Origin of the sequence: Globicatella sulfidifaciens DSM 15739 (genome assembly GCF_900167405.1) — a bacterium.
GTDB classification, from domain to species: Bacteria; Bacillota; Bacilli; order Lactobacillales; family Aerococcaceae; genus Globicatella; species Globicatella sulfidifaciens.
Genome location: NZ_FUWO01000002.1, coordinates 115343 through 229839, shown reverse-complemented (window position 1 = coordinate 229839; position 114497 = coordinate 115343). Strand labels below are relative to the sequence as shown.

Sequence of the window (114497 nt, the reverse complement as noted above, 5' to 3'; positions counted from 1 at the left end):
CGTCCTGAGCCAGGATCAAACTCTCATGAAAGTTTCATGAGTCGTTTCAGACTCTTACTATTTACTAGCTTGTATATTTATAGAGTTACCACTCTGTCTCGAATTTATATTCGGGTATGTTGTGATAATTCAAATGAATTATCCCCTACACATTTTTGGTGTTTGTCTTTGTTCAGTTTTCAATGAGCTTCGTTGTTGCTTGCTTAAGCAACTTCTATATAATATCACGTTTGATTGAAACTGTCAACAAGTTTTTTCAACTTTTTTTACTTCTTTTTCAATCTTTCGTCTTGTTCGCTTGGAACTCCCTTATAGTATCATGATATCCGACACTCGTCAACACTTTTTTTACTTTATTTTTACATTTTTTACAGAAATTACCGACAAAACCGCTTAAAACGATGCTATCGATCTAAAATCCCCAACGGTTTTTACCCATTTATAATTATAATTTAAGGTGCGATATTATTTTGTTTTAACCACCATTGTTTTTGTTTCAATAATAGGGAAATTTTTAATAAAGTCCCCTAAAAATTTTTATCATTTTTAGGGGACTTTATTATATTTGATTCAATGAAAATATTTTCAATAGTTAGCCTTATTTCATATCGAATAAAGCTTCTACAGATTCCTCTGAATCACTTGCTTTATCTTTCTTATTAGAAATATTATAGAAACTTCTTACTTTATCGAAAATCTCCTGTAATAACTCTGGATTTTCTTCTAAGTAAACTTTAGCATTTTCACGTCCTTGACCTAATCTAATGTCACCATACGAATACCATGAACCTGCTTTTTTAACAATATCAGCATCAGCAGCTAAGTCTACCAATTCTCCAATTTGTGAAATTCCTTTTCCATACATGATGTCTACGAAAACTTCTTTAAACGGTGGTGCAACTTTATTTTTTACAATTTTAATTTTGGTTCGATTCCCAATCATTTGTGTACCATCTTTGATAATTTCAGCACGTCGTACTTCCATACGAATCGTTGAGTAAAATTTTAGAGCACGTCCGCCAGGCGTCACTTCTGGATTACCATAAACTACCCCTACTTTTTCTCTCAATTGATTAATAAAGAAACAGATTGTTTTGGTTTTATTGATAGTACCTGAAAGTTTACGTAACGCTTGTGACATTAATCTTGCTTGTAACCCTACATGAGCGTCTCCCATTTCCCCTTCGATTTCGGCTCTTGGTACTAAGGCTGCAACAGAGTCAACTACAATGATGTCAATCGCACCGGTTGCTACTAATGCATCGGCGATGGCTAAACCTTGTTCTCCAGTATCAGGTTGTGATAACAATAACTCATCGATATTGACTCCTAAATTAGTTGCGTACGCAGGATCTAGTGCATGCTCAGCATCAATAAAGGCAGCTGTTCCACCTTGTTTTTGCACCTCAGCAATTGCATGTAATGCTACGGTTGTTTTACCTGATGATTCTGGTCCGTAACACTCAATGATACGACCTCTTGGATAACCACCGACTCCTAATGCAATATCAAGACCTAATGACCCCGATGGAATGGTTGAAATTTGAGTTTCAGTTTTCTCACCCATTCTCATAATCGACCCTTTTCCAAAATCTTTTTCTATTTGTTTTAACGCTTTATCTAAAGCTATTTGACGTTCTTTATCCAACTCTTCCCCTCCATTTAGATAATTCTCTAATTATAAATACGCAAATAAACGTATTTTACTCTATTGTTATAGTTGTTTTACTAGCTCAATTAAATATTTTTTTAAATCCTGACTCGTTTCAGGATGTCTCAAGCCATATTGTAAGCTGTATTCCAGATAGCCTAATTTGTCACCAACATCAAATCGTTCACCCTCAATAACTTTAGCAAGAACTTTATTTGTTTGAGATAGTTGATTAATAGCATCAGTTAATTGAATTTCTTCATCAACACCTGGTTTTAATGACTCTAACACTTCAAATATATCCGGAGTTAATATATATCGTCCCGCTATAACTAAATTTGAAGGTTGCTCTGCTTTACTGGGTTTTTCGACAAATGTTTTGACAGAAAATACCGTTTCATCAGACAATTGGTCAGATTCTATTTGGGCAAAACCGTATTTTTTTCTGGTGTATTATCCATTTCGACAACTGCTACACAGGCGGATTGATGCTCTTCATATAAATCAATGAGTTGCTTAGTTACCGGGATATCCCCTTCTGTAATGTTATCACCTAATAGTACCGCAAAAGGTTCATTGGCAACAAAAGCTTTCGCATGTAAGATAGCATCTCCTAACCCTAGCGGATAAGATTGGCGAACAAAGTATAAGCCTTCTCTGGTAGTTGATTTTACAATATTTAATAATGCTTCTTTTCCATTTTCAGCTAAATTTTGTTCTAATTCATAATTTGAATCAAAATGATCCTCAATTGAACGTTTTTGTTTACCGGTAATAATTAATACTTCTTCAATTCCTGAATCAAAAGCCTCTTCTACTATAAATTGAATAATTGGTTTATCAACAATCGGTAACAGTTCTTTAGAACTTGCTTTAGTTGCGGGAAAAAATCCCGTTCCATAACCTGCAGCTGGGATAACTGCTTTACGTACTTTTGTCATGTAATGCCTCCTCACATTCTTAAATATTATACCATAGAAACTTTTGATATTCCTATCTCAAGCTTTAATACAAATACCATACACAAACTTATCTTAGCTGTGATGAACCTTTTTTTGATCAAAATACAGTCTTTCAGCTAGTACTTCATAGATAGGGGATACACCTAATAACGTAGCAATAAAATAAGAGACTAAGACACAAATTGCAATTGGTACTAATTGTGTCACTCCTCCTACCATTTCTGTCACCAATAGAATAGCGGTAAATGGTGCTTTACTAATAGAAGCAAAATAACCCGCCATCGAGAACATGACAATATAAGATAAAAATCCTTCAGGAAAACCAAAGTATTGCGTCGCAATTGTTGCGAAAACAAGTCCGTGAAGTGCTCCAAGACTTAATATAGGCAAGAAAATGCCTCCTGGTAAACCCGAACCAAAGGATAACATTGAATAAATAAAGCGTAATAGCAAAAATATAATTAACATACTTAGTGAAAAATGGTTGTTCAATAAAAAAAGTATTAATGGTCCTCCGCCACCTAATAAAAAAGGAAAGTAAATCCCTAGCGGAATTATCAAAACTAACGGTACTAATCCATAGTAATGTTTATTTAAGAATGGAAAGCAACTCTTAAAGATAATTGGTAAAGATAAGGTTACTTTTGAATATAGATAGCCACCAAAAGCAAGAAAAAATCCCAAAGCTACTAGCCAATAATATTCTTTCGGTGGGAAAGTGTGTTCATTCAACAAATTTAAAGTAGGTTGATGCCCGAAAACCTTTGCCGAAACTTGATGGGCCGTTAATGAAGCTGTTAATATCATTAAGACAATTTGATGATTCATCTTCTTATAGAGCTCTTCAATTGAAAACATTAATCCTGCCAATGGAGCATTGAAAGCAGCGGCTACCCCTGCACTCGCTCCACAAGCAATGAGAGCTTTTTTAGTCTTTTCATCAAGCTTAAAAGTTTGACTTAACCCAAGTCCTACTACCGATCCTAACTGAATTGACGGTCCTTCTCTACCTAACAGCAATCCCGAACCAATTGCCAATGTACCAACAGTAAATTTTTTCCAAAGTACACTCCACCAGTTCATCGATAACTTTCCATGCATTTGTAATTCTACTTGTGGAATGCCACTTCCTTTAATATCTCTATCCGTTTTAGTGATAATTGATAATACCCATCCTAATATCAATGAAAAAATTAACCATAACACGACGATTAAGGTATTCTCTTTCATTTGATGATAGAGTTCTCCAACCTGATTATATATAATCCCTATACCAAATCGAAACGCACTTACTATCACACCTGATATAGCCCCTACAACAATCCCTAGTACTAACATCTTTATTTGCTTGCTTAAACAATAACTTTCCAATTTATTCACCTCTATGCTCCAATGTATAGTATATCAAAGCCGATAGAACAAAAAAAGGTTCATCAAAAATTTTTTAAATGATTGCCGATACAACTAAAAAAATGCTTCAACTTTTTATTTTTTGGTTATAAAGATGGAAAATTAAAACTCATTGTCTCAACAGAGGCTGGGCAAAAACTTTTTAAATTCTGTTCAGGCATATCTATTTAATTCAAAGCGCAGTGGTTGAGTGGTATCAAGCTGCGTCTTAATGAGGTTAGGGATAGAGTTGATAAAATCAATTAAGTTATTGTTTGTTAATTAAAAGCGCAGTGGTTGAGTGGCCTCAAACTGCGTCTTTCGACTTGTTTGAGGCCTACTCAACTATGCGGGGGTGGACAAACGAAGCGAAAATCAATCGCTTTTCTACTTCTGGTCCACTCCCAACTGTGCGGGGGTGGGCAGACGAAGCGAAAATCAACTGATTTTCTACTTCTTGCCCACTCCCTGTTTTCTTCTCATCAATGCTCAAATTCGAATTACTCCCCTTTTTATCCCAATGCTTTTACAACAATCCTCTCGAAAATTTCAATCAATAAACGTCCTATATCATTCTTTTGAAACATGACAAAAAAATACCAAGTAGCTTAGAGCCACTTGGTAAGTTTATTTATTATTTTATTGTACATTCACACGTACTGCAAAGCTTGGCATGAAGTATGAACTAACTGAGTTATACTCTAATGGTGTTCCAGGTTGAGAAGCGTGGATGTAACCACCACCACCTGTTGCGATTGCAACGTGGTATGTTCCTCCAGGGGATCCCCAGAAGTATAAATCTCCAGGTTGAGCTTCAGCTACACTAATTTGAGCACCAGCGTATTCTTGTGCTCCAGTATAGCCACCTACATCAATACCATATGTTTGCTTAAATACATATTGTACGAAACCTGAGCAATCAAATCCGCTTGGTGATTTTCCACCCCACACATATGGAGTTCCTAAATATTGTGAAGCATTACTTAATAATGCAGAAACATCTCCGGTTGCCACTGGTGCTGATGCTGCTGCCTCTTCTTCAGCTGCAATACGTGCTGCTTCTTCTTCAGCCGCAATACGTGCTGCCTCTTCTTCGGCCGCGATACGCGCCGCTTCTTCTTCAGCCGCAATACGTGCTGCTTCTTCTTCAGCCGCAATACGCGCAGCTTCTTCTTCAGCTGCAATACGTGCTGCCTCTTCGGCTGCATAATTATCTTCATTTCCAAAGTCTTCAACAACTGGCGCTTCCGTTACTTCTGCTACCGTTTCTTCAACAACTGGTGCTTCCGTTACTTCTGCTACTGTTTCCTCAACAACTGGTGCTTCCGTTACTTCTGCTACTGTTTCTTCAACAACAGGCGCTTCAGTCACTTCCGCTACTGTTTCTTCAACAACAGGCGCTTCAGTCACTTCCGCTACTGTTTCTTCAACAACTGGTGCTTCTGTTACTTCTGCTACTGTTTCTTCGACAACTGGTGCTTCTGTTACTTCCGCCACTGTTTCTTCGGCAACTGGTGCTGCTACTTCAGGTAACTCTACTTCGTTGGCTACAGTTGTTTCTTCAACCTGAGCTGCTGCCGCAACTAATGCCGCTTCTTGAGCTGCTGCTTCTTCGGCCGCCATACGAGCTGCTGCTTCTGCTTGCGCAATAGCAATCGCTTGTTGTTCTTCGAAAGCTGCTTTTTCTGCTACTAAAGCATCACGATGTCCCGCAGCTAAAGTAATGTCTCCAGTAAGAGTGTTGTAAACTTCTTCGTTAGCACTTTGTTGCACTTCTAATGAAGCTTTCAAACCTTCTAATTCAATTTGTTTGTTAATTTTTTCTTCTTTTGCTGCTTTTACTTCATCTTGTTTTTTAACAACTTGTTCTTTATCTTCTTTTTGAGTTGCTAATAAATCTTTATTAGAAGAAACCATTTTACGAACAACGTCTAAACGTCCAACAAATTCGCTAATAGATTCTGAAGAAGCAATTAAGCTTAAGTAATTAGTGCTACCACCATTCGCTTGAACCGCTCTTGCTTGATCATCCAATAGTTCTTCACGTTTTGCGATTAATTCTTCTAATTCTGCGATTTGTCCGTTTAATTCTTCAATTGCTTCATCATCTTTAGCGATATCAGCTAATAAAGTTTCAGCTTCTTCTTTTAATGCTGTTAAAGCTTCGTATCCTAAAGCTAATTCAGAATATAAGGCTGCTTGTTGAGCTGATAAATTATCAATCGCAGCTTGAGTATCGTTAATAAGTGTATCATAATCTTGAGCAAATGTTGCAATCGGTGAAGCAACAGAGCCTAAGATGATTGTTGACGTAAATAAGGTTTTAAATGCTTTTTTAGTAAAGCTCAGCTTCATTAGTCCATCTCTCCTAGTAAAATAATTTTATATATCATTCAGAATACAAGGGGTCTTCCCCTCTTTAATTAGCTGAGACTATCTTAACACATGCAAATCGGATATTGTTGAATTTATCCAAATCGTATTTACTTTGTAACATAGTTGTAAACTTACTCAATGCTTTTCACCTCAATGTTACAAACTACAATAAAACAGGGAGTGAACCAGAAGTAGAAAACCGGAAAGTTTTCGTTTCTTCTGCCCATCCCCGTACAACAGTGGAGGCTACTCAACCACTGTGCTTTTTATTAACGAGTAAAAACTTGACTGAATTGGCCATGTATATGCTTAGACTCATTAAGACGAGGTTTGAGGCCACTCAACCACCGCGCGATAAATTAAATAGATGAGACCAAACAGTTAATTAATGTGTTACTTAACGTCTGTTAGACGAATAAAAAAATCTACTTAATTTTGTCAGTTAAAGTAACTAAATAATAATTTTTCTTACCACGTCGAACAATAATATATTTACCACCAATCGCATCATCGGTTGAGACTTCATAATCTACATCGGTAATTTTATTGCCATTTAAGCTTATCGCACCATTGGTAATAAATTCTCTTGATTGACGACGCGAATTAACGATGCCAGTGTCAACTAACCATACTGCCAAATTCTGAGTCGCTTCTTTGGCTGTAAATTGTGGCATATTTTTAAATCCTTCTTCAATTTGCTTTTCAGAAAGATTTTGAACATCACCTGAGAAAAGAGCTTCAGTGATTTGAATGGCTTCTGCTAATTCTTGTTCACCGTGGACAAACTTCGTTATTTCTTCTGCTAATGTTTTTTGAGCTAATCGTAAATGAGGTTCATTTTTAACTGACTCTTCGAGCTTATTAATTTCTTCCTTCGATAAGAAAGTGAAATATTTTAAGAATTTTACTACATCTTCATCTGCTTGATTTAACCAGAATTGGTAGAATTCATAAGGCGTTGTTTTTTCCGGATCTAACCATACTGCACCGCCAGCTGTTTTACCGAATTTTGTTCCATCGGATTTAAGCATCAATGGGATGGTCAAGCCATAAACCTCTGCTTCATGACCTTGAGTACGTCGGATATAATCTAAACCGGAAGTAATATTCCCCCATTGATCAGCCCCGCCAATTTGTAATTGCACATCGTGATTTTTATGTAAATAAGCAAAATCGATTGATTGTAAAATTTGGTATGAGAATTCCGTAAATGAAATCCCAACCTCTAATCGACTTGAGACGATATCTTTAGCTAACATAGTATTAATATTAAAATGCTTCCCATAGTCACGTAAAAAATCTAAGAGTGAAATTTGACTTAACCAATCATAGTTGTTAACAATTCTAAAGCCGCTATTAGCGACGTCACCTTTCAAGAATAACTTATCAAACTGTGCTGCTAACTTACGTGCATTCTCATTAACGGTATCCATTGTTTGTAATGACCGTTCTGAAGTACGTCCACTCGGATCTCCAATCGAACCAGTTGCACCCCCAATTAACACGACAGGTTTATGTCCCGCTAACTGAAATCTCTTTAGCACCATAAATGGAATTAGATGTCCAATGTGCATCGAATCTCCTGTTGGGTCTACACCACAATAGAGGCCTATTGATTTAGTTTCTATTAATTTCTTTAATCCTTCTGCATCGGTCTGTTGATTAATGGCTCCACGCCATTCTAATTCTTCAATAATTGACAACATCCTCGCTCCTTCTCATTCATCTGTTATTATTATAATTTGTATAGTTTGTATTATCAACTTTTAATCTAACTTTTATCCTACCATTCAGATGGACTCCAAGCTTTACCATCCAATTCTCCTTTTAATTGCTCGATGCGATCTTGCTGTTTTTGGTCCAGTTCTTTTAAAACGGTTAGTAGTTGACGCAAAGGGTAGTCCTTAAGCACATTGGCAAGTGGTTCTAATAAGTTCTCATCCCACATTACATTTCCTCCTCCAAATTGATTCCCATCAACTCTTCAATTTCGAACTCTTGCATTTCTAATTGTGAGATAAACGCCTGCCACAAAGGAGCCAAATTATGATCATCAGCTATTTCTTCACCAATTAATGTTTTTGCTCGAGCAATAATAAATCTCTGATAATTAGTTAAACGTTCCTCTTCTGTTGTCTCTAAGTAAAACAAATAACGCCACATCAAATGAGCTTTTTGTTGCTCATTCATATATTGGAATTGATGGATTGCGAAGATAGGTTTATAGTTCATCTTAAAATGACGAGCCAGTACTTCAAAGTTTGAGAGTAATTCAGAAACAGTTCTCCCCTCTCTTCCACCAGATTGATAATGCTCTTTCTTACCGCCTACCACTACCACAATTCCTAATGTTTTACCTTTGAGTTGACTTGGTTTTAATGTAGACCATACTTGATTAATCCATTCAAATAAGATTCCTGGGGCTTGATACCAATACATTGGAAATTGAAAAATAATTTGATCAGCGGCTAACAAGCGATTTTGTTCTTGTTCAATTACTAAATTATTCATCATCTCATATAAGTTCACATATTGAGCTTGAGAATAATTTAACCCTGACTCTAGTAAATATTGTTGGCTACTTGATTGATTAACATCCGGATGAGCAATATAACAAACAGTCTTCATCATACACCTCTTCTAATCTATTTGCCTTCATACATCTTTTTGTTCATATAGTGGAATGAGGCTCGGACGTTTGGTCCCAGCCTCATAAATAAAATTATTCAGTTTGATCTGATGAAACAGGTGGTTCCGTTACAGGTGGTTCCGTTACCGGGGGCTCGGTTGTTGGCGGCTCTGTTACAGGTGGTTCCGTTACCGGCGGCTCTGTTACCGGCGGCTCTGTTACCGGCGGCTCTGTTACAGGTGGTTCCGTGTATGACGGTTCCGGCACATATTGACTTTCTTCAGTCACAATTTCTTCCGTTACCACTTCTTCTGTCGTTTCTGTTTCAGTTTCTGTCGCTTCTAGCGTCTCACGATTTTCTTTCATCAACTTGGTCAGTAATTGAGACGGTTCTGCTGCAACTAAGGCAATATCATAATAACCTGGAATCTCACTCGCAATTTCAGTGAACGCTGTTAAGAAGACAGATAAATATTGATCTGCTTTTTCATTCAATTGTTTTAATAGATTGTCATCTGTGACTTTGTCACGTAATTTTTCAAAGTCACGTAAACCTTTCGCAATATTACCGATTTGGCCATCTTCAATATCAATCGATTTCACTTTGTTTAAAGCCTCAATCGCTTTGTCAAAGTTTTCAAATTGAACTTTGGCCTCGTTAATTAATTCCGTAATGGCAGTATTGAATTTATCTTCAGGAACCTCTTCGTCATCTAACAATAAACGCTTAGGCATGGTATCAATAAAATCGGTCGCCACTTTTTCAACATCTGCTAATTTAAGGTTATCGGCTAAAACTTTTTTAGTAGCTACTTGATCACCTTTGATAACAGGGGTCGCTGAGCCACTGTATAAATGATTAACCGCATCTAAGGCCGCTTTTTTCCATTCGACAATTTCAATTTCTACTAAGACTTTATTTTTGTCAGCTGTTGAAGCATTGACCGTATCGATTGCTTCTTTTAATTGAGTTAACTCTTCATCAGCGATAGGTTCTTCCCTTAAGAATGATTTCTCATTAGGATTAACATAATAGCTATCTATCTGTTGAACCACTTGATCCAATTGTTGAACCGTATTTACGGTCACCGGTTGAGTTGGTTTTGCTGTTTTATTCATACGGGTCGCGTAAAGCAACACACCAATCAACGCTAACAGGACAAAAATAATCAGTCCTTTAAAAATATTTTTCACTAATTTCACCTACTACTTAATATTTTCACAAAATACTAGCGTTATTATACAATTCATTAATATAATTGTAAAGTTCTGAACTAAATTCTATCATCTGGTTGTTGAAGTTTGGTCAGGAATGGTAATGATAAATTTCGTTCCTTGTCCCAATTCACTTTCGACTTCAACTGTTCCAGAATGCGCTTCTACCAATGATTTCACGACAGCTAAACCAATCCCCGACTCACCAAATTCGGTGTTTTTCCGTGAGATGTCCGCTTTATAAAATCTCTCCCAAATACTTTTTATTTTTTCTGGTTCAATGCCAATACCATGGTCTTCAATCTCAATGCTAACACCCTCATGAACTTTAGTTGCACGTAAATTTATGTCGCTATCTTTTGAAAACTGGATGGCATTATTAACGATATTGATGATAATTTGTAGAATACGATCGTTATCGGCCCAGATTTTTAAATTTTCGGGAACAGAAATGACAATATGATTATTCTTCAAGGAGGCTTTGCTCTCCATTTGCGACTTAATTTGTTCAAAGAGTTGCTTAACATCAAGCCATTGTGGCTTCAAGACGATTTGTTGACTTCGAATCTTCTCATAATCGAGGTTTTCATTGACCAAACGGATTAAACGTTGGGTTTCTTTCATCACCAAATTCAAACTACGTTCTTTTTGCTCCTCAGGAATCATATCATATTGAAGCCCTTCTAAAACTCCACTCATTGTCGTTAAAGGGGTTCTCATTTCGTGGGCAGCATCCATCATCATTTGACGGCGTAGTGTTTCTTGTCTTTGAATTTCTTCCTCTGAAGCTTGTAATGAATTAGCCATCACTTGAAAATCGCGAGCTAAATCACTTAACTCATCGCTTCCTTGTGTATCCAATTCAATTTCATAATTTCCCGAAGCAATTTGCCGAGTCGCCATCTGCAGTTTTTGAATTTTATTTGATTGATACATGGCATACAAAATGGACATCACAATTCCTAGTCCAGCTGAAATCAAAAAGCCAAGCATAATATTTTGCTGAACCGCTTCTACTTGTTGATCCAATTCCGATAAAGGAGCCCCAATACTGATAATCCCCTCAGGAAATTCACTATATCCCCCTTGATTCGATACATAAACTGTCGCCATATTAACGAGTACGCCATTGTTATCATAACGGGTACTTCTTTGGATACCAATGGTTTGATCTTTCGTTATGCGACTTAACTGTTGTTCGGTAAGCTGCAATTTATTTCGCTGGTCGTAGGAAGGATAAATAATCGTTCCGTCACTTAAGTAAACTTGAATGACAATTTCTTTATCTTGTAAAAGTTCAGAGGCTCTTTCTAAATCATTTCTTGTAAAATGGTTGGCCACAATATTGGTCCCGTACTGTATAAGTTCTTCTTGCTTATCTTGGAAAATACGGTTAGACATATACCGACTTGTTAAATAAGCACTTAACCCTAACGCAACCATCAAAACCGCCATGACCCCAATAATTTGTTGCCATAACAACTTCATCTTATTCGCCTACTTCTTCATATTTGTAACCAACACCCCAAACCGTTTGAATTACTTGTGGTCCGACTACTTCTATTTTTTGTCTTAATTTTTTAATGTGTGCGTCAACTGTTCGTTCATCACCATAAAACGGATCCTCCCATAAGCTTTTTAGTAATTGTTCCCGACTGAAAACTCGCTTAGGATGGCTCGCAAACATAATTAACAGTTCGAATTCTTTTGGTGTTAAATTCTCGATTAATTGGTCATTATAATACGCTTCTCGATTAGTAGTACTAATTTTCATTGAGTCTGTTACGATATCAAATGAACCTTCATCAACTGTTTCAACAGTCTTTTCTGGCTCTAAGTGTGCGCGACGATGTAAAGCTTTCATTCTCGCCATTAAAGTTAGCGGACTAAATGGTTTCGTGACATAATCATCTGCTCCCATTTCCAAACCAATGACTTGGTCACTTTCAGAGTCATGAGCAGTTAGCATGATAATTGGTAATGTTTTGGAAATGTTTCGCATTTTCCGACAAATTTGAATGCCATCCATCGAAGGTAAATTAATATCTAAAATAGCTAAATCCCAATTATTTGGATCGGCTTCATATGCTTTATAGCCTTCAAGGCCATCATGATAAAAAGTCGCTGTAAATTTTTCTTTTTCAAAAAACATCGACATCATTTCTGTAACTGATTCATTATCTTCAATCATAATTATACGCATAATAATTCCTCCTTATCGTGTCAATTTCATTATACATCAATTTTTAAAATATTTAGAATAATATTACTATCAAAAAAGTGTTTTTATACAAAAATGTGTATTTATAAGTAAAAGAAAGACAGGAGAGATATAAATGAATCATGTTGTTTTAGTTGGGAGAATCGTGCGTGACCATGACTTAAAGACCGTCAATGACGACCATCGAGTAATTAACAATACTTTGGCGATTACTCGACGTCAACGCAATAAAGAAGGTGCTTTAATGGCAGACTTTATCCCTTTTGTTGCTTGGGATCATTTAGCTGACATCTTGGATAAGTATTCAATCAAAGGCCAACGTATCGCGATTAGCGGTCGCATGCAAAGTCGAAATTACCAAAATAGTGACGGAGAGACCGTCTATACTGTAGAATGCGTTGTCTCTGAAATCACCCTTTTAGACCGGCCTAATGGTACTCGCGAAGAGGGGTTACAATTTTCTGATGAAATAACTGAAGCTTTAAAACATGAAGCGATGGAAACGAATCAAGAATTAAGTACGCCATAACACTTTTATAATAAAAGAAAAGCGGTCCATCATTCGTGATGAAAATCATTGTTAATCATTACTCAAAATAATGACATAAACCATCGATGCTTTTATTAATGACGATTGTCTCCCCCTCCATACAAAAAAGCATCGTGTTCTCTATGAGCTCCAAAAGGTTAGATTTTCTGTCTAACTTGTGAGTTCACTACAAACACGATGTTTATTTTACTTTTTATTACTTAATAATGTTCATCCTTTAACCGGTAAAAAGAACATTGTTTCAAAGAAATAAATGAGGTTGTTAATTAGACAGCTCCTCAGCAATTTGAACGAGTTTTCTTAATCGATGGTTCACTCCAGATTTAGAAATCGGTCCACCTGGAATTAATTCACCAATTTCCTTCATCCCTAAATCGGGATTGTCTAATCGAAATTGCGCCATCTCTCTTAATTTTTCTGGTAAAGAATCTAATCCTCGTTTTTCAATAATTAATTCAATAGCTTCCCTTTGTCGATTGGAAGCTTCAACCACTTTATTTAGATTAGCATTTTCACAGTTTACTAAACGATTAACAGAATTTCGCATATCACGAACAATCCGAATATCTTCAAATTTTAGCATTGCTCGATTAGCCCCAATAATCGCTAGAAAGTCTGATATTTTCTCCGCTTCTTTAATATAAGTAATATAGCCATTGCGCCGGGTAATGGTCTTGGCGTTTAGATTAAAATCATTCATCATTTTACAAATATCTTCATTATGAGATTCATAATTCGAGTAAATTTCTAAATGATAACTATTGGCCTCTGGATTATTAACCGATCCTCCCGCCATAAAGGCTCCTCTTAAATAAGAACGTTTTTTCTGATCATTCTCCATAATTTCAGGTGCTACATCCGCTTTAATAAAAGCACCATCAAAGATACCTAAAATTTCCAGCACTTCTTTAACATTTTGTCGACAACGTACGATATAGACATTATTTTTCTTTAATTTCATCTTTCGACGAACAATTAATTCACTGTCAACAGCAAAATGTTGTTTAAATAAAGTATACATTCGTCTAGCAATCGCTGCATTTTCACTTTGAACATTTAAAATGAGAGACTGTTGATAGATACTCACGGCTCCGTTCATACGGATAAGTGCTGTCAACTCTGCTTTCGCATGTTCCCGATGTACTTCAATTAAGGTACATTCTTTTTTTACTTCCGAAGCAAAAGTCAACGGTCCATCACACCCTTCTATTTTGATAATTTACTGCTTACATATAATTTATGCGTGTCTAATAAATGAGCTAATTCCTCAACCACGAGTTCCGTATCGTGATAAGCGCCGCCATTTTTCATACTTAAAAAACTATTTGAAATGACGCGAACACCCTGACTTCTTAAGCCCATAAAGTCATGTTTAACTTGTAATAAATATTCTTCATTCGGTTGATTTAAAATATAGTCTTCTGGTACTTCAGCAATATTCACTAAAACAGTATCAACGTAATGGCCGCCTAAATGTTGATTTAAAACTTCAACATGGTTGGCATCCGTAAAGGATTCTGTTTCTCCTAATTGGGTCATAATATTACAAATATAGACCACTTCTGCCGGCGTATTGCGAATCGCCTCTCCAATCTCGTCAATCATTAAATTAGGCAGAATGCTTGTATATAAACTCCCCGGACCCAAAACAATCATATCGGCTTCCATTATCGCTTCGACGACTTTCGGACTGGCAACTTTAGCTTCGTCACCTAGACGGGTCGTAACTGAAACTTCCTTAATCTTTTTGCGGTGTTTGGCAATCTGAGACTCACCAACCGCAATCGTACCATCTTCAAATAACGCATTCAATACTAATGGTTCTTGCGCTGCTGGCAATATTTTTCCTTTTACTTTCATAAACTCAGACAATATTTCCAAAGATTTATCCAACGAGCCATTCATTTCTTTCAAGGCAGCAATGATTAAATTCCCGATAGCATGTCCTGCTAAAAAGGCATCTTCACTATCAAAGCGGTATTGAAAGACATCCAGTAATAATGGGTCGCTTTCAGATAACGCAACCATACAATTACGTATATCACCCGGAGGAACGACGTTAATATAGTCTCGAATAACGCCACTACTGCCCCCATCATCAGCAACCGTTACGACAGCACTAACACAAGCATTTAAATGCTTTAGTCCTTTCAAAATGACCGGCAGTCCGGTTCCGCCTCCAATAACGGCTACTTTATATTTTAGTTTAGTTCCTTCACTCATGATCTAACTACACTTTCTTTTTTCTTAAAGCGATCACGGTGAGAAATTTTAGTCTCATAACCGCTATTTTTTAAATGACGTCCCACGCGCTCGGCTAAAGCAATCGAACGGTGTTGTCCTCCAGTACAGCCAATTCCAATCACGACGCTAGACTTACCTTCTTTTTTATAACCTGGTAGACATAATTCGATTAAATCCATAAATTTTGCATAGAAAGCTTGTGTCTCAGGTTGTTTCATTACATAATCGTATACATCTTGATCCAATCCCGTCTTATCTCTTAACTCATCCACATAATGCGGATTAGGTAAGAATCGCACATCCATCATCACATCTACATCGATTGGCGCACCATATTTAAAACCAAACGACACTACTTGCACATGAAAGGTAGATTGCTTTTCAGTTGCAAAAATACTAATCAGTTGTTCACGCAATTGTCTCGGCGTGATATCACTGGTATTAATAATCGTTTGTGCACGACTTCTTAAATCCTTCAGCATTTCACGCTCAAGTTTAATCCCCTCACTCACACGTCCCATGGTTGCTAATGGATGATTTCGGCGCGTCTCTTTATATCTTGATACCAACGCTTGATCATCGGCTTCTAAAAATAAAATCTTGGTTGTGATCATTTGCGTATTATCCATTTTAGAAATAACATTGGTTAATTCATCAAAAAAATCACGCGATCTTAAATCAATTACTAACGCAATCTTCGTAATTTTTCCTGATTCCTTGATTAATTCCCAGAATGTCGGGAGCAAGTTAGGTGGCATATTATCCACGCAATAATATCCCAAATCTTCGAAACTTTGAACTGCAACTGTTTTACCAGCACCACTCATACCAGTAATAATAACTAATTCAAGAGCATCTGACATGGAATCGCCTCATTTCCTTTATTTTTAAATTTATTATAACATACTCCACTATTTATTGTCTTATTTTAGTTCACGGTGTTAAGTTCTTTTGCTATAATGTAGCTATTGAACCATACTAAAGGAGTATGCACACATGATATTACTACAAGTAAATGAATTGGCAAGACGGTTTGCCGATGAAACCTTATATGAAAATGTTAATTTTAGTATTCAAACCCGAGACCGCATTGCTCTCGTTGGTCGTAACGGAACCGGAAAATCAACGCTTATCAAGCAAATTATGAACCAAGAACCGATTTCTAGCGGTACCATTTCCAAGGCTAAAGGGCTTAAAATCGGGTATTTAGAACAACATGTAGCGATTGATTCAAAACGAACGATTTGGGATGAAATGCTTCATACTTTTGAAGCAACCTTAAAATTAAGAGACGAATCCCAAAAAGCGGCTAATCGTTTAGCTCAATTAGCTGATAATCCTGAAAGTACTGAGTACCAAGAAGCTTTATATCAGTATGACCACTTACTAGAAACATTAAATAATAAGAATGCCTATGCCATTGAATCTGAAATTCGAACAGTATTACACGGTTTTCGCTTTTTTGAAGAAGATTACCAAACCCCTGTTCAAGCTTTATCTGGTGGGCAAAAAACACGTTTAGCACTCGCACAAATTTTATTAATGGATTATGACTTATTAATCCTTGATGAGCCTACTAACCATCTAGACATGGAAATGCTCGCTTGGCTCGAACAGTACCTCGTAGGATATAAAGGCGCCCTACTAATCGTCTCCCACGACCGCTATTTTTTAGATAAAATTACCAATCAAGTCCTCGAATTGCGTAATCATACTGCTCATCTCTATAAAGGGAATTATTCTTACTATATAGAAGAAAAAGAAGCGCGTTTAGAACGTGAATGGAAAGAATATCAAAAACAACAAGTCACGATCGCAAAACTCGAGGAATTTGTTCAAAAAAATATTGCTCGTGCTTCAACAACGAAGAGGGCTCAAAGTAGACGTAAGCAATTAGAAAAAATTACTCGATTAGAAAAACCAAAACAAGACCAAAAAGCACCACGCATTCAGTTTACTGCGACTAGCGAAAGTGGCGAACGCGTGCTTGAATTAGAAAATCTAAGCATTGGCTATCAGTCTGAAGTAATTGCCGAAAATATTCAATTAGATTTAAGAAAACAAGAAGCCATCGCCGTCGTCGGCCCAAACGGTGTGGGTAAATCTACTTTATTGAAAACGATAATTGGGGAAATCCCCCCTATTAAAGGGGAAATTACGAGAGGAACCGGATTAGATATTGGGTACTACGCTCAAAACGTGAATATGTTAAATCCTGACTTAACTGTTTTAGAAACTTTATGGCAAGCACACGATACAGCTGATGAATGGATCATTCGAAGTATTTTAGGTAGTTTCCTCTTTACTGGAGAAGCTGTTGAAAAGAAAGTATCGATGCTAAGCGGTGGAGAAAAAGCTCGGCTAACTTTAGCTTTATTAGCTACCGATCATGATAATACCTTAATTTTAGATGAACCTACCAACCACTTGGATATCGATAGTAAAGAAGTATTAGAACAAGCCTTAATCGAATTTGATGGTACACTCTTATTTGTTTCGCACGACCGTTATTTTATCAATCGAATTGCCACCCAAATTTTAGAGATTACGCCATCAGGCTCTACTCTTTATTTAGGTGATTATGATTATTACTTACATAAAAAAGAAGAACTAGCCATTCTCAAACAAGAGGCGGAGCTAAAGAATAAAACAAACACCGCCCCGACTGAAAATACTACTAATACTAAAGGTCAAGCACAACTATCCTTCGAAGAAAGTAAGCAATATCGTCGTGAATTAAAGAAATTAACCCAGCAAGTTGATAAAGTGACTGAAGAGCTGGAATCAGTAGAACAAGCGATTGAAGCTTTACACCATCAAATGGCCGAAGCTTCTACATTGAATCAACAAGACGAATTACTAAAAATGCACGAGGAACTAATGGACTTAGAAAATCGCCAGGAAATCTTAATGGAGGAATGGGAAGAAGCGAGTTTAGCCCTTGAAGCGCTAGAGGAAACAAACAATTAACATGACTGATGTGTTTAAGTAGCATAGACTACTCTCTATTACCACTCTAATCTAGTAGCATTGTTTTTGCCGACAGTAGTGAAATGACATCGAGTGATTTTCGTATATACTATCTTAATGCTTTGCACCAGCGCAAGCATTAAGATAAAGCGTCAGGTTTTCAATCATATTTAATCTTTACTCTACTATGAGGGAGTGAAGAGGCAGTGAGGATGGAGTGATTTCCCTGCTGACTCACTCCTTTTTTTAATTGAGACGATTTTGTTTATCTTCTTCACATTCATTTTTCTATCAGTAAATATGACAAAAAACAGTCATTGAACTCCTTTATTTGAGTCCGATGACTGTTTCTTTAAAATTATTTATTTAACGAATTATGCTTTACCAGTTGAACCAAACATATCCATTGTTTCTTTAGTAACTTTAACGATTGCTTCTTTACCAGGAGCAATTACTTTACGTGGGTCATAAACTTTATCGTCTGAATTTAATTTTTCACGCACTGCTTTAGTCCATTGTTGTTGTAATTCAGTGTTAACGTTAATTTTAGCATGTCCACGTTCGATAGCTTTTTTAATTTGATAATCAGGGATTCCTGATCCACCGTGTAATACTAATGGTGTTCCTGTTGCATCAGAGATTGCTTGCATTTCATCAAATCCTAAAACAGGTTCTCCATCGTAAGTACCGTGAACTGATCCTAAAGCTGCTGCTAAAGCATCAATCTTAGCTTCAGATACCATACGTTTACATTCTCCTAAGTCAGCATATTTTACGCCACCCGTTACACCGTCTTCAACACCACCAACAGTACCAACTTCAGCTTCTACTGATACACCTTTAGAATGAGCGTATTCAACTAATTCTTTAGTCATTTCGATATTTTCGTCGATAGGGAAATGAGAATGGTCGAACATAACAGAAGTAAATCCAGCATCAATATAATGTTTAGCACTTTCAACTGTTGAACCGTGGTCTAAGTGTAATGCAACTGGAACAGTGATATCCATCGTTTCCATTAAAGCATTAACCATCGCTGCAACAACTTCAGCACCACCCATGTATTTACCAGCACCTTCAGATACACCTAAGATAATTGGTGAATTGTTTTCTTGTGCTGCTTGTAATACTGCTTGAGTCCATTCTAAGTTGTTAATGTTGAATTGACCAACTGCATACTTACCTTCTTTTGCTTTGTTTAACATTTCTGTCATACTAACTAATCTACTCATTATATTTCCTCCTTGAAATCCTTTAGAAATAGTATATGTATTTCACTTAATATTATACTTTATTTTAATGATTAAGGCTAGTGAAAATAACACATCTTTTCACAAATTCATCATGTAAGTGATATTTATTCCTCAACTTCTTCGTCTTCGTCGTATTCTTCGAAATCTTCTTCTTCATCATCTACTAATTCATCATCTTCTTCATCGATTTCAACATCTTCATCAATGTCTTCATCTTCAAAATCAGACAACTCACTTGCATAGTGATCTAACTCTTCTTCATCTTCGTCTTCGTCTTCTTTCGCAATGACTTCGTCGATATCACCCATATCTTCATCATCATCATCGAACTCTTCATCTTCTTCGTCATACACTTCGCCATCTTCTGGGTCATCATCGTTGTAATCGATCATATCTTCATCGTCAGCAAATGCATTTAATTTACGTTTCTTACGACGGCGTTTTGGAACTTCTTCCTCTGCTGAAGTAATAGTTTCTTCGTCGATTGAATCAATTGGATACCATAAACGTAAGCCCCAACGATTATCTCCTAATGAGATGAAGCGTCCATCAATATTTAAATCAGTATAAAATCTTACTAAATTTGCTTCTAATTGGGCTTCATTTAAATCTAAATATTCTTGAATCATAATTAATAATTCATTAAATTCAATGACATCACCTTTTTGAACTAATATTTCATGAGCAACTTCAATTAATGAAAGTTCCTCGCGGTTCTGACCTTCGAATGCCTTTAACTCCATATCGTCACTTCCTTTATATTTCTACCTTACTATCTTAACGATTTATTGATGATAAATCAATCTAAAATCATAATCACCAATGGGTTTATTTTCATTTAATAGCTGATAATCCACCGAAATTTTATTATCAGCAATACTGATTCGATGTGTTAAGACATCAAACACCATTAATCCCTGTGGTGTCGAATAAACTAATTGGGTTGGCTCTTCTTTATTAAATAGTAATCGGGTAGAACCATAACTAATTTCTAAATTTTCATTATTAGGAAACCATTTAACATGAACCACTTGTCCTTGTTGATCTTCGTAAGTAATTTTTTCAAATGAATTGAGTTGATAATACTCACCTTGTGTTTGATGACGCCATTTTTCAATACGTTTTGTCGTAGAATCCATAATTTTCTGGGTCACTTTTACCGTAACGCTTTCACGCTTCACTAATTCACTTCCCCTCTGCTAGTAATTATAACCTATTATTTGCTATAATAAAAAGGAATTAACACGATTTTTACAGTTTATTGGAGGTAAGGTATGTCAGAATTTTTATCGCATCATCATTGGCTTTACACTGAAGTCGGTTCCGGTTCTAATGTAGAGGATGGTTTAGTCGCTTTAAGTTGGCAAGATGCTTTTATTCGCCATATTATGACAATTAATGACCATCCGTCTGATAAATCGTCCCAGGCAAAAGGGATTATTCACTTCTATCGTCTCAATTACCCGACGATATTACTGGGACCAAAAGATACTCGATTAAAAGCATTACCAGAAGGTATAGCGTATTTAAATAAACAAGGATACGCTACCCATTTACGTGCTCACGGTGGACTAGCGGTGGTTAGCGATCCTGGCATTATCAATGTTTCCTTTATCATTAATCTGAAAGAATTCCCGTTAAGTATCGATGAAGGTTATGAGCAAATGATTCAATGGCTCAAAGAAGCTCTTAGTACTTTGGGATTAAATGTCGAAAGCTACGAGGTACCCGATTCCTATTGTCCTGGTACATACGATATTGTCATTCAACAACAAAAAATTGGCGGCATTGCGCAACGTCGTTTTAAAGATGGTGTGGCCGTCGCCGCTTATATCAGTGTCACTGGTAATCAAAAAGAACGATCTGAAATAATCCGGCAATTTTATCAAACATCAGAGGCTGATTCGCAATACCCTAATGTCAATCCTGATGTGATGTCCAACATCAACGACTTCTTAGATCAATCTATATCTGTCGAAAAGTTTAAACAACTCCTTTTAAATACCGTTCAACAACAAACTAAATTAACTCGTTTGCCTGATCCTGGGGAAGCATTAGAGATACTCTACCAGAAAATGTACCAAAAAACACTTGATCGTAATTACCCTCTACAGATTAATAAATAAGGAGCATCTATATGTCAACATTTCAAGAAAAAGTTATGGCACAAAAGTTACATCGCGAAAAAGTTTTCCGTGACCCTGTTCATGATTATGTTCATATCCATGACAAAATTATTTTAAAATTAATTGATACACGTGAATTTCAACGTTTAAGACGAATCAAGCAACTAGGAACCTCTTCGTTTACGTTCCATGGTGCAGAACATTCTCGCTTTAATCACTCATTAGGTGTATATGAGATTACACGTCGTATCATTGATTTATTCGAACGCCAATATGCAACTAAAAAAGCCAATGATGGCTTATGGAATCCTGATGAGCATATGGTGACGCTTTGTGCGGCCTTATTACACGATATTGGTCACGGCGCATTTTCCCATACCTTTGAAGGTATTTTTAATACGGATCACGAGGCTTTAACACAACAAATTATCACTTCTTCTGAAACAGAAATCAATCAAGTATTGCGCTATTTCGGAGATGATTTCCCTGAAAAAGTAGCCAGTGTCATCAATAAAACTTATCCTAACCAACAAGTAGTACAAATTATCAGTAGTCAAATTGACGCCGACCGAATGGACTATCTTCTTAGAGATGCCTATTATGCTGGTGTCAGTTATGGAACTTTCGACTTAACTCGCGTGCTTAGAGTAATACGTCCTTATAATAACCAAATAGCTTTTGACTATTCGGGAATGCATGCTGTAGAAGATTATGTTGTCAGCCGATATCAAATGTATATGCAAGTTTATTTCCATGGGGTATCGCGTGGAATGGAACAAGTATTAAAGAGCTTATTAGACCGTGCTAAAAAACTCTATTTAGAAGACGAAACACAAATGAAACAACCGGCTGGCTTATTAAAACCATTCTTAACCGGCACCTGGACTTTACAGGATTACTTACTATTAGATGACCATGTAATGAGCACTTATTTCTCAATGTGGATTTATGAAGACGATCCTATTTTATCTGATTTAGCCTATCGCTTCGTCAATCGTAAGCCATTTAAATCGTTAATCGTGACCGAAGAAAATCGTGAAGCCTTAGCGATTGCTTTACAAGATGAAATGATCCAAGCTGGATTCGACCCAGATTATTACTTTGGTATCAATAGTAGTTATGATTTACCTTACGATTACTATCGCCCTAATCAAAAAAAACAACGTACCCAAATTGAATTATTAACTAAAACATATGATAAAGTTGAATTATCACAAGTGAGTGCTTTAGTTAACACCTTAGCTGGAGAAGTAAAAGGAGATTTACGTCTTTATTTCCCTGGTCAATTAATGACATATTTTGAACGTATTCCAGCTGATAAATTGACTCCTAATCAACAAATGATCTTAGTAGCTCATGAAAAAGAATACAATGACACTAACTACCAAATCCAAGAACGACTCTTTAATTAACAACATCTTGATAATCACTAGCTCTAATTACCCGTTAGCCTTGAATATTAAAAAACATAGACAGTGGGCATTTCAAAATGTAGCAATGAGTTGTTTTTCATATTATTTGACTAATCCTTAGCGTTGAATACGCATCAGCCTGATCTTTAGACACCGTTTAATGCCACTCAACCAATGCACATATCCTAAACGATGATTGGCTGGACTGAAATTATCAAGTTTATACCTAGCCTTTCTTATACTGGTTTGCCCATACCAAGCAAACTGAATGATTAAAAATAGCAACTTAATTCAGGCTGATATCCTAAAGGACCAACATCTTTTTGAATTAAGTTGCTATTTTATTCTTATTTTTCAATTAATTCAATCCATTCGCTCACAGTTTTAAAGCCAAGCTTTTGGTAGAGTTTTATCGCTTTTTTATTATCTTTATCGGCTTGAATTTGTAAGGGACGGCGATATTTTTTCGTTAAATAAGTGGTTAATTGAGCTATTGCTTTAGTTCCGAACCCTTTATTTTGTTGTTTTTTCTTAATCGCGACTGCAAACAAATAAATAACCTTAGGATGCACTTCAATCGAACATGTTCCGATAATTTCGTTTTGAATAGAGAATTGATACAATACCATGCTGCTATCTGCTACAACTCGCTCCACAAAAAGCCGTTCTTCATAATATGAATCGTCAAAGCACTCCGCTAATATATGAGCAATTGAATTCAAATCTTGCGGTAATGCACGACTAACCTGTACGACACTATCTTCTTTCTCATCAAACTGACTGTCATACCTTTTATTTTTCTTCTTCTGCACAGCTACAACCGTTTGAACTTCTTCTCCTAAAAACTCTTTTTGATTATCTCCAAATTGTAAAATCAGTTCTGGCATCGCATCAGGATTAAGACGATAACGATTAAAAAATGCTGGATATTGCTGATAAAAGTTACGTTCTATTTTATAACCAATCGCCCTTATTCGATAATCACGACAAATCTGTTTTATTTTAGCAATCATCGCGTCTTTAATTGGCAGCTTTCGATATTGGGGATGGATGACACTTGTTACTTCCGCTAAATCTGTATCCTCTGCGTAGATTGTCCCTACACCAACAAGATGGCTTTGATGATAATATAAAACCAAAAATGGCATCGTTTGATCAAAATTATATTGATTAGATAGAAATAACCAACGATAGGTGTGATCTGCCTGATGAATCAATTGTTCTAATTGATGAATGTTATCTCTTAATTCTGATGCTAGATGGTTTAACACAACAATACTCATACTTGACTCCTACTGCAATTCATATTCTATTAAGACACCTTCATTTAACAACAAAATCACGTTGTCGTCAATTCACAAAATAAAAAACCTTCTAGCTATCTCATAAATATTCGATAGCCAAAAGTATATTTGTGGTGTGTAGTAAGTAATTACCAAGCAGCAACATTCGCACCGTCGGTAACTTCAGTAATTTTTTCTGCTACTTCCTCTGATTGGTATAATTCAACAATATGTTTGTATAATTCATTTTCAACATCATCTTTACGCGTTACGACCACATTTTTATAGACCTCGTTCACTTTAGCTAAATCTTCTGTGTCAACAAAGATCGCATCTTCTTCGATAGATAAATCATGGTCTAAGGCATAGTTCGTGTTAATTATCGCCGCATCTACGTCTGGTAAACTGACCGCTACTTGAGCAGCATCTAATTCTTTAAACTCTAATTTTTTATCGTTTTTAGTAATGTCTTTTAAAGTTGGTAAAACACCTGCTGCGTCATCTACTTCAATGACACCTGCTTGTTCTAATAATAATAGTGCACGGCCACCATTCGTTGGGTCATTTGGAATAGCTACCACTGCTCCTTCTGCTAATTCATCCAATGAAGTTACGTTTTCAGAATATGCTCCTAGTGGTGAGACATAAGTATAGCCGATTGGTTGTAAATCTTCGTCATTTTCTTTATTCCATTCTTCTAAGTAAGCCACATGTTGGAATGCATTTAGGTCTAAATCACCACTAGCGACTGCCACGTTTGGTTGAACATAATCATTAAATAATTCAACTTCAAGGGTAATGCCTTCTTTTTCTGCTAATTCTGCTACAAATTCCCACACTTCGATTTCATCATCACTGGCCACACCGACTTTAACTGTCTCCCCATCGAATGGTTTATCTTCTGCAAAGGCAGTTGCTGGTGCTACCAAACCTGCTAATAATGCTAATACACTAACTTTTTTTACTAATTTTTTCATATGAATTCTCCTTATGATAAATATTTAAAAATTTTTTTACTAACGGGAAAATCATTAAAAACCCGAATATTAATTATTTCGCTTAGTTATTGTGTTATATTCCTGAATAATAGGCCTTGGAAGGAACGATAAGGCATCATACTTCCTCCTCCAGGTTATTAATTATATTGTACTACTCTGCTTCCGTTGTCTCTTTCGTTGCGGCCTCTTCTGTTTGTTCCTCGATTACCCGTGCATTTTCCCAAACCGGTTTGTCGCCACCATTCGTTGTATCATAAATTGCTTGCGCTACTGCATCGGTTTGATAAAGTTCAACAATTTTTAAGTATAATGGATTTTCTTTATCTTCTTCTCTAGCCACAATCGAGTTTTTATATTTCTCGCTTAATTTTTCTGGATAATCAGCATCTACAAAGATAGCATCTTTTAATGATAAGCCAGCATCATTGGCGAAGTTCGTGTTAATAATAGCTGCATCCACATCAGGTAAGGTTGCTGCTAATTGCGCCGCATCTAATTCCTCAATTTTGATATTTTTAGGATTTTCTGTAATGTCTTCTGGCGTTACTAAAATTCCTGCGTCATCATCAATTTCCAATACTCCTGCTAATTCTAAGGCTAATAATGCGCGTCCACCATTCGTTGGATCGTTCGGGATAGCGACTGTACCGCCTTCTGGTAATTCATCTAAAGACTTAATTTTTTCAGAATAGGTGCCCATTGGCGATACGAAGGTAAATCCTATCGGAACTAAACTACCATCATTAGATTCATTCCAGTTATCTAAGAAAGCAATGTGTTGAAACGCATTTAAATCAATTGAGCCATTTTGTAAAGCTTCATTCGGTTGATTGTAGTCGGTGAAAAATTGTAATTCAACTTCAATCCCTTCGGCCTTCGCTTGATCAACCACTACTTGCCAGACATCTTCAGCCGAACCCGGCACGATTCCAACGGTAACCTTTTCCCCTTCAAATTCATTTTTTTCTTCTGCTTCCACATTGGTGATAAAAGGTAAGGTTAAAGCGCTCGTTAATAAAGTTAATGAAATAGTTTTAATAAATTTTTTCATAAAATCAAATCCTTTCTTAGTAGGTCAAACTTGACCGATAAATTGTTAATTAGTGTTCAATTTTTTTAATAATCCAATTGAAAATTAGTTGTGTTACAAAGACAATCACTAAAATTAAGAATGTTGCGACTAAAATAACATCCATTTTACTACGATTATAGCCTCTGGCAATCGCTATCGTTCCTAGCCCTCCACCTGCTACCGCACCAGCCATTGCCGTTAAGCTAATGACATTGATAACGGTTGAGGCACTCACTCGTAACAATGACGGTAAACCTTCTCTTAAATAGACTCTAACAATAATATCCCATGGACTACATCCCATTGATTGTGCTGCTTCAATCACACCTGAATCTACTTCTAAAAGAGCAATTTCAACTTGTCGTGCGAAAAATGGAATCGTCGCAATGATAATCGGCACACTAGCCGCTGTTGACCCAATAGTTGTTCCGACAATAAAACGTGTGACATTTATCAGTAAAGCTAAAAGTATGATAAAGGGGATTGAACGAAAGATATTGATAAAGGGGATTGAACGAAAGATATTGATAAAGGCATCCAAAATTTTATAGATAACTATATTTTCTAAAATGCCCCCAGGTCGTGTCACTGTTACCATGACACCGACAATCAATCCTAATATACCAGCAAAAATGATGGTCAAGAGTAACATATAGACCGTTTCCCAAGACGCTTTCACGATATCGTCAAGTAATTTATAAACATCTGGCATATTGGTTTCAATAAATTGCATCATGCCTCATCAGCCTCCTTTTGAACATATTGTTGAAACAATGTTTGTACCGAATCAACTTTTACTGAGTTTTGCTTTAAAAATTCAGTAGCAGCATTAATTTGTTGCGGTTCTCCTTTTAAAGCGACTAATAAATTGCCAACAGGTGTATTTTGAATAATTTCAATATGACCGTATAAGATGTTAATTTCAATCCCATATTCACGAATAACCTCTGTAATAAACGGTTGCGTCGTTTGATCACCCGTATAGGTTAATCTGGCTAATTCAGATTCATGACTAATGGAAATGGTTTGAGGATGTTTCAAGACTAATTCAATCTCTTGGTCAAAATGGGTTGCTGTATTAATGAATTCTTTAGTTAGACTTTGTTTAGGCTGTGTAAAGATTTCTAATATACTGCCTTCTTCTAGGACATGTCCATTTTCCATTACTGCCACTCGATCACATAAATCCTTGACAACTGCCATTTCGTGGGTAATCACCACCATCGTGATATTTAATTTTTGATTCAACTCTTTTAACAGTTTTAAAATTGAGCTGGTAGTTTTTGGATCCAAGGCACTGGTTGCTTCATCACAAAGTAAGACATCCGGATCATTGGCTAAAGCTCTCGCAATTGCCACCCGTTGTTTTTGTCCACCTGACAGTTGACTTGGATAACTATCGGACTTTTCTTTTAGTCCAACTAAATTCAATAATTCAGCCACTTTATGAGCGACTTCTTTTTTCGAAAGCCCACTGCCTTTTAATGGAAATGCAACATTATCAAAAATCGTTCTTGAATTCATTAAATTAAAGTGTTGAAATATCATACCGATTTTTTTGCGTGCTGTCCTTAATTCTGCGGGTGCTAATTCAATTAAGTTTTGTCCATTAACAATTACTGACCCATGTGTTGGTCTTTGTAATAAATTAATCGTTCTAACTAAAGTACTTTTTCCGGCTCCACTGTAGCCTACTATTCCAAATATTTCGCCGCGATTAATTGATAAATTGACATCTTTTACTGCAGTTACGACATTATCTTTTTGTTTAAAGACAACATCAATGTCTTTTAATTCAATCATTCTAATCCCTCCCAATAAAAAAAACTCTCATCCTATCATAAATAAAGGACGAGAGTTATCATTTCGTGGTACCACCTTTTTTTGTTAAATTATTGCTAATTTAACCTCATACAGTACAGTCAAACATGTATTAACGATACTGTGCCATTTTAACGGTTGGATCCGTCCACTCTTATTGTCTAGCATTCAGAGTGACCGCTCAGTGGCCATTTTCAAATTAAGTTCATTTACTTACTTTCACCAAATGTAAGCTCTCTAGGAAATGTCCATTAATTTTACTTTCCACATCAATGCGTTTATTTATATTATGTAGCTATCATACAGGATATTTTTTTCTTTGTCAACAATTATTAATAAATTTCTCATTTTTCTCATTTTTGATTAATTAATTGTTATATCGCGGTTTTTTATGCTACAATTTAAGAAATAATAATAGAAAGTTGGGATAACGGTGAAATTTAATCAACAACTTAATCATTTACAACCAAGCCCTATTCGTTCTTTCAACGAGGAAATTTCGAAAATTGAAGGCTTAATTCCTTTAACAATTGGTGAACCTGATTTTAATACCCCTGATTTTATTAAAGAAGCGGCGATTCAATCGATAAAGGATGATCTAAACGGCTACTCTCATTCACGTGGTATGATAGAATTACGTCAAGCCATTGCACGCTATGTCTTACGTAAATATGATTTATCTTACTCGCCTGATACAGAAATCATTGTTACGTCAGGACCTACGCAAGCTTTATTTGCTAGTTTCTTAACGATTTTAAATCCCGGTGATAAAGTGCTAATCGCGTCTCCAAACTATGTTATCTATAATACTCAAGTGAGCTTAGCGCATGGAGAAATGGTCATGGTTGATACAAGTGATACAAACTTTATCTTTACACCAGAAAAGTTAGAAGCTGCCATAATCGATAATCCTGGCACAACAGCTATTTTACTAAACCATCCTGCTAATCCAACTGGTGGTACCTATACTGAACAACAACTGCGTGCATTAGTACCGATTATCGAAAAATATGATTTATGGGTCATTTCTGATGAAATTTATGGGGAATTGTCTTATGATTATCCTCATTATTCAATGGCTAAATTGTTAAGAGAACGTACGATTCTTATTAATGGTTTATCAAAATCGCATGCAATGACCGGCTGGCGCAGTGGTTTTCTAGCAGCACCGGCTGAAGTGGCCAACCAGTTATTTAAAGTCCATCAAGCAATGGTCAATACTCCTAATACGCAAATGCAATACGCTAGTATTGTCGCATATGACCATGGAGACGATGCTATCGAAGAAATGCGCACTATTTATAAAGAACGCCGTGATTTCTTAATGCAAGCTTTTAAAGAAATAAATATTGAAACTTTAAACCCTCAAGGTGCTTTCTACTTATTTGTTAAAGTTCCTGATTGGTACCAAGGCAATGATCGTGATTTCTGTTTAGATTTAGCACATCAAGCCAAAGTAGGCGTTGTACCAGGTTCAGGTTTTGGACCAGCCGGTAAAGATCACTTCCGAGTCAGCTATGCCGCTAGTCTTGAGACTTTAAAAGAGGCAATGAAACGTATTACTGCTTTTGTAAAAGAGCATCAACCTTCATAAAATGGCCTCACTTTAAGATAAATTAAAACCTTCAAATGTAACTGTTTTGAGCTGCCCCCCAAAAGTTAGACCAAAAATCTAACTTTTTGGGGTCACTATATTTCAACCAGTTAATATTTGAGGGTTTTTTGTGATGGTATGATGGATTTGATTGCTACTTAATTCGATAAAAATTTGAATTTACACAATTGTTTTCAGTTCAAACAGCGTATCTATCAGTAGGAGGTTGTAAAATGACAGTACTATTCTTTATAATCGGGACTTGTCTGGCTTCATTTTTTACCTGTATAGCCAGTGAACAAACTATCAACTTTACACGTCGTTCTCAATGTGATAACTGCCGTCACGCATTAGAAGCAATCGATCTGATGCCCTTGGTTTCATTTTTAATTTTAAAAGGAGCCTGTCGTCATTGTCACACGAGCTTAAATCGTAATTATTTTTTTCTTGAATTACTGGGTGGTTGCTTTGGTCTTTCTCTTTATTATTTACAATTCAATAGCTTTTACGAAGGTTATCTATTATCACTCATTATTTGCTGGTTACTTTTATTAAGCATTGAGGATTATTTTCATTTACAAGTCAATTGGTGGGGATTATTCATCTTAGGCGTTCTTTGTCTGTTTAATAGACAGTCACTGTGGGTTGCAGTCGTTATATGGTTATTATTGGAAACAATCATTTATTATCGCCCTACGGCTTTTGGAGGAGCAGATGCCAAAATAATCGCTTTATTAGCTTGCACCTTAGAAGAAATGACCATCCCTTATTTCATCTTAGGCGCAGCCTTGTTCGGCCTTCTTTATTCCATATTACAATATCAGCACACCAAACGCTGGAATGCTATTCCTTTTATCCCTAGCATCGCAATCAGTTATCTATTTTGTTTATTCTTATAAAAAAGGGCTCTATACTTTTTGGTGTAAGCGAACAGAAATGACTCTGTTCATTCGCACCATTTGACAAGGAGCCTAAAAAAAGTAGGTAGGAAGTAGAAAATCTCAAAATTTTCCCTTCGGCTACCTACTCAACTATTATTTACCAAGTTAAAATGAGAAATTATATGGAACATCCATATAGTCATCATCATCATTTTCAATGTTACTATCGATGAAATATAATAGCGTTTGAAGTTCTGTCGTTAAGTCAACATTTTGAATTCTGACCGATTTCGGCACATCAAATCTAAGTGGCGTAAAATTCATAATTCCTTTAATGCCTACATTAACAAGACGTTCCACCACTTTTGGTGCTACTTCCTGAGGAACAGTTAAAATGACCACTTCAATTGCTTGGGCTTCGATTTGTTCTTCTAATTCATCCATGGAATAAACTGGAACTCCAGATAATATTTTTCCAATTAAGTCTTGATTAACGTCAAATGCTGCCCCAATACGCACATTATTATTTTTTCTAAAATTATAGTTTAATAAAGCATTACCTAAATGGCCAACACCAATCAAACCTATTGAAGTCAAGCGATCTTGATTCAATGCCTTACTAAAGAAATCCAATAAATAATCTACATCATAGCCATAGCCACGTTTTCCTAATGCCCCAAAATAAGAGAAATCTCGTCGAATGGTTGCACTATCAACTCTCACGGCTTCACTTAATTCAGTTGATGAAATTCTCTTTTTGCCTGCATTATGTAAAAATCGTAAATAGCGATGGTAGATTGGTAATCGCTTGGCAGTCGCTTTTGGTATATCCTTGTGCATAATTTCCCCTACCTTTTCACTAATCTAATGTTATAAACTATTATAACTATCAAGATTATAGCAAAATTTCACAAAGATAGCTAGTCACTTTCACTTATTTGTATATATAATCACAATAGTTTTCGTAAAAGAATTCATTATCTTATAAGATGATTATGGAGGCTATCGTAAGAGTTCTCTGTAGCTGGACAGAAACTTGAGAAATTCTATTTGATTTCAACTAATTATTTTATAGCGTAAAGGCAGTGGCCACAACTTGTATCAAGTCCATAATATTGTGTAAAAATAACTAGCACATTTTTTATTCCATTTCTTCCCCGCTCTCATAAAAAAAAAAACTGGGAGTGGGCAAGAAGTAGAAAATTAAATAATTTTCGCTTCGTCTGCCCACCCCCGCACAGTTGAGTAGGTCTCAAACAAGTCGTTAAGACGAAGTTTGAGGCCACTCAACCACTGCGCTATTAATTAATGAACAATAATCTTAACTAAATTTATCAGGTTTATGCCCAGCCCCAGTCATAATGCTATTACTATTCTCCAATTAATTCTTGAATCGCTGTTTCTAATTTTTCTGCTTTTTCTTCTACTTCAACTTTAGATTGACCGGTTGTTCCTAAATATAATTTAATTTTAGGCTCTGTACCACTTGGTCTAAAGGCAACCCAACTGCCATCTGCTAAAGTATATTTTAAAGCATCAGATGATGGGTACGCTAATTGACGTTCTTTACCATCGCTTAACTTTAATGTTCCAGCTAAATAATCAGCCGTTTTTTCGACTGCGAGTCCACCCATTTCTGAGATACCCTCTTGACGAATATTTGCCATTAATTCTTTCATTTTTGCTTGACCAGATAACCCTGGGAAAGAAAGTGAAATCGTTTTTTCATAGAAATGACCATATTTTTCATACATTTGGTTAATCGCATCTGCTAAAGTGCGACCTTCTTTCTTATGATAAGCTGTTAATTCAGCTAACACTACTAATGCTTGAATCGCGTCCTTATCACGTACAAATGGCTTGATTAAGTAACCGTAACTTTCTTCAAACCCCATTAGGAATGTATGTTCGCCCGTTTCTTCGTATTGTTGAATTTTTTCTGCAATGAACTTAAATCCAGTTAATACTTCTACCATCGTTAGGCCATAGCTTTCCATAATGGCATCCGCTAAATTAGTCGACACAATCGATTTAACAGCTGCACCATTTTCAGGTAGTGCTCCTTTATGCTGTAAGGCGTTTAAAATATAGTCTAACATCAATGAAGCAATTTGGTTCCCGGTAATTAATTGATAGGCTCCATCCGCAGTTTTTACTTTTGCTCCTAAGCGATCCGCATCTGGGTCTGTCGCTAAAATAATATCAGCATCCACTTTAACCGCCAATTCTTCAGCTAAATCGAAAGCGGCATCAGATTCTGGGTTAGGTGATGCAACAGTTGAGAAATCGCCATCTGGTTTTGCTTGTGCTTCTACCACCTTAATATCTTTGAAACCGGCTTGTTCTAAAGCTTTCATCCCTAAGTATAAACCTGTCCCATGTAATGGTGTATAAACAATATTGACTTGGTCAGCCATTTCATTGACTAATTCTTGATTAATGGTCACAGCTTTCATTTCTTCTAAATAAGCTTGATCCACAAGATCGCCAATAATCTCAATAATTCCTGAACCTAACAATTCAGTTTTATTACCGACTTCAACCGTTAATGGATTCTCAATCGCACGCACATATTTCGTTAAATTGTCTGCATCTTCTGGTGGCATTTGTCCACCATCCGCGCCATATACCTTGTAACCATTATACTCTGCTGGGTTATGACTGGCTGTAATCATGATACCAGCGAAGGCATTTAAATGTCTCACAGCAAATGAAAGAACCGGTGTCGGTCTTAAACTTTCATACACATAACTCTTAATCCCTTGTTTCCCTAAAACAAGAGCGGCTTCCATTGCAAATTCTGGAGAAAAATGTCGTGAATCATAAGCGATAGCGACACCACGTTTTTTTGCTTCCTCACCATTTTCAATGATTAATTGCGCTAATCCTGCTGTCGCTTGACGAACTGTGTAAAGGTTCATACGGTTAGGTCCTGCACCTAATACACCACGCATACCAGCCGTTCCAAAACTTAAACTAGTTGAGAATGCATCTTCTAAAGTTGCTTCATCCACACTTTCGATTTCTGATCGAAGTGCTTCATCTAAACCATCAAAATTTTTCCACGTTTCCAACGTATTATGCCATGACATACGTTATCACTCCTCTCATATCGCTTTCAGTATACCATGATTTTCAAAAAACTACTATAAAAATTTATAATAGTGCTTTTTAGACTTCTGTTCCTCCAGTAATTTTGAGGTCATGCTGATTTTTAATAATCGTTGCTAAGGTGATTTCAATCGCTTTTACTATCTGATCCAAAGCCATCGAAGGCTGATTTGGTTGGTCAACGACTTGACTAGGTAAATATGGAATATGCATAAATCCACCAATAGTATTTACTTTTTGAGCCGCTAATGTATCTAATAAGTAATACATTAAATGATTGCAGACAAAGGTCCCTGCTGAATTAGAAACAATAGCTGGAATGTGATGTTGTTTTAGCACTTGAACGATACGCTTAATAGGTAATGTTGTAAAGTAAGCAGGTGAGCCTTGGGGATTAATCACTTCATCAATCGGTTGGTTGCCCTCATTATCCGGTATGCGAGCATCATCCATGTTAATGGCAACTCTTTCTAAAGAAATTGCTGAACGTCCTCCAGCTTGACCTACTAAGAGCACCGCGTCCGGTTGTTCTTTCAGCAAATAATCTTGTAATAAGCGACCACTTTTATGAAATACGGTTGGTATTTCATAGGTTACAATTTGCGTATCTCCAATTAGCGTTGGCAATCGTTTAATCGCCTCTAGTGCTGGATTAATCTGTTCGCCACCAAATGGATCAAAGCCTGTTACCAGTATTTTTTTCATCGTACTTTCTCTCCTCAACAAAGAAAAAAGTGTCGTAACGATTAAAATAGAAAATGAAAATTTTCGTTTCCACTGCTATTATTAATCATTACGACACTCCTTCTTATCGTCTTACTTGCTTAATCTTTTAAACTCATTAAATATTGATAAGCCATGTGTCCAGCTTGACTACCATCGCCAACGGCAGTCGCAATTTGGCGTAAATTGGTGTGACGTACATCGCCAACAGCAAACAAGCCAGGTACGCTTGTTTCCATTTGATTATTGGTCACAATCCATCCTTCTTCGTTAGTAACATTCAATGCTTTTACAGTATCAGAGTTTGGTATTAATCCAACATACACAAACACACCATCAGCTTCAATTGTACTGGTTTCATCGGTTTTTACATTGCGGACTTTTACACCTTCCACATTATTTTCTCCGATAATTTCTTCAACAACAGTATCCCAAACAAAATTCACTTTTTCATTCGCAAAAGCTCTATTTTGCAATACTTTTTGCGCACGCAATTCATCTCGACGATGAATAATCGTTACTTTGTCAGCAAACTGAGTTAAATAAGTTCCCTCTTCAACAGCAGAATCACCGCCACCTACGACGATAACATGACGATTTCTAAAGAAGAATCCATCACAGACCGCACAATAAGAAACGCCTTTACCCGCCAACAGTTCTTCGCCTGGCACACCAAGTTTTCGATGATTAGCACCTGTCGCAACAATCACGACCGGCGCTTGATAGATTGTTTTGCTAGTGTGGATCTTTTTAGTTAAGCCTTCGACTTCTATTTTTTCCACATCGCCATAAACATGCTCTGCCCCGAAAGCCATGGCACTTTCGAAAATATGGTTCGCTAATTCTGGTCCACTGATTAGTTTAAATCCAGGATAGTTTTCAACATCAGCCGTATTGTTTATTTCACCACCAGGCATCCCTTTTTCAATAATAATCGTCTTTAAATTCGCTCTTGAAGCATACAATGCAGCTGTTAGCCCTCCTGGGCCAGCACCGACAATGATGACATCGGCTTGAACAAGCTCTTTATCTACAGTTGTCATTCGTTTCACACTTTCTATTTTGATTTCTTATTCATCTTACCACGAGTATTCACTTTTGAATATTTTTTTGCTTGATTGCAAATTGACAAAAAGAATAGGCTAGACGTAGAAAATTCAATGAATTTCACTTCGCCAGCCCACTCCGTACAATTTCGTCATAAAAAAACTACTTTATAATCTTCACTTCGATATGCTTAAACTTGCAATCTTGTTGGAATAAAATCCTCTCGAATTGCTAGGAGTTTTCAGATTAACCTTTTGTTTGTGTTTCACGGTATTGGATTCAGTCATAAAGCCAAAAATGAGCGAGATACTTAATCCTGACTGATTGCTTCTTGTTTTCCTTCTCGCAACATTAATCCTTCGACTGCCTCGCGTACTGGAACTCCCTGATATAAGGCTGAATAAATAGCATTGGTAATGGGCATTTCCACTTGCTCTTCATTAGCTAAATCATAGGCCACCGCTGTCGTCGTGATCCCCTCTACTACCATATCAATTTCTTGAGCGACCTCTTCTTTAGTCAGACCTTGAGCTAATAAATTTCCTGCTTGCCAGTTACGGGAATGAGGACTCGTACAAGTGACCACTAAATCGCCTACACCACTCAATCCTAAAAAAGTCAATGGATCCGCCCCTAATTTGACCCCTAAACGGGTAATCTCAGCTAACCCACGAGTCACCAGCCCAGCTTTGGCATTATCGCCATAACCTAAGCCCACTAAAATCCCTGCTCCTAAGGCAATGATATTTTTTAACGCTGCTCCGAGTTCAACACCCAATACATCTTGATTTGTATACACTCTAAAATACTGGTTCATAAAAATTGCTTGAACTTTTTGTGCCACCTTAAGATTCTCACTAGCAGCCGTAACCGTTGTTAAATCTCGACGTGCAACTTCTTCGGCGTGACTTGGTCCAGAAAGCACCACTGGTTCTGGATAACCTTGTCCTTTTAACACTGCTTCGATGACTTGCGTCATTCGTAAATGAGTGTGAGGTTCCAATCCTTTAGTAGCATGAACGATCAGCGGTTTAGTGGATTGATCTTGAAGGACGGCTTCGATTCGTTGAACGATTTCTCTCATTGCATGTGTTGGAATCACAATTAAAATAGCTTCCGCACGCTGGATAGCAGCTTCAAAATCAGCAGTCGCTACTAGTGTAGCAGGTAAATGCGTCTTTTTTAAATAACGGTGATTGGTATGACCTTGATTAATTTCCTCTACGACACGTTTGTCTCGTCCCCAAATTAATACTTCATGATTGTTTTCCGCCAGTACTTTAGCTAAAGCCGTTCCCCAAGAACCTGTTCCTAAAACTGTTACTTTCACGATAAAAACCTCCTAATATCGGTTGTCAGTATAATCCGATACCAACAAATCTTTTCTTCGCCATAAAATAAAGACAATCGATAAGATGACAAACACTCCCGCTAGCCATTGAGAAACACGCAATGGTCCTAAATAGAGACTATCTGTACGCATACCTTCAATTACCATCCGTCCAAGACCATACCACAATAAATATCCCGCTGCGACTTCGCCATCTTTTAAAAGACCTGGCATTCGTCTCAAAATAATTAAAATGATAAATCCAAGAAAATTCCATACAGATTCATATAAAAAGGTAGGATGGTGATAAGCCCCGTTAATATGCATTTGTTCAATTAACCATTCGGGTAAATGTAACGTCTCTAAAAAACCACGAGAAACTTCATAGCCGTAAGCTTCTTGGTTCATAAAGTTTCCCCAACGACCAATGGCTTGCGACAATAATACACCTGGAGCTGCAACATCTAGTGTGGTAATGAATGGTAATTGGTATTTCTTAGTTAACCAATAGATTGTCAGAATACCAGCAAGCACTCCTCCATAAATCGCAATGCCGCCTTCCCAAATACTAAAAATATGGGTTGGATTCGCTAAATAAAAATCTAATCTAAAGAGTACATAATAAATTCTTGCACCAATAAACCCGATGATAATTGTCCAAAAAATTAAATCTGACATTTTTTCACCATCAAGTTGTTTTTTTCGCGCCTCAGCACCAATTAATAGATAGGCTAAAAGTATTCCTAACCCAATAATGATGCCATACCAATGAACTGGCCAACCAAATAATTCAAAAGCGATAGGCGACAATTGTCCTAATATCATCCGTTGATCAAAACTCCTTATTGGTTATTTTTGCGAATTAATTCATCTAATTTACGATTAAATGCTTCCGTAGCATTATAACCCAAAGAATTCGCACGGAAATTCATAGCAGCTGATTCAATGATAGCCGCTAAGTTACGACCCGTTTTAACTGGGATACGTACTTTTGGTACTAATACATCAAAAATCTGCTCCGTTTCTCGTTTAGAACCTAAGCGATCATATTCTACGGTACCATCATCTAACACTAAGTCGATAATTAATTCCAATCGTTTAGAACGACGAATGGCTGAAACACCATATAAATTCATGACATCAATAATTCCTAATCCACGAATCTCTAATAGATTTTCTAAAATTTCTGGTGCTTCACCGACAAGCGTTAATTCATCAATCATAAATAATTCAACACGATCATCAGCGATTAAACGATGGCCTCTTTGTACCAGTTCTAAGGCTGTTTCTGATTTACCTACACCACTTGAACCGACTAACATAACCCCCATCCCAAATACTTCTACAAAAACCCCATGCTTTGATAAACGTTCAGCTAATTGCCCTTCTAAAAAATTAGTTAAATTAGCATGCACACGTCCTGTTTTGGATGGCGCTCCTAAAATAGGCATTCCCACTCGGGTTGCTACCGGGATGATTTCTTCCGGAACCTTCTCCATATGAGTGAAAATAACTGCCGGTGTGTTCGGCTGAATCATTCGTTCAAATATATTTACACGTTCTTGAGATGATTTGGAATTTAAAAAACGGGACTCTGTACGGCCAATTAATTGAATTCTATCTGCATGATAAAATTCTGAATAACCTGATAAGATTAAACCCGGTCTTGAAACTTCACTAATCGTTACTTCACGATCACCAAATTCTTCTCCAAAAATAAAATTTACATTTAATGTTTCGACAATCTCATTAACCTTCACTGAATTCATAGCGGGACCTCCAACGTTTATTATTTAAATTGATGGTATCATAATTACCATGATTTCGCTACACATTTATCATCTTAGTGTTTAAGCACCGTGATAATTTTAACTGATTTATTTAACATTCACGTTTAAATGACATTGAAATTTTTCCATTTGCCACTTCGATAGCGCAGATCTATAAAAGCAGCCCTAAATATCCAATCAAAGCACATCGCAAAAGCAACCCCGATTACTCCCCATTGTAACCAAATACCTAATATTATTGAGAACACGCCTCGTACGACAAAAGTCGCTAAAATAGAAACATACATCGCATATTTGACGTCCCCAGCAGCCCTTAATCCACTGGATAAAGGAAGGCTGACGGATGCATCAAAAAGTTAAAGAAATTATGAATCAAGCATAAGATAATAACTAAACGAGTCGTCTCCGGCGATAAACTATAAAATGTTAAAATAAAGGGAATCATCGCTGTAAAGACAGCATTCCAAATAAAACACTCCACATAAGCGATACGACTTAATTTTTTGAAATAATAATCAGCTGCTTGATAATCACCGGCACCAATACATTGACCAATAACAGTTATGAAAGCAGGTCCCATCGATAAAGAAAACAAAGCAGAAACCGACCAAAAGCTTTGCCCAATCCCATTAGCAGCTATTTGAACCGTACCGAACATCGCAACGATACTCGATAAAGCCACTTTGGATAGATTCAATAATCCTTGTTCTACACCATTTGGTACGGCGATGTGGACAATTCGTTTGACCATTGCTGGATCATATTTAAAAATATCAGAAAACTGGTAAAAGACCACACGGTCTTTTTTGCTACAGACATATAAGAGAATAGCAGTCGCTATCATCCGTGATACCAAAGAAGGAATCGCTACCCCGGCCACCCCTGCTTGAAAGACAAAAATTCCTAAATAATTGCCCACAACATTTAACATATTCATGATCATTGAAACGCGCATCGTTGTTTTAGTATCGGACATACTTCTTAAAATAGAAGAACAAGCGTTATAAACCGCAATGGCTGGCAATGATAAGGTCGTAATAAAAAGATAGATTAAGCAGGCCGACATTACATCCGCTTCTACTCGGCCGAATAAGACGCTTAAGATGGGTTCGTCAAAAGCTAAAATTATGATGGCCACTCCAATCGATATTGCTAATGACAACATGATTAACTGACTTGCAGACAACACTGCATTCCTTTTTTCTTGGCGCCCAATATATTGACTAATCACAACCGCACCACCGGCTGCTAAGGCCGCAAAGACAGATAAAAAGACGGCATTAATTTGGTTAACAAGAGCAACCCCTGAAACAGCAGCTTCACCTGCATAGGAGACCATCAATGTATCCACTAAGCCTACTACTAACATTAAGAATTGCTCAATTAAAATAGGGATTGGGAGTGGACCAGAAATAGAAAATTGAATGATTTTCGCTTCGTCTGTCCACCCCCGCACAGTTGGGAGTAGACCAGAAGTAGAAAATCAAATAATTTTCGCTTCGTCGGCCTACCCCCGCACAGATGAGTAGGCCTCAAACAAGTCGTTAAGACGCAGGTTGAGGCCACTCAACCACTGCGCTTTTAATTTAATAACAATAACTTAATTGAGTTTACCAAATTTATCTTTAACCTCGTTAAGACACCATTTGAGACCACTCAACCACTGCGCTATTAATTAATGAAAAATAATCTTTACTAAATTTATCAAGTTTATGCCCAACCGCTAGTAAATATTTTTTTGTTCATCGATTGAAAAATTCTTCGGTTCAATTAATTTTGCTAGCATAAGATAAAGGATGTCCTCTCATTTTTTACGGCTATTTCATATAAAATTATAGCCTAACACTAGGGGCTGGGCAAGAATATCATTTGGATTATGGCTACACACTCTGTAGCAGAGCACACATAAAAAAGCAGCAACTAGCGTTTTTCCTTCTTTCATTGAACTTATCGGAAAATATATTTCCACTCTTGCACTTAGCTGCATTTTACATTCCAGATATAGCGTATTTCTTTTCCACGCTCTTAGTTGCATTTTTCGTTCCGAGTATCGTTGATTTCCCACATAAAAAACCGCTTCGGTCTCCTTCGATAAGGTCCTCAAGCGGTATCGTTTTTTAAGCTATCATCAGTATTTATCTTAATATTTCCGCTATCCAATTTATTGCATGAGGAAATTTAATTTTAGATACTGACTGCTGTCACACTGTTAAATTTACTAAAAGTCACTCCACACATCTTCATCGACGGGTGTCACATCTTTTGGCTTATTGCCTTGTGGTCGTTGAGAAAAACTCGCTGAATTGGGACGTTCACGACGGTTGCGATAAACATAACCATCATTCGTTCTTGTTTGATTGAATGGTCGTGAACTAGCGTTCACTTGATAATCATATGGTAAAATAAACGCTAAGATCATATAAGGCATAAAACCTACACCAAAAACGAAGAACGCAATACCGAAAATTAATCTCACTGCTGTTACATCAATGTTAAAGTATTCTGCTAGTCCACCACAAACACCCATTATTTGTTTGTTAGTAGATGATTTATATAATCGTTTCATGTTTTCCCTCCTATTTTCGATTGCTAAAAGTAATAATTGCCCATAATATGAAATAAATACCTAAACCTGTTCCACGGTAAAAGAATACCGCTGTAAAAATTAAGCGAATCCAGGTTGGGTCAACTTCAAAATAGTTTCCTAAACCACCACATACACCTAATAAGATGCGGTCGCTTTGAGATAATTGTAATTTTTTCATTAAAACCCTCCTAGTCCTTTAAATAAATATTACCGCTTGTAGAGGCAATCGTTAACTTAATCAAATCATGTTCACCATCAACTTGGCGGCCGATATGGCTTCCAGTCTGATTAACATTGTTTAATCGGTGATGAACTTCACCATAAGTAGATTCAGCCTCAATTTCTAAATTGTTCGTTTGAGGAACTGCTATTTTAATATCACCAGATAATGTTTTAGCATTAATAATAGAGCCCTCACTATTTGTTTTAGTAATCACGATATCACCATTGACTGCTTCAGCTTTGAAGTTACCTACTTGATCTACATAGCGTAAATTACCATTTAAAACATGATAGTCGATATCATTAATGTCGGATGCTTTAATTTTAAAGTCTCCATTATAACCGTCAAATACCAATAGGTCAGCCGTAATATTATCTACTTCATTATCGCCATTTTTTGATGATAATTTAACTTCTTTAGCTTTTAGGTCTTTTAAATCGACATCGCCATTAATTGTATCAATGAATAATTCTGAAAATACTTTTGATGGAACTTTCACCAGTGTTTCTACGGCAACACGTGGGTTCATCATATTGATAATTAATTTATCCGTTGCGCCGTCAATGGTACTTAATGATTCGAATGCTGCAATATTATCTACTTCTTCTTTACCATATAAAACGATATCGAGGTCAACAATAATATTATCTTTTGGATGAGTTTCAACTTTAACATTACCATTTAAAATTTTAACTTCTATCTTATCAATATCTGTTGCATCAAATTGGTATTGGTGTGCAAAACTTTGTGATTTCACCCATGGCACATTCACATTAAATTCTTTCATATCAAAGTTTGAAGCCCACTCTTTGACATAACCCATAATCGTTTTTTGTAAGTTTTTCCCTTCTTTTTTGGCTTCTTCACCAAAGTTTTTGGCAGCTTTGGTGACTTGTTCAGTCGTATCTTCTACCATTTTTTTTATTTGCGATTGAGTGTTTTGTCTCATTTCTTGACGTTTGATATCAATTTCGATAGACAGCTCTTCAATTTCCGCTTCTAAATGATCTATTTTCGCCATCAAATTCGCTTGTTGCGTTTTCATGTCCTCTGTTAAATCATCTAATTCAGCAAAAATTTCTATTTCTCTTAAACGTTGTTTCGCAATCACTAATGCTTCTTGCTTCTTAGCTAATTCTTCACTGGCTTGTTCAAATTTTTCTTGAATGACTTGTTGTGCTTGTTCTTCTTGCTCATCTGTTGCTGGCGTTTGTATTAATTGAGATGCTTCGACTTTTTCTTCAATATCTTTTTGAGCATTTTTATATTCTTCAATGAATTCATTACTTGTTACTTGGGCTTGATGATCATTTTTAGCCGCTGCTTCTAATAACTGCAAAGCTTCGTCCATTGAAATAACATTATTTTTAACTAATTCAATAATTCTTTCTTTTTCTGTCATTTTTAATTCCTCCTATGGATATATCTGGCATTCTTACCCTACAACTATATTATGCCAACTATTAACCTGAAATGCATAGGTCCCTAGACTGATTCTTTACTTTTTCCTAAAAAAAGTAGGCTAACTGTCAAAATCTGATGGATTCTAACTGCTTCTGCCTACTCTATGCAATGATGTAACGATATAATAGAAATTGGGCCAGAAGTAAAAAAATGAATGACTGTCACTTCGTCTACTTTACCCGTACAGCTGGGGTGGACATGATATAGAAAAATGAATCATTTCACTTCGTCTACCTCCCCTCATAGTTGAGATTGAAAATGCTGTAGATAGTCACTTCTACCCGGTACCTAGCACAATAGTCCACAAACTAAGGAATTAAGACACCGTTGCAGTCCCTAACGCTCTACCACTGCGCCTGAAATAAAACCAATGAAACCACGCGTTCTTATTAAGTTTTGGTCCAGCTTTAAATAGTGAGCTTATTGTATTTCTATCCAACTAAGGATGATATGTTAATCGTTTAATATTTTTTTCAAATATTGGCCAGTATAGCTACCTTTAACTTCTGCCACTTCTTCTGGAGTCCCGGTTGCAACTACTTGACCACCACCAACGCCACCTTCCGGCCCCATATCAATGATATAATCAGCTGTCTTAATTACATCTAAATTATGTTCAATGATAACCGCTGTATTGCCCGCTTCAACTAAGCGCTCAATAACTGCCAACAACTTTTTAATATCATGTGGATGCAATCCAGTTGTCGGTTCATCTAAAATATAGAAGGTATTACCAGTGGAAACACGTTGTAATTCCGACGCTAATTTCATCCGCTGAGCCTCTCCACCGGATAAGGTCGTCGCCGATTGACCCAAAGTAACATAGCCTAAACCGACATCTAACAACGTTTGTAATTTACGAGCAATCTTTGGCTGTGCTTGGAAAAAATCAACTGCGTCTTCTACTGTCATTTCTAACACATCGCTAATGTTTTTACCTTTAAATTTAATTTCCAATGTTTCTGAATTATAACGTTTACCATGGCAGACTTCACATGGCACATAAACATCGGGTAAGAAATGCATTTCAATTTTATTAATACCGCCACCCGAACATGCTTCGCAACGGCCACCTTTCACATTAAAACTAAAACGTCCTTTATTATAGCCATGTAATTTCGCATCATTCGTTTGAGCAAATAATTCACGAATATCATCAAAAACACCTGTATAAGTTGCTGGGTTTGAACGCGGTGTGCGCCCAATTGGACTTTGGTCAATATCAATCATCTTATCGAGACCTTCGTATCCCTCGATCGAACTAAACTTACCTGGACGTTCTTTGGTACTAGTTAATAACTGTGCTAAGGCTGTCTTTAAAACAGCATTCACTAAACTACTTTTTCCTGAACCGGATACGCCGGTCACACAAGTTAAGCGACCAATCGGAAAGCTCACATCGATATTTCTAAGGTTATTATGTTCAGCTCCTTTAACCGTTACCCAACCTTTATCTTCTTGTCTACGCTCTTTGGGGATGTCAATTTTTTCCTTCCCTGATAAATACTTTCCTGTTAAAGAATTTGGATTCGCCATGACTTCTTTTGGTGTCCCAGCCGCCACTACTTCGCCACCTCTAGCACCTGCACCAGGTCCCATATCAATTAAGTAATCAGCCTCTAACATCGTTTCATCATCATGTTCAACGACCACGAGTGTGTTACCTAAATCACGCATTTTATGTAATGAATCAATTAAGCGAGCATTATCACGTTGATGTAAACCAATCGAGGGTTCATCTAAAATGTATAAGACGCCACTTAAATTTGATCCTATTTGGGTTGCTAAACGAATCCGTTGCGCTTCTCCACCAGATAATGACCCTGCGACTCTATCTAAAGTTAAATATTCTAGTCCTACACTATTTAAGAAGCTTAAACGGTCACTAATTTCTTTAATGATGGGTTTAGCAATCATCTCTTTAGCATTGTCAAATGTTAACTGTTCAACATAATCCGCTGCATCATGAATGGATAAACTGGTAAACTCTGCGATGTTTTTATCGCCAACATAGACTGATAAAGCTTCCGGATTGAGACGTTGTCCCTTACATACAGGGCATGTTAACTCATGCATATATTGCGCCATAACGTCCCGTGTATAATCTGAACTTGTTTCTTGATAACGACGCTCAACATTATTCACAACCCCTTCAAAAACCGTATCACTGGTTCGTTTTTTGCCGCCACCCATCATTGGGGTGTAGGTAAATTTAAAGGTCGTATTAGGAGCACCATACTTCAAAACTTGCTGATGTTCAGCTGATAAATCCTTGTATGGCACATCCATCGGAATGCCATAACTTTTAGCAAATTGCTCAAGCATCGATGGATAATAATTAGAACTAATCGGATTCCATGGAGCAAAAGCTCCTTCTTCCAAGGTTAAATTTGGATCGGGTACGATTAGACTCTCATCCGCAGTTAAGCGTGAACCTAATCCATCACATGAAGGGCAGGCTCCAAATGGTGCATTGAACGAGAATAAACGTGGCTCTAACTCAGAAACCGAAAAATCACAGTGTGGACAAGCATAATGTTCGTTGAAATAGATCGGCTCTTCTCCAATGACATCCACTTCTAGATAGCCACCTGAATAGCGTAAAGCTGTTTCTACAGAATCGAATAGACGTGAACGAATATCTTCTTTAATCACAATACGGTCAATTACCAAATCAATCGAATGTTTTAAGTTCTTCGATAGTTCTGGCACTTCTGTAACATCATATATTTCGCCATCAACTCTAATGCGCACGAAACCATCTTTAATGATTTTTTCAATTACTTTCTTATGTTGCCCTTTTTGATTACGGACCACTGGACTCATAAGCTGAATTCGTGTTCTCTCTGGTAATTCTAAAATACGATCGACCATTTGTTCAGGTGATTGTCTTTCGATTGGAATATGGTGTGTTGGACAATACGGCGTTCCTACTCTTGCATAAAGCAGACGTAAGTAGTCATTGATTTCAGTCGCTGTTCCGACCGTCGAACGTGGATTATGACTGGTGGTTTTTTGATCAATGGAGATTGCAGGACTTAATCCTTCAATGGAATCGACATCCGGCTTATCCATCCCACCTAAAAATTGACGTGCATAGGCAGATAAACTCTCAACATATCGTCTTTGCCCTTCAGCATATAAAGTATCAAAGGCTAACGAACTTTTCCCAGATCCTGATAAGCCCGTCACCACGACTAATTTATCACGTGGTATTTCAAGGTTAATATTTTTTAAATTATGTGAACGAGCACCTTTTACTATTATTTTATCGTTTGCCACTAAAGCGGCTCCTCTCTATTTGGATTCTCCTCTATTATATCACTAACAGTCTCGATTTTCTCATTTGATGCTATTCATTTTTCTGCTTTATTTTTTACAATAAAAAAGCGCAAGTTAATGTATGGAAACTTAGCTTAAACGAAGCCTCCATACACCTTCTTGCACTCATCATCACGCGATTTTACTCTAAAGTTAATTGCCAATCTTCAGCAAATAAAGCCGGATCCATTATTTTTAAATGTTCAGATACTTTAATCGACCAAGGTATTAAATCTAGTATGTCGCCATGGATATCGATTCCATCAGCTATTTCCATTAAAACAAATTGTCCTTCATTATCAATTTCAAACACCGCTCGTTCTGTAATCAAAATGATTTTTTTACCGAGAGACTTCATATAATGACTAGAAAAATTGGATAATGGTAAAGATTTAACAAATTTCGAGGCATAACCTTCTTTTTGAATGACCAGTTGTTGATTTTCAATCGTCAATTCTGCTTTTACTGTGAAAGAACCAACAAAAACTATTTTATCAGCACCTTGCACGATATCTAACATGCCACCTGGACCATTTAACGTTCCATTTAAATAAGTTGAATTCATCTCCCCTTTTTCATTAAATTGACCGAAGCCTAATACCGTCGTATCAATACCGCCACCGTGGTAATACTCAAATAAAGATTGACTAGGGATAATCGCTTCGGCATTGTAATTCATTCCGAAGTCTAACCCTGGTACCGGCATACCGCCAATTGAGCCTAAATCAACGCTTAAATGAATTTGATCAATTAAATGAGATTCTGAAATTATTTGACCAATATTAGCTGCTAACCCTACACCTACGTTGACAAAACTCCCTTTGGCTAATTCTTGGCTCGCTCTTCTTAAAATAACTTTACTAGGGGATAGTGGTAAATAATCATACTCCGATAATGGAACTCTTATTTCATTAGAAATGGCCGGATTGTATTGCGTTAGGACCGTTTGCATATGATACTTTTTGTCTGCTACCACCACATAATCAACGAGCGCTCCTGGTACCACCACTTCTTTAGGAGGAATCGAGTAGTCTTCAACTACCTGTTCCACTTGCGCAATCACAATGCCGCCATTATTTTTCACAGCCGAAGCTATCGACAGGGCTTCTAAAACAAAAGGCTCACGTTTCAACGATAAATTTCCTCGAGTATCAGCATAAGACGCTTTAATAAAAGCAACATTAATGGCTAATGGTTGATAATGCAACCAACGTTCATCATTAAAATAGATTTCTTTGACCACATCTTCTTGTTGACGGGTTTTTTCGTTAATTTTTCCTCCTAAATATTTAGGATCAATAAAAGTTTCGGTTCCTACTTGACTAAATACGCCTACTCCACCACGGGCAGCATCACGATAGAGTTGTCCGATAATCCCCTGAGGCAAGTAATACATTTCAATCTCATTGTTTAAAACTGCTTCAATAGTGTTAGCTGAATAATATAAATAAGAGGTCGTGGCTCGTTTTAATAAGTTTGGATATAAAATATGATCGAGGCCTCTGCCAGGTCCGGTGCCAATCCCCCCTGTAGTAATAACAGACAAATCTCGTGGACTTTGATATTTTTGATAATATTCACCTAAACCCTTCAGTAATTGCTCTGGCAAACCGCCCATCCCTAATGAGGTTGTTGCAATATAAGCATGGTCCGGAATATGTTTCATTACTTCGATATAGTGTCTAATTTTTGACATAATCTCCCCCCTAAAAAACAAACCTCTTATCACTCATACCAAATTTAGTACGGATAACAAGAGGAGTGTCGTATTGTATTGATTTGATTTAATGTTTTGATGTCAATCATCCAAAGTCTTTTGTGGGATAAGATACATCAAAAATCATTACATCTTATTTTTATCTTAAAAGGAATTGCAGTGATGACAAGTTTAAAGACATCAACTCTCAACCTAACTGGTTATTTTTTTACTAACGCAGTCATATATTCATGTGTCTTGTAGAAATCTTCCATAACCTCTTGAACAATCTCACCAGCGGGTTTAATCTCGCGGACACGGCCAATCCCTTGTCCAACAGATAATTGCGCATCATCAAACCGACCTTCCATCATCGCAATATTGGATGCTTTGCCAGAAATCAGGGGCATCAATTCTTTAATCGTTGCGCCATTTCGTTCTGCTTCAAGAATACGTTCCGCTTGTTTATTTCTAACCACACGCATCGCATTTTTTAAAGATTTCATCGTTAAAATGGTTGCTGTTTCAGGTAATGTAATGGCTAATTCCTTATACTCTCTTGGTGCTACCACTTCCTCAGAAGCTAAGAAACGCGTAGCCATTAGGACGCCGTCGACACCTAAGGACATCGCCGCATACATACTTTTACCATCCACAATACCACCAGCAGCTAAAACAGGTACAGTTAGCTCTTCAGCTGCTTTGGCCCATAAGATGGATCCAGCTACTTGGTCTAGCCCCGGGTGCCCTCCACCTTCAGTACCAATTACAGTAATGATATCCGCACCGTCTGCTTGAGCTGTTAAAGCATGTTTAATCGACGTAACCTTATGAATTATTGGAATACCCGCTTCTTTAATAGGTTTAATAAAGTTACCCGGTCTTTGTCCTGAAGTTTCGATCACTGGAACTTTTTCTTCAATTAAGATATTAATATATTCCAAAATCACTTCTGGAATCACTACTTCCGGTACCAGCGAAATATTAAAGCCAAATGGTTTGTCTGTTAAAGAACGGACTTTTCTAATTTCTTTACGTAACTCGTCTCCATTAGGAAAAGCCATTGCTGGAACTAATCCTAAACCGCCAGCATTGGATACTGCCGCTGCTAATTCAGCTAAAGACATATATTGCATTGAGCCTTGAACAATCGGGTATTCAATGCCCAATATTTCAGTTAATCTCGTTTTCATCGTTTTACCTCCTACCTTTAACGAAAATATCTCTAGTCTTCATTATCTAAAAAATTGTATTTCAACATATTTTTTTCATCATAAAAATTATCCAAGACATTTTCAAAAACAAATGATTCGACAGAAGTATAACGCTCTTTACGAGGTCTCACTAACATCGGAATATAAGGTATTGGATCATTAAATCTTTTTTCTATTACACCGATATGATTTAAGCGCTTCTTAAACATTCCGAAATAGGCTGTCGGTAAGATTGCAATAATCTCACTATTAACGGCACATTCAATCATGTAATCCCATGAACCAGAAGTAAAAAGTAAGTTCTTCTTAGCTGTTTCACTCACTTTACTTGCGATACTATGATTCAATGTATCTTTTTCGGTGTAAGTGATATAAGGAAATGCCTCTAAATCAGACCATGATAAAATCCGTTTTTCTGCCAATGGATGTTTAGGATCCATAAAAGCTACCGCTTCTGTTCGCATCAATTGATACTGTTCAAAATTCTCTTCGTTTAAGCCGGTTGGGTGAGTCAAGATAGCTATATCCAATACCTCATCCAATAACAGTTGTCTTAATTCTAAACTGCCTGCTTCAATAATTTCGACATATGCTTTAGGGTTTTCAATCATAAATTTTGGTAGAAACTTTGTAAAGAACAATCTTAAAAATGTTGGATGTCCGCCTAATTTAATTAACCCTTTTTTGATTTGAGACTCGCGTTCGATCACATTCTCTAAATTTTGATAGACATCGACGATTTCAATAGCTTTTGCATAGACATTCTTACCTGCACTACTCAGGCCAACTATGCGGCCATTTTTCCGTTGAAATAAATCAAAACCTTGTTGTTTTTCAAACTTTTTAATAAATTGACTTAAAGCGGACTGTGAAATAAATAATGATTGCGCCGCTGCTGTCAAATTAAAATCTTGGTTTACTATTTCAAGTAAATATTTTAAATGAATAATATCCATCCTTAGGCTCCTTAATTGTTTTCTTTAAGTATACCACCTAAGTCCGCACATTCTCTATGGGAGCGGGCAAGAAGTAGAAAATTAAATAATTTTCGTTTCGTCTACCCACCCCCGCACAGTTGAGTATTTCTGTTCCATGTCTTTAAGACGCAGGTTGAGACCACTCAACCACTGCGCTTTTAATGAATAAGCACGAATTTGACTGAATTTTTCAAATTTATGTTCAATCTCTTTAAGACGAAGTGTGAGGCCACTCAACTACTGCGCTATTAATTAATGAACAATAATCTTAACTAAATTTATCAAGTTTATGCCCAACCTCTCGTAATGAATCTTTCTCTCCCTTTGTTAAAAGTTGGGCTGTCTTTTATTTAAAAATGCCTCTACGGCTTCAAAATGATTAGCTTGTTTAGATGCCTCATGCATATATTTTGCTTCTAATTGATTGAATTCATCCAATGCTGGATACTCGATGGTAGCCATCATTTCTTTTTGGTATGCATACGCAATATATGGCCCCTGCGCTAGTTTTTGCGCTAATTTTAACGCCGTGGGATAAACTGTTTGATCTGGAACGACATCATATGCTAAACCATATTCTTTTGCTAATGGGGCATTGATGGTCTCATTTAACATTAAATGACGACGTGTCCGGAAACTACCAATCGCACGATACAATCGATAAATTAATCCTGTATCTCCCGGTAAGCCCATATTCGAAAATCCAGGTATTAATCTTGAGCTTTCGCCTACGATGATAAAATCACAAGCCATCGCCAACCCAAAACCTGCACCTACTGCAAAACCTTCTACGGCAGCAATTACAGGCTTTTTATTTTTGATAATGGCTTCAATCATATAACCTGTTTCCCTTACTGTATCATAAGGAATATGTGTTTTTGTTTCAATCGCTACCTTAAACTGAGTGACATCACCCCCAGCACTGAAGTTGTCTCCAGTGCTAGTAATGATAATGACTCTAACCTCTTCATTGTCTTCAAAAGATTTCATCGCTTCCATTATGGCGCGATAATTATCTTTTGATAAAGCATTACCATATTTTGGACGATTAATGGTTAAGGTGGCGATAGAATTTTCAATATTGATCAATAACTCTTGATTTTCCATTCTAATCCTCCCGTGTCATTGATACTAGTGAATATATTCAAAAATTCCGGCTGCTCCCATTCCGACACCAATACACATTGAGACAATGCCATATTTTGAATCTGGACGACGTTTCATTTCAGCTAACAAACGAGCGGTTAAAATAGCTCCTGATGCGCCTAGTGGATGTCCTAATGAAATTGCGCCTCCGTTAACATTAGTAATTTCTTGATTAATTCCTAACTCACGCATAGAAGCTAAAGCTTGAGATGCAAAAGCTTCGTTTAATTCAATTAAGTCAATATCATCTAAAGTAAGATCTGCTAATTTTAATACTTCTGGAATTGCATAAGCTGGTCCAATCCCCATTAATTTAGGATCTACCCCTACAGCTTTAAATCCAACAAACTTCGCAATCGGTTTAATACCTAATTCTTTTACTTTCTTACCTGACATTAAGACTACGAATCCACATCCATCACTAATTTGTGATGACGTCGCTGCTGTTACCGATCCATTTGCTTTAAAGATCGTCGGTAATTTCGCTAAACTTTCCATATTTGTCCCCGGACGAATGCCTTCGTCGGTTTTGTATTCTTCCTTCGTTACTACCGGACCTTCAGCGGTATAAGTCACTTTGTTAACTTGTACTGGTATAATTTCATCTGCTAAACGACCTGCTTGTTGTGCTGCTAAAGCACGTTGATGACTTTGGACTGCAAATGCATCTTGGTCTTCACGTGAAACACCATATTTTTCAGCTACGTTTTCAGCGGTTAAGCCCATTGGCGTTCCGGCTCCGACTCCTTCTCTTTGTAAAGTCGGGTTATTGGTTGGTTCATTTCCTAACATTGGCACTGCACTCATAAACTCAACGCCACCTGCTACTAACACATCGGATTGCCCAGCCATAATCGCGTTAGCTGCTGTAGCAATCGTTTGTAAACCTGATGAACAAAAACGATTAACTGTTTGACCAGCAACTGTATAAGGTAATCCTGCTCTTAACGCAATCGTACGAGCAAAATTATTTCCTTGTACTGCTTCTGGGTAAGCACATCCTACAATCACATCTTCTATTAAGTTTGGATCGAATGGTCCTTCGATACGATCAATGACTCCTTTTAAAACTTCAGCCGCAATATCATCAGGACGGTCATTGGCAAATGCTCCGCGTTTATTTCCTTTTCCTACAGCTGAGCGGCCATAAGAGACAATGTATGCTTCTTCCATATTTTTCCCCTCCATTGTTCATCCATTAATTTCTTAACGGCTTTCTAGTTTTTAACATATGTGCAATACGTTCATATGTTTTTTGATTTTTCGCTAAACGTGTGAATTGGGCTTTTTCTAAGCTTTGTAAGTATGCTTGATTAACGAGTGTCCCTCTTGGCACCTCGCCACCTGCTAATACTTCGGTTAATGCTAATGCAATTTCCATATCGTAATCACTAATAAAATGACCTAATCTCATAGAATCTAATTGCCCTTCAACCACACCGATGAAGTCTGTTCCTAAAGCGGCAAAAGTACGTTTTGTACGTGGAACATAGCCGGCATTAGCCTCGAAGCGAACACGGTCTAATGCCACCTCAACACGACGATCACCGTTCATAATAATGGTATCTGTTGGTTTCAAGAATAAGTTTTCTTGTGCTTCATAAGCATTCATCACTACTCTAGCTTGAGCCACATTCATCACTACTTTGGCTAAGGTTTGAATTTTGTTAGACGTTTGATCATTACCAATGGTTGCACGTTCAGCTAATTCTGCTAAACCTCCACCACCTGGAATTAAACCAACACCCACTTCTACTAAACCAATATAAGATTCAGCTGCTGCTACAACAAATGGTGACGCTAATAAAATTTCTGCTCCACCACCTAAAGCACGTCCTTGAGTTGCGGTTGCGATTGGCTTAGTTGCATAACGCATACGGTTGACAGCATTATGTAATAATGAAATAGTACCTCCGACTAATTCATCTACTTGCTCTTGTTCGATAGCTGCTTTCATCATTAACAAGTTCGCACCTAAACTAAAGTGTGGCCCATCAGAATAAATAACCATTCCTGAATAGTCTTCATTTTCTAAGGTATCAACTGCTTTAATTAAATCCTCGCATAAACCATCGGTAATGGTATTATTCGGTGTCTTAAACTTGAACAATAATTGATCCGTGTTGACAACACTAAATCTTGAAGCTTCCCCATCCCAAAGGTCTTTTTCAATTTTTTCTTCAATCGAGGTTGTTTGTTCTAAGCGCTCCCCTGGTTGGTAAAATGGTTCTGTACGATTCGCTACCCATTCTGGTAAAGAGCCATATTCTTTTGTTAAGCGTTCTTTAACACGGTCGAATCCCATTAAATCCCATAATTGGAAAGGACCTTTTTGCCAATTGAAGCCCCAAACTAAAGCACGGTCGATATCTTTATAATCATTCGCTGCTTTCGGCACATTTAATGCTGAGTAATAGAACGATGCCGCTAAGGTTTCCCATAAATATTTTCCAGCTGGATCGTCACTATTAAAGATAGTATCTAAATTATCTTTTAATTTACGACCAAATTGCGCTAAGATAGGTAATGATGGCATTTCCACCTCAGTATATTCTAATGTATCCGGTGAAATGACTAATTTTTTGCGACCTTCACGTTTGTAAAATCCTTGTTTTACTTTATTCCCTAATAAACCTTTTTCTAATAATTTTGGCATTAAGTCTGGTAAAGTGAAATGTTCCGTCTCACTTGGATCCATCATGATACCTTTAACTACTGAAGTTGCAATATCTAATCCAACTAAGTCTGATAAAGCATAAGTTCCCATTGGGCGTCCAATAACTTTTCCAGTTAAAGCATCTGCTTCAACAACTGATAAACCTAGTTTTTCAGCTCTGGCCATGTTGTCCGCCATTGCATGCGTACCAATACGGTTAGCGATAAAGGCTGGAACGTCATTTGCTGTTACAACTCCTTTACCTAAGCCATTAATTGCAAAATCACTCACCACTTCCATTGTAGCGTCACTTGTTTTTGAATTAGGAATTAATTCTACTAATTTCATAAAGCGTGGTGGATTGAAGAAGTGCATTCCTAAGAAGCGCGCTCTTTCATCATCTGATAAGACTTTAGCAATCATTTCAATTGGAATTCCAGAAGTATTAGTTGCTAAAATGGCTGTATCCTTCGCTACGGCAGCGATTTTCTTCCAAATATCGTGTTTAATTTGGATATCTTCCTTTACTGCTTCAATAAATAAATCAGAATCAGAAGCTTCTTTTAAATTATCATCAAAGTTCCCATAGGATAAATTCCCTAAAAACTTCGCATCATATAACATCGGTTTTTTACGATCATTAATGCGATCATATCCCATTTTAGATAATTTATTTTTATCATTTTGATCAATTACTACGTCAAGTAATTCTACTTGAATACCGGCGTTAACGAGAAGGGCCGCAATTTGCGACCCCATCACGCCAGCACCCAAAACGGTTGCTTTTCTAATGGTCATATTATTTCCTCCTCGTCATCTTGTAGCACTTTTAGTTAAATGCTGCTTCACCTGTCATTGCTCTACCAATGATAAGTGAGTTAACTTCATGTGTTCCTTCATAAGTGAAAACTGCTTCAGCATCTGAGAAGAAGCGTGCAATATCGTAATCTGCTACGATACCATTACCGCCACAGATACCACGTCCCATTGCTACTGATTCTCTCAAGCGTAATGAGTTAATCATTTTACCAATCGACGTCACCACTTCATTGTAATCGCCTTGTTCTTGTAATTTCGCAATATGGACACATAATGACATTGCTTGTGTTAAGTTTGCTTGCATCATTGCTAATTTTTCTTGAACTAATTGATAACTTGCAATCTTGTTACCGAATTGCTCACGTTCTTTAACATATTTCAAGGTTGCTTGTAAAGCTCCTGCCATTCCACCCGTTGCCATGAACGCAACAGCTGCACGTGTTGAGAATAATACTTTAGCAATATCTTTAAAGCCATTAATATTTTGTAGACGTTTTGATTCTTCTACTTCAACATTCGTCAACTTAATATTACAGTTAGGAACTATCTTCAATGCAATTTTATTTTCAATAACATCGATTTCAACACCTGCTTGTTCTCTTTCAACAATGAAACATTTTGGTTTACCCGTTTCTTCATCACGCGCATAAACTGGAATGACATCCGCTACAATTGCGCCACCAATCCAACGTTTTTCACCGTTTAAGATCCATTTATCCCCTTCACGACGAGCAGTAGTATCTAATCCCCACGCTACATCTGAACCATGCAATGGTTCTGTTAAAGCGAAACAAGTTCTTAATTCATGAGAAGCTAATTTCGGTAAATATTCTTTACGTTGAGCATCATCTCCACCGAATAAGAAGGAATTAAACCCTAATCCTGAGTGAACGCCTAATAAAGTAACTAAGGAAATATCAAAACGAGCTAAAGTATAAGTGAAGAAGAATTCAAATAATTGACTTGGTGCTTTCGCCCCTTCACGACCTTCAAATAATAATGGGTTTGTTTTATAACCTAATTTTCCTAAATCTTCAAAGAAGCCTTCTGGTACTGTACAATTAGTCCAATGTTTATTTAAATCTTTACGATACTTACTTTCTAAAAGTTCTACTAATTGCGCTAAAACCTTTACTTCTCCTTCAGTTAAATCAGCAGATAATTTTAAAACATCCTCAGGATATAATCTATTTAATAATTCTTGTTTAGTTGACATAATAATTTTCCTCCATATTCGTGTTATTTATTGTGATTAACAGGATCATCAATTTCTTTTGCGTATTCATTCATCATCCGTTGAATTTCTAAACGGTCAGGTTTACCAACTGAATTCAATGGGATTTCTTCTAGTACTAAGTATAGTTTTGGTACTTTATAACCTGCTAAGTTTTTCATCATAAACTCATCTAAAGCCGCTTCAAAGTTTTCATAATCGCGTGCTTCAGGGTTTAAAATAATGGCTGCTGATACTGACTCTCCATATTTCGGATTATCATATCCCACTACCAAGCCACTCTTAATTAATGGATGTTTATTAAGAATCGCTTCTACCTCAGAAGGTAAAACATTCTCACCACCGGTAATGATTAATTCTTTCAGACGATTGACTATGGTTATTTCGCCTTTTTCATTACGAGTTGCTAAGTCACCCGTTCTAAAATACCCCTCGTGGAATACTTTTTCATTTTCTTCAGGTAAATTCCAATAGCCGGCAAATACATTGGCACCCGCTACTAATAATTCACCCACTTCGCCAACTCCAACTTCTTCTAATTGATCATCAACAATTTTAATCTTGCCATTCATTAACGGTTGTCCAATGGCTGCTGAATTTTCTTTCGCAAATTCTTTCCGATTGAACGTTACTAAAGGCACTTCAGATAAACCATAAATGTTCATAATGGGTTTGCCCATTTTTTCAAAAGCTTGTGCAATTTGTGGTAAAGGTGGCGCGCCACCAGAAACAATTAAATCAACACTTTCTAAAACATCTGGTGCAAAGTCAGGTGATGCAAGCATCGCATAATACATCGTTGGTATCATAATTAAAGTATTTGGACGATACTCACGAATCATACTATTTAAAGTCTGAGCATTAAAATAGCGTTCTAATATAATCGTTCCACCTAACATTAAAACAGGAACTAACATATCAACAAATCCGATAATATGGAATAACGGCACATTGATAATAACGCGTAATTCCTCCGTTAAGTTAAATGATAAAATCTCGTTAAAGGCGTTATTACGATAACTTTGATGCGTATGAAGCACCCCTTTAGGTGTTCCAGTTGAACCACTTGTGTAGATTAAGAATGCTGGATCATTCAACTCAAGATCTACAGATTCAAATGGACGGTGATTAGCTGGATTGACAATCTCATCATATTCCGGTAAATCAATGTTTAATTTAATATATTCTTTGGGAACATTTTCCAAACGATCCTCATGGTTAACAGCGTTTACGATGAATTTCGTTCCTGAATCTTCAACAACTTTCGCAATCTCTAATGGCTTAAGACGCCAATTTAATGGGATGAATACAGCTCCCATCTTAATACAAGCAAAGAAAAAATCGGCAATCGCAACATCATTTGGTGCAAATACCCCTACTCTATCTCCTCTTTGAACTCCTTGCTCAACAAGATAATTCGCTAAGTTCTCTGCACGGACATTCAACTCATGATAAGTCCATTCTCTTTTTTTAGCTGGCTCAATAATTGCAACTTTATCACTATGAGTCACAGCTCTCACTTTAATCCAATCGAAGTTCATACAATACCTCCTCTTTAATAAATGTAAACGCTGTTTTGTTTACGCTTTCATTATAGCAACTATTTGCCAATAAAAAAAATAATTAATATTCAGACTTACTATAAGTTGGGCTAATAGTGTTATTTTTATTCACAAGTCGATTCTCATCCGTACAGTGACTTTTCCACACAAATGTTCGTTGTTATATCAGTATTTAACAGCTTTTTTATATTTTTATTTTCAGCTATAAATATTAATTATCACAATGTGGTATTTAGAATGAATTAGTAAAACTTATATCTAGTGGTGAATAAGTAGTCTCATTCTCTATAAAAAAACGCATCTTTAAAGTATTTGAATATAATAATTAAGCTAGCAGTTTCCTTTATATAATCTATGGCCATCTCTTTTGTGTTCTGTAAGGATGGTGCCGACTAATTTGGAAACTTCTTCCTACTCCCAATGTCTGATACTGTTCAGGCTTTAAAGTAAAAACATACGAAACGATAGTTAAACGATTATGGAGGTTGTCTATTCAATATTTATTTGGGTAATGATATTCTTATATAAAGTTAGTATTTCATCAAAATACACCCTTATTTTTTTGGTACTTTTCAAAAAAAGTCGGTAAAGTCCATAAAAAAAGGTCTACCACATAACATGGTAAACCTTTAAAACGTTGATATATCAATGTTTTTAAGCTACTAGAATTACTCTGCAGCGTTGTTGTCTTTGAAACCGTATTTTTTGTTGAAACGATCCACACGACCATCGGCTTGAGTGAATTTTTGACGTCCAGTGTAAAACGGATGAGAATCTGAAGAGATTTCAACACGGATTAATGGATAAGTATTACCGTCTTCCCATTCAACAGTTTCATTTGATGATTTAGTAGAACCTGATAAGAATTGGAAACCAGTTGAAGTATCCATAAACACTACTTTTTGATATTCTGGATGAATTCCTTGTTTCATAATTTTCTTCGTCCTTTCTGCCCTAATCTATTTGCTAAATTAGAGTTATTACTGTGCATTTTGCAACATTATTATAATACCATGACACCTTCTTGAATGCAAAGATTTTTTGATATTTTTTTACATCAAATTGCCCACTGATTATTTAGTCTTGAAATTTAGAGCTTAAATCCAATCTAATTTATATGATTAGCCGCTAAAATGTTATAATTATAAATATAGTTCATTAAAGAGGTGTTTGAATGATTGAACAAATTGCACTTACATTATTGATTGGCTTACTTGGAGGCCTATTATTTAAAAAACTTAAAATACCCGCGGCCTTTATGATTGGGAGCATGGTCGTAGTCGCAATCGTCAATGTTTTATTTGGTCACTTATATGTGCCCCGTAATTTAAAATTATTTGCACAAATCTTAAGTGGCGCTTTCATTGGTCAATTGATTAACCACTCTGACTTAGAAAATCTTCCTAAAATGCGTAAACCCATTGCTTTACTGTTAAGTTTATTTACTTTAAATATGATTTTAGTTGGGTTTATCTTTCATTTTGTTTTTAAATTGGATTTAGTAACAGCGCTACTCATGTGCTTACCTGGTGGTATCATGGATGTTTCACTGATGAGTATTGATATGGGTGCTCAAGCAGATGTCGTAGCTTCAATGCAAACTATTCGCTTAGTCGGTATGCTCCTTATCTTACCAAATTGGATTAAGTTTATTTTAAAACGACTTAATGCAACGCCAGTTCAAAATGGTCATAGCAAGATAACAGCTACCAATCACAAACAATCCTACCCACCTATCAAAAATGACCTCTATGTTATTTTTATCTCGTTAATCGGAGGTATTATCGGCTACTATTCACAATTACCGGTAGGAACATTAATCGGTGCTTTAATCGCTTCATTATTGATCAAATTATATGGTGGTAGTCAACCCTTAAGACCCGCTCTTAGATATACCGCTCAAATTTGTGCTGGTTCTATTATTGGGACGACCTTTACTCATGAGAGTCTGCTAAATATGTTTAATCTAATTATTCCAGCAATCATTTTATTGGGCTCTTATTTGATGGTCAATTATTTCTATTCTATTTTTATCTATCGCCGGGGACTCATTGATTTACAATCAGCCTTATTTTCTTCTTCTCCAGCTGGCGCAACTGATATTTCATTGATTGCCGGGGAATTGGGGGGCGATTTGGCTAAAATAGCCAGTACTCAAATTATCCGAATGCTCTATACCATTATTGTCCTACCCAATGTGGTGAAATTAATCATCTGGTTCGCATCGTTATTATCATAAAAATACCCTCAAGAGGCTACCGCTCCCATTGTCCTTATCGGGATTTTGGAAGCCGTACAGTTTAGCCTTTTGAGGGATTATTTTAATAGTTTAAACTCTAACCAAACATCGCTAATAAGACACCCGCTACAATAGCGGAACCAATCACTCCGGCCACATTAGGCCCCATCGCATGCATCAGTAGGTAATTGGATGGATTCTCCAATTGCCCTTCTTTTTGTACCACTCGAGCTGCCATTGGAACAGCTGAAACACCGGCAGCACCAATCATTGGATTAATTTTACCACCCGTAAATTTATACATCACTTTACCGATTAACACACCTGAAGCAGTCCCAAATGAAAAAGCAATCAATCCTAACACGATAATTAACAATGTATCCGGTGATAAGAAGATTTCGCTACTAGCGGTTGCTCCGACGGTTGTTCCTAATAAAATCGTTACAATATACATCAATGAATTTTGTAATGCATCGGTTAATAACGGCACTATTTTAGTTTCACGCAATAAATTACCTAACATTAACATGCCTACTAAAGTCGTTGCACTAGGCACTAATAAACTAACCAAAATAGTCACTATAATCGGAAAAATAATTTTTTCTGTTTGAGAAACCTTTCGTTGTTCCTCCATGACAACATTCCGTTCTTCTTTAGTCGTCAATGCTCGAATAATGGGTGGCTGAATAACAGGTACTAAAGCCATATAAGAATAAGCCGCTACCGCAATCGCTGGTAATAAATGCGGAGCCAAACGCGTTGTAGTAAAGATTGCTGTCGGCCCATCAGCCCCTCCAATAATGCCAATAGAAGCCGCTTCTTGAGGCGTCATCCCAAATAATAAGGCGAGGAAAAAGGCAGCAAAAATACCAAATTGTGCAGCGCCTCCTAATAGGATCGTCATTGGATTCGCTATTAACGGACCAAAATCCGTTGCGACACCTAAGCATAAAAATATTAATGGTGGATATATCCCTAACTTAGTACCTTGATATAAATAATATAATAACCCTCCCGGATCGATGCCATTACCAGGGGCCATAATACCTGAAATAGGTAAATTACTGAGTAACATTCCAAAGGCAATAGGAATCATTAAATACGGTTCATATTGCTTTCTAATCCCCAGATAAAGCAAAACACAAGCTATCACAATCATAATAAAACTCTTCCCAGAAAGAGCAGCAAATCCGGAGTTAGCAATTAATTCACTGATAATTTCTAACATATCATCCCTCCTACATTACTGCTAATTCTTGTTTCGTTTCAACTTGTTGCGATTCTGTCACTAAAATTGATTTGATTACGCCATCTTGAGTAGCTTTTATTTCATTTTCCATCTTCATTGCTTCTAGGATAAATAAATTATCGCCTGCTTTGACACTTTGGCCTTCTTTAACCAATATTTTCATAATCACACCACTCATCGGCGCGCTGACAACAACCCCTTCTTGATTGTTCGTCGTAGAAGCAACAGGTGTATCATTGGTTTTAACAGCTGATGTTTGAGGCGTTACTTCGATTGTTTCATCTGCTTGTAATTCTCGTAAACTCACTTCAAACACTTCATCATTAACCACTACTTCATATCTTTTCATGAAATTCATCCTTTCTGGATTGTTTATTTTTCTTTTAAAGAGGCATCCTCATTCATAACGATTGCTATTTTTTTATTACCGAAACTACTTCAAAACGCTTATTTGGTTCATCTTCGCTCGCATGAGCTAATGCCGTTAACACCGCTACTCTTGCTAATTTATCTTCTTCAAACAAGGTCTTTTTTGACAATGTATTTGAACTTTCTGATGGATAGAGTTGCGATGGGGCGCTTTCATTTGCTCCTTCTGTTTGTCGTAGCACTGCTTGTACTTGCTCGTATTTTTCTACTAATTTACTCACATACTGTATACAAAACATGATTAAAATAAGTGTAAAGGCCACCATTAATATGGCAGAAAAAGTTAAATTTATTCCATCAATGATTGTAAATTCCATCTGCTTCATCCTTTCTAAATATAGGCTGTGACTTTCACCACAGATTCTTCAGGTTGATTACGCTTCATTAAAAAGTTTTTCCCAACCTCTGGAAACAGAGCATAAATTAAGACATCTTCTTCACTTTTAGCTAAGTCACCTATCTCTAACGTTAGCTTTTCAAATTCAGCTTCTAAATCATCCGCTGGTCGGTAATCAATGACCTTTTCGTCGCCCATAATACCACGGCGGAATGTTTCGTCAATGGCTACTGGTGATTTACCATATTTTCCTACTAAATAACTTCGAACTTCATTTGAAACCATCTTATACCGTTCACCCGTCGCAATATTCATTGTCGCTTGTGTCCCCACCATTTGACTAAGCGGCGTTACTAAAGGAGGATAACCTAAGTCTTGGCGCACTCGAGGAACTTCCGCTAACACCTCATCATACTTTTCAGCCAAACCTGCTTGTTTCAATTGAGAACTTAAATTCGACAACATCCCTCCGGGTACTTGGTAAATTAAAGCACGGGGATCGGCGGTTAACATTTTCGGATTGATTAATCCTTCTGCTAAATACTTATCACGCATTTTTCTAAAATGATCAGCAATTAAATCCAGCTTCGTATGATCTATCGTCGTTTCATACCCTAATTCTTCTAATGCAATAACAAGCGACTCGGTTGCCGGTTGACTCGTTCCTTCACTCAGTGGTGAAATAGCAGTGTCAATTCGATCAGCACCGGCTTCAACCACTTTCAAGAGCGTCATTTGTGAAACTCCACTCGTCGCATGGGTATGCACAATTAACGGAATAGTGACAACCTCCTTGATGGCTTTTACTAATGAATAGCCTCGTTCAGGTGTTAAAATTCCTGCCATATCTTTAATACAAAGCGAATCCGCACCCATGGCCTCAATTTCTTTTGCTAGTCCAACATAATACTCATCGGTATGAACGGGACTTGTTGTAAAGGCGATGGCAACCTGAGCTTCCTTCCCAGCCTTTTTAACTGCAGCAACGGATTGTTTCGTGTTGCGCATATCGTTTAGTGCATCAAATATTCTGAAAATGTCAATCCCATTGGCTGCGGCTTTCTCGACAAATTTATCGACCACATCATCCGCATAATGACGATAACCTAATAAATTTTGCCCGCGCAATAGCATTTGCAACGGCGTATTAGGAGCTAATGCTTTGATATTTCTTAAACGTTCCCAAGGGTCTTCATTTAAGAAGCGAATACATGCGTCAAAGGTCGCGCCGCCCCAACATTCTAATGAAGCATATCCAGCTTGATCGAGTACCGGCAAAATGTCTTTCATGTCTTCAAAAGGCATGCGGGTCGCCAATAAGCTTTGATGCGCATCTCTTAGAACGGTTTCAGTGATGCCAACTAAATGCTTTTCCGTCATAATATTACCACTCTCCTTAATTTATCTGTTAATCACATTATATCAAATTACATTTGTACATTCATGCTCAATATAAATTATTTTATCTTTTTGTCAATTCTAGTATTTATAAAGAAAGACGTGAGCACTCGATAAGAGTCAAGTGCTACGTCTAATCAAAGCTGTTTAAAAGATGCTAATCTTATAGGAAAAATCCGAATAAAATTGATGCTATGACCAATACCATTCCTCCACCTAAACGTGAAGATAATTGAGCATAAGAAATTAAGCCCATACGGTCAGCTGCCCCTAAAACGGCCAAGTCTCCTGATCCTCCACGGTTAGCCATACATAGTCCAGCTGTAACAGCTGAATCGATTGGATAGAAGCCTACCATCCAACCAACAAGCGCTGATCCTAAAATCGCACCGATAACAATTGCTGCTGCAATAATAACATTACCTAAAGTTATAGCTGCCCACAGTTCATTTAAATCTGTTGAAACTCCGACCCCTACCATAATAACTAATACTAAGTTTTTAGAGAAAAATGACTGAACTTCTTTAGCAGCCATACGTAAACTACCAGGTATTAAATCAAATGCATTCGCTACTGATACTAAAATAATCATAAAAGCAAATGCATGAATCGGGATTGAAGGTAATATATAATTTTCCCACAATTGAGACAAAATACGACCTGCTTGATAGAAAGTTAAGGCCATTAAAATAGCTCCGGCATAATCTTTGATTGAAATTTCATAACTTTCTTTATCACTTTTGATTTCATCAGCATTACGAATCAATGTATTACCATCACCCGTTAAATTTGTTGATTTTTTCCCAATATTATTTAAAATACCACCTGAAATAATTGCAAAAATATTAGCAATCGTTAAGATAGCAATCGCAAAACCATAATAATTAGCTGCTGTATCACCAGTAACCCGTTCATAGATTTGTGATAATGGTACTGCACCAGCACCATTACCCCCTCCCATAACTGGTAGAACATATTTGATAATAGTGTCCGTTGGGCTTACTCCAAATAATAACCCTGCTAAAACACCTAGAATTCCTGCACCGACAAGTCCACCTAATATGGCTGGAACATATCCTGAGAAGGATTTTAACATTAAGTCACGATTTAGGCCTAAAATGGATCCTGTAATTAGGGCTATGATGAAAAAGTTTAGCACTCCCATTGGTTTGGATGTAACTTGATCCATTAATTCGACATATTCTGTAGGTATTACATTAAACTGAACTAAAAAGGCAGTTCCTAGGAAAGCTAAAACAAGCCCTCCCCCAACATATGAATTCCAGATTGGGATTCGCTCACCAATTTCATTAAAGATAATACCAATAACCATCATAATTGCGATACCGCCAGCTAGGTCCTTAGATAATACGCCTGTATACATCGCAAGAATCACTAACAAAGCTAAAACGATAAACAACTTAATGTTTAAACCAAAGAACTTTAAGTTTTTCATAATGCACCTCTATAAATTTTTTTATTTTTAATTACTATTCTCTTCTAGATATTTTAAGACCTTCTTACTAATGTAAAGTCGAATATCATCTAAAGAATGGGAACGGCTCCGTCCACATTCTTTAGCAATATTATCGCAAAGAAAACATTTTCGTGGTGGATAACCAATCTCAGTTCGACTTATTTGAAATATATTTTCTTTGTTTTTATAATGAACATCTAAATCTAATAATCGACCTAATTGACTTTCTTCCTCGTATTTAATCAATCTTTTCTTAAGTAATACCGGATTGATTGATAATAGTATATACGCTTCATTTCCAGCTTTGTTACTTACGAAACGAGTTAGAATCGTTTCTTTTGAAAATTTACTCTTCAAATTATTTAGTTCGCATTCAAAAACTCTTTTTAATATTTTTGAGTTTTTTATCTCGCCTGGAATATTCATTGTGATAGATAAAAGTGTTCCTTGGGGAGCTTTTAAAAAAATATTTCTTTGCAATTCTTGTCGTTCTTCCCTAGCGTGTAACATTTCAAGTAATGTTACACTTTCTCCATCAAAGACTTGATTATTTGACATTGCGAACGGTGTCAATAACTGTGCCATCTCGATATTCAACAACTGCAACAACTTTGTCCCCATACTCAATTGGGTCTGGTGTTCCAACTACGGAATAAGCTTTTTCTTTTAATTCTTCTATTGTAAAAATTGGAACTTTAATATCTTTAAAGTATTCAATTAAATCAGAACGATTAGGATTAATAGCAATACCAACTTCAGTTACCACCACATCCACTGAAGTTCCAGGTGTGATGATAGTATTAACTTTTTCTACAAATGTTGGTATACGTCCGCGAATCAATGGAGATATTACCATACTCATTTTAGATGCGAATGCTGTATCAGAATGCCCACCAGAAGCACCTCTTATGACACCATCAGATCCTGTTAACACGTTGACATTGTAGTCTGTATCTACTTCTAATGCTGACAAAATACAAACATCTAACATATTGATTACTGCACCTTTATTAAACGGCGAAGCATATAAATCTGCATCAATTTCATAATGGTTTGCATTCCGTCCTAATGACTGACCTGAAGGTTGGTCGAAATCTTGTACATCTAAGATTTTATCTACTAAACCTTCTTCTAATAACTCAACCATTGCATTGGTGATACCACCTAATGCAAAAGAGGCTTTTATATTGTCTTTAATCATTTGTTCTCTTAAGAAGCGAGTTACGGCTAACGACGCCCCACCTGTTCCTGTTTGGAAAGAGAAACCTTCTTTATAGTATGGAGAACTTGTTATAACTTTAGCTGCGTATTCAGCAATTAACAATTCTTTAGGATTTTTTGTAAATCGTGTCGCCCCCTTTGCTATACCTGTTGGATCTCCAATTTGATCAACAACAACAACATAATCAACATTTTTTTGTGGTATGCTGATAGGCGTATTAGGATAAGGTTTTAAGTTGTCTGTTATAACAACAACTTTATCGGCATACTCAGCATCAACTTTTGCATACCCTAATGATCCACAAGCTGCTGAACCAGAAGTCCCATTCGCATTACCATATTCGTCTGAACTTGGAGCACCTAAAAATGCCACATCAATATGAATTTTCCCTGTTACAATAGCTCCAGCACGTCCACCATGTGAACGAATAGTTACCGGATTTTCCATGATTCCCTCTGAAATCGCTGCACCTACTTTGTCGCGTAATCCCGAAGAAGTTATGTTAGTAACAACACCATTTTTTATATGTTCAATTAGTGGTTCATGGATATTAGAAATTGACGATGGTGCAATAGAAATGTTTTTAATTCCCATTGCTGCAATTTCTTCCATAACCATGTTAAGAACAAAGTCACCTTCTCTTAAATGGTGATGAAAAGAAATCGTCATTCCATCTTTTAAACCTGTTTTTTCAATCGCTTCACGGATGCTCGATAATAATTTTTTATTGCCCGGTGTTACGGGTGTGACATTCGCTTGGGTACGATTAAAATTTTTAATATTAGTTGTTTCACCTTCAAATACGCCGTGAGTGTTTGCTAATTCCGAAGGAATTTCACGTCCAACTTTATTAACTACCATCTTAGTATTCTCCTTCCTCGATAATACCAGCTGCTTTAGCGAGTGCTAATACACGTTCAGCACGCTCAACGATCGGTTTATCCACCATTTTTCCGTTAACTGAAATAACTCCCGACCCCTTAGCTTCTGCTTCACGTATTCCTGCCACAACAGCTAAAGCATTGTTTATTTCTTTTTCTGTTGGTGTATATATTTCATTAACTAATGGTATTTGTCTCGGGTTAATGACTGATTTACCATCAAATCCTAACTGTTTAATTAATGATACTTCCGCTTTAAACCCTTCGGTGTTGTCAACATCTGAATAAACAGTATCGATAGCAGCAATACCAGCAGCTCGTGCTGCATGTAAGATCATATTTCGAGCAAATGAAAGTTCAGTTCCATCAGGATAGCGTCTGGTTTTCATGTTTGTCACATAGTCTTCTGCTCCCAATGCAATCCCAATTAAACGCTCACTTGAATTAGCGATTTCTCTTGCGTTAAGTACACCTTCTGCAGATTCAATTGCCGCCATCATTTTCGTGGTACCAACCTCAATGTCATTTTCTCGCTCAACTTTTTCAATTACTGCTTCTACATCAATGATATCCTGAGCATTTTCTGTTTTTGGTAATCGTATAACATTTACTCCTGCCAAGACTACGGCTTCAACATCAAGATCGCCACCATCTTCTAAGGCATTAATACGAACTACAGTTTCAACATTCGAATAGTCAAATGTCTTTAAAGCAAAATGTACTAAGGCTCTAGCTGAATCTTTTTCTTTTAATGAAACAGAATCTTCTAAATCAAACATCACTGAGTCTGCACCATAGATTGCAGCATCACGTAACATTGCAACATTTGATCCAGGGACAAACATCATAGTTCTTCTTAAACGTTCCATGAGTCAATCTCCTTCCAGTCATAATCAGTTACTCCGAGTGCACGGTTAACTGCAATAATTGTTCTAGCTTGAACAGTACAATCTAAAGCACCTTTATCAACAGCTTCCACTAAAACAGAATCAATCTTTAAGTTGGAAAGCGTTTTCTCAATCACTTCTCGTATTCTCGCGCCGAACTGTTTTTCTACACTCGAACTTAAATTAATACTGACCTCTTCCTCAGTATTTGGGCTTACAGTAATCATGATATCACTTGATTCAAGTGTACCAGCTACTGCCGTTTTGGTAATTTTCATTTCTACACTCCTCTATTAAAAAAATTAATAAACATGCCTATATATTTATTATAACCGTTTACATTTCTTATAAAAAGAGTTTAATTGTTTTTTTTGTGTTCTTTCGATTTATATTCACTTTTTAACTGTTATAAGTGTTTATATTTTGTCGCATTTTATTTTACAATCTTGCAAAGGAATTTATTGTTTATCCGCATTAATCCAGTCGTATTTATCAGCTTCCTTTTCGAATTTAGCGACAACGTAGCTACATTGAGCTTTAATTTTCTTACTCTCTTTAGCCATTTCGGATACTAAATGGTCTAATAATTTTTCTGCCACTCCTTGTCCTCTAAGGACTGGACTTACATAAGTGTGATCTGCAATAACAATGGCTGGATTTGCAGTCGGTTGAAAAGTGATTTCTGCAATAACCTCACCTTGTTCATTGCGTTTAACGTAGCCATTTTCAATTTTTTCAAATTTCATAAACTTCACCTCTCGTAATATATATTTAGAAGGTCATTTCACACCCTTCTGATCGTCTCTGTTTCTCTTGATTTACCGAACATTATGTCATGGATAAGGGGCTATCCGTTGTCAGACTGGACGATTTCGAAGAAATCGAACAGGATGACAATGGCAAGCAAGCGAAGCGCGCTAGCTAAGCCTCATTTCAATGCATAAAATGTTCAATTGTCCCTTTATATTGCTTGGTTACTGTGAGATATTGTAGGATAATAAGTCTTGGAAAGGGACTTACGGGAATATGCTGTTCACCCCTTGTGGCTTTATCTACTTCTTAAGTCTGTAACCCGGACCATTGATGTCACAACCAACACACTAGCTGTTTCCACCCTGGTTCACACCCGCTAGTAGGCGAGTGGCAGCTTGAATCAGCGTGATAAGTATTCTATTAAGCGAGGCTGTTATAGGCAATGGTATCCTGGGATATCCCACAGTAACCAAGCAATTTCCAAATATAATCGAAAGGAGGTCCCTCACATGAACTTATATGTCGGTTTAGATGTTAGTCTAGCTAAGCTAGATGTCTGTTGCTTAACGGATGATGAACAATTTTCTGTTTTGTTAGAACGTTCTTTTAAAAATGATCACGACGGTGCCACTGAACTGAAAGAATGGATTCTTCAAGCCTATCAGGACTATCACTTTGATCGAATCGTCATCGGCATGGAATCCACATCAGCTTATAGCTTTCATCCCGGTTACTTCTTCAAAGAAGACCCGGAGCTGAGTGAGCTGAATGTGGTAGTCACAATTGAAGAACCAAGCAAAATCAAGAAATATCGTGAAGTTTTCTCCGAAAATAAAAACGATGCTTTAGATGCTTTCTATATTGCTGATTACTTGCGAATCCAAAGGTTTAATCCCTCTTTCTTAAAGGAAGACCAATACATCGCCTTACAGCACCTTACACGGTCTCGCTATCAATTAATCAAGCAACTAACCACAGTCAAGCAACACTTCCTAGAAAATCTTTACTATAAGTGTAATACGCTTTCGATGAATCTTAAGGAAGATGGGCATTCCACGACTGCCCTCAGTGCTACCGTCATCTCACTCATGACCGAAGACTATTCTCTAGATGACCTGGCCAATATGCCTTTAGAAGAACTTGGGCAATTAATTCAAAAACTCGGACGGGGACGCTTCAAAGCACCCGAAAATTTAGCTAAAACTATCCAAAAAGCCATTCGTTCTAGTTATCGCCTCTTTAAGGTCCATGCCCAATCCATTGATATCGTGCTGGCTGTCTTAGTCCGTGAGATTCGATCACTTGAAAAAGCAATCAAAGAGCTCGACAAAGGGATTGAAGATATTGTTCAAACCCTACCAGAATATCAGTGCTTAACTTCTATTCCTGGTATTGGTCCGGTCTATGCTGCTGGAATCATCGCTGAAATCGGACAGATTGAACGCTTTGATTCTCAAGCAAAAATTGCCAAGTATGCCGGGCTATCCTGGAAGGAAAATCAGTCGGGAAAACGTTCGTCCCAAAACACACCGATGATTCATCGGGGCAATCGGTTCTTGCGTTATTACCTAGTTGAAGCTGCCAACTCTGTTAAACGTTATTTACCTGAATATGCCCAGTTCTATCATAAGAAATTCCAAGAAGTACCTAAACATCAGCACAAACGTGCCCTCGTCTTAACCGCAAGAAAATTAGTGCGTCTGGTGGATGTGCTACTACGCAATCACCAACTCTATACGCCACCGGAGGTGTTGCATAGATAAAAGACGAACAAAATAAAATCAATTCTTAATAAAGTTCGTGAAAAAACGCGATTTCACGAGTGTTTATTTAGTGCGCCCTAAAACACTTAAATGATTAAAAGCCAAGTCTAAAATAATTTATTTTTCTCTTGACTTATTACCACTAGACTTTGAAAGTAATATAACACAACCTACTATCTAATGTCATTTAAAATAAAATATTGGCTCTACGCTATTCAAGTGCTTCAAGAAAAGGGCAACTATTGTGGTCACTTCAATTGGCGTTGGAGGCTTGGATCGGTAAATATTATTTAGTATCATTAGATGAAATTCCCGTCGTCAGCGCTAACAATTGTATTTACCGCTGAAGATACATTGTAAGCGTCCTATATCACAGTATCTTGATACATAAAAAATCCACTTCCAATTTTTTTAATCAAAGACGGAAGTGGATTTACTTTTTTATTGGATACTTAACTGACAATGACGTTGGACTAATTCACTCCATGGCAAATAAGCCTCTAAGACCTCATTTTTTTCAAAAACAGGTTCGTTCGGTAAGTGGGTCAGTAAATAATTTATATATTTTTCTGAATCAAGCCCATGTCGTTTCGCTGTTTCAACCATTGTTAGAATGACAGCGTTCATTTGAGCCCCTTCAAAGCTCTTGGAGAACAACCAGTTCTTTCGACCAATCACCAAGTTCTTTATCGCTCGCTCCGCTAAGTTATTGGATAAGACTAAATGACCATCTTCCAATACTGTTTTAAAAGTATTTTCATAATTTAATGCATATTGGATGGCTTTACCGAGTTTGAACCCTGGCAATACTTCTTGGGTGCGACACCAATCGAAGAAAGCTTCCATAACAGGGCGTAACTCAGACTGCCGTTTGACAAGTCGTTCTTCTGGTGTGAGTTCTGCCCATGCTTCTTCTAAGCGGAATAGCTGATTACAATAGTCTAAACCAACTGCTCCCAAACTCTCTTTCGACTGCTTGGGTGTCGCTTCGTAGAATTTTCGTCGCACATGGGCCCAACAGCCGACTAATTTCGCATTCTCGAGTTGACGATAAGCCGCATGCATATCACAATGAACATACCCCGAGTAGTCGCCTAAGAGTTCTTTTATCACCTGTCCACTCCGCTTAGCATCATGTTGGTAGAGTGTGATACCTCTTTCTGCGTCTTTACCAGAAGCAACGACCCAATAATAAGTTTGATTCGTTTTACTCTCTAATACTCGATACGGTGTTTCATCCGCATGTAGATGCGTTTGCGATAACAGCTCTTGTGTCAACCGACGATAAAGTGGTAGAAAGTATTGTTCACTCACTTTCATCTGCCAGTGAGTCAATTCTTTTCGGGTGATGGGAAGGGATAGCTTAACCCAATCTGCTTCTTGTCGATAATTAGGGACTTTTAAATTGTATTTTAGATGAATGGAATGCGCAATAATCGAAGCGGAGCCTAAACTATGGTTCAAGGGAGCCTTTGGTACCGTGGATTTAATAATGACATCTTGATCCTTCAATTGACTACAATGCTCGCATTTATAGGCATGTTGAATATGGTCCACCCGTTTTATTTGCGCAGGGATAAAGACTATTTCCTGACGATAACAGTGAGAACCGATTTCTTTTAAATGATGTTGACAATCTGGGCAGTGGCAAGCTTCCCCTTCAAGAGCATAATGCTTTTCTTCAACAGGAAATTGATCGAGTGTGAGTTGGCGTTTTCCGGACGATTTCTTTCGTGTATATTGTATCGTTTCAATCTCGCCTGGGAGAGTCCGGCATTTGTTTTGCCGGTTCATTTTCATCTTGGAAGAGAGAGAGTTGGCCATCAGGAACGATGAACTTCTCCGATTTTTTCCCATAGAGCAGTTTTAATAAATAAGCATTTTGTTCACGGAGTAAAGCAATTTCATTATTGAGTGTTTCGATTAAATTTAATAGTGATTCGCCTTTTTGTTCTAAATTGTTCATATGCCTTACTCCGTTCATTAGTATAGGTATAGTATAAAACAGGAGAGAGAGACTATCAATAGAAAGTTCGCTGATTTGCCACCTTAATTTTAGGTTCAATCGAAAACCCTTGAAGTAGCCAGTTCACTTGAGTTTCATTTAATTTTATTATGTCATCATTATGAGAAGGCCAAGTTAAACGGCCATTTTCGAAACGTTTATAGAATAGCCAAAACCCTTGACCATCCCAATAAAGAATCTTAAACCGATCTTTTTTTGTCCCACAGAATAGAAAAAGTTTTTGTGAAAAAGGATCTAGTTGATACTTTTCTCTCACGAGTGATGCAAGGGAATCAATTCCTTGGCGCATATCGGTTTTTCCTGAGATTAGATAAACTTGACCTAATTGATTGATATTCATTTTCAAGATAACACCCCTAAAATAGTTTGATTATCACTATTTTAGGGGTATTATCCGATTATTGATAGATACTCTGTTATGGGACGCTTACGATACATTAAGTTGTTTAAACATTATCATATGGTTATTAATAAGAAACCATAAATCAAAGTATAATCAACAAAAAATCGCTCTGTAATATTCAGTTACGTGAACGCTACAGAGCGATTATTTATAATCATTTAGATTTTTTAGTTATTTCTCAATGTTGGGAATAATAATACATCACGAATCGATTGTGAATCAGTTAATAACATGATTAAACGGTCAATCCCAATTCCTAATCCTCCGGTTGGTGGCATACCATATTCTAATGCTTCTAAGAAATCTTCATCCACTGGATGAGCTTCGTCGTTTCCAGCATTTTTTTCCGCCATTTGCGCTTCAAAACGTTCACGTTGATCGATTGGGTCCGTTAACTCCGTAAAGGCATTGGCATACTCTTTTCCAACGATAAATAGCTCAAAACGATCGGTGAAACGAGGATCTGCTTCATTTTTTCGTGCTAATGGTGAAATTTCTACCGGATGTCCATAGACAAAGGTTGGTTGAATACATTTTTCTTCACAGTGAGTTTCAAAGAAATTATTAATAATATGTCCTACTGTTAAATCATGTGGGTTGACTTCAACTTGATGTTCTTTTGCCAAAGCTTTGGCTTCTTCAAAAGTCATTTCTTGCCAGAAATCCACACCTGTTACTTCTTTAATCATATCAACCATATGACGGCGGGCCCAAGGCTTACCTAATTCAATAGCTTGACCATCATATTCAACGGTAGTTGTCCCTAAAACTTTTTCAGCAACAGATTTAATTAAACCTTCGGTTAAATCCATAATATCGGTATAGACTGTGTAGGCCGTATAAACTTCTAACATGGTGAATTCTGGGTTGTGGGTCGTATCAATACCTTCATTACGGAATACGCGGCCAATTTCATAAACCTTTTCCATACCACCTACTACTAATCGTTTTAAGTGTAATTCTAAGGCAATACGTAAGTATAATTCCATATCTAATGCATTATGATGTGTAATAAACGGTCTAGCACTCGCACCACCGGCTAAATTATGTAATGTTGGTGTTTCAACTTCTAAATATCCCGCATCATCAAGGTAATGACGAATTTCACGTAAAATTTTAGAACGGTTAATAAAACGATTACGGCTCTCATCATTACTAATTAAATCTAAGTAACGTTGACGGTAGCGCTGTTCTACATTGGTTAAACCATGGAATTTGTCCGGTAATGGACGTAATGCTTTAGTTAGCGGGACAAATTCAGTTGCATGAACGGATACTTCTCCGGTATTCGTTTTAAATACATAACCAGTGACTCCTACAATATCTCCTAAGTCTGCCACTTTAAACCAAGGATAAGCGACTTCGCCAACGCCATCTTGACGAACGTATACTTGAATTTTGCCATCCATGTCCAATAAATGAGCAAAACCCGCTTTTCCTTTTCCACGTTTTGAAACCATTCTTCCGGCTACTGAGACCATAATCTTCTCTCCTTCAGCCAAGGTTTCCTTATCTAAATGGTCATAAGCTGAATGAATTTGACTAGAAGTATGCGTCCGCACAAATCCTGAATCAAAGGGATTGACTTCTGTTGCTTCCTCCATATTTACCATTTTCTCACGACGCGCAATGAGTTGGTCGTTTAATGTTTCTTGAATTTCATGTTCACTCACGAATGGTTCACTCCTACATATTATTTATTTCATGTTTTTAAAAATTTACACATATAGATACATTTTAACGGAATTTTGACTAAATGTCACACCTTTTATAAATGAAAGGCTTTTCTAGTAAGAGTTAGCCCTTTATTAGACAAAAAAAGATTCTTAGCTTCATGGAACGCACTCATCATGAGTTAATTAAGTCCATTTTGCTGAGAATCCTTTCTCATTATTTTAATAATCTTCAACAAAGAAACTTCTGGTCCACAGTGGTAATTGATTCTTAACGGAATCGGGCAACATTTTTGAAACTTCTTTTAATTGCTCATTAAAATTTGCTCCCATTAATTTTGAAATTTCATTTAAGCCCATATCGTAACCAAGCATTTCAGCTCTGGCTATTTGCTTAAGTACTTCAATATAACTATAGGCTAAAGCAATAGTTAAGCTACTAGCAGTCATCCCACTAATCACTCCGCCGGTAATCGTGCCTACTCCAGGAATAAACTTTAACAAATTACCAGCCAAATATTTACCTATGGCCGTGGCACCACCCGTACCGCCTACACCGGCTAACATACTTATAATTTGTGATTTTTCTAATGATAAACCAAAAATGGCTGTTATATGACCTAACATCGTAATTTGCATTGGCACCAGAATGGCTGCATCCGATACCGGTATTGGTGTAAAGCCTACACCAAAAGAAGTCTTAATATAACGCTTAGCCCAACGTCTCGCATCTTCGACTTTACGATCAATATCGATTTGTTGGGCGTTGATAAAAGCCTGATGTACCTTTGATGGAATTATTTTTAATGTGATATCAATCAAGTCTTGTAAACCATGTGCAGGTATTTTTTGATGTGATGAGACCGCATATTCTTTGGCTAATACCGGCACAACGCCCTCGATTGGTAAAGCTAACTCTTTTAAATACTCGATAAATTCGTTTGATTCTTGGCCAATCGATTGGGTCACGACTAAAACAACTGGTAATTCACTCGCTAAGGCTCGAATTATTTCGACTTCCATTGCTTCAATACGTGACATATTAGCATTCACACAATAATAAGCTAAATGAATTTCCTGATCATGGCCCAATTCTTTTTGGATACTAATTAAATGCGCAAGGCTTTTTAATACCTCTTTTTGCGCCTCTGCCGTTAATTCTAATCCTTTTGTATCATAGAGGGATAACGGGACGCCCTCTTTTGTCAACTTTTCAACGTGCTGGGTTACAGGCATTCCAACCCCTGTCTTAGCGATATTCTCTCTAAAGAGAGCATTAATTAAGGTGCTTTTGCCACTCCCAGTTTTACCTGCCACTAAAATATTAATGGAAGGCATCTTCTTCACTTCATCATTGACTTTCTTAGCTAAGTCATTCGCTAAATTTACATTTACTTTTCCCCGTAAAATACGTTGAAATATACTCATCCAATCTCTCCTTAGTCACGACGACGACTATTTGCGATTAAAATAAAACGTAATAAGGTAAACGCACTGTTTAAAGTGCTAGCAACATAGGTAAAGGCTGCCGCATTCAATACTTTTTTCGCTGCTGGTAATTCCTCTGGCTCAATTAAATGATGTGACTGCATAATCGCTAATGCACGTTTACTTGCATCAAATTCCACCGGTAAAGTAATAATTTGAAACGCTAAAGCTAAACCAAAAGCAATAATCCCAATCCATACTAACGAAAAAATATTTAAGATAAAGCCAGCCATTAATAAAGGCATTGATAAGCTAGACCCAAATTGAGCAATCGGTGCAAATGAACTACGTAATTTTAAGAAACCGTAGCTTTCTGCATCTTGCAGGGCATGCCCACACTCATGAGCCGCTACCGATATGGCGGCAATCGACGTTGATTGATCGGTTGCATCTGATAATCTTAAAACTTTTGATCTTGAATCATAATGATCAGATAAATGGCCCACAACATGTTCGATTGAAACGTCATGTATATTAGACGCCTGTAATAAAGCTTGAGCTGCTTGTCTTCCTGTAATTTGGTTAAGTGACTCTAATTCGTCATATTTTCTAAAGGTACTTGTCACACGTGATTGAGCAAACATTACTAACGCTGCTCCTATTAACACTAAAATCATCGTACTATCGTATCCATAATACATCCATAACACCTCCAAAGAGTTTATTAACGTCATTATATCAATTTTTGAGAATGATTTCATTATATATCAACTTTGCCAATTAAAATCAGACTAAAGTTGGTGATTGTGACTTAAATCGTTTATGTTATACTAATATTAATCAGTTAGGGAAGAGGTTACCTTCATGGATATTAGACAATTAAAATATTTCATTGCGATTGCCGAATCAAAAAATCTTTCTAGAGCGGCCAAAAGTCTCTTTATAACACAACCCACTTTATCACAAACTATCAAAAAACTAGAATCTGAACTCAATACTGTACTGTTTAAGATGACCGATGAAGGGATGATGTTAACTGAAACAGGACAAGTCTTATATGATGATGGGATTAAAATAATCGAAGATTTTGAAAAACTGATTGATAAAGTTTCACAATACAAACAACAGCCTATTGAAAAAATAAAAGTAGGCTTAACGACACTATTCGCCATTCAATTTATGAAACAAATCTCTCATTTTATTGCTACCCATAGTAATGTTGAATTGGCTATCTTTCAAGATGGTTCACGTCAACTACAAAAAATGCTGGTTGATAAGGAAATCGATGTGGGATTATTATCATTCCCCCAACTTTATCCCGAAATTTCAATCGAACCTCTAGCTACTTCTACCCAAGGCTATTGGGTGTCGGTCGTCATTCCTGAAAATAATCCCTTAGCTAACAAAGAGGCGATTCAAATCATCGACTTAAAAGGGCAAAACATTTCTAGCTTGACGCATCATTTCATGTTAGGCGAAATGTTAACACGGAGTTGTCACGCAGCTGGTTTTGACCCTAATATCGTATTTATGCACAACGACTGGGCCGTCTTATTACATAGCTTAAAAGAGCTTAACGCAATTACCATTTTACCTTCTGAATTTCAAGCACTTAGTGACAATAAAGGATTAAAATGGATCCCTTTCGTTGAGAAGAATAACTTCTACCCTATCGGTATCGCTACTCGCAAAGATTTTGTGACTACCTCAGCGATCCAAGAATTTATTGACGCTATCAAATCTAATTAAACAATAAAACACCACTTAAATGGCTTCGCTGCCTTTTAGGTGGTGTTCTTTGTCTACATATAGACCATTTGATTGTTATCTAGGATAACGACCCTTCTATTAAGGTCTTCATGTAAAAATTGATCTCAGTATTATGCCCCTCAGAAATGGAACCTTACTTTCGTCCTGTTATTTACCTTAGCACTGTCAGAGGGGCCCATGGTCATGCATCCTTTTTAGCTCACTTTCGATCCGTTATTTACACTAAATCTCTTAGATTACGATTAATAGTCCAGCAAGTACCGTTTGATACTGCCTTGACTTTTAATAATAAAAATTTTATCAACTCAAAGTAACATCAGTAGCTTTCTGCCTGGACATCCTATCATTATAGATCTAAGCGATAATCTTCTTCAGAGACAATCGGCATTACTTTGGTAAAGACATGTTTAAATACAAATCCCATTGCCACTGGAATCACAATAAACGCTAAAATCGACACTAAAATATTCTTAACATTGCCAAAACCACCTTCAGCTAAGTTTATCGCGTTAATTGGCCCAACTAAACCAGAAAAACCAAAACCAGCGGACATTGGCGTTCCTTGAATATTGAAAATCTGAGCAATCAAACCACAGACGGCTGCATTAGCGATAATTGGAATCATTGTTTTAGGATTTTTCACTACGACCGGCATGGACATTTTGGGTGAGCCAATAAAATGTGCCATACTTGTACCCACACCATTGACATTCCATCCCATAATCGCTAAACCAAAACCACAAGCACAAATACCTAAGTTACCAGCACCAGAACCAATACCTGATAATCCAACAGCTAAAGCGATGCCGACGGTAGTAATAGGAGAAACAATTAAAATCGCAAAAATAATCGCAATCAAAATACTCATTATAATCGGTTGCAGTGTTAATAACGAAGCAACCCCTTGTCCAATTAAGGTTGTAATGCTATTAACATAAGGTAAGATCATTCTTCCAAGACCGCCAACACCGGCTAATAATAATGCCGGAATGACAATAATAGTATAAGATTTTAATTTATCGCCTACTAATAAAATCACCAATGCAGCTAAAGCGGCTGTTAAACCAACATTTATAATATCGCCGGTCCCTTTAATCGTCATCGCCCCATCAGCAAATTGAACGGCACCTGAAGCATACATCGCCGCCAATCCGACTGAAGCCGATTGGATCGGATTAAATTTAAAATTCAAGCCAACCATCATACCACAAACTAATCCTAACATAGAATTAGACATAGCTAAGGCATTTAAAATTGGAGAGCCTGGCATAATCGCCTTAAATAATTCCGATAGTAGCGCCCCTGGAATCAAGACCACTACCGTCCCCAATGCCAATCCATTTAAAATATTCATCGCAAATTTATTTGCTGTCATTTTACTTTCCATCTCGTTCACATTCCTTACTATCTTATTGATGTTTACTGCTTTTGATGATTAATTAATTTACACGATTACGGGTCGTTCCCGTTTCAATGACTTCTAATGTTGCATTTAAGCCACCTTCAACTAAGTTCTTCACGGCTTCATCCGTATAAAAAGCAATGTGTGGTGAATAAATAATCTTTGGATGATTAATAACTTGCAGGAATAACTCATCTTCAATCGTTTGGTCTGTTAAGTTTTTAGGAATCAACGGCCCTTCCTCTTCATAAGTATCCAAACCGGCCCCCATTAAATGACCTTCATCCAATACTTCAATTAAAGCTTTCGTATCAATTAAAGCACCTCGTGCCATATTTAATAAAATCGCATCTTTTTTACATTTTAATAATAATTCTTTATCAAATAAATGATAATTTTCTTCAGTTGCTGGCATGTGTAATGAAATAATATCAGCATCCTTAATGACCTCTTCAATAGAGTCACCATAGGTTAATAAATCAGATAATTGCGAATTTGGATATAAATCATAACCGATAATTTCACAACCAAAACCTTTAAAGAAACGGGCCACTGCCTGACCAATCCGTCCTGTTCCTAATACAGCAACTTTCATGTCCCCCATTAAACGTCCGCGGATTTCAGGTGTCCATGAGAAATTATGTTCATTCACTCTTTCTTGAATTAAATCGTATTTACGAATGATATTTAAAGCCATTGCAACTGTCCATTCAGCAATCGATTCTGGTGAGTAACTTGGTACGTTTGAAATAATAATGTCATTCTCTTTAGCCAAAGCCAAATTATACATGTCTACTCCCGCACTTCGTTGCGCAATTTGCTTAATTCCCATTTGATGTAATTGTGCATATAATGACTCATCTAATTTTCCTACTTGTGATAAAGATAAGCCATCATAACCCTTCACTCGTTCGATTAATTCTGGTGTAAAATTTTCTTCATTTATTGATAATTCAACTTGATGTTCCTTCGCCCAATTCTCAGCTACGGTTCTTTCTTCATCCCGAACACCAAACATAATAATTTTACGCATTATTTATTCCCCCTTTATGTACTATTTTAATCATAAGACTTTGAATAGTAATTCACAATAGCATAATAACACTTCATTATATATATAATTTATAGGGGTATAAATAAAATAAATAGTTCGCATAGTTTTTTTTATTCTGTTTATCCCTCCCTTATTTTTTCATTTGAATATTATAACATTTTTAATTTAATTAGTCTTCTTTAATTAAGTTTGATTCCCAATTTGTCTTCGGTAAGAATCAGAATGACTGTTATTTTCTGAATCAATCGCTTTTATGACAAACAAAAAAAAGAGGTCGAACCAAACTTTTATGTTTTAGTTCAACCTCTATTACTTCTCAATGAAAGCGGGCAAGACGTAGAAAACCAAATGACTTTCGCTTCGTCTGTCCACCCACTCGCACAGGTGAGTAGCTCTCAAACAAGTCATTAAGACTCTATTTAAGACCACTCAACCTCTGCGCTAAATTATTCTACTTCTGCGGTTTCAGTTGCTTCTGTCGCTGAAGTTGCTTCAGCTTCGTTTAATTCTGCTTGTACGTCTAGGTTTGATTTGATATTACGATATCTGGTCATACCAGTACCAGCAGGGATTAATTTACCAATTGTAACATTCTCTTTTAGTCCTAATAAGACATCTTTCTTACCGCGAATGGCAGCATCTGTTAAGACACGAGTTGTTTCTTGGAATGATGCAGCAGAAATAAATGAATTCGTCTCTAAGGCTGCTTTGGTAATTCCTAATAACACTGGACGCGCTGTCGCTGGGATTTCTCCGGCTTTAATAGAAGATGCATTCGCATGAGCAAAGTCTGCGATATCCATTAAAGCACCTGGTAGAATTTTTGTGCCTGCTGGGTCCATAACGCGTACTTTACGTGACATTTGACGAACCATTACTTCGATGTGTTTATCGCCGATTTCTACCCCTTGGCCACGGTATACCGCTTGTACTTCACGTAATAAGTATTTTTCAACTGTAATCACGTCAGTAACACGTAACAATTCTTTTGGATCAATAGAACCTTCCGTTAACGCTTGACCACGTTCAACTATATCGCCTTCTTTTACTTTCAAGCGTGCTTGATAAGCAACATTATAAGTACGAGTATCACCGTTACCAGCTATCGTAATATCTTTCGAACGGTCGCCCACTTTTTCTTCGATTGATTCCACAACACCGGCTACTTCTGTAATAGTCGCTTGTCCTTTAGGATTACGCGCTTCAAAAATCTCTTGAATACGAGGTAAACCTTGAGTGATATCGCCACCACCCGCAACCCCTCCGGTATGGAAAGTACGCATGGTTAACTGAGTACCAGGTTCTCCGATTGATTGAGCTGCAATCGTTCCGACCGCTTCCCCAACTTCTACTTCAGATCCGGTCGCTAAGTTACGGCCATAACATTTTTTACATACACCATGTTGTGTATTACATGTAAAGACTGAACGAATCGTTACTTCTTTAATACCTGCATTAACGATAGTCGCTGCTAAATCTTCAGAAATCAATTCATTTGGTCCTATAATTACCTCACCTGTTTCAGGGTGACGGACTGTTTTTTGAGTATAACGACCAATTAATCGTTCTTCTAATGACTCAATCACACTGTTTCCATCAGCAATTTCGGTAATCACAATGCCTTTATCAGTACCACAGTCGTCTTCACGAACGATAACATCTTGCGCTACGTCAACTAAACGACGTGTTAAATAACCTGATTCGGCTGTCTTCAAGGCCGTATCGGTCATCCCTTTACGAGCACCGTGAGTAGAAATAAACATCTCTAAGACTGATAATCCTTCACGGAAGTTTGATGTAATCGGTAATTCGATAATCTTACCACTTGGCGCCGCCATGTTACCACGCATACCCGCTAATTGAGTAAAGTTAGAGATATTACCACGGGCACCTGAATCCGACATCATATGGATTGGGTTTAATCTTGGTAATGAGCTCTTAAGATCCTCTTGAATCTTATCTTTTGCTTGCTCCCAAGTACGAATAACACTTCCATAACGTTCATCTTCGGTAATTAAACCACGACGATATTGTTTCGTGATATTTTCAACTTTTTTATGTGCTTCCTCTAAAATACCATCTTTAGATTCTAGACGTAATACGTCTGCAACCCCAACAGTAATACCAGCACGTGTTGAATACTTGTAACCTAAGTTTTTCAATTTATCTAACATCACAGACGTTTCCGTAATTTGGAATCGTTTGAATACTTCCGCAATAATATTACCAAAGTCTTTTTTCTTAAACGGTGGTACCATCTCCATTGCGGCAATCGCTTCTGGTACATCTGTTCCCGGTTCTAAGAAATATTTATCAGGTGTTTGTTGGGTTAGGTTCGCATTAGTAGGTTCATTTAAGTAAGGAAACTCTATTGGCATAATCTCATTGAAGAATAATTTACCAATTGTTGTCACCATTAAACGTTCTTTTTGCCATTCAGTAAATGGTTTTCCAGGTAATGCTTTAGCTGGAATGGCAACACGTGTATGTAAATGTACATAACCATTTTGATAAGCAATTTCTGCTTCACCCACACTACTTAATACTAAACCTTCACCGATACGTCCTGGTTCTTCTAAAGTTAGATAATAGTTACCTAAGACCATATCTTGAGATGGTGTTACGACAGGTTTACCATCTTTAGGGTTTAAGATATTTTGAGCTGCTAACATTAGCAACCGTGCTTCTGCTTGTGCTTCTTCTGATAAAGGTACGTGTACCGCCATTTGGTCCCCGTCAAAGTCGGCATTATATGCCTCACACACTAATGGGTGTAGACGGATTGCGCGACCTTCAACTAAGGTCGGCTCGAAAGCTTGAATCCCTAAACGGTGAAGCGTAGGTGCACGGTTAAGTAACACTGGATGTTCACGAATAACTTCTTCAATTACAGGCCAAATCGCATCATCTTGAGTTTCAATCATACGTTTAGCATTTTTGATATTGCTAGCAATTTCACGTTCAACTAATTCTTTCATTACAAAAGGTTTGAATAATTCAATTGCCATTTCTTTTGGTAAACCACATTGATACATTTTTAAGTTAGGTCCAACGACGATAACAGAACGCCCTGAGTAGTCTACACGTTTACCTAATAAGTTTTGACGGAAACGACCTTGTTTCCCTTTTAACATATGCGATAAAGATTTTAATGGACGGTTACCTGGTCCGGTTACGGCACGACCACGACGACCATTATCAATCAAAGCGTCAACCGCTTCTTGTAACATACGTTTTTCGTTTTGAACAATAATACCAGGTGCGCCTAAATCTAATAAGCGTTTCAAACGGTTATTACGGTTAATAACACGACGGTATAGATCATTCAAGTCACTTGTCGCAAAACGTCCACCTTCTAGTTGAACCATTGGACGAATATCAGGTGGGATAACAGGTAGGACATCTAATACCATCCATTCTGGTTTATTACCTGATTCATTGAAAGCATCCAAGATGTCTAAACGGCGAATCGCACGTGTACGCTTTTGACCAGTTGCGGTTTTTAAGATTTCTCTTAATTCTTCAACTTCTTTTTCAACGTCTACCATTTCCAGTAATTCTTTAACGGCTTCTGCACCCATTTTTGCATAGAAACGGTCACCGTATTCGCGTTTTTTCTCACGATATTCTGCTTCCGTTAATAATGATTTAAATTCTAACGGGGTATCACCTGGATCAATAACGATGTATGAAGCAAAGTAAATCACTTCTTCTAAGTAACGTGGACTAATATCCAATACTAATCCCATACGACTTGGAATTCCTTTGAAATACCATACGTGTGTAACCGGAGCAGCTAATTCAATATGTCCCATTCTTTCACGACGTACTTTTGCTTTCGTTACTTCAACACCACAACGATCACAGACGCGTCCTTTATAACGAACGCGTTTTAATTTACCACAGCTACATTCCCAATCTTTAGTTGGTCCGAAAATACGTTCACAGAATAATCCGTCACGTTCAGGTTTTAATGTACGGTAGTTAATGGTTTCAGGTTTTTTTACTTCACCGTATGACCAACTACGAATTTTTTCGGAGGATGCTAAGCCAATTTGCATGGCTTCGAAATTATTAACATCTATCAAGGGGCCGACCTCCTTTTTTTATTTTGGAGCGCCTAATACTCCAATGGCACCTAGGCTATTCTTCAACTGTTTCTACTTCTGCTGACTCTTTTTCAGTGTTGTTTTCTGTTTCGCCAACTTCTGCTTCTAGTTTAGCTTTTTCAGCTTGTTTTTGTTCTTCACGATATTTATCTAATGCATTGTAGTTAATTACGTCATCATCATCGTCATCGTCACGTAATTCGATTTCATTATCATCTGCATCTAATACTTTAAGATCTAATCCTAAGGCTTGTAATTCTTTGACCAATACGCGGAAGGATTCTGGTACACCTGGACGCGGAATTGGTTGACCTTTAACGATTGCTTCATATGTTTTCACACGTCCCACAACATCATCGGATTTATACGTTAAGATTTCTTGTAAAGTATAAGCAGCACCATAAGCTTCTAGTGCCCAAACTTCCATCTCACCAAAACGTTGTCCACCAAATTGTGCTTTACCACCTAAAGGTTGTTGCGTTACTAATGAGTAAGGTCCTGTTGAACGAGCATGTAATTTATCATCAACCATGTGGGCTAATTTAATCATGTACATAACCCCAACAGAAATCTTACGGTCAAATGGTTCACCTGTACGTCCATCATAGAGAATGGTCTTCGCATCTTGTTCTAATCCGGCTTCTTTAACGGTATCCCACACATCTTCTTCGGTCGCACCATCAAAGACTGGAGTCGCAATTTTAATGCCCATTTGACGAGCAGCCATCCCTAAGTGTAATTCTAATACTTGTCCAATATTCATACGTGAAGGTACCCCTAATGGGTTTAACATAATGTCAATTGGTGTTCCATCAGGCATAAATGGCATATCTTCTTCCGGCATAATTAAGGATACTACCCCTTTATTACCGTGACGGCCGGCCATTTTATCCCCTTCACTAATTTTACGTTTTTGAACGATATAGACACGAACTAATTTATTTACACCTGGTGCTAATTCATCGCCAGCTTCGCGTGTAAAGACTTTAACATCATGAACAATACCGCCACCACCGTGAGGCACACGTAATGAAGTATCACGGACTTCACGAGCTTTTTCACCAAAGATTGCGTGTAATAAACGTTCTTCAGCAGATAATTCGGTTACCCCTTTAGGTGTGACTTTACCTACTAAGATGTCACCATCTTTCACTTCAGCCCCAATAGAAATAATACCGTCTTTATCTAAGTATTTAAGGGCATCTTCACCTACGTTAGGGATTTCACGCGTAATTTCTTCAGGTCCTAATTTCGTATCACGCGATTCTGATTCATATTCTTCGATGTGAATTGAAGTATAAACATCATCTTTCACTAAACGCTCTGACATGATGACCGCGTCCTCATAGTTATAACCATCCCAGGTCATGAAGGCTACTAATGGGTTTTGTCCTAAAGCCATTTCGCCATTTTCCATTGAAGGTCCATCCGCTAATATATCATTTTTCTCAACAATATCCCCTAATTTTACGATTGGACGTTGGTTGTAACAAGTTCCCGCATTTGAACGAGCAAATTTAGTTAAACGATATTCATCGGTAGAACCATCCGCTACTTTAACTTTCACACGATTCGCATCCACATAAACTACTTCACCGTCACGTTTACACAATAAGGCCGCTCCCGAGTCGTGAGCTGCTTTATATTCCATACCTGTTCCGATCAATGGTGATTGTGGATTAACCAATGGCACTGCTTGACGTTGCATGTTCGCTCCCATCAAAGCACGGTTAGAGTCATCGTTTTCTAAGAATGGAATAGAAGCTGTCGCTACCGCTACTACTTGTTTAGGTGAAACGTCCATAAAGTCAACTTTGCTTACTGGTACTTCTATATTCTCAGAAATATAACGTGACATTACCACATCATTTACGAATGAACCATCTTCATTTAATAATGAGTTAGCTTGCGCAACTGTATATAAATCTTCTTCATCGGCTGATAAGTAAATAATTTCATCAGTAACTTTTAAGGACTCTTTGTCTACTTTACGGTAAGGTGTCTCAATGAAACCGAATTTATTAATTTTCGCATAGGTAGATAAACTATTAATTAATCCGATGTTTGGTCCTTCAGGTGTTTCAATTGGACACATACGACCATAGTGAGAGTAGTGAACGTCACGCACTTCGTATCCAGCACGGTCCCTCGTTAAACCACCAGGCCCTAAGGCTGATAAACGACGTTTATGAGTTAACTCACTTAATGGATTTGATTGGTCCATAAATTGTGACAACTGAGAAGAACCGAAGAATTCTTTAATAGCTGCTACGACCGGACGAATGTTAATTAATTGTTGTGGAGTAATGGTCGCAGTATCTTGTAAGGACATACGCTCGCGCACCACACGTTCCATACGGCTTAAACCAATACGGAATTGGTTTTGTAATAATTCACCCACAGAACGAATACGACGGTTACCTAAATGGTCAATATCATCAGTTGTTCCAATGTTTAATTCTAAGTTTAAATAGTAGTTGATTGAGGCGATAATGTCAGCTGGTGTTAAGTTTTTAACGCCTTCGATATTACCATTTCCAATAATATTAATAACTTTTTCAGGGTCAGCTGGTGAATAAACACGAATGACTTGTAAATCAATTGGTTCCGCAACAACACTTTCAGGTGCTGGATGCAAAGTAACCAAATTAATATTGTTATCTAAGTATGGTGTTAAAATATCGATTTTTTCTTGATCTAATTCCGTCCCCTCACTAAAGATAACTTCTCCTGTTTCAGGGTCAGCTAACGTTTCAGCTAATGTTAGACCTAGTAAACGATGTTTTAAATGTAATTTCTTATTAACTTTATAACGACCTACAGGTGCTAAGTCATAACGACGTGGATCAAAGAAGCGTGCTGTTAATAAGTTACGTGAGCTTTCTGCTGTCTTTGGTTCACCTGGACGTAGACGCTCGTAAATATCTTTAAGGGCTTCTTCCACACGTGAATCGGTGATATTCTTATGGACATCTTTTTCTAATGTTAAATCTAGTAATTCAGATTGACTGAAAATATCAATAATTTCTTCATCTGAACCAAAACCTAATGCACGAACTAATGCGGTTAAAGGTAATTTACGTGTACGGTCAATACGCACATAAGCAATTCCTTTAGCATCCGTCTCAAATTCTAACCATGCACCACGATTAGGAATGACGGTAGATGTATAACTATGACGTGATTTTTTATCCACTCGATCATGATAGTAAACACCTGGAGAACGAACTAATTGTGAAACGATAACACGTTCAGCACCGTTAATAATGAATGTACCCATTTCGGTCATAATTGGGAAATCACCGAAGAATACTTCTTGTTCTTTTACTTCTCCTGTTTCTTTATTAACCAAACGTAAAGTCACATAAATTGGTTTAGAATAGTTGGCATCATGGCTACGTGCCTCTTCTAAATTATATTTTGCTTCTTTAAGTTCATAATCAATAAAATGCAACTCCAAATTCTCAGTATGATCAACGATTGGAGAAATATCTTCAAACATTACTCGCAATCCTTCATCAAGGAACCATTGGTAGGAATCAGTTTGAATTTCGATTAAGTTCGGTAATTCCAAAACTTCATCAATTCGCGCATAACTACGTCTTTGAGCTTTTTTACCGTATTTTACAATATGATGCTGACTCAAGCTGTTCACCCCTTCTAAATATTAAAGCGCCGAAAGTTACGTTTGTATTACAAATATTACATTTAGCTAACAAATCACTTTTTGTACTATTTTTAGGCAAAAAAAAGACAAAAGAGATCGAGTTTTAAAAAAATTATTGGCTCGTATCTTTTGTTCTTTTCGTGAAAACGCTGTTGGACAATATTTCAACCCGTTTTCTAAACTACTTTCCTGCGTCTTTGCAACTTATTATATTACATTAATCTTCAACCTCTGTCAACCCCTTCTGTCATGAATTATGCTCGTGGTTTTGCGATGTTTTTATTTGCGTTAAACTGAGTTTGCTTAGCATACAAAAATGACTGATTAATTCCTACTTGTGTCAATTCTTCATACTTCTTTATTTCTTGTCACGCTTTTTTTTAATTGATTTATCGCGTAGCCACTTTAACTTATTAATCAACTTTTTTATCACGAATTTTCAGGTAGTATGACAAATATTTTCCATTGTTTCTAATTGCTTCTCTCGATTTGCTTCACTATAATGAAGAGTAGTTTAAATGATTTTGGAGGTTATGATATGTCGAAATTATATTTTGCTGCCCCGTTATTTACTGAAATGGAACTAGCTTTTAATGCTAAATTAGCTCAAACAATTCGAGAAGCTCTACCTGACCTAGAAATTTTCTTACCCCAAGAACAGGGTGAAATTAACGATAAAAATGCTTATGCTGCTTCAACTATGATTGCCAAATTAGATACCGAGGCTGTCCTATCGAGCGATGTGTTACTAGCAGTCTTAGATGGGCAAGTCATCGATCCAGGTGTCGCTTCAGAAATTGGTGTCGCTTATCAAGCTGGTATCCCAATTGTTGGTTTATACACTGACTCTCGTCAATTAGGTGGAACTAACCAACAAAAAATCGAAGCCTTACAAGAAATTGCAGAATCCCAATTTGGATATGTCAATTTATATACTGTTGGCTTGATTAAATTGAATGGTAAAATCGTCAATAATAGTTCAGCTGTTCCTGAAGCCATCGAACAATTTTTAGCCTAAATAATATAAAACGTGGTTAGTCTAACATCTTCTTGGATGATTGGTACTCGCCACGTTTTTTATGCTAAAAATTTAATACTGGTCACTTGCTCCCGAAGTCGCATCTATCATCGTTGGTCGATGACCTGATTTGGCTTCCGATTCAGCTTCTGTTGTATCTGCTTTTGTTGCTTTTTGTACGTTTTCTGTTGGAAGGTTTATGTCTTGCATATTTTCTTCTTTTTTACTTTCATGGTTTAAATGTTTAACGGTCGCCGTAGTGGTAGTATCTACGTCTTGTTTTGAGGTTTTTGTGTCATCAAAACCTACATCGATTACTTTTATAACCTGAGGTTGAGTATCTTGTGTAGACGTTGACTGCTTTGATTGTTCATTGACATAAATAAATTTCGCTTTAGCCTTTTCACTTGGTTCTGCTTCTCCAGCTGCACTTAATTGTGTTGGACTGGAAGTCGCATCAACCTTTGCTTCGATAGTCTCATTTCTTTGTACTGGTGGATTTTTTGTTTCCAAATGCTGACTAGCGCTACTTGACACATCTACTTCAGGGATTTCTGGTTCTGTGTATTGACTTTGCTTCGTTGCGGTTAAGTCTTCCTCGTTCGTTAGAGATTGTCCCGTTTGCTTTAAATACTGTTCAATTATTTGCGCATAATCCATGATAAACTCTTCAATTGAAACGATACTTCCGTCTTCATCTGTTACAGTCTGAAAGGTGTGAACAATATACTGCTCTTTATTCCCCGTAGGCACATGATAGTGGGCGACTTCTTTTTCTCCTGACTTTAATTGTTGGATAATTTCTGCTACTTCTGAATCATCCATTCCTTTTGAAAAATCACCAAGTTGATAGCTCTGATGAATAATGCCTTGTTTACGATGACGTGGTTGTTCGACTTGTTTTAAAATATGAACAAAGCGAACAAATTTTTCAATACATTCTGATAAATATTGAATGGTTTTGGCGTCAACTAGCCGACCATTTTCATCAAAGGCTTCTTTCGCTTTGCCTAATAAAAATTCATTTCCTGGAAAAACATGGGCTCTTAGGCCTGGCGCTTCTAATATTTGTCGTAAATGTAATTGCGATCGAGAAGTGCCGAGTACATCATAACTGGCACCAACTACCATGACCGGTTTCTCTTCAAATGGATGTAGTTTGTATGACAACCATTCTAGAACACTTTTTAAAGCTGGTGGAATCGTATGATTGTGTTCAGGTGTCGCAATAATAACACCATCTGCTTCTAAAATACGTTGATTTAAGTATTGAACATTCTCGAGGTCAAGATCATCAGCAGATACATTAAAGAGTGGCACTCTAGAGATTTCCAGTATTTCTAGGGAAAATAGATGCTGAAAGCGGGCTTTAATTTCGTTTAATAACAAGTGATTATATGAATGTTCTGCATTTGAACCGACTAGACCGACTAATTTCATTATTTAATCCACCTCTCTTTTCTCCCAATTATAATTCTCTGCTTCTTTTCTATGAACCGATGTTGCTTGGGTTACTTGTTCCATCACATTAATAAACGATAAATATTCATCAAACAACTTCGATAATTTTATTTTATTTTCTGCATTAATTAATTCCCCTGCTTCATCAAATGCTTTTAATGAATGTCCTAATAAAAACTCAGAACTCGGCATGATACGTGCTTTTATTTCTGGAGCGTCTAATATTTGACGTAAGTGTTGTTGAGCGCGAGACGATCCTAATACACCATATGAGGCGCCGGTAATCATGACAGGCTTGTCAACAAATGGATAAATCCCATATGAAAGCCAAGCAATTGCATTATTTAATGCCGATGGTATCGTATGATCATATTCTGGAGTACTAATAATCACCCCTTGTGCTTGTTCAATCTTAGCCGCTACATCCATGACTTCAGGAGGAAGTTGATCAAATGCTGGTTTATTAAATAATGGAAAAGCGTCTATTTCTACTAATTCAATCGAGGCTTTATCCGCAAATGTCTTTTTCATGTACTGTAATAACATCCGATTGGTAGAACTTTTTGCATTGGATCCCACTAAGCCAATCAATTTATACACAAAGATCCCTCATTTCTTATAAATAATGTCGTACAATCAGTATTCCAACACCAATTATACGCTTACAATCATTATAAGTGTATCAATTGCATCTCTTTTGGTCAATCTCTATATTAGTCGGTATGAATAGTACAAAAAACAGCCTAGCGAACTAGACTGTTTCAATCTTAATAAGGTTTTGTGTTTATGTTAATTATTTAACGTCTGCCCAATCAGTGATTTCACCTAAGTAAACTTTTTTCAAGTTTTCTAAAGTAATATCTTCGATTTCAGCATCTTTATTAACGATAACTGCGATACCATCTAAAGCAATTACGTCAACATCTAAGTTTTCAGCCTCTTCTTCTTTTAATTCACGTGAAGCCATACCTAAGTCAGCTGTACCGTTATTAGCTGCTTCGATACCTGCAGAAGAACCTACTGATTCAACAGAGATGGTTACATCTGGATTTAATGCTTTATAAGCTTCTCCTAATACTTCAATAACTGGCGAAACTGAAGTAGAACCAACTAAGGTTAATTCACCTTTTAATCCTGAAGCTTCGTATTCAGTAGCTTCATCTTTAGACTCGATGTATCCTTCTTCTTCAACGATTTTTTGTCCTTCTTCAGAATGGATAAAGTTTAAAAAGTCTTCAGCGATTTCAGAAAGTCCATCTTTTTTCCATGCAACGTTAAATGGACGAGCGATTTTGTAATCACCAGCTTTAATAGTTTCAGCTGAAACTTCTACACCGTCAACTGTTAAAGCTTTAACATCTTCATTTAATGAACCTAAAGAAATATAACCAATAAAGTTAGCGTCACCCGCTACTGTTTGCATAACACCATTTGTACTGTTTTGGATAACTGCTGAAAGGTCTGTCATATCATCGCCGTTTTCATCTACAACGTCTACTAATTCAACGAAAGCTCCACGAGTTCCTGAACCATCTTCACGAGATACTACGTTAATTAATCCTTCTTGTGCGAATACTGAAGGTAATGCTACAGATGCAGTTAATAATGCAATTGCTATTTTAGATAAAGCTTTTTTCATAATATTAATATTCTCCTCTTAAATAAAAGTTTTCATCAATACCTTTGTGGTACATGTTAAATATAACATTCAATTATCAATTTATTGTAAATTAATTGTAAATTCAACGTAAACATTTCCAGTGACACTCACCAACTCCGGTAAAAACATTGAATTTTCGCCTCCGTACAAGCATCCGTTTTGGCACTATTTTTATTATTTTCAACAAATAATCCATAGAAATGTTAATTAAAAAATAAAAGCAGAGCATTTCAAAACAAAAAACTCTGACAACTTCAATCATCCAAAGTCATCAGAGAAAATATTTTTAATTTAATTCGATAATCTCACCTGTATTCAAGTAAACAATCCGTTCGCAGATATTTGTCACATAGTCACCAATACGCTCTAAATTACGCGCGACACCGATATAGCTCACACCAGATGTGATAACATCCGATTGTTCTTCCATATCTTTAATCACAATCTTGAAAAGCTTTGATAATAAAGCATCTACTTCTTCATCACGCTCTGCTATCGCTTTAGCTCCACGTGAATCTTGTTCCATAAATGCCGTAATCGCATCCGTTAACATCACTTGAACTTTTTCGGCCATTTCCATTAATACTTGATTAATTTGGGGCGCGTCTTTAAAGTTTTCATCTAAACGCATCGTTGCTTTCGCAATCGATACCGCATGATCGGCAATACGTTCAATATCTTGTGAACCGTGTAAAACAGTGAAGATTAAACGTAAATCCCTTGCTACTGGTTGTTGTAAGGCAATAATACGATAAGCAGCTTTTTCAATATCTGCAGTAGACGCATTAATTCTTAAATCATCACTAAATAATTCATGCGCCAATTCTTTATCGTCATTTTGATAAGCAGTTACCGCTTTATGTAATGATTCATTGGCTGCATTACCTAAACTTGTCAATTGAACATATAATTCTTTTAACTCTTGCTCGTATACACTTCTCATCTTAATTCCTCCTATTTGGAATAATTATTAGCCGAAACGACCAGAGATATAATCATCTGTACGTTTATCTACTGGGAATCCAAAGATTTGTTCGGTGCCTCCAAATTCTATCACTTCTCCATTTAAAAAGAAAGCTGTTTTATCGGAAATACGGGCCGCTTGTTGCATATTATGCGTTACAATGACTACCGTATATTTTTCTTTTAATTCATGAACTAATTCTTCAATCTTATTAGTCGAAATTGGGTCTAAGGCTGAGGTTGGTTCGTCCATTAATAAGACTTCTGGGTTATTCGCAATTGCTCGCGCGATACAAATACGTTGTTGTTGCCCACCAGACAATGCGGTCGCATTTTGATGTAATTTATCTTTGACGGTATCCCAAATAGCAGCTCCTTTTAACGATTCTTCAACAATTTGATCTAATTGAGCACTATCTTTGATTCCATGTGTGCGTGGTCCATAAGCAATATTATCATAAATACTCTTCGGGAATGGGTTCGGTTGTTGGAAAACCATACCCACACGTTTACGTAACTCATTGACATTATAGTTTCGATTATAGATGTCTTGACCATCTAAAGTAACCAATCCATCCACTTTAGTTCCAGGAACCAAGTCTTGCATCCGATTTAAGATTTTTAAAAACGTTGATTTACCACAACCTGAAGGTCCAATAAATGCTGTGACTAATTTTTCTTCAATCTTCATATCAATATTGTGAAGTGCTTGAAAATCACCATAATAGAAATCTAAATTTTGTATATCAAATTTTACCTTTGCCATCTTATCTTCCCCCTGTTGCTAACTTGTTACCTAATCGAGTAGATAACCAGTTAATGGTTAATACTAAAATAATTAAAACTGTCGCCGTTGAGTAGGCTTCTTTCACGTGGAAACCTTCTTGGGATAAAACGTACATATGTACCGCTAATGTACGACCTGGGGACTTAAGATTTCTGATCATATTAGATGAAGAACCTAAAGTGTAAAGCAAAGCAGCCGACTCCCCAACTATACGACCAGTCGCCAAGATGAGTCCTGATAAAATCCCAGGCATTGCGACCGGTAATACTACGGTAAAGATGGTTCTAAGCTTACCAGCACCCAATGCTAAACTCCCCATTCGCAAACTATTATGAACGGATAATAAAGCTTCCTCTGTCGATGAAATAATAATAGGTAAAATCATGATCGTTATCGTTAAAATACCAGCGTAATGTGAAAAGCTACCGAAAACTCTATTTACAAAAAATAACATCCCGAACAAACCATAAACAATCGACGGAACTGCTGCTAAAGTATCAGTAGCTAAACGAATAATCGGTAAAATTTTACTTGAACGATCCGCATATTCTACTAAATAGAAACCAGTAAAAACACCGATTGGTGCGGCAATTAATAATGATACTCCAACCACGACTAAAGTTGAAATAATAGCCGGCATCATCGAGACGTTTTTAGTGGTATATTCCCATTCGAATAAACTTAGGTTCATTGATGAAAAACCATTCCAAACAATAAAACCAATAATAAATAATAATATCCCTAAGGTAAACATTGCGGCAGCCCAAACTAGCCCTTTAATAAAATGATTCGTTTTCATTAAGCTACCTCCTTATTCTTCTTAATCAACATGAAAATAATATTGATAATAATGATAAATACAAATAATACTGCTGCGGTAGCGATCAAGGCATCACGGTGATCCCCAGACGCATAACCCATTTCTAATACGATATTTGTCGTTAACGTTCGGACACCAGAAGTTAACCGACGAGGGAGTGCCGGTTGATTACCCGCTACTAAAATGACCGCCATTGTTTCACCAATTGCCCGTCCAATCCCTAAAATTACAGAAGATAAAATACCTGAACGAGCTGCCGGTACGACCACACTCATCACTGAGCGTTCATGAGTAGCCCCTAACCCCATACTAGCCGAATAAAAATCTTTTGGCACAGCTCTAATTGCAGATTCTGATAGTCCAATGATAGTAGGTAATATCATAATTCCCAATAATATCGAAGCGGTGATAATATTCATCCCTGTTCCACCAAACAATTGTCGAGATAAAGGAACCAGTAATTGTAAAGCAAAAAAGCCATAAATAATCGATGGAATGGCCGCCATTAAGTTTATAGCAGGTTTGGCATAGCGATAGAGTTTTTCAGGGCAGAAGTAAGCCATAAAAACAGCTGTTAAGACACCAATTGGTACTCCAATAATAACAGCACCAATTGTAACCGCAAATGATCCAACAATCATTGGAAAGATCCCAAATTTAGGTGTTGATGCGGTTGGTCTCCAAACACTCCCACTTAAAAAATTCCAAACACCAGTCTTTAGTAAGAAAGGAATTGCTCCTTGAAAAATAAAATAAAAAATCAAAATAATAGATACAATCGACAAAGTCGCACAAAATAAAAATACATATTTCATGAATGTCTCTTTAAAATCTCGCATCATAATCTTCCTCCATAATTTCTCTACCTTCAATTTTAACGGTTTTATTCTGAAAGGTTAAGTAAGGTTATTGTAAACCGGAATGAAGTAAAAAGTGTTTAAAATTAAAATAAGATTAGTTTTGTAAATTGAACGTAAATAAATAAGAGAAAGATTATTTTTCTCGTCGTAATATAATCTTTCTCTTCCTTTATAGGGCTTTCTTTTATAGAAAACGTTACTAAAAATCTTTATATTATTTTTTTAATTTTTTCCTTCTAAATTTCTTTTCCCCCAATATTTGGGCAGTCTGACGGTAAAACTAGAGCCTTGACCTACCTTACTTTCAACTGAAATGGTTCCATTCATTGTTTTTACTAAGTGGCGAACGATTGATAGTCCTAATCCTGTCCCACCCGTTTGACGACTTCTGGCCTTGTCTACACGATAAAACCGTTCGAAAATTCGCTCTTGTTCTTCCAGAGGAATCCCTACCCCTTGGTCAATAATCGATAAACGAACCATTCGTGAACTTTCTTCAGCACGAACCATAATCTTTTTATTGTCCTCAGAATAGTTAATCGCATTATCAATTAGATTGGTTACGATATTTTCAATCCGTTGTTCATCTGTTTCAATCATTATCGGACCAGAATTCGGTAGTACCAATTGCATGTTTTTCTGTTCCAAACGCTCAGCAAATAAGTGAGACAAGCTTTGAATCTTCGCTACTAAATCAAAACTAGTAACATTAATCGCAAGCTGTTGCTTTTCAATACGTGATAACGATAAAATATCTTCAATAATATGCTCCAAACGATGACTCTCATCCGCAATAATATTAATAAATTTCATCGCAATTACTGGGTTTTCCATGGCACCATTTTGTAATGTTTCAGCAAAGCCTTTGATCGCTGTTACCGGCGTTCTTAGTTCATGTGAAGCATTGGCGACAAATTCAGATCGCACTTCTTCTAACCTTCTAATAGCCGTTAAATCATATAATAAAATTAAAATTTCATCATTGATATTTCCTTGGCCATAAGGAACAATATTTACGTCAACAATTTGGGTATGCGGCACCCATAGTTCAACTTCCTCTCGTTGTGCTAAATGATTTTGGCGTACTCGATCAATCATCGATAAAATAGGATAACTTTTAATAACACTCGTATAATGCTCGCCGATATTTCTATCTACAATATCCAACATCGCATTAGCCGCTGGATTGGTTAAAACAATTTTTCCTTCTGAATCAACAACAACAATACCCAAAATGAGATGATTGATTAGAACACTACGCTGATGAACCGTAGTGGATAAAGCATTTTCTTGTTTAATTAAATTCGAACTCAACTGTTGGAGTGATTGTGTCATTTCTCCCACTATGCCATTGTGACCGTTTTGTATTAAGGGAAATTGCAACTGATAATCCTTATTCAAAAGCTTATGCAGCACAACATTTAGCTTACGAAGCGGAATAAAATAGTACCTCCAAAAAAGGCTAATAACGATGACTAACAAGATAATGATAACGGCTAATATGACGGATAAAATCTGTAAATTATTGTCTACTAAACTAATCGCTGGCATCACCACTACTACCCAGTTAGCTATACTCGCTTCGGTTAAAGGAATGGTGGCTAAATAATGAGACGATCTCAACGATATTTTAGGTTTACTGTTTACTTCATGGACTTGTTCTGAAATCAATTTTTTAATATTTTCATTTAAATTGCTACTATCATAAAATAGTTCCGGCAATTGATTGGTTAAAGATTGTTCTCGTTGAAACCATAAAATGGACACATCATACTGTTCTTCAATTGCCTCTAACTTCAATTTAGAAAGAGGCTGATTTTTTTTCAACTGTAATTGGATGGGTTCTATTACTTGATTCATTCTATCTTGCATGACCATTCGGTGAACGGTTGCATCTAGGGCTAGTACAGCGAGCACAATAGTAAAGATGGAGACAATAATAATAAATAGAATATTGCGGTTACTTAGAAGTTTAGTATTATTTTGCATAATCAGGCACCTCAAAACGGTAGCCAAACCCTCTAACGGTAATGATATATTCTGGATTTTTATTATTACGCTCTATTTTTTCTCTTAAATTACTAATATGAACATCTACAATTCTAGTCTCTCCTAAGTAATCAAATTGCCAAACTTGCGTTAATAATTGTTCTCGACTCAAAGTTCGACCCTGTCTATCTGTCATATAGACTAATAGTTCATATTCTTTAGGTGTAATTTCGATTTGTTCTCCACGAACCCAGACTTCAAATCGATCAGTTAAAATCGTTAAATCTCCATAAGTTTTTTTGGTATCATTTTCAGGTATCGGTACTGAATTATCAGGTGTCATTCGCACTTTTTCAACTTCCGCTTCTTCAATTTCATCATCAACTCGATAATGACTAACGGATGATCTTCTTAAAATGGCTTTGATTCGAGCTAAGACTTCATTTGGACTAAAGGGTTTCGTCATATAGTCATCAGCTCCTAGCTCTAAACCAATAATTTTATCATATTCATCTGCACGAGCTGTTAACATTAATATTGGAGTTTGAATGCCTTTTTGTCTAACGCGCCGGCAAACGTCCATCCCACTCATTTGTGGTAACATCACATCTAAGACAATAAAATCATAATTTACGGTTTTAATCATTTGATAAGCCGTCTTACCATCTAATGCGATATCTACTTCATAACCGGCATTTTCTAACGTATACTGCAATAATGTTACGATTGAACTCTCATCATCAACAACTAAAATTCGTTTCACTAAGGTAACCTCCAAAATATAGTACTCTTTTACTTTGAAAATATTTTAACGATAATTTCTTCTCTTTTAATGACACCCAAAGTACGACTGTCGACAGAACTGCGCCGATTATCTCCTAGCACAAAATAACTATCATTAGGAATAACACATTCCATTGGACGACGTAAATAATATCGATTCGCTTCTGTTAAATAGGGTTCATATAATATTCTTTGATTGATTTCTACACCTTTAGGTGATAGACGTAGGGATTCATCAGGCAAGCCAATCACACGCTTAATGAACAGTTTCTCTTTTCTTTTAAAAATAACAATATCATACCTTCGAATTTTTCTAATTGGTTTTGATAAAACGATATCTCCTGAGTGAAAAGTAGGAGCCATTGAATTTCCAGATATTTTTACCAGAATCTTCTTAAAAATCAAACTGCTAATACAAAAAATCAAAAGAAAATAGCTCACATTCATGACCACCTTTGCCCTTTCCATTATAATCTATTTTGATGACTTTACGCAAAATTTTCACTATAATCTTTGTTACATGGAGTGATTCTTTCATTTACCTATATTAAAAATCGTAAAGGAGCAGCTGTATGGACAATCGATTGATTACTGTTAATCAACTATTTAACTTATTAGAAAGACATTATCAAGGGAGCATCGAAGATTGGTGGCCACATGAAAGCAAACACGAAATTGTTATCGGAGCCTTTTTAGTCCAGAATACTACCTGGCATAATGTCGAACTCTCACTCAATCAAATCAGGCAAAAAGCCAGTTTTTCTCCGAAAACCATTCGACAACTTTCCCAACAAGAGTTAAAAAAACTAATTCATTCAAGTGGTTTTCATGAAAATAAATCCCGAAATATTATAGAGTTTTTCGAATGGACCAAAACCTTTGAAGACCAATATGACAAGATTAAAGCCCATTTTGGTCCTTCCCTGCGTAAGGAACTATTAAAAAGGCGTGGTATCGGACCTGAAACGGCAGATGTTTTATTAATGTATGTATTTAACGAACCCGTCTTTATCGCTGACAATTATGCACGACGACTTTTTCAATTACTGAAGGCGCCTGTCCCTTTAACCTACCCCGCAGTAAAACAGTTTGCTGAAAACAATGGTGAATTAACCGTTGCTGAATGGGCCGCTTTTCACGGATGGATTATTCAATTTGCCCAACAACATTTACGCCCCAACCAAAAAGCATCCGATCATTTTTTAACCGGTTATCAATTAATCGCGAACCACGGCAATGGTAATTAAGTGATTAAAACTAATTCATCACAAATCCGATAATGGTCATTAAATGTTTAATTCTCTTAGGTAGTGTTGCTCTTTGTGAAGTTCACTAAATCTTCACATTAAAAGAGTAGCTATCTGTTTTTTTTATGATATAATGAGTTGGTATTTTGATAAGAGGTGAAAAAATTGCTTAAAAAATTTTTTGCAACATGTTGTTTATGTCTCTTTGCTTGGTCATTCGGTATCACGCCTTTGATGGTTGTTCAAGCCAATGATCAGTTAAAAGATGTTGATCAAAATTATTCAATTGAAAACAAGACCGTAGACGATATTCTTTACGATACAATTAGTGAATTTGGATACAATAGTGACCAAATCGCTATTGCATTCTATGACTTTATTGATGATACACACTATACTTTGAATAGTGACATTACCATGTTAGGAGCCAGCACAACAAAAGTTGCGACCGCAGCACTCTATACATCCTTAGTTAATGAAGGGTATTTATCTTTCGATACACAAATTCCCTTTGTTGAAGCAATGTTTGAAGAAGGTGGCGGCAATATTACCAATAGTCCTATCCGACCAAGCTACGCTTTGCAAGATTTAATCTATGAAATGTTAATCAATTCAGACAATACCGCTTGGAATTTATTAACGCATTATTACTTTAATTATATTGGCAACCATCAAAACGCTATGTTAATGCTTAGCGGTGCCGATATTTATGACCCAGAATTATATCAATTTAATCATGTGAATGCAGAAGTATTAGAAGGCATCTTAATTGCAATTGCTTCTTCTGATTATTATTCTAATGTCGTTGACACGATGTTAGCAGCCCAACCTCATTGGTTACTAAAATATTATCTTAATGATAATATGGCTGTGAAATATGGATACTTAGATGAGTATTTCCATGATACCGGCATTTATTTTGATGAAAACGGCGAGCCACTCTACACCTTAGTGGTCATGACGGACAGTATTGGCCTCGATTATGATGGTATGCAAAATGAATTTTTTGGACTGATTAACTTAAGACTAAATCGTTGGTTTGAAGCCCAACACGAATCAAATTCAATCAGCAAAACACTTTAAACACAATCAATTCATTGCATTTAAAAACATTCACAATGATATCTACGATTTTAAGTGCATAGAGTGTCCTTTAGTTTATTCGGTTTTAAATATAAGCAGACTAAGTGGTCTATAGCTAATAATTTTTGCCCCGCCTATCAAATAGGCATAATTAAGTAAACAGACATCGTTTTGTGGCATTTAACTATTTATATAAAATAAATAGACGAGACTGAACAGAAATAATTTGATAGGATCCTTTTAAAGTAGCATTACTTTTTAGTATTTACTTAACAAGGAGCCGTTCATATTATATTCGTGCCAGTCTCTTTTTTATTGATATTGATTATCATTCAATCTTCGTCAGTCAAAATTAATTTGTTTATTTGGTGGCTAAATAATAAGGAAACAATCGTTCAAACTGTTGATTCATCGCTTCAATTAAATCATCCATCGTTTGAAATTCATCAAAAAACCCAATTAAACTTTTAACAAGAACTTTTCTCACTTCACCCGTATCGACAGCGTTTTTTAAAAAAATGCGATTATCCTCAGTACCTGAATAAATAAAAGGTTCACCTTGACTATAAGCCAAATAATACATGGCGTCATCAGCTGGAACCGTCAATACTCGGCGTTGTCTCGCCAAACTATCTTTAGCTAATGTTCGCTCAAGTACACTTACCTCCCAGGTTAATCCTAATCGTTGTCCTTCGATATATAAACGCACAGCCATGCCAGGATAAGACATCTCATCGTTTTCCCCTCTAAAAAAACAATAAAATAACGGTGTTCCAAATTGCGCTTGATTCATCCAATTACTTACCCGTTGCATCTTTAAAAGATTTTGTTGGTCATTGAAAGCTTCTACTATTTTTTAAAATTGGTTACGCGCCTTTCCTCCGTCCTGTTTAAACTGCAGCATAAATTCTTCTTCATCTAAAGCTTTATAGGGTGCAATATATTTTTGCCCTACATACTGAAGATAATGTTGAATTGCTTGCGCTTCTCGTAACATACTAATCACCTCACTATCTATTTTATCTTTTCGGAACACTCAATACAATTTTTGTAAAATATTTGCTTGTGGCTCCTCATTTAATTTTAATCTGATATAATACATTTATATTAATCTGTTGGGGGCCCTTACATCATGATGAAGAAAAAAATTTTAAATGATTTAGCTGAGATTATTAACCTTGAGGCAATCCGTGAATTACCAAAAGCGACTGAACATTTTATTAGTGATATCCATGGTGAATTCGAAGCCTTTGACCACATTAGACGTAATTGCTCCGGTATTATTCGCATTAAAGTACAAACCCTTTTTGAAGATGAACTAGATGAACAAGCCATTAATGAGCTTTGCTTCGCCATTTATTATCCTGAAGATTTTATTTTAGGAAAACAACGCTCTTTTGATAAATGGCAATCTTTATTAAAAAATTTAGTCAACCTCACTCGTTTTGTGTCCAGTAAATATACCCGTTCAAAAGTAAGAAAGGCTTTACCGAGTGAATATGCTTATATTTTAGAAGAGCTTTTATATCAATACGATGAACACGATAACAAAAACGCTTATTATCATACGATTTTTAAAACTATAATAGAACTTGAGTTAGCACCTCAATTTGCAACTGAATTGAGTTACCTAATCCAACGATTTGTAGTCGATCATCTCCATGTATTAGGAGATATCTATGACCGTGGTGCTCATCCTGATAAAGTAATGGATGTCCTCATGAGCTTACCATCCGTTGATATTACTTTAGGAAACCACGATATCATCTGGATGGGGGCCTATGCTGGTAATATGACTTGTCTTGCTACTGTTTTAAGAATTGCTTTCCGCTATGGACACACCCAATTCTTAGAAGAAAGCTATAGCATTGACTTAAGCCGATTAAAAAAATTCGCCCTTCGTTATTATCAAGAAAATGCTGCTTTTAAACCTAAACTCGAAACACCTATCGATGCAGCAACAGAAACTGCGATAAATTGTATGCATCAAGCCATGACCATCATGCAATTCAAATTAGAGGGCCGATTAATTGAACGTCGCCCAGAATTTCAGATGAACCATCGCAATTTACTGCCGATAATTGATCCCAATACCCTTACAATCAACATTGAAGGTCAAGAATATCACTTAGACAATACTTGCTTTGATTTAATCGATTGGGAACAACCAAATGAATTAACCTTGGGTGAAGAACTTATTTTATTAGATTTACTACATCAGTTCCAAAATTCAGCAAAATTAAAAGAACACATGGAATTTTTATTAGAAAATGGAAAAATGTATTTAACTTACAATGATAATCTTCTTTTCCATGGGTGTATTCCTGTTAACGAAAAGGGGGAATATTACCAATTAAACATCGATAATCACCTTTATCAAGGTAAATCATTGATGGACTTCTATGCAACCTCAATCGAAGAAAGCTTTAAGCGATTAGATTGTCATGACGATTGGGCAACGGACACCCTTTGGTACTTATGGTGCGGGCCTAGTTCTACTCTCTTTGGAAAAGATATCATGCGCACCTTTGAACGTTACTTTATCTCTGATAAAACAGTCCATAACGAAATTAAAAACCCTTATTATGAATGGCGCAAAAATGAGCAATTTTGCTTAAAATTATTAAACGATTTTGGTTTAACGAGCGAAGGCTATATTATAAATGGTCATACCCCAGTGAAAACAATCAAAGGTGAAAATCCGATTAAGGCCAATGGTAAAATGCTTGTCATTGATGGTGGCTTATCAACTGCCTATCAAAAAGTAACCGGTATTGCTGGATATACACTCGTCGATAATTCTAATGAAGTGTATTTAGTTGCGCATCATCCCTTCACTTCAAAACAAAAGGCGATTGAAAAATATCTTGACATTTTTCCAACACAATTAATTGTTAAAAAACGCCATGAGCGTCAATATGTCAAAAATACTGATATAGGCAAAGAACTCGCACGACAATCGCAAGAGCTTAAAGCCAAAATATTGTATGAAAACGACAAAGTCTAACATTAGAATACCATCTTAAAAATGGGGAAGAATTACAATTTAAGTGGCCAATTTAATTTTAGAGCTTTCAGAATCAACCAAACTCACTAACCCCAAGTGAGAATATCCGCTTGAAAAATGAATAATGATTCACATTAAGTTAAAATACTGGCTTAAAAATTGATAATGAGGCTGGGCATAAACTTGATAAATCTAGTTAAGATTATTGTTCGTTAATTAATAGCGCAGTCGTTGAGTGGTCGCAAACTGCGTCTTAAGGTAGTTGAGAGTAATCTTGAAAAATTCAATCAAATTATTGTGCGATAATTAATAGCGCAGTCGTTGAGTGGCCTCAAACTACGTCTTAACGAGATTAAACATAAATTTTGTAAATTCAATTAAGTTATTGTTATTAAATTAAAAGCGCAGTGGTTGAGTGGCATCAAACTGCGTCTTAACGACTTGTTTGAGGCCTACTCAACTGTGCGGGGGTAGGCCGACGAAGCGAAAATCATTCGATTCTCTACTTCTGGTCTACTCCCAACTGTGCGGGAGTAGGCAGACGAAGCGAAAATTATTTAATTTTCTACTTCTTGCCCACTCCCACTTTAAACGGTAACAACCAACACTAGATTAACATACTAGCTAAAAAAGAAAACCTGACAATGAGTACGAAGTAATTGCTACTTTTGCTACTCATTTTCAGGTTTATTTAATGGTGATAATTATTACTGAATCATCGATTCAATACCTGCTTCTAATATTTCTAATTGATAAAGGGTCTCATCATCCGAAACCGTTTTTGGAGCGCCATTAACGATGGTGTCATACAAGTTCTGATAGAAACGACTATAATCTCCCACCTCAGACACCACTTTCTCTTCATGGTAATTCCCTTTAGAATCTATATAAGTCAACGTACCATAATCTTCCGGTGCATCTAAACCAAAGTCTGGATTATCAGGCATATAAAAATGTTTCAGATGTTCTTCCTGGCGGTCTTTTTTCTCTTTAATAAACATCCCTTTAGTACCGTAGACCACAAAACTGGGGCGTGTTTTAATTCTAAAATAACTTGATTTGACCGATACTTTCGTTTTACCGTAATAAAGGTCGATATCGAAATAATCATTCATCCGATTAGACCCGAGTAATTGCCTCACATCAAAATGAATATGATCGGCTTTGCCAAAATAAGCAATCAACTGATCCAAAGTGTGACAAGCATGACCATATAAATAACTTTGTTCAACTTTAAATTCATGAACATTTTCCGGTATTTCAGGTCTAAAATAATCAAAATGCATTTCTAACTCTAAAATATCCCCCAACTTGCCACTTTCAATCACTTTAAGTGTCGTTAAATAGTCAGAATCAAAGCGTCTATTTTGAAAGGCTTGCAACATCAGCCCTTTTGCTTCGGCTAATTGAAAAAGTTCTCTTGCTTCGTTCGCTGTATGGGTGAACGGCTTTTCTACTAAAGCATGTTTACCAGCTTCCAAAACTAATTTAGCAAAATGATAATGCGAATCTGAATAAGTGGTGATGACAATTAAGTCAATTTCTGGATCTTGTAATATTTCATCTAAATCCGTCGTATAATGAATATCTTCAAAGGTTTGCCATTTCGGTTGACTACGATGATAAATCGACTTAATACGAATGCCCTCTACTTTTCTAGCAAAAGGCAAGTGATAACGATTAGTACTCTTACCATTTCCGATATATCCAATGGTTAACATTTCCAGTCCTCCTATTAAAAAAAGCGATGCAAAATAGAATTTCTTTTTCTATTTTACATCAGCCTCCTGATTTATTTAATTAATTATTTTTGTGCACGACGCATATAAGTACCTTCAGAGGTATTAATTTCTAACGCTTCTCCTGTTTCAATAAAGTCTGGTACGTTAACCACTAAACCTGTCTCCATCGTTGCTGGTTTGCCAGATCCTGTAACAGTGGCACCTTTAATTGAAGGTTGTGTCTCAGCTACTGTTAATACAACTGTTGTTGGTAATTCAACACCGATTACTTCAGAACCATAAAATTGGATTTTAGCTTCCATATTTTCTAATAGATATTTCAATTCATTTTCAATCGTTGATGTTTGAATTTCGTATTGTTCATATGTTTCTAAGTCCATGAAGGTTGCAACATCACCCATGCTATATAAGTATTGAACTTCTTTTGTTTCAAGATAAGCACGCTCAAATTTTTCGTCCGGACGGAAGGTTGTGTCATAAGTGGCACCTGAACGTACGTCACGTAATTTCATACGCATAACCGTATTACCTTTACCAGGTTTGTGGTGACTCGCTTCTAGTACACGGATTAATTTGCCATCTTGAACGAATGTCATACCCGCTCTTAAATCTACTGCAGAAATCATCTTTAAACTTCTCCTTTATTTATCAATCTTTCACTCGTACATTATAACATAAAGATGAATTTTTTCCACATAATTCTAGTATCTTTAGTATCAATCATAAATGTGTTACAATAATACCAAATTAAATTTTAATGAGAGAAGTGAAGATTATGAATTTGTTTGAAAATCGCTTTAATGAAGACGTTGAAAAAATTGGAATATCGGCCATCCGTGAATTTGATGAACTATGTAATCAAATTGAAGGCATCATCAAATTGACTTTAGGTGAGCCAGATTTTACGACACCTGGCCATATTAAAGAAGCTGGTAAACTAGCGATTGATAACAATGCGACTCGCTATACTCATGCCTCTGGCGTTTTAGAATTAAGACAAGCTGCATGCCAATGGTTAAATGATAAATATCAATTGAATTATACGCCAGAAGAAACCATTGTTACTCATGGTGCCACTGAAGGTTTGTCGATAGCCTTTAAAGCGATTCTTAATCCTGGTGATAAAGTACTAATCCCTTCACCTTTTTTCACCTTATACCAATCAATGATTATCTTATATGGCGGTATTCCGGTTCATATTAACACCGAACCAAATCAATTTGTGCTTTCTCCAGAATTGTTGGAACAAGCATTAGCCGAACATGGTGACGACGTGAAAGCCATTGTCTTAAACTACCCAACCAATCCTACAGGCATCACTTGGGACGATGAAGAAGCGCAAGCAATCGCCAATATTTTAAAAGATAAGCCAATTTTCATCGTCAGTGATGAAGTATATAGTGAATTTGTTTACGGAGATAAACATGTTTCCATCGCAACTTATCTACCAGAACAAACAATCGTTGTACAGTCATTATCTAAATCCCATTCGATGACCGGATGGCGAGTTGGATTTAACTTTGCTCCACTGATGATTACCAATCAAATGAATAAAGTTCACCAAAACTATATCACCAACGCAACGAGTATCTCACAACATGCCGGTATTGCTGCCCTAACCGATGGTAAAGATGATGCCCTAATCATGAAAGAAGCCTATATTAAACGACGCGATTATATTTATGAACGCATGACCAAAATGGGATTTGAAATTATTAAACCAAATGGTGCTTTTTACTTATTCGCTAAAATCCCTGCCGGTTATCCTCAAGACAGCTTTGAATTCGGTAGAGAACTGGCGACGAAAGCACAGGTTGCATTAATTCCAGGTTCAGCATTTGGAACGGGTGGCGAAAATTACGTCCGCTTAAGTTATGCTGCAAGCGACGACATCATTGCTGAAGCAATGGACCGGATGGAAAAATTTATGAAAGAATACCCCACACAAAACTAATTAAATCTATCTAGCTCATACAGTTATAATATCCGCGGCATCATTAAACTCTTGGTATTTTACTGCAAACACGACTAAATAACTAAAAAGACTCATAAATAAACAAGGAACATCTCAATATTTTGAAAAGTTCCTTGTTTTTATATTTGAATGACAATATGATGAGATGGGCAAAAACTTTTTAAATTCTGTTCAGGCATATCTGTTTAATTCAAAGCGCAGTGGTTGAGTGGTCTCAAACTGCGTCTTATTGACATTGAACATAAATTTGAAGAATTCAGTCAAATTAGAGCTTATTCATTAAAAGCGCAGTGGTTGAGTGGTCTCAAACTGCGTCTTAATGAGGTTAAAGATAAATTTTGTAAACTCAAATCAAGTTATTGGTATTAAATTAAAAGCGCAGTGGTTGAGTGGCCTCAAACTGCGTCTTAATGACTTGTTTGAGGCCTACTCAACTGTGCGGGGGTAGACCGACGAAGCGAAAAATATTCAATTTTCTACTTCTTGCCCACTCCCTTTCTATATCCTTTTAGCTAAATCAATATTCGTTTGGATTGATATGAGAGACTCTTTTAATTTTGCTTGCTCCCATTCATTAAGTGCTATAGGTAAGACTTTTACAATGCCTTCTTTTCCTATAATGGTCGGTAGACTGTAAGCAATCGCTTCTGAGTGATATTCATTGGCTTCAACTACTGTACTTACGGGATAAATCATGTGATCATCTAACAGAATAGATTGTGTAATATCGATGGCTACTTGTGCGATAGCCGCATCGGTGACACCGTTTTTAGCTCTAAATACATCGTAAGCCGCTAATACTACCTTTTCCTTTATCTCATCTGGATTCCGTTCTGTGATGTTAGGAAAGTACTGTTTTAGTTGTTGATAACCAATCCCCGCAATACTCGCATGACTCAAAGCAGGAAAGGCAGTATATCCATGTTCACCTAACATATAAGCTTGCACTGAATGGGGTGCCACATCATACATCTGGGCTAAAATATAACGCAGTCTTGCGGAATCTAAACTACAACCGGTCCCAATCACTTTATTTTTAGGATAGTCAAACTCGGTGGCCGCCATATACACAACTGTATCAGCAGGGTTTGTAATAAATAATAAAATTGGCTCATGAGTAACCTGAGTAATATTCGTCATAATTTCTCGAATAATATTGGCATTTTGAGTTAACAACGCTTGTCGATCTTCTGGTAGTTCACCATTGGGATAAACATAGGACGCTGCAATAATACAAATATCGACATCGATTAAATCACTATATTGTCCCACATAGATTTTAGTATTATGCCGACTTAATAATCCTGTCGCATGGGCCTGATCCAACGCCTCACCAGTAGCCAATTCTGTACGGGGATCAATTAAAATAATTTCTGAAAATAAATGGGAATGAAGCGCACTTGCTAATACTTGCGTCCCCACATGTCCTACACCTATAATCGCTAATTTATGAGTTTTCATCCAATCGCCTCTCATCGTTTTTTAATTTTAATGATATACTAATTCATCTAATTTTTCAAAAAAATTTTACCCCAGGATAATCAGTTCATTTTTATGAAGGCAGCATGACTAGTAAGGCATTTAATTGGTAATCTTTACCTTCTTTTCTAGCTGAATGAAGTCTTTCACTCACAAATGTTGACTCGGTAGAAAAATCAATATTTTCTATTTTTACACCCGCTAATTTTAAAACTTCAATATTGGCCTGGATCATATCTAAAATGTATTTGTCACCTTTTGCTTTAAAATAACGATCGCGATTACCAATTGCTTCAAAAGCCTCATAAACTTCTGAACCTACCTCATAATGCTCTTGGTCAATTGAAGGACCGACATAAGCAATTAAATCAGAGACATCGGTTCCAAAATGATTAACCATCTTAACAATCGCTTGCTGACTAATTTTTTGAACGGTACCACGCCAACCCGAATGAAGGGCTGCTATTACCTTACTGATAGGATCATAAATAACAATCGGTGTACAATCCGCCATCCGTACTAAAAGAGCTACACCGGCTTCAGCTGTAATAAAGCCATCTGTTTCTGGTGACAGTGGATAACCTGCAAACAGAGGATGTTCACCTTTATCTGCATTGACAATCTCTACATTTGCACCATGCACTTGGTTACCATGATGAACTTGCTTTGGCTCTATGTTTAACGCATTTAATATTTTATTTAAAGATTGACGATAAACTTCTTCGCCAACTGATTGTTTAAAATTTAGCTCACTCCCTCCAATTGCATGGATAATTTGATAGTTGTTTAATTTTTTTGACGGTTGTTTAATAATCATCTGCCTCACTCCTCGCAATATATATTTAGAAGGTCATTTCACACCCTTCTGATTGTCTCTGTTTCTCTTAATTTTACCGAACATTATGTTATGGATAAGGTCTTACCCGCTGTTAGACTGGACAATTTTGAAGAAATCGAACAGGGTGACAATGGTAAACAAGCGAAGCGCACTAGCTAAGCCTCATTTGAATTCATAAAATGTTCAATTGTTCCTTCATATTACTTTTTTCAATCTTAGCACGAAGTGATTCAAACTGTCTATTTGACTTTAAAATTTGTTTCCGATAAGATGAGATTAATGTATTTCGAATTAGAAAGGAGTCGCCATGTTAAATATTATTGAACAAGCGTTAATCAGCTATCAAGCAAAACCCATTAGTCAAAAACGTATATATGCTGTCTTATTGCCTTTAATTAAAGTAAAGAACGAATGGCATGTCTTATATGAAGTCCGAAGTGAACAAGTGCCGCAACCTGGTGATGTTTCCTTTCCTGGTGGAGCAGTTGAAGCCAATGAATCACTTGTCCAAGCAGCGATCCGCGAAACGACTGAAGAATTAAACATCTCAGAAAACCAAATCCAAATTCTAGGAGAAATCGATTATATCGTGAATGGTCAAGCGACCATTCATTGTTTTGTCGGCAGACTTTTGATAGACAATTATCAACAAATTACCCCCAATGAAGAAGTTGCTAAAATATTTTCCGTTTCTTTAAAAGACTTAATTAATCATCCACCTAGATACTATCAATTAGCGTCAGAAATCGTCCCTAATGAGGATTTTCCATTTAATAAAATCCGTAATGGCAAACAATATCGCTTTTCGCAACGTAGTAATGCGATTCCTTTTTATGATTTAACAGATGAAACAATCTGGGGAATGACAGCTCAATTCACCCATCGTTTCACGCAAATTATCACTCAAAACAAAAATAACAACGTTGAATAACGTAGTGCCTTGTTTTCAGTACAAGGATTACGTCCACTCAACGTTGTTAAAATTAGGTTCTATAATTTTTAGTGTTGGCGGAAGCTTCACCAGCGCTATTTTTATATGCAAAAAGTCCGTGATTTCCTCTAAAAATTAAGTTGTACACAAAAAAATATAGAGCCTTACTATTTACCAACATTACTTGCCTTAGAGCTCATTTTTTATCATTTATCCCGCTACAAGTTGTAGAACCATTTTTCTTACTAAAATTAGTAGCTTCTTTTTGAGAAAATCAATAAATAATATATAACCTAAGTTTATTCACATAGGCTTTCAATTAACCTAGCCTTTTATTTTTTGTATTAGATTTAAAACATTCAAAGCTGAATGTTGCACTTCTTTTAAAGTAATTCCATCGAGATGCTCTAGCGATTGAATTAAAGAATCATCAGATTCCTTCGTTACAAAATCTTTTCCACCAGGCATTAAAATATCAACTTGTGCTCTGACTCGATAAGCATTGTTTTCAACATGTTCGAAATTTGGATCTTTAGCCATTCGCATCCACCAATCAGTTAAGATACACCCTTGATATTTCCATTCATTACGTAAAATTTCTGTTGCTAAATCAAAATGATAATGAGCCCATACCCCATTTATCTTATTATATGACGACATGATTGAGTAAGGATTAGATTCCTTCACGCAAATTTCAAAGCCTTTTAAATAAATCTCACGCAAAGCACGTTCCGATACGCGCGAGTCATTATAATTTCGATTTGTTTCTTGATTATTACATGCAAAATGTTTTGGGCAAGCTGCAACTTGATTACTTTGCACCCCGATAACATAACTTGCAGCCATTTTACCTGTTAAATAAGGATCCTCTGAAAAATACTCAAAGTTTCGCCCACCTAAAGGATTTCGATGGATATTCATCCCTGGTGCTAAAATCATATCGGAACCTAAGTCCAGTAATTCTTTTCCAAATTCAATCCCTATCCCTTCCAGTAATTCTAAATTCCACGTACTTGCAAAAGCAGTACCACAAGGTAAAAGTGAAGCGTAATAATTTAAGCGAATACCTGCTGGACCATCTGTGGTAATAACCGGAGGAATTCCTTTTTGACGTAATGATTCAATCGTTCCACCAAACATTCCAGCATTCCCTTTCGGACCAAAGGAGCTATTCATTGGTCCTTCACCGCGCGTTAAGGCGTCTAACTCTTCTTTAGAAAAAGAATGAATCAACTCTGATACTGTTTTACCGGTATCTAAGAAAGTCTCTTCAGAACTTACTTCTGATAAACTTTCCAGATGCTGCAACACTCTTTCCTTTACTGATTCTTTTTGTAAAGTTACGGGTTGATAAGTTTCAACCAATTGTCCTTCTTCCAACGTAGCAACTAAACGATTAAAATTTTCCACGGGAGCGGCAATTTGTTTCAATTTTTGAATTACTAATAATTTTTCTAAATGATAATTGCCCACCAATTCTAAGTTTATTAGACTATCGCCCACATAAAATTGATACTCTCCCGCCTCAAGAACATAGCTAAATGGATGACCTGTTACACCACTATCATCATAGGAAGCTAAGTCTTGTAGTTTAATTTCAAAATTCAAATTCTCTGTTTCACCAGGTTGAAGAAGCTCTGTTTTTTGAAATTCAATTAAATTGCGTTTAGGTTTTCCTAATTTTCCTTGTGGAGGCTCATGATAGACTTGAACCACCTCTTTACCCGGCATTTCTCCAATATTAGTCACAGAAACATTAATCGTCACACTTTTATCATTTACTAATAATTCTGAATCCATAGCAAACTGAGTATAACTTAACCCATAACCAAATGGATAAATAACTTTTTCAGGATGGAATGTTTCAAAATAACGGTATCCGACATAGATATCCTCTACATATTCTACATACTCTTCATGACCAAACTGTTTAGCACTTGGATAATCTTCGTAATGACGCGCAATCGTGTCTGGCAGTTTAGCTGAAGGATTCACATCTCCCATCAAAACATCCGCAATCGCATTGCCACTTTCCATACCACCTTGCCAAGCAAATAATATAGCTGAAAAGGCATAGTTTTCCGTCCAGGATAAGTCGATGACATTTCCACTATTGATAACTAAAATGACTTTTTCAAAATAATGGGTCACTTGATCAATCATTTGCTTTTCTTTTTGAGTTAAATAATAGCTACCTTCTTCCAAGACATTTTCACGATCTTCACCAGCCGCGCGTCCAATCACTATTAATGCAATTTCGGAATCTTCGCTAGCTGACTTTACTTCTTCATTCGTTAACGTCATTTCCTCTAAGAAGCGTGGCCATTGTCCCCAAATACCATCTTCTACTATATTATTAGCAGAAAATGTTTGATATTTTTTTATTAATACTTTATTTAATAATAAATCTTTTTCTTCTAATCCCTGAATAACATTGACTAAATAAGGTGGATTGACTTCTCCACCAGACCCATATCCTACATAAAAATAGTCTATTTGAGAACGTCCAAAAACCGCTAATTTGTTATTTGCTTTTAAAGGTAATACACCCTCATTTTCCAATAGAACTATACTTTCTGCAGCAGCTTGTCTTAGTAATGCTGACATTTTCGTGTTAAAATTTTTTTCACCTAAAATGCCCTCTTTAATATTTATATGTTGTACCAATTCACTTACATTATCTTGGTTAGACATTGGTTTCCTCCTAACTTTCACTCACATTTTTAACTATCTTTCTAACGTCATATAGTATTTATCACGAAATTTCTTAGGCGTTATGCCCACAATTTCTTTAAAATGCTTAATAAAATGACTCTGAGATGAAAATGAAAATTTGTTCGCGATCTCCAATACGGACTCATCAGAATACCTTAATAAATTCATTGCCAATTTTATTTTTTGTTGATTAATATATTTACTGATTGGCATTCCCATTTCCGCTTTAAACAATCTAGATAAATAGCTCGATGTTACATCCAATTCTAATGCAATATCCTCTACTAAAATTCGATCTTGAATATGCATATAGATATAATTTTTACACTCTACGACATGTTTAGAAATTTTATCGCTAATTTTTAGCATTCGCATTTTATTGGTAAAATCCCAAACCATCTCATCATGAAGCTCATGAACTTCTTCAATCGTTTGTAAATTATCTAACTTTTGAATATAATAATCACTTAAACGAAAAGCTCGTTCAGGTTCCATTCCATAATTACTACAGTATCGTGTCACCATAGCGGCAGTGATGACAAAATGATATTTGATATTTACTAAAGGATTTTTGGATAGTTTACCTACGCCTTCAGCTTCAATAAATTTATTTGCTCGTAAATTTTTATCTATCACACCCAAATTGCCATCTGCTACCGCTTTATAAAATAAATACTCTTCCGATAATTTGCGGTGCTTTATCCCGATTTGTTCTAAATCAGAATTCATAATCCATTTATCATTCAACGGGTTCATTTTGACACCTCAACTTCATTCCATTTATTGTCTTATCTTTTAGTTTACTTCTTCTAATTCAATATCGTCAATCACTACGCGATGTTCTTGTTCGATGACTTTATCTTCCACGGCACCTAACGAAATACTCAACATTGCTTTCAAATCATCGGGTTCTTCCATCGTAAATTCATATCGATACTCTTGATAGTCAGCTTTTAACGGTACAATCTGTTCCGGCAAATAAGTCGTCCATACGTCATCTGCTTTCCCATCTCGTTGCAAAGCATACATAATACTACGTTCTACACTACTTTTGGCCTTGAAGGTTAAGCGATATGACTTCCCTTTTATTAAAGGAACTTGTTCTTGAATCAATTGAATTTTCCATGCCTGGTCACCGGTATTATAAATCGTAAAATCAGCTGCATTGTCCTCATTCAAGCTATCCACCACAACCGTTGCATTAGCAGAAGCATCAATAAAAGAATTATAACCTGTTAAGCCAGCATTAAAGCTACCATTTTTAATTAAACGATTTTCTTGCACTTTTACATTATCGACTCTGACTTCATTCACATTATCAAAAGTTAACGTTAAATCGGTATTATTGAGTTGTTCTTCCTCTAAGGTAAAACTATAACGATAAGGATTTAACCCTTTTTCTACAGGTAACTCGAATTCAGATTC

96 protein-coding genes, 1 pseudogene and 1 other annotated feature (1 of these 98 cut by a window edge) are annotated in these 114497 nt (G+C 36.6%); of the genes and pseudogenes, 15 read left to right on the top strand and 82 right to left on the bottom strand.

Annotated features, from left to right (window positions below; all coding sequences use genetic code 11):
• Positions 1–598: 598 nt before the first annotated feature.
• The 10 genes and pseudogenes from recA to B5D12_RS02085 form a co-directional block, all read right to left on the bottom strand.
• Positions 599–1648 carry a recombinase RecA gene (gene recA, locus B5D12_RS02125; RefSeq protein ID WP_078755275.1) on the bottom strand — a complete coding sequence of 350 codons (1050 nt, stop codon included), beginning with the start codon at positions 1646–1648 and terminating at the stop codon, positions 599–601.
• Between the two features lie 66 nt (positions 1649–1714).
• A pseudogene (locus B5D12_RS02120) lies at positions 1715–2592 on the bottom strand (UTP--glucose-1-phosphate uridylyltransferase).
• Between the two features lie 93 nt (positions 2593–2685).
• Positions 2686–3993: a ClC family H(+)/Cl(-) exchange transporter gene (locus B5D12_RS02115; RefSeq protein ID WP_078755274.1), complete on the bottom strand. Its 1308-nt coding sequence runs from the start codon at positions 3991–3993 to the stop codon at positions 2686–2688.
• 648 nt (positions 3994–4641) lie between these two features.
• The gene (locus B5D12_RS02110) at positions 4642–6357 is read right to left on the bottom strand and encodes a PcsB-like coiled-coil domain-containing protein (RefSeq protein WP_078755273.1); all 1716 of its coding nucleotides are present in this window, start codon (positions 6355–6357) and stop codon (positions 4642–4644) included.
• Positions 6358–6803: 446 nt separating this feature from the next.
• Complete coding sequence (tyrS, locus tag B5D12_RS02105) at positions 6804–8081, bottom strand: tyrosine--tRNA ligase (RefSeq protein WP_078755280.1); 1278 nt, start codon at positions 8079–8081, stop codon at positions 6804–6806.
• 80 nt (positions 8082–8161) lie between these two features.
• The gene (locus B5D12_RS10165) at positions 8162–8326 is read right to left on the bottom strand and encodes a hypothetical protein (protein WP_159443829.1); all 165 of its coding nucleotides are present in this window, start codon (positions 8324–8326) and stop codon (positions 8162–8164) included.
• Positions 8326–9006 carry an NAD(P)H-dependent oxidoreductase gene (locus B5D12_RS02100; protein ID WP_159443828.1) on the bottom strand — a complete coding sequence of 227 codons (681 nt, stop codon included), beginning with the start codon at positions 9004–9006 and terminating at the stop codon, positions 8326–8328. Before B5D12_RS02100 ends, B5D12_RS10165 begins: the two co-directional genes overlap by 1 nt.
• Before the next feature lie 94 nt (positions 9007–9100).
• Positions 9101–10201, bottom strand: a complete 1101-nt coding sequence (locus B5D12_RS10240; RefSeq protein WP_200802982.1) for a hypothetical protein — start codon at positions 10199–10201, stop codon at positions 9101–9103.
• Between the two features lie 90 nt (positions 10202–10291).
• On the bottom strand, positions 10292–11710 hold the full coding sequence (locus B5D12_RS02090; protein WP_078755271.1) for a sensor histidine kinase: 1419 nt from the start codon (positions 11708–11710) through the stop codon (positions 10292–10294).
• A 1-nt stretch (position 11711) separates the two neighbouring features.
• The gene (locus tag B5D12_RS02085; protein ID WP_078755270.1) at positions 11712–12425 is read right to left on the bottom strand and encodes a response regulator transcription factor; all 714 of its coding nucleotides are present in this window, start codon (positions 12423–12425) and stop codon (positions 11712–11714) included.
• A 133-nt stretch (positions 12426–12558) separates the two neighbouring features.
• Here B5D12_RS02085 and B5D12_RS02080 point away from each other — a divergent pair, with 133 nt between their 5' ends.
• Complete coding sequence (locus B5D12_RS02080; protein ID WP_078755269.1) at positions 12559–12972, top strand: single-stranded DNA-binding protein; 414 nt, start codon at positions 12559–12561, stop codon at positions 12970–12972.
• Positions 12973–13255: 283 nt separating this feature from the next.
• On the opposite strand, the gene whiA is transcribed toward B5D12_RS02080, so the two are convergent.
• From whiA to rapZ, 3 genes are read right to left on the bottom strand one after another with little or no spacing between them, the layout of a single operon-like run.
• Entirely contained in the window at positions 13256–14182 is a 927-nt protein-coding gene (whiA, locus tag B5D12_RS02075; protein WP_071408992.1) for a DNA-binding protein WhiA, read from the bottom strand.
• Between the two features lie 17 nt (positions 14183–14199).
• Positions 14200–15216, bottom strand: coding sequence for a gluconeogenesis factor YvcK family protein (locus B5D12_RS02070; protein ID WP_078755268.1), 1017 nt, complete (start codon positions 15214–15216; stop codon positions 14200–14202).
• Positions 15213–16100: an RNase adapter RapZ gene (rapZ, locus tag B5D12_RS02065; protein ID WP_078755267.1), complete on the bottom strand. Its 888-nt coding sequence runs from the start codon at positions 16098–16100 to the stop codon at positions 15213–15215. Before rapZ ends, B5D12_RS02070 begins: the two co-directional genes overlap by 4 nt.
• A gap of 133 nt (positions 16101–16233) precedes the next feature.
• Here rapZ and B5D12_RS02060 point away from each other — a divergent pair, with 133 nt between their 5' ends.
• Positions 16234–18207: an ABC-F family ATP-binding cassette domain-containing protein gene (locus B5D12_RS02060; RefSeq protein ID WP_078755266.1), complete on the top strand. Its 1974-nt coding sequence runs from the start codon at positions 16234–16236 to the stop codon at positions 18205–18207.
• 374 nt (positions 18208–18581) lie between these two features.
• Here the strand turns inward: B5D12_RS02060 and fba are convergent, their stop codons facing one another.
• From fba to B5D12_RS02045, 3 genes are all read right to left on the bottom strand, one after another.
• Positions 18582–19439, bottom strand: a complete 858-nt coding sequence (gene fba, locus B5D12_RS02055) for a class II fructose-1,6-bisphosphate aldolase (RefSeq protein ID WP_078755265.1) — start codon at positions 19437–19439, stop codon at positions 18582–18584.
• A gap of 125 nt (positions 19440–19564) precedes the next feature.
• Complete coding sequence (rpoE, locus tag B5D12_RS02050; protein WP_078755264.1) at positions 19565–20203, bottom strand: DNA-directed RNA polymerase subunit delta; 639 nt, start codon at positions 20201–20203, stop codon at positions 19565–19567.
• A 42-nt stretch (positions 20204–20245) separates the two neighbouring features.
• The gene (locus tag B5D12_RS02045) at positions 20246–20641 is read right to left on the bottom strand and encodes a DUF1934 family protein (RefSeq protein ID WP_078755263.1); all 396 of its coding nucleotides are present in this window, start codon (positions 20639–20641) and stop codon (positions 20246–20248) included.
• Between the two features lie 93 nt (positions 20642–20734).
• Between B5D12_RS02045 and B5D12_RS02040 the strand changes: the two genes are divergently transcribed.
• Complete coding sequence (locus tag B5D12_RS02040) at positions 20735–21586, top strand: lipoate--protein ligase family protein (RefSeq protein WP_078755262.1); 852 nt, start codon at positions 20735–20737, stop codon at positions 21584–21586.
• A gap of 11 nt (positions 21587–21597) precedes the next feature.
• Entirely contained in the window at positions 21598–22998 is a 1401-nt protein-coding gene (locus B5D12_RS02035) for an HD domain-containing protein (RefSeq protein WP_078755261.1), read from the top strand.
• A 347-nt stretch (positions 22999–23345) separates the two neighbouring features.
• Here the strand turns inward: B5D12_RS02035 and B5D12_RS02030 are convergent, their stop codons facing one another.
• From B5D12_RS02030 to B5D12_RS02010, 5 genes are all read right to left on the bottom strand, one after another.
• On the bottom strand, positions 23346–24281 hold the full coding sequence (locus tag B5D12_RS02030) for a GNAT family N-acetyltransferase (protein WP_078755260.1): 936 nt from the start codon (positions 24279–24281) through the stop codon (positions 23346–23348).
• A gap of 149 nt (positions 24282–24430) precedes the next feature.
• Positions 24431–25258: a MetQ/NlpA family ABC transporter substrate-binding protein gene (locus B5D12_RS02025; protein WP_078755259.1), complete on the bottom strand. Its 828-nt coding sequence runs from the start codon at positions 25256–25258 to the stop codon at positions 24431–24433.
• A gap of 172 nt (positions 25259–25430) precedes the next feature.
• Positions 25431–26330 (bottom strand): MetQ/NlpA family ABC transporter substrate-binding protein, encoded by a 900-nt coding sequence (locus B5D12_RS02020; protein WP_078755258.1) that lies wholly within the window; start codon positions 26328–26330, stop codon positions 25431–25433.
• Between the two features lie 49 nt (positions 26331–26379).
• Positions 26380–27087, bottom strand: coding sequence for a methionine ABC transporter permease (locus B5D12_RS02015; RefSeq protein ID WP_078755257.1), 708 nt, complete (start codon positions 27085–27087; stop codon positions 26380–26382).
• Complete coding sequence (locus tag B5D12_RS02010) at positions 27084–28154, bottom strand: methionine ABC transporter ATP-binding protein (RefSeq protein WP_078755256.1); 1071 nt, start codon at positions 28152–28154, stop codon at positions 27084–27086. Before B5D12_RS02010 ends, B5D12_RS02015 begins: the two co-directional genes overlap by 4 nt.
• Before the next feature lie 41 nt (positions 28155–28195).
• Positions 28196–28454: a binding site (T-box leader), on the bottom strand.
• A 151-nt stretch (positions 28455–28605) separates the two neighbouring features.
• Between B5D12_RS02010 and B5D12_RS02005 the strand changes: the two genes are divergently transcribed.
• Together B5D12_RS02005 and B5D12_RS02000 are read left to right on the top strand one after the other, a co-directional pair.
• Complete coding sequence (locus B5D12_RS02005; RefSeq protein ID WP_234982886.1) at positions 28606–29766, top strand: pyridoxal phosphate-dependent aminotransferase; 1161 nt, start codon at positions 28606–28608, stop codon at positions 29764–29766.
• 233 nt (positions 29767–29999) lie between these two features.
• The gene (locus B5D12_RS02000) at positions 30000–30665 is read left to right on the top strand and encodes a prepilin peptidase (protein WP_078755254.1); all 666 of its coding nucleotides are present in this window, start codon (positions 30000–30002) and stop codon (positions 30663–30665) included.
• A 147-nt stretch (positions 30666–30812) separates the two neighbouring features.
• On the opposite strand, the gene B5D12_RS01995 is transcribed toward B5D12_RS02000, so the two are convergent.
• From B5D12_RS01995 to B5D12_RS01890, 22 genes are all read right to left on the bottom strand, one after another.
• On the bottom strand, positions 30813–31487 hold the full coding sequence (locus B5D12_RS01995; RefSeq protein WP_066125313.1) for a redox-sensing transcriptional repressor Rex: 675 nt from the start codon (positions 31485–31487) through the stop codon (positions 30813–30815).
• Positions 31488–32017: 530 nt separating this feature from the next.
• Entirely contained in the window at positions 32018–33739 is a 1722-nt protein-coding gene (locus tag B5D12_RS01990; protein WP_078755253.1) for a phospho-sugar mutase, read from the bottom strand.
• Between the two features lie 79 nt (positions 33740–33818).
• Positions 33819–34463 (bottom strand): pyroglutamyl-peptidase I, encoded by a 645-nt coding sequence (pcp, locus tag B5D12_RS01985; protein ID WP_078755252.1) that lies wholly within the window; start codon positions 34461–34463, stop codon positions 33819–33821.
• Positions 34464–34582: 119 nt separating this feature from the next.
• On the bottom strand, positions 34583–35524 hold the full coding sequence (trxB, locus tag B5D12_RS01980; RefSeq protein ID WP_078755251.1) for a thioredoxin-disulfide reductase: 942 nt from the start codon (positions 35522–35524) through the stop codon (positions 34583–34585).
• A 314-nt stretch (positions 35525–35838) separates the two neighbouring features.
• Entirely contained in the window at positions 35839–36858 is a 1020-nt protein-coding gene (locus B5D12_RS01975; protein WP_078755250.1) for an NAD(P)H-dependent glycerol-3-phosphate dehydrogenase, read from the bottom strand.
• A gap of 12 nt (positions 36859–36870) precedes the next feature.
• Entirely contained in the window at positions 36871–37683 is an 813-nt protein-coding gene (lgt, locus tag B5D12_RS01970) for a prolipoprotein diacylglyceryl transferase (RefSeq protein WP_078755249.1), read from the bottom strand.
• A gap of 17 nt (positions 37684–37700) precedes the next feature.
• Positions 37701–38627: an HPr(Ser) kinase/phosphatase gene (gene hprK / locus B5D12_RS01965; protein ID WP_078755248.1), complete on the bottom strand. Its 927-nt coding sequence runs from the start codon at positions 38625–38627 to the stop codon at positions 37701–37703.
• A gap of 334 nt (positions 38628–38961) precedes the next feature.
• Positions 38962–40104: an MATE family efflux transporter gene (locus B5D12_RS01960; protein ID WP_268762597.1), complete on the bottom strand. Its 1143-nt coding sequence runs from the start codon at positions 40102–40104 to the stop codon at positions 38962–38964.
• 762 nt (positions 40105–40866) lie between these two features.
• Entirely contained in the window at positions 40867–41214 is a 348-nt protein-coding gene (locus B5D12_RS01950) for a PspC domain-containing protein (protein ID WP_078755246.1), read from the bottom strand.
• A 10-nt stretch (positions 41215–41224) separates the two neighbouring features.
• A complete protein-coding gene (locus B5D12_RS01945; protein ID WP_078755245.1) occupies positions 41225–41413 on the bottom strand; it encodes a PspC domain-containing protein in 189 nt (62 codons plus the stop codon).
• Positions 41414–41423: 10 nt separating this feature from the next.
• Positions 41424–42860 carry a DUF4097 family beta strand repeat-containing protein gene (locus B5D12_RS01940; protein ID WP_078755244.1) on the bottom strand — a complete coding sequence of 479 codons (1437 nt, stop codon included), beginning with the start codon at positions 42858–42860 and terminating at the stop codon, positions 41424–41426.
• 515 nt (positions 42861–43375) lie between these two features.
• Positions 43376–46204 (bottom strand): excinuclease ABC subunit UvrA, encoded by a 2829-nt coding sequence (uvrA, locus tag B5D12_RS01935; protein ID WP_078755243.1) that lies wholly within the window; start codon positions 46202–46204, stop codon positions 43376–43378.
• A 181-nt stretch (positions 46205–46385) separates the two neighbouring features.
• Positions 46386–47939, bottom strand: a complete 1554-nt coding sequence (locus B5D12_RS01930; RefSeq protein WP_078755242.1) for a malonate decarboxylase subunit alpha — start codon at positions 47937–47939, stop codon at positions 46386–46388.
• A gap of 221 nt (positions 47940–48160) precedes the next feature.
• Complete coding sequence (locus B5D12_RS01925) at positions 48161–49132, bottom strand: NAD(P)H-dependent flavin oxidoreductase (RefSeq protein ID WP_078755241.1); 972 nt, start codon at positions 49130–49132, stop codon at positions 48161–48163.
• Positions 49133–49164: 32 nt separating this feature from the next.
• Positions 49165–50109 carry a LysR family transcriptional regulator gene (locus tag B5D12_RS01920; RefSeq protein ID WP_078755240.1) on the bottom strand — a complete coding sequence of 315 codons (945 nt, stop codon included), beginning with the start codon at positions 50107–50109 and terminating at the stop codon, positions 49165–49167.
• A gap of 81 nt (positions 50110–50190) precedes the next feature.
• Complete coding sequence (locus B5D12_RS10160) at positions 50191–50367, bottom strand: hypothetical protein (RefSeq protein WP_159443827.1); 177 nt, start codon at positions 50365–50367, stop codon at positions 50191–50193.
• A 90-nt stretch (positions 50368–50457) separates the two neighbouring features.
• A complete protein-coding gene (locus B5D12_RS01915; protein ID WP_078755239.1) occupies positions 50458–51237 on the bottom strand; it encodes an enoyl-CoA hydratase/isomerase family protein in 780 nt (259 codons plus the stop codon).
• Between the two features lie 24 nt (positions 51238–51261).
• Positions 51262–52449, bottom strand: coding sequence for a thiolase family protein (locus tag B5D12_RS01910; RefSeq protein ID WP_078755238.1), 1188 nt, complete (start codon positions 52447–52449; stop codon positions 51262–51264).
• A gap of 25 nt (positions 52450–52474) precedes the next feature.
• On the bottom strand, positions 52475–54730 hold the full coding sequence (fadB, locus tag B5D12_RS01905; RefSeq protein ID WP_078755237.1) for a 3-hydroxyacyl-CoA dehydrogenase/crotonase FadB: 2256 nt from the start codon (positions 54728–54730) through the stop codon (positions 52475–52477).
• A 31-nt stretch (positions 54731–54761) separates the two neighbouring features.
• A complete protein-coding gene (gene fadE, locus B5D12_RS01900) occupies positions 54762–55967 on the bottom strand; it encodes an acyl-CoA dehydrogenase FadE (RefSeq protein WP_078755236.1) in 1206 nt (401 codons plus the stop codon).
• 23 nt (positions 55968–55990) lie between these two features.
• The gene (gene fadD / locus B5D12_RS01895) at positions 55991–57526 is read right to left on the bottom strand and encodes a long-chain-fatty-acid--CoA ligase FadD (protein ID WP_078755235.1); all 1536 of its coding nucleotides are present in this window, start codon (positions 57524–57526) and stop codon (positions 55991–55993) included.
• Between the two features lie 689 nt (positions 57527–58215).
• Positions 58216–58479: a type B 50S ribosomal protein L31 gene (locus tag B5D12_RS01890; RefSeq protein ID WP_078755234.1), complete on the bottom strand. Its 264-nt coding sequence runs from the start codon at positions 58477–58479 to the stop codon at positions 58216–58218.
• A gap of 242 nt (positions 58480–58721) precedes the next feature.
• On the opposite strand from B5D12_RS01890, the gene B5D12_RS01885 reads away from it, so the two are divergent.
• Positions 58722–59786, top strand: coding sequence for an AbrB family transcriptional regulator (locus B5D12_RS01885; protein WP_078755233.1), 1065 nt, complete (start codon positions 58722–58724; stop codon positions 59784–59786).
• Positions 59787–59883: 97 nt separating this feature from the next.
• Here B5D12_RS01885 and B5D12_RS01880 read toward each other — a convergent pair whose 3' ends face one another.
• From B5D12_RS01880 to B5D12_RS01835, 10 genes are all read right to left on the bottom strand, one after another.
• The gene (locus B5D12_RS01880) at positions 59884–61014 is read right to left on the bottom strand and encodes a sodium ion-translocating decarboxylase subunit beta (RefSeq protein WP_078755232.1); all 1131 of its coding nucleotides are present in this window, start codon (positions 61012–61014) and stop codon (positions 59884–59886) included.
• Between the two features lie 10 nt (positions 61015–61024).
• Positions 61025–61384: a biotin/lipoyl-containing protein gene (locus B5D12_RS01875; RefSeq protein ID WP_078755231.1), complete on the bottom strand. Its 360-nt coding sequence runs from the start codon at positions 61382–61384 to the stop codon at positions 61025–61027.
• A 64-nt stretch (positions 61385–61448) separates the two neighbouring features.
• Positions 61449–61781: an OadG family transporter subunit gene (locus tag B5D12_RS01870; RefSeq protein WP_159443826.1), complete on the bottom strand. Its 333-nt coding sequence runs from the start codon at positions 61779–61781 to the stop codon at positions 61449–61451.
• Between the two features lie 14 nt (positions 61782–61795).
• On the bottom strand, positions 61796–63181 hold the full coding sequence (locus B5D12_RS01865) for an oxaloacetate decarboxylase subunit alpha (protein ID WP_078755229.1): 1386 nt from the start codon (positions 63179–63181) through the stop codon (positions 61796–61798).
• A 181-nt stretch (positions 63182–63362) separates the two neighbouring features.
• The gene (locus B5D12_RS01860) at positions 63363–64655 is read right to left on the bottom strand and encodes a 2-hydroxycarboxylate transporter family protein (RefSeq protein WP_078755228.1); all 1293 of its coding nucleotides are present in this window, start codon (positions 64653–64655) and stop codon (positions 63363–63365) included.
• Positions 64656–64682: 27 nt separating this feature from the next.
• The gene (gene citX, locus B5D12_RS01855; RefSeq protein ID WP_159443825.1) at positions 64683–65249 is read right to left on the bottom strand and encodes a citrate lyase holo-[acyl-carrier protein] synthase; all 567 of its coding nucleotides are present in this window, start codon (positions 65247–65249) and stop codon (positions 64683–64685) included.
• On the bottom strand, positions 65224–66759 hold the full coding sequence (gene citF / locus B5D12_RS01850) for a citrate lyase subunit alpha (RefSeq protein WP_078755226.1): 1536 nt from the start codon (positions 66757–66759) through the stop codon (positions 65224–65226). Before citF ends, citX begins: the two co-directional genes overlap by 26 nt.
• Before the next feature lies 1 nt (position 66760).
• Positions 66761–67648, bottom strand: coding sequence for a citrate (pro-3S)-lyase subunit beta (gene citE, locus B5D12_RS01845; protein ID WP_071408170.1), 888 nt, complete (start codon positions 67646–67648; stop codon positions 66761–66763).
• Entirely contained in the window at positions 67636–67944 is a 309-nt protein-coding gene (citD, locus tag B5D12_RS01840; RefSeq protein ID WP_071408169.1) for a citrate lyase acyl carrier protein, read from the bottom strand. The genes citE and citD overlap by 13 nt, the downstream gene beginning before the upstream one ends.
• 180 nt (positions 67945–68124) lie before the next feature.
• Complete coding sequence (locus B5D12_RS01835) at positions 68125–68412, bottom strand: GNAT family N-acetyltransferase (protein WP_078755225.1); 288 nt, start codon at positions 68410–68412, stop codon at positions 68125–68127.
• Between the two features lie 516 nt (positions 68413–68928).
• Here B5D12_RS01835 and B5D12_RS01830 point away from each other — a divergent pair.
• Positions 68929–70182 (top strand): IS110 family RNA-guided transposase, encoded by a 1254-nt coding sequence (locus tag B5D12_RS01830; protein WP_078755224.1) that lies wholly within the window; start codon positions 68929–68931, stop codon positions 70180–70182.
• Positions 70183–70623: 441 nt separating this feature from the next.
• On the opposite strand, the gene tnpC is transcribed toward B5D12_RS01830, so the two are convergent.
• The 6 genes from tnpC to B5D12_RS01800 form a co-directional block, all read right to left on the bottom strand.
• The gene (gene tnpC / locus B5D12_RS01825) at positions 70624–71982 is read right to left on the bottom strand and encodes an IS66 family transposase (RefSeq protein ID WP_078755223.1); all 1359 of its coding nucleotides are present in this window, start codon (positions 71980–71982) and stop codon (positions 70624–70626) included.
• Positions 71933–72148, bottom strand: coding sequence for an IS66 family transposase (locus tag B5D12_RS01820; protein WP_078755222.1), 216 nt, complete (start codon positions 72146–72148; stop codon positions 71933–71935). Before B5D12_RS01820 ends, tnpC begins: the two co-directional genes overlap by 50 nt.
• A 55-nt stretch (positions 72149–72203) precedes the next feature.
• Positions 72204–72548, bottom strand: a complete 345-nt coding sequence (gene tnpB / locus B5D12_RS01815; protein ID WP_234982891.1) for an IS66 family insertion sequence element accessory protein TnpB — start codon at positions 72546–72548, stop codon at positions 72204–72206.
• 230 nt (positions 72549–72778) lie between these two features.
• On the bottom strand, positions 72779–74284 hold the full coding sequence (gene lysS, locus B5D12_RS01810; protein WP_078755221.1) for a lysine--tRNA ligase: 1506 nt from the start codon (positions 74282–74284) through the stop codon (positions 72779–72781).
• Positions 74285–74506: 222 nt separating this feature from the next.
• Positions 74507–75712, bottom strand: coding sequence for a YcjF family protein (locus tag B5D12_RS01805; protein WP_078755220.1), 1206 nt, complete (start codon positions 75710–75712; stop codon positions 74507–74509).
• Positions 75713–75723: 11 nt separating this feature from the next.
• Positions 75724–76413 (bottom strand): zinc metallopeptidase, encoded by a 690-nt coding sequence (locus B5D12_RS01800; protein ID WP_078755219.1) that lies wholly within the window; start codon positions 76411–76413, stop codon positions 75724–75726.
• A 163-nt stretch (positions 76414–76576) separates the two neighbouring features.
• Between B5D12_RS01800 and B5D12_RS01795 the strand changes: the two genes are divergently transcribed.
• Positions 76577–77461: a LysR family transcriptional regulator gene (locus tag B5D12_RS01795; RefSeq protein ID WP_078755218.1), complete on the top strand. Its 885-nt coding sequence runs from the start codon at positions 76577–76579 to the stop codon at positions 77459–77461.
• Between the two features lie 367 nt (positions 77462–77828).
• Here B5D12_RS01795 and B5D12_RS01790 read toward each other — a convergent pair whose 3' ends face one another.
• The 4 genes from B5D12_RS01790 to rpoB form a co-directional block, all read right to left on the bottom strand.
• Positions 77829–78878 carry a PTS sugar transporter subunit IIC gene (locus B5D12_RS01790; protein ID WP_200802980.1) on the bottom strand — a complete coding sequence of 350 codons (1050 nt, stop codon included), beginning with the start codon at positions 78876–78878 and terminating at the stop codon, positions 77829–77831.
• Between the two features lie 43 nt (positions 78879–78921).
• Positions 78922–79917: a D-2-hydroxyacid dehydrogenase gene (locus B5D12_RS01785; RefSeq protein WP_078755216.1), complete on the bottom strand. Its 996-nt coding sequence runs from the start codon at positions 79915–79917 to the stop codon at positions 78922–78924.
• A gap of 467 nt (positions 79918–80384) precedes the next feature.
• Positions 80385–84026, bottom strand: a complete 3642-nt coding sequence (gene rpoC, locus B5D12_RS01780; RefSeq protein ID WP_078755215.1) for a DNA-directed RNA polymerase subunit beta' — start codon at positions 84024–84026, stop codon at positions 80385–80387.
• A gap of 55 nt (positions 84027–84081) precedes the next feature.
• Positions 84082–87693 carry a DNA-directed RNA polymerase subunit beta gene (rpoB, locus tag B5D12_RS01775; protein ID WP_407645202.1) on the bottom strand — a complete coding sequence of 1204 codons (3612 nt, stop codon included), beginning with the start codon at positions 87691–87693 and terminating at the stop codon, positions 84082–84084.
• A gap of 559 nt (positions 87694–88252) precedes the next feature.
• On the opposite strand from rpoB, the gene B5D12_RS01770 reads away from it, so the two are divergent.
• On the top strand, positions 88253–88732 hold the full coding sequence (locus B5D12_RS01770) for a nucleoside 2-deoxyribosyltransferase (RefSeq protein WP_078755213.1): 480 nt from the start codon (positions 88253–88255) through the stop codon (positions 88730–88732).
• A gap of 72 nt (positions 88733–88804) precedes the next feature.
• Here the strand turns inward: B5D12_RS01770 and B5D12_RS01765 are convergent, their stop codons facing one another.
• The 10 genes from B5D12_RS01765 to lepB form a co-directional block, all read right to left on the bottom strand.
• Positions 88805–90172, bottom strand: a complete 1368-nt coding sequence (locus B5D12_RS01765; protein ID WP_078755212.1) for an NADPH-dependent FMN reductase — start codon at positions 90170–90172, stop codon at positions 88805–88807.
• Positions 90173–90175: 3 nt separating this feature from the next.
• Complete coding sequence (locus B5D12_RS01760) at positions 90176–90739, bottom strand: NADPH-dependent FMN reductase (RefSeq protein ID WP_407645203.1); 564 nt, start codon at positions 90737–90739, stop codon at positions 90176–90178.
• Positions 90740–90986: 247 nt separating this feature from the next.
• On the bottom strand, positions 90987–91832 hold the full coding sequence (locus B5D12_RS01755) for a substrate-binding domain-containing protein (protein WP_078755210.1): 846 nt from the start codon (positions 91830–91832) through the stop codon (positions 90987–90989).
• A 307-nt stretch (positions 91833–92139) separates the two neighbouring features.
• Positions 92140–92796, bottom strand: a complete 657-nt coding sequence (phoU, locus tag B5D12_RS01750; RefSeq protein ID WP_078755209.1) for a phosphate signaling complex protein PhoU — start codon at positions 92794–92796, stop codon at positions 92140–92142.
• Between the two features lie 27 nt (positions 92797–92823).
• Positions 92824–93582, bottom strand: a complete 759-nt coding sequence (gene pstB, locus B5D12_RS01745) for a phosphate ABC transporter ATP-binding protein PstB (protein ID WP_078755208.1) — start codon at positions 93580–93582, stop codon at positions 92824–92826.
• A gap of 1 nt (position 93583) precedes the next feature.
• A complete protein-coding gene (pstA, locus tag B5D12_RS01740; protein ID WP_078755207.1) occupies positions 93584–94402 on the bottom strand; it encodes a phosphate ABC transporter permease PstA in 819 nt (272 codons plus the stop codon).
• The gene (gene pstC / locus B5D12_RS01735) at positions 94402–95265 is read right to left on the bottom strand and encodes a phosphate ABC transporter permease subunit PstC (protein ID WP_078755206.1); all 864 of its coding nucleotides are present in this window, start codon (positions 95263–95265) and stop codon (positions 94402–94404) included. Before pstC ends, pstA begins: the two co-directional genes overlap by 1 nt.
• 240 nt (positions 95266–95505) lie before the next feature.
• Positions 95506–97272 (bottom strand): two-component system histidine kinase PnpS, encoded by a 1767-nt coding sequence (gene pnpS, locus B5D12_RS01730; RefSeq protein WP_078755205.1) that lies wholly within the window; start codon positions 97270–97272, stop codon positions 95506–95508.
• Positions 97262–98035: a response regulator transcription factor gene (locus B5D12_RS01725; protein ID WP_078755204.1), complete on the bottom strand. Its 774-nt coding sequence runs from the start codon at positions 98033–98035 to the stop codon at positions 97262–97264. The genes pnpS and B5D12_RS01725 overlap by 11 nt, the downstream gene beginning before the upstream one ends.
• Positions 98036–98064: 29 nt before the next feature.
• Positions 98065–98502, bottom strand: coding sequence for a signal peptidase I (gene lepB / locus B5D12_RS01720; protein WP_234982889.1), 438 nt, complete (start codon positions 98500–98502; stop codon positions 98065–98067).
• Positions 98503–98627: 125 nt separating this feature from the next.
• Between lepB and B5D12_RS01715 the strand changes: the two genes are divergently transcribed.
• Positions 98628–99302 carry an endonuclease III domain-containing protein gene (locus B5D12_RS01715; RefSeq protein ID WP_078755202.1) on the top strand — a complete coding sequence of 225 codons (675 nt, stop codon included), beginning with the start codon at positions 98628–98630 and terminating at the stop codon, positions 99300–99302.
• A 165-nt stretch (positions 99303–99467) separates the two neighbouring features.
• The gene (locus B5D12_RS01710; protein WP_078755201.1) at positions 99468–100385 is read left to right on the top strand and encodes a serine hydrolase; all 918 of its coding nucleotides are present in this window, start codon (positions 99468–99470) and stop codon (positions 100383–100385) included.
• A gap of 361 nt (positions 100386–100746) precedes the next feature.
• Here the strand turns inward: B5D12_RS01710 and B5D12_RS01705 are convergent, their stop codons facing one another.
• On the bottom strand, positions 100747–101115 hold the full coding sequence (locus B5D12_RS01705) for a hypothetical protein (protein WP_143412019.1): 369 nt from the start codon (positions 101113–101115) through the stop codon (positions 100747–100749).
• Positions 101116–101241: 126 nt separating this feature from the next.
• Complete coding sequence (locus B5D12_RS10235; protein ID WP_200802979.1) at positions 101242–101382, bottom strand: hypothetical protein; 141 nt, start codon at positions 101380–101382, stop codon at positions 101242–101244.
• A 135-nt stretch (positions 101383–101517) separates the two neighbouring features.
• On the opposite strand from B5D12_RS10235, the gene B5D12_RS01695 reads away from it, so the two are divergent.
• On the top strand, positions 101518–103392 hold the full coding sequence (locus B5D12_RS01695) for a fructose-1,6-bisphosphatase (RefSeq protein WP_407645201.1): 1875 nt from the start codon (positions 101518–101520) through the stop codon (positions 103390–103392).
• A gap of 707 nt (positions 103393–104099) precedes the next feature.
• On the opposite strand, the gene B5D12_RS01690 is transcribed toward B5D12_RS01695, so the two are convergent.
• Positions 104100–105113: a Gfo/Idh/MocA family oxidoreductase gene (locus B5D12_RS01690; RefSeq protein WP_078755198.1), complete on the bottom strand. Its 1014-nt coding sequence runs from the start codon at positions 105111–105113 to the stop codon at positions 104100–104102.
• An 83-nt stretch (positions 105114–105196) separates the two neighbouring features.
• Complete coding sequence (gene efp / locus B5D12_RS01685) at positions 105197–105760, bottom strand: elongation factor P (RefSeq protein ID WP_066127099.1); 564 nt, start codon at positions 105758–105760, stop codon at positions 105197–105199.
• Positions 105761–105909: 149 nt separating this feature from the next.
• Between efp and B5D12_RS01680 the strand changes: the two genes are divergently transcribed.
• Complete coding sequence (locus tag B5D12_RS01680) at positions 105910–107088, top strand: aminotransferase class I/II-fold pyridoxal phosphate-dependent enzyme (protein WP_078755197.1); 1179 nt, start codon at positions 105910–105912, stop codon at positions 107086–107088.
• 519 nt (positions 107089–107607) lie between these two features.
• On the opposite strand, the gene B5D12_RS01675 is transcribed toward B5D12_RS01680, so the two are convergent.
• On the bottom strand, positions 107608–108570 hold the full coding sequence (locus B5D12_RS01675) for a lactate/malate family dehydrogenase (protein ID WP_159443823.1): 963 nt from the start codon (positions 108568–108570) through the stop codon (positions 107608–107610).
• 91 nt (positions 108571–108661) lie between these two features.
• Positions 108662–109405, bottom strand: a complete 744-nt coding sequence (gene pgeF, locus B5D12_RS01670) for a peptidoglycan editing factor PgeF (protein WP_066124859.1) — start codon at positions 109403–109405, stop codon at positions 108662–108664.
• A 328-nt stretch (positions 109406–109733) separates the two neighbouring features.
• Here pgeF and B5D12_RS01665 point away from each other — a divergent pair, with 328 nt between their 5' ends.
• Complete coding sequence (locus B5D12_RS01665; protein ID WP_078755195.1) at positions 109734–110357, top strand: NUDIX hydrolase; 624 nt, start codon at positions 109734–109736, stop codon at positions 110355–110357.
• Between the two features lie 324 nt (positions 110358–110681).
• Here the strand turns inward: B5D12_RS01665 and B5D12_RS01660 are convergent, their stop codons facing one another.
• The 3 genes in view from B5D12_RS01660 to B5D12_RS01650 are tightly spaced (at most 39 nt apart) and all read right to left on the bottom strand, a layout consistent with a single transcriptional unit that may run on beyond the window.
• Positions 110682–113051, bottom strand: a complete 2370-nt coding sequence (locus B5D12_RS01660) for a beta-glucosidase (protein WP_078755194.1) — start codon at positions 113049–113051, stop codon at positions 110682–110684.
• A 33-nt stretch (positions 113052–113084) separates the two neighbouring features.
• Positions 113085–113828, bottom strand: coding sequence for a helix-turn-helix domain-containing protein (locus tag B5D12_RS01655; RefSeq protein WP_078755193.1), 744 nt, complete (start codon positions 113826–113828; stop codon positions 113085–113087).
• Positions 113829–113867: 39 nt separating this feature from the next.
• A protein-coding gene (locus B5D12_RS01650; RefSeq protein WP_234982888.1) for a carbohydrate binding domain-containing protein crosses the window boundary here: on the bottom strand, positions 113868–114497 show its 3' end. The gene runs 1353 nt beyond the window's last position; the window shows 630 of its 1983 coding nt (coding positions 1354–1983); the start codon falls outside the window, past its right edge; the stop codon is at positions 113868–113870.

What these genes read in the sequence shown, in the direction of transcription:
- B5D12_RS02110 (WP_078755273.1), bottom strand. Translation starts at nt 6,357, where the DNA reads ATGAAGCTGAGCTTTACTAAAAAAGCATTTAAAACCTTATTTACGTCA.
- B5D12_RS02070 (WP_078755268.1), bottom strand. Translation starts at nt 15,216, where the DNA reads ATGAGTGAAGGAACTAAACTAAAATATAAAGTAGCCGTTATTGGAGGC.
- B5D12_RS01915 (WP_078755239.1), bottom strand. Translation starts at nt 51,237, where the DNA reads ATGGAAAATCAAGAGTTATTGATCAATATTGAAAATTCTATCGCCACC.
- B5D12_RS02085 (WP_078755270.1), bottom strand. Translation starts at nt 12,425, where the DNA reads ATGCGTATAATTATGATTGAAGATAATGAATCAGTTACAGAAATGATG.
- rapZ (WP_078755267.1), bottom strand. Translation starts at nt 16,100, where the DNA reads ATGTCAGATGCTCTTGAATTAGTTATTATTACTGGTATGAGTGGTGCT.
- B5D12_RS01990 (WP_078755253.1), bottom strand. Translation starts at nt 33,739, where the DNA reads ATGTCATGGCATAATACGTTGGAAACGTGGAAAAATTTTGATGGTTTA.
- B5D12_RS01860 (WP_078755228.1), bottom strand. Translation starts at nt 64,655, where the DNA reads ATGAAAAACTTAAAGTTCTTTGGTTTAAACATTAAGTTGTTTATCGTT.
- B5D12_RS01665 (WP_078755195.1), top strand. Translation starts at nt 109,734, where the DNA reads ATGTTAAATATTATTGAACAAGCGTTAATCAGCTATCAAGCAAAACCC.
- phoU (WP_078755209.1), bottom strand. Translation starts at nt 92,796, where the DNA reads ATGAGAAGTGTATACGAGCAAGAGTTAAAAGAATTATATGTTCAATTG.
- B5D12_RS02010 (WP_078755256.1), bottom strand. Translation starts at nt 28,154, where the DNA reads ATGATTGAATTAAAAGACATTGATGTTGTCTTTAAACAAAAAGATAAT.
- B5D12_RS01760 (WP_407645203.1), bottom strand. Translation starts at nt 90,739, where the DNA reads ATGTTATTACAGTACATGAAAAAGACATTTGCGGATAAAGCCTCGATT.
- fba (WP_078755265.1), bottom strand. Translation starts at nt 19,439, where the DNA reads ATGAGTAGATTAGTTAGTATGACAGAAATGTTAAACAAAGCAAAAGAA.
- tnpC (WP_078755223.1), bottom strand. Translation starts at nt 71,982, where the DNA reads ATGAAAATGAACCGGCAAAACAAATGCCGGACTCTCCCAGGCGAGATT.
- lepB (WP_234982889.1), bottom strand. Translation starts at nt 98,502, where the DNA reads ATGAATGTGAGCTATTTTCTTTTGATTTTTTGTATTAGCAGTTTGATT.
- B5D12_RS01880 (WP_078755232.1), bottom strand. Translation starts at nt 61,014, where the DNA reads ATGTTAGAAATTATCAGTGAATTAATTGCTAACTCCGGATTTGCTGCT.
- lgt (WP_078755249.1), bottom strand. Translation starts at nt 37,683, where the DNA reads ATGATATTAGGACAATTGTCGCCTATCGCTTTTGAATTATTTGGTTGG.
- citE (WP_071408170.1), bottom strand. Translation starts at nt 67,648, where the DNA reads ATGGAACGTTTAAGAAGAACTATGATGTTTGTCCCTGGATCAAATGTT.
- B5D12_RS02000 (WP_078755254.1), top strand. Translation starts at nt 30,000, where the DNA reads ATGACAGTACTATTCTTTATAATCGGGACTTGTCTGGCTTCATTTTTT.
- B5D12_RS01675 (WP_159443823.1), bottom strand. Translation starts at nt 108,570, where the DNA reads ATGAAAACTCATAAATTAGCGATTATAGGTGTAGGACATGTGGGGACG.
- rpoE (WP_078755264.1), bottom strand. Translation starts at nt 20,203, where the DNA reads ATGGAGTTAAAGGCATTCGAAGGTCAGAACCGCGAGGAACTTTCATTA.
- B5D12_RS01690 (WP_078755198.1), bottom strand. Translation starts at nt 105,113, where the DNA reads ATGTTAACCATTGGATATATCGGAAATGGTAAGAGTACTAATCGTTAT.
- B5D12_RS01795 (WP_078755218.1), top strand. Translation starts at nt 76,577, where the DNA reads ATGGATATTAGACAATTAAAATATTTCATTGCGATTGCCGAATCAAAA.
- B5D12_RS01830 (WP_078755224.1), top strand. Translation starts at nt 68,929, where the DNA reads ATGAACTTATATGTCGGTTTAGATGTTAGTCTAGCTAAGCTAGATGTC.
- B5D12_RS02035 (WP_078755261.1), top strand. Translation starts at nt 21,598, where the DNA reads ATGTCAACATTTCAAGAAAAAGTTATGGCACAAAAGTTACATCGCGAA.
- B5D12_RS01785 (WP_078755216.1), bottom strand. Translation starts at nt 79,917, where the DNA reads ATGCGTAAAATTATTATGTTTGGTGTTCGGGATGAAGAAAGAACCGTA.
- B5D12_RS01680 (WP_078755197.1), top strand. Translation starts at nt 105,910, where the DNA reads ATGAATTTGTTTGAAAATCGCTTTAATGAAGACGTTGAAAAAATTGGA.
- B5D12_RS10235 (WP_200802979.1), bottom strand. Translation starts at nt 101,382, where the DNA reads ATGTTACGAGAAGCGCAAGCAATTCAACATTATCTTCAGTATGTAGGG.
- B5D12_RS01655 (WP_078755193.1), bottom strand. Translation starts at nt 113,828, where the DNA reads ATGAACCCGTTGAATGATAAATGGATTATGAATTCTGATTTAGAACAA.
- pstC (WP_078755206.1), bottom strand. Translation starts at nt 95,265, where the DNA reads ATGATGCGAGATTTTAAAGAGACATTCATGAAATATGTATTTTTATTT.
- B5D12_RS02030 (WP_078755260.1), bottom strand. Translation starts at nt 24,281, where the DNA reads ATGAGTATTGTTGTGTTAAACCATCTAGCATCAGAATTAAGAGATAAC.
- B5D12_RS01930 (WP_078755242.1), bottom strand. Translation starts at nt 47,939, where the DNA reads ATGTCAAAAATTAGACACTATATCGAAGTAATGAAACATATTCCGGAC.
- B5D12_RS02015 (WP_078755257.1), bottom strand. Translation starts at nt 27,087, where the DNA reads ATGATGCAATTTATTGAAACCAATATGCCAGATGTTTATAAATTACTT.
- fadD (WP_078755235.1), bottom strand. Translation starts at nt 57,526, where the DNA reads ATGAACTTCGATTGGATTAAAGTGAGAGCTGTGACTCATAGTGATAAA.
- B5D12_RS01800 (WP_078755219.1), bottom strand. Translation starts at nt 76,413, where the DNA reads ATGTATTATGGATACGATAGTACGATGATTTTAGTGTTAATAGGAGCA.
- B5D12_RS01885 (WP_078755233.1), top strand. Translation starts at nt 58,722, where the DNA reads ATGATTGAACAAATTGCACTTACATTATTGATTGGCTTACTTGGAGGC.
- B5D12_RS02025 (WP_078755259.1), bottom strand. Translation starts at nt 25,258, where the DNA reads ATGAAAAAATTAGTAAAAAAAGTTAGTGTATTAGCATTATTAGCAGGT.
- B5D12_RS02090 (WP_078755271.1), bottom strand. Translation starts at nt 11,710, where the DNA reads ATGAAGTTGTTATGGCAACAAATTATTGGGGTCATGGCGGTTTTGATG.
- pcp (WP_078755252.1), bottom strand. Translation starts at nt 34,463, where the DNA reads ATGAAAAAAATACTGGTAACAGGCTTTGATCCATTTGGTGGCGAACAG.
- B5D12_RS01705 (WP_143412019.1), bottom strand. Translation starts at nt 101,115, where the DNA reads ATGTCTTATCCTGGCATGGCTGTGCGTTTATATATCGAAGGACAACGA.
- pnpS (WP_078755205.1), bottom strand. Translation starts at nt 97,272, where the DNA reads ATGCAAAATAATACTAAACTTCTAAGTAACCGCAATATTCTATTTATT.
- B5D12_RS01865 (WP_078755229.1), bottom strand. Translation starts at nt 63,181, where the DNA reads ATGACGGAAAAGCATTTAGTTGGCATCACTGAAACCGTTCTAAGAGAT.
- B5D12_RS01660 (WP_078755194.1), bottom strand. Translation starts at nt 113,051, where the DNA reads ATGTCTAACCAAGATAATGTAAGTGAATTGGTACAACATATAAATATT.
- B5D12_RS01835 (WP_078755225.1), bottom strand. Translation starts at nt 68,412, where the DNA reads ATGAAATTTGAAAAAATTGAAAATGGCTACGTTAAACGCAATGAACAA.
- B5D12_RS02080 (WP_078755269.1), top strand. Translation starts at nt 12,559, where the DNA reads ATGAATCATGTTGTTTTAGTTGGGAGAATCGTGCGTGACCATGACTTA.
- B5D12_RS01695 (WP_407645201.1), top strand. Translation starts at nt 101,518, where the DNA reads ATGATGAAGAAAAAAATTTTAAATGATTTAGCTGAGATTATTAACCTT.
- B5D12_RS01950 (WP_078755246.1), bottom strand. Translation starts at nt 41,214, where the DNA reads ATGAAACGATTATATAAATCATCTACTAACAAACAAATAATGGGTGTT.
- B5D12_RS02060 (WP_078755266.1), top strand. Translation starts at nt 16,234, where the DNA reads ATGATATTACTACAAGTAAATGAATTGGCAAGACGGTTTGCCGATGAA.
- B5D12_RS01890 (WP_078755234.1), bottom strand. Translation starts at nt 58,479, where the DNA reads ATGAAACAAGGAATTCATCCAGAATATCAAAAAGTAGTGTTTATGGAT.
- B5D12_RS02100 (WP_159443828.1), bottom strand. Translation starts at nt 9,006, where the DNA reads ATGAAGACTGTTTGTTATATTGCTCATCCGGATGTTAATCAATCAAGT.
- pstB (WP_078755208.1), bottom strand. Translation starts at nt 93,582, where the DNA reads ATGGCAAAGGTAAAATTTGATATACAAAATTTAGATTTCTATTATGGT.
- B5D12_RS01805 (WP_078755220.1), bottom strand. Translation starts at nt 75,712, where the DNA reads ATGAGTATATTTCAACGTATTTTACGGGGAAAAGTAAATGTAAATTTA.
- B5D12_RS01920 (WP_078755240.1), bottom strand. Translation starts at nt 50,109, where the DNA reads ATGGATATTATTCATTTAAAATATTTACTTGAAATAGTAAACCAAGAT.
- citF (WP_078755226.1), bottom strand. Translation starts at nt 66,759, where the DNA reads ATGGTAGTTAATAAAGTTGGACGTGAAATTCCTTCGGAATTAGCAAAC.
- pstA (WP_078755207.1), bottom strand. Translation starts at nt 94,402, where the DNA reads ATGAAAACGAATCATTTTATTAAAGGGCTAGTTTGGGCTGCCGCAATG.
- B5D12_RS01875 (WP_078755231.1), bottom strand. Translation starts at nt 61,384, where the DNA reads ATGAAAAGATATGAAGTAGTGGTTAATGATGAAGTGTTTGAAGTGAGT.
- B5D12_RS01940 (WP_078755244.1), bottom strand. Translation starts at nt 42,860, where the DNA reads ATGACAGAAAAAGAAAGAATTATTGAATTAGTTAAAAATAATGTTATT.
- efp (WP_066127099.1), bottom strand. Translation starts at nt 105,760, where the DNA reads ATGATTTCTGCAGTAGATTTAAGAGCGGGTATGACATTCGTTCAAGAT.
- B5D12_RS02040 (WP_078755262.1), top strand. Translation starts at nt 20,735, where the DNA reads ATGTCAGAATTTTTATCGCATCATCATTGGCTTTACACTGAAGTCGGT.
- B5D12_RS01715 (WP_078755202.1), top strand. Translation starts at nt 98,628, where the DNA reads ATGGACAATCGATTGATTACTGTTAATCAACTATTTAACTTATTAGAA.
- B5D12_RS10165 (WP_159443829.1), bottom strand. Translation starts at nt 8,326, where the DNA reads ATGTGGGATGAGAACTTATTAGAACCACTTGCCAATGTGCTTAAGGAC.
- B5D12_RS01755 (WP_078755210.1), bottom strand. Translation starts at nt 91,832, where the DNA reads ATGAAAAAAGCTTTATCTAAAATAGCAATTGCATTATTAACTGCATCT.
- B5D12_RS01765 (WP_078755212.1), bottom strand. Translation starts at nt 90,172, where the DNA reads ATGAAATTAGTCGGTCTAGTCGGTTCAAATGCAGAACATTCATATAAT.
- B5D12_RS01770 (WP_078755213.1), top strand. Translation starts at nt 88,253, where the DNA reads ATGTCGAAATTATATTTTGCTGCCCCGTTATTTACTGAAATGGAACTA.
- B5D12_RS02020 (WP_078755258.1), bottom strand. Translation starts at nt 26,330, where the DNA reads ATGAAAAAATTTATTAAAACTATTTCATTAACTTTATTAACGAGCGCT.
- fadB (WP_078755237.1), bottom strand. Translation starts at nt 54,730, where the DNA reads ATGACCATTAGAAAAGCAACCGTTTTGGGTGCTGGCGTGATGGGGTCG.
- citD (WP_071408169.1), bottom strand. Translation starts at nt 67,944, where the DNA reads ATGAAAATTACCAAAACGGCAGTAGCTGGTACACTTGAATCAAGTGAT.
- B5D12_RS01925 (WP_078755241.1), bottom strand. Translation starts at nt 49,132, where the DNA reads ATGAAAACGAGATTAACTGAAATATTGGGCATTGAATACCCGATTGTT.
- B5D12_RS01820 (WP_078755222.1), bottom strand. Translation starts at nt 72,148, where the DNA reads ATGAACAATTTAGAACAAAAAGGCGAATCACTATTAAATTTAATCGAA.
- B5D12_RS01870 (WP_159443826.1), bottom strand. Translation starts at nt 61,781, where the DNA reads ATGGAATTTACAATCATTGATGGAATAAATTTAACTTTTTCTGCCATA.
- pgeF (WP_066124859.1), bottom strand. Translation starts at nt 109,405, where the DNA reads ATGATTATTAAACAACCGTCAAAAAAATTAAACAACTATCAAATTATC.
- B5D12_RS01945 (WP_078755245.1), bottom strand. Translation starts at nt 41,413, where the DNA reads ATGAAAAAATTACAATTATCTCAAAGCGACCGCATCTTATTAGGTGTA.
- B5D12_RS01995 (WP_066125313.1), bottom strand. Translation starts at nt 31,487, where the DNA reads ATGCACAAGGATATACCAAAAGCGACTGCCAAGCGATTACCAATCTAC.
- B5D12_RS01910 (WP_078755238.1), bottom strand. Translation starts at nt 52,449, where the DNA reads ATGGAAGAAGCATACATTGTCTCTTATGGCCGCTCAGCTGTAGGAAAA.
- fadE (WP_078755236.1), bottom strand. Translation starts at nt 55,967, where the DNA reads ATGTCAACTAAACAAGAATTATTAAATAGATTATATCCTGAGGATGTT.
- trxB (WP_078755251.1), bottom strand. Translation starts at nt 35,524, where the DNA reads ATGACAACTGTAGATAAAGAGCTTGTTCAAGCCGATGTCATCATTGTC.
- tnpB (WP_234982891.1), bottom strand. Translation starts at nt 72,548, where the DNA reads ATGAATATCAATCAATTAGGTCAAGTTTATCTAATCTCAGGAAAAACC.
- hprK (WP_078755248.1), bottom strand. Translation starts at nt 38,627, where the DNA reads ATGAATTCAGTGAAGGTTAATGAGATTGTCGAAACATTAAATGTAAAT.